Raw genomic sequence first — 115,343 nt, 5'->3', positions numbered from 1 at the left:
CCCTTGAAGCTTTTCCGCCATCTGTTTTGCCACGGGAAGGCTCAGGCCGATAAACCCGGATTTTCTCAAAAGCTTTGATTCATTGCCCACATGATAGGGCCTGAACAGATTGGGGAGGATCTCCTGTGCAATAACTGCACTGCCGTTTCTGAGAGTGAAATAATGATTGATTTCATCATCATAATACGAGAACTCGATTTTTGCCGGTGACGTGGAATACCGGATGGCCGTAACCATGAGGCTCTGGATGATCAAAAAAAAGTATTCACTGTCCGTGTTGATCTTCAGATCGTCCCGTACCTGGATGTCCACTGCAATGTCGCTGGAACACCGGATAATCATGATATACGAGATGAGCAGCTGTCGCGGGGATATCAACCGGTACTGGGGCTTGAACCGGGGCAGGATCTGTTCCGGACCGTACCCCGGGCCGCTTAGTTTTATGATATGCTCGATGCTCTCCCGGACGTGATCGATATTCTGTAAACATTTTTCCAGGATCGCTTTTCCATCCGCGTTCAGGCCAAATGAATCCGGATCTTCAAGAACCAGCTGCAGGTATCCTACGACGGGCTGAAGCGGTGTCCGCAGTTCATGTGCGGTGAGGATGAAGAATTCCTCATTTCTTATCAGTTCATGCTGGAGGTCTTCCTCTATCTTCCGCAGCTCTGTTATATCGAGGAGAGAATATACCCTGCGTGGTGTCTTTTCGATCATATCGAGGATCACGTACACGTTTTTGACATTGCCTCCCCGATCCTTGAGCCGGAATTCAAAGTGTTTTGGATGGTCTTCGGTATCCTTCCGGGCCTGATCGTGGAATTCTGTTACCATGGCCAGATCGTCCCGGACGACAAACGATAACAGGCTGAATACTTCCGTGAACTCTTCGTTTTTGTATCCCACCATCCTGGCAAATTCGGTGTTTGCCAGGTTGATGGTCAGGTCATCCTCTACGATGGCCATCGCAGTGCCGGTGTTCTCGAATATGGCCCGGTACATGTTTTCTGAAAGCTGCAGGTTCCTTTCCGCCCTCTGTCGTTCCTCCTCAATATCCAGCGTTGAAACGACCGCATCCATGATCCGTTGCTCGTTCTCATCGAGGTTAACATAGGAAAAACTCTGGATCGCCGCATCTTCAGTGTCATAAACTGAGAAAAGCCGGTTGAACCCTGTCAGCTGGAAGATCTCTCTGACGGCCGGTTTCATGCAGGCAAGTTTCAGGTCGCCATGCATCTTTTTCACATTTCTTAAAGCGGTGATAATCACCCGGAGGCCGGAACTGCTGATATAGTCCAGATTTCCCAGATTGAGAATGATCCGCAGGCCTCCGGATGCGATCAGCCGTTTGAGGGTCTCATCTGCTTCAAGAGAGGTGTTGGTATCAAGCCTGCCGGAAAAGTACACTATATCGAGAGTATCCCGTTTTTCCTGGCGTATCTGCAGGACATCAGTCATTAACCTGATAGTAATGATGCAGTACTACATTAAAGTACAGATATATTTTCCGGGTTATTCGCCCTCCTCTCCGGTATGGGGTATATCAACGGTGGAAGGGAGGAGGTGGATGGCGGGTGGCCCGGGTTGTAATTCCTGAACGGATAGTTTGTCCCGGTCTGTATGAATACCTGGGCCGGGTGAACGCACGGCATTCGCGGGCCCCGGGCCCAATCAGTGGCCGGGCGTACCAGATTGCGATCCGAGAACATCGTACAGGGTGAGATCGGCAGGGGCGGAATACCAGGGTGCGGTCTTTCCTAAATATTCCTGCATATGGGGTTGCGCGAGGTGTTCATCGAGATGTTTCCTGCTCTCCCATTCTTCAATAAAATGGAATACCCCCGTGTCGCCAACATCGGCTAACAGTTCGTACCGGGTGCACCCGGCCTCCCTCTGCACTACCGGGATGATCTTTTGGGTCTCCCGGATAAAATCGCCCTTCCGCTCCGGCAGAACGGTACATCTGGCATCGACAAGTATCATACGTATTCCCCATTCACTCCAGGACCGGATCCCTCTAATGCGTCCCGGGCCTTTCCAGTTCTCAACGTGATAACCGGTGATCAGGTAATCCCTGCGGGTTAATTATTCCTGCCCTTGCCGGCCGGGGTCTGCCATTATCGCCCGCCCACGGTAGTATTGCAGTTCTTCCTGAATAAAGCCGGGAATCGATTCTCCTGCATTCTTGTTAGTTTGTTCTCGCTCTGCCGTATCGTGATCCGTGTTAATACAATACAATTAATAAAAATACGTTAACAAATGACAATTGTTAAATATAATCTTTTACAATGTGAATGATGGCATGGTGGTTTGATCCCATGAAATTGATCCACCACTGCACAACGGTCTGATGATCAGAGGAAATGAACATGCATTATCTGAAGAGATTATCGAGAAAAAATGGCGACGAGGCTGTCTCGCCGGTTGTCGGGGTGATGCTGATGCTTGTGGTAACCATCGTTATCGCGGCGGTCGTCAGCGGATTTGCTGGTGGGCTGATAGGGTCAAACAGTAATACGAAGACCCCGACCCTTGCCATGGATGTAAAGATTGCGAATTCGGGAAATTATGGGACTACAATGTTCTCTGCAACTGTTACCAGTATCAGTGCTCCCGTTTCCACGAGCAAGTTGATCCTGACAACTTCATATTCCACAACGATGAAGAGCCAATCTTGGACAACGGCAGGTCAGTATAATGGCTGGCCCGCTGTAGGAAAAGGGTTTATGAGTGGTGGGAATTCGACGCTTAACGGGGCACCGTTTGGATTTGGACCTGGAGTTTCAGGAACTCAGAACATCGCTGGCACTTATACCGCTAACCAGACCTTTGGCAATTTTACACTCACTCAAGGAACCGGGCTGGTTGCTGAACCTTCATCCACGTATGCCGGCTATGTCGGTAGTGGTAGTTCCACCAGCCCGATGTACACGGTTCTTGGCAGCGGCTGGGAACAGTTAAGTCCGGGAGATGTAGTGACAGTCCGTGTCATCTATACACCCACGAGTAAGGCCATTTTCCAGCAGGATGTAGTAGTTACGGGGGCATAAAAATGAAAAATACAATTGAAAATGCAGTCTCGCCGGTTGTCGGTGTAATGCTGATGCTCGTGGTTACTATTATTATCGCTGCCATAGTATCAGCCTTCGCCGGTGGCGCAGTAAGCGGGGTAAGCAAGGTACCTCAGGCATCGATCACCGGAAAATTCAGTGTATCGAACGGTCTGGAAATCGATCATTCGGGTGGTGACGCGGTCCCGTTGACAACGACCGTATTCACTATATATGACGGTGATACGTTCGGGATCAACCTGAAGCAGAAGACTTCGCAGGTACTTAACCAATCTCTGATCACGGATATCAACGGGAATTCTCTGCTAACCAGTTCAGGAGCGTACAACATTACCGCCTTCCTGCCCGGAACGGCTCTCTACATCGCTGGGACCAATTCTGGTTGCCAGTCCCTCCAGCCGACCCTCTATAATGCGGGCCGTCCCGATCTCTGCATCAGCAACAGCTCCAACATCGGGAAAACCTTCACGCTGATGGTCGGGGATACCAAGGGTGACCTGATCTCTTCGACAGATATTACCATCCAGCCATAACTGCCGGGTCAGGCTAACGAAAATTAAGTCATCTCAAAAGGGAGAGAAACCATGAGACAGCAGAATGAAAATGCAGTATCTCCGGTAGTGGGCGTAATGCTGATGCTGGTGGTCGTGATCATCATTGCAGCAGTTGTCAGCGGTTTTGCCGGCGGACTCGTAAAAACGACACCGGTCGCCCCCCAGCTTACGCTGGATGTTCATATTATAAACAGCGGGTATTATCCCACAAGCTATTTCAAGGCCACTGTTACCGGAGTCAGCGCACCGATTCGAACCAATGATCTAAAAATCATAACCTCCTGGAGTAAAACAGTAAATCCGGGGCAGGTTGTCACTGGTGGTGCAACCATAACGCCCGGTGTCACCAATTTCAATGTTTCGTACGTTACTGAACCCAATAGTTATGATGGCAGTACTCAATCGCCAACATCGCCCCCATCATGGCAATGTGTCTGCCCGCAGGGTGACGGTCCCGGCGTTGGTATGAATGGTACTGAAGTCTCCAACGGCACGCCCTATGAAGGATTGGGTGCGACGGGGATGTCGAGTATCGGAACAATTGGGATAACAAATTTTACCTGGTTTGGTAATTACAACCTCGAGGCAGGAACAGTCATGTTTGCCCAACCGTTCGGTGCCGCCCCATATACTGGCTCGAACTTTTCGGTGGGGTATGGATTAAAGACGCAATATTCGTATTTCTATGGAACGGATACTGCCAACGGTGCTGTATTAAGCTCGGCTAGTGTTGATCAGATGCAGGCTGTCCTCGGGCCGAACTGGTATGTTCTAAGGCCAGGTGACGTTGTGAACATGAAAATTATCCATATACCCTCAGGTAAGACGATCTGGCAGGGATCTATTCCATTGGAGGGATCAGTATCATGAGTTATACAGAAAAAAAGCGGGAAAATGACCGGGCAGTTTCACCCGTTGTAGGGGTGATGCTCATGCTTGTCGTAGTGATCATCATTGCAGCGATTGTCAGCGGTTTTGCCGGCGGACTGATCAATTCCAACAGCAAAGCCCCTCAGGCAACGATCCAGGCAACGTACAGTGTAGGGGCAGGTACTCTTACGATGTATCATGCTGGCGGCGATGAATTGCAGTTACAGAATATTTATCTCGTGGTACGGGGAATCGATGCGGAGAATGGCGGGTACTCGGGAACCATGAAGAGAGTTACCCTCAACAGATCGTTGATTTTTAACGCTGCCGGGCAGGCATGGGCTATGCCCAACGGTATCGTACAGATACCCGTCTGGGAGCCGGGGCAGACCATGTATAGCAATGATACAGGGGACATGACGGTGATGTATGAGAGTCTTGGGGGGCAGGGTACGAGCCTTTCCTCTCCTACGGTAAACGATATCGGCAAGTCATTCTTCCTGGAAATCGATTCCACGGATGGGAAACTTATCTCAGAGACCAATGTGAAAGTTGGTCCATAAGGGGGGGAGAGGAAAATTAATTTTTTAAAGAGGTAAAAAAATGCAGATACATTCGAAGAATTGCTCGTTCAATTATTCGCTTGCCAGACGGGAGGTAAGAAGAAAATCGGGTGATAGTGCAGTTTCACCAGTAGTGGGCGTGATGCTGATGCTCGTTGTGGTGATCATCATTGCTGCAGTGGTAAGTGGTTTTTCCGGTGGTTTTGTCAGCAGTTATAACAAAAACAAGGCACCGTCCCTCGCGATGGACCTCGAAATTGCCAACAGTGGAAACTGGGAAAACAGTTACTTCAAGGGAACAGTTACATCGACAAGTGCCCCGATTTCTACCCAGAACCTGAAGATCGTAACTTCTTGGACGAAGACTTTGGGGAACATGACAACTATCCCCGGGGGTGCAACGACGACCCCGGGTATTGTTAACTTTAATGTAATCTATGATACCCATGGAGGTATGGGATATGATTTATGGCGGCTGACCGTCCCCTATGGATATGGCCCCGGAGTCGGTAATAGGAGTGGGAATTTAGGAGCCGGGAATGTTTTCTGGAATATTGATGGCGGTGGCAATGAAGCTATCGTGCAGGCCGGAACGGAAGGAAACAGCTCCTGGTGGGGTAATTACTACCTCCAGCCCGGCACGGTGTTTCTGTCCCGTCCATTCGGTGGGTCGGTTTCCTCTCAGGCCTATGGTGCTAGTTATAGTGCAACATCTCACACCTTCAGCGTCAACCAGTTCGCATCAGGATATGGTGTATCAACCAAATTCCAGTATACTTACAGTAGTATACCATATACTCCGGGTCTTTGCTATGTCAACAGTACCTACAGTTCTTCATATTCATTATCCATGGAAGGACAAGCGGCTACTAGCTCAACCAGTTGTTCTGCCGGATACCTGTTCCCATATCCATCTACACCGGACCAGGAGCCCAATGTGTGGATTCCCTATGTAGCAAGCCTGCCTTCTTCGGGATGGGATCCCAGAACCTACAGTATTGATATGATGCAGGGTGTTCTCGGAAACCACTGGGAACTATTGAGACCCGGTGATACCGTGAATGTGAAAATAATTTATATTCCAACGGGTACGATCATCTGGCAGAAGGCTGTCACTGTAACGGGAAGTGTCAATTAAGTCGTCAGGACGTACGAACCTATCGGAGAGTGAAAAAGGGGAGGAGTTTCAATTTCACTCCTCAATATTTCACCAATTTTTGCGCGAATTCTTGCTGAAGTTAATAAACCATTACCCATGTAGCCCTGACTTTGCGGTGCTGATTCCATGTCTTCAACTCCCTCCCGTTTCTGGAAAACCCCCGGAGAAGCCCGGCAATACGACACCTTCGCAAACACAGACTTTGCCCGGATTTACCCGGTGATAGCGAACCAGATCCTTGACCGGACCGGTATTACCGAAGGCGCCTGTCTCGATATCGGTTCCGGGCCTGGTTCACTGGCCATCGCCCTTGCGACACTTTCAGCACTCAAAGTGACCGCTCTCGACAGTTCACCGGAGATGTATGACCTGGCACAAAAAAACATCCGGAAGCGGGGGATGGAAGAGCAGGTCGTACCGGTGATCGGCGATGTCCATGCCATCCCGGCACCGGATACCACCTTCCATCTCGTGGTCAGCCGGGGGTCCTATCATTTCTGGAACGATCTTCCGGTTGCATTTTCTGAGGTATTCCGGGTTCTCAAACCCGGCGGCATAGCATATATCGGCGGGGGGTATGGCAGCGGTAAGATCCGCGACGAGGTTCTTGCACACCGTAAGGAACGGGGCATTGTCGATGATCCTGCTCACCCCATGCGGAACCGGTTCCGGAAATTCCGGGCCGGAGAGATCGAGGCATCGATCGAAGCGGCCGGAATCAGCGATTACCGGATTATCAATGATGATACCGGGTTCTGGATCGTGATCAGAAAGAGTTGTTACGATCGTAGAGAATAAGTCACAGGCCCCTGATTCGTCTGAATGAGATGACCACTATTTCATCTCGTTAAAAATGCCCAATCACCGGTCGACGCATCAGTACCCCGAAAGGATAGTTTCACCTCTCAAATAGATCCTGTTCCATCGCTGTTCACATACTTTTATGCGTTCGGTTATACCAGTAACGGTATACCAGAAAACATACCCCAACAACAACGACGAAGATAATTATCATTAATTCAACGGAAAAATGACTTTCCCACCAGTGCCGGAATTGCCATGCGGCGAGCGTTGGAACATCATGCATCGTTTCAGACCTTCGCTATTTGCCTGTTTTCTCGCGATTGCCCTTCTACTTTATCCAGTATATATGAGCGTAGCACACCGGGGATGTGATCCTGTCGTCCACTGAGAAGTGGTTTGGACTTAAAAGGGATAGCGTCCTGATCGAAACTTTAGCTCAATTATTTTTTGTAATTAACAGTTAACCGTGTGTAATTTTATTAAAGCATTTTTGAATTCTAGAATGTGTTTTTCGAAGCCGGATATAAAATAAATCCCCCTCATTAATACTACCGGAGGACTTCGAAGATCCAATCGGAGTCATGTGGAATGAGGGGGATTACGAAGGGTTGCTGAATGGTGTGTCGAGGGATACATACGGTCGGATCTGTAAAAAAGGGAGTGTTTTACGCGGCAATCTCTCGTAAAATGAATATGGAATTTACCGGGAGAAAACAAGTTATTAATCATTCCTGGTTTATATGCACCCCCACATTGTATTTCCGCTGGTGCTTCCGCAGAGCCGTCTCCATATCGGGAGCGTTCATCACATCATATTCAAACCGCACCGGGTCGCTGATGGCAACAGACATAACTACATTGATCCCGTTTTCAAAGAGCACATCCGGGATCAGCTGGGCGCTCGACCCGTAGAGTGCCCGGATGCGGGCATGCTTTGCATACCCCACGACATCTTCGAATGTCCCGTTTACAAGTGTCGAACCGGTGATGATCGCGACATCAGCCTGTTCAAGAACCTCACGGTTTTCCTCCGACGGGTGGACTGTGATGCCGGCCGGACCATAACAGATATCCTCTCCGACAATCGTCGTCCTGAACGTTTCTGTCGGCCGCTGGTCGGTCACGTGCAGTTCCCGGCACCGGCCGGCATAGCTCTTCACAAGGCCGCCGTATCCCACTATCACCATATAATCATCGCTTCTCACCAGATCTTTTACTTCCAGCCCGACCGCATAGCCTTTGGCCTGCAGCACTTCGTCAGTAACAAAGGGCTGGGAAAGCGCATTGAGCGCGGCAAGGACAACCGAACGCCGGCTCAGGCGTTCATCTGTAAGGTTTGCGAATGCCACGTCGAAAAGCGGCGCGCCGACGCATGCCTTCAGGTATTCCAGGTCCTGTAGGGTCTCCTCGTTCCCATAGAGAGGATTGTTGTCTTGGAAACTCATGGCGACACCGCAGCACCCGTTGGTCCCGATCACGGCATTCCAGCCCGGGTTGAGCCCGAAACCCTTCACCATGATCTCGGGTGTGTCAAGCCTTCGGTACTCGCCGACCAGTTTTTCATAGGCTTTTTCAAGGATTGATCGGGAATCACTCTGGTTCATAGCATTTCCCTGCAGTCATGGAAAGCAACAGCCCGGGTCTTGTGGGGGAGCGGATCTCGGAGTAAGTGGAAGGATGTCTGGAAGACCCGGGGCTGGATTACAACGGGAACTATGCGCTGCCCACTCCATCATCTTTCCCTGTAGTATGAGCCATGGGCGCAATTGCCGCACAATACTATACCGTCAACAGCAACTTCCTTATCGTCGACAATCATCTCGTTGCACCTGCTGCAGCGTGCACGGCGTTTTGGCAGGCCGGGCATGTCACCATCCGGGATCTCGACCTGGACTTTTTTAATCCTGAACAGGTCCGACTCCGGGGCGTCAAGCAGAATCTTCACCGCATCCTTCATTGCTTCCTGACCCGTCTTTTCCGTGCGTTTCTTCTCAACAACCGAAACCCGCACGGCTTCATCAGTTTTAATATTAATGTAGGTTGCAGCGAATTTGCCATATGGCCGGTACTTCAGGGAACGGTGACCAAGCGAGCACCCGGTGATTGCCTGGATCGCATCCGCAATGCAGCGATCGATTTCCACGTAAACGATAAGGTTCCTGCTCCGCTCCATCGGGTTCATGCCCAGTTCACGCATCCCGATCATGGTCATGCGGGTACCAAGGACGATACCGGCACACAGGTCGCCATGAAAATCTTTTGCCCTGGCCAGCAGGAAATCGAGGTCAGACATTCATTCCTCCCGGTTGACAGTAACCATATGCATCATTCTGAAAAAGTTCTACGTATAAGGATAAAAACATTGATTATACTTTTTGACAATGTTAATTAGAAACGCTTATTTGATTGCATAAGATAACAGTATTGATCCATAATCCTGTCCGGGGATATTCCGGAGAAGGATCCTTTGTGGATTGAGGTCCATTAATGTCTGACAAGAATACATTCAATGATCTGTGGGCAAAGATTTCCGGATATTTTACCAGAAACGAATTGATTATCATCCTGATCCTGGCCGTACTGGCGTACCTGACCAGCACGTACGGTCTCAATTACGTCCTGCCGGGCGGCCCCGGGCCGGGCTTTGTCCATGGCTTCCTGAAACTGCCCGGACCCGGCACCGGTATCTTCAATGTCAGCGCGTTCATCTGCCTGTGGCTTGTGCTGGGACTGCTTGTCATTAAAAAACCCGGTACTGCGCTCTTTATAGCGGTTCTGATCATGATCTTCGGGCTTGCATTTGCGCTTGCCATGGGAGGGCACCATGGCGGATTTGCTCATCGGACAGGTACTACTTCAAGTGGGGGGTCGGCCGTGCAGGGTGCAGCGGCAGGCGCAGGATCTCCCGGGACAGGAACCTCTTCGGGAGTACCGACAGGTGAGGGATCACCTTCAGCCGGAACATCTGAGGGAGGGATGGGCGGAGGGCAACAGCCATTCCGAATCGATTACCTCGGCCTCGTCGTCGCCATAATCATCGAGCTCGCCGGCCTGCTCGCACTGGAGAAGAAGCCTTGGCGGTATATCTTCCCGGCATTCCTTGTCATCATGGGCCTTACCACTCTTGTCCTCATGGCTACCGGTAATGCCAAGATGGGGGAGAATGGGGCAGCGGCAACCGTTTTCCCACTTGGGTATGCGGTAACAGGAATCCTCGCGCTCTGCCTTGCCGTGATACTGTTCATGTACCCGGCAGGGAAGTACATTATCGGTGCCGGCTGCGCTGAGATGTTCTATTTGGCATTCTGCTGGACCTTCAACGGGAAAAGCGGGTTATTCAGCTGGGCACCCGTGGCCCCGGCGATCCCACCCATTCTCACTTTTGCCTTTGTCTTTGGCGCGGTAGCAGCGGCGATTGCGTACGGGGGAATCCTGATCTGGAATACCTATACCCGGTACGGGGTTAATAAAGCATAAGCGGGTTATTGCCGATGCAGGCTTCCTGGAGGAAAGGGAAAAACCTGTAACATTTTTATGGGAATCCGGTGGGCTTCATGTCAGAAAACGGGTCGGCGGGAGAGGGTATTTATTTCAGCCTCATGGAGATCGGGCTCATCATCGCCCTTTCAGCACTGGCTGCACTGACCGGCGCGCTCGTCCCCTCGTACTTTTTCCCTGAGGGTCGGCTTTCTGAGTATGTATACGGCATGCTAAAACTCCCTGGACCCGGGGCCGGAGTGCTCGTTTTCGGAAGTATTCTCTGTTTCTGGTTTCTCCTTGGACTTATCCTGGTCAAAAAACCTGGTACTGCCGCGGCTATGGCAACGGTATTGATTGCCTTCGATCTCCTTTTCGGAAACCAGGTTGTGATCATCCAGTCGCTGGATGTTTTATTCATCGCAGCGATCATTATTGAAGCAGTTTTCCTTTTCATGGCTGCAGAATCCTCATGGAAATACTTCCTGCCGCTGGCTCTGATGATGCTGAGCCTGGTAACGCTTGGTATTGCCCTGCTTGGCCTTGCAAAACTGGGGGAGGATAATATCCCGCTCGCCCAGTTTCCCACGGTATATTACGTCTTTGGCATTCTGGGGCTTTGCTACGCAGTAATATGTTACCGGTATCCGGGAAAGTACTTTGTCGCAGCCGGTCTTGCCAATATGTATTACATGCTGCATTTCTGGCTCTTCTGGGGGGATGATTTTGCATCACGGTTTCCCCCGGATCCCGCCATGGTGCCGGTTCTTTTCCTCGTGGCGCTGCTGGGAGGTATAATCTCTGCATCGGCAGTATATGGTATCGAATTTCTCTGCAAACGATATCGTTTGCGTGGAGAACCGGTGCAACGGACTTCCTGATCACTGGTGAATAACTGACAGAAGGTAGAAGGCACAGCCAGCATTTTTTTTACAGGAAAAAGATGCGATTGGGCGGAGCCAATAGGAAATGTTTATCTTTATCATAAGATTAATTACTAATAATCAACTTTCAAGGAGGTGAAAATACATGTGCGCACCAATAGTTCTCCCGGAAGCAGCAATTGGCCTCGCAGCCGCTCATATCCTTGGTATTGGAGTGTTCGCCGGTATCATGATCTTTAATTCAAATGGAGTACGGAAAAGCATGAGTTACCTCATGAGACTGCCAGAAACGATCGTCCATGCGGGTGAGACTGAAATGTCCCGTATGGTCCGGTAAGGATGACAATGTCCATCCTTAATTACGCCATACCCCCGATCCTGCAGCTGGAGACAACGACTGCCTGTAATCTGGGCTGTCCCTCATGTCTCCGTTCCATATTCTGCAGCTCGGACGAATCTCTCTCTTTTGATATGTTTACACAGATCGTCAGATCCTCGAAAAGCCGGTACCTCACCCTGCATGGCTGGGGCGAACCATTGATGAACCCGCATCTTGTCGACATGATCCGGTATGCAGCCGGACATCAAAAATCCGTGAACTTTACGACAAACGCAACCCTGCTCGCTGACAAAGCCGATGCACTGATTGGTTCAGGACTTGCTGCCATCGCATTCAGCCTGCCGGATATTGAACGGTGCACCCCGGAAATCGCCGGGAATATCCGGTATTTCATGGGGCGGCGGGAAGCCAGCAAGTCCAGGAACCCCAAGACCCACATAAACATCGCCCTTCTGGAGGAGAATATCGACCAGGTGGAAAAGATGCTTGCCCTAGCAAATGATTTCGGTGTGGATAAGGTGACATTTGAGCGCTCCTTTCCTTGGACTCCGGTACTTCAGGAAAAGGAACACTCCCTCTTTGCTCGGATCAGTGCCACGGCCCGGGATCTGGGCTGCCAGGTGCAGTTACCCTTGGCACACACCGTCCCCTGCCCACTGATGAGGTATACGCTCTTTGTCCGGTGCAACGGCGATGTTGCACCCTGCTGTTACCGGGCTGATGTATCGTTAGGAAATATCCTCTCGGATTCAATGATCCGGATCGTGCAGAACCGGGCGCGGTTCGTGAAATATCAGAAGACCGATCCGGTATGCGGAAAATGTAAAGTATGACCGGGGCATTTTTCGGAAGATAATTAGACTATGTTTAATAATCATAGAAAGTTAATACAATAGTATAAACATGGGCGAATCCAGATCCGTCTTCACCAGTGATATACACCTCCCGCTGTGCAATCTCCGATTCTGGAGGAACTGTGGCGGCATGCATTGTGCTGGCAGCCCGGTCAAACACTAAATTACCTGGGCTCTTGTCTATGTTCATGAAGGATGAACCGTCCCATCCGAGGAAATCTCCCCACACCATCAGGACAGACTCAGACAGGATGATAGTATGACTTCAGCAAAGTGCACAAGAGTACGCGGATTTTCAATCATTGTTCTTGTTGTGCTTATCGCCATGGTTGGCGGTTCAGGCTGCATCAAGGCCGTCAAGACCACCCTCAGTGGGGGGCCGCCAGCGGGAGAGACCACCCCGTTACCGTTTGTTACGGAAACTCCGACTTCAGATGTCACGCCGATCGACATTCCGCAGAGTACTCCCACGCCCATCCCTGCTGCCGTACAAACACCGAACCAATCGACAGTTATCACCGAGGTCACCCCTTTCGTCACGCCAAATCCCTATGTCTTCCCACAGGCGGTCCAGATCAACGAGAGCCCGCAGTACCCCTTCCTCTACCGGCAGCCGGAGTTTACCAGAACATATACGTTGATCGGCAACGGGAACGCGTTCGGTCTCCAGGTAAATGTGGTGAAGGCCCCGTTGTATATTGTATTTACGGTCAATCCCAAGTATGATTGTCTCAAAGATCCGGATTCCTGCCGGGGCACCGTTCTTGTGCCGGTCAACTCCCCGTATATGACCATCACCGTCCGGGACAACCAGACACATGAGATTGTGGCCCGGGACGGGTATGGCGGGATCTACAGCTCCGATACCGGTAATTACCAGTTCTCCAATTATGGCAATTTATCGACCTCGGTTAATGGCCAACAGACGGTGACCTCGGTTTCAGAACCGGGTCCCCGGTATATCGCGATATACACGGCGGGTCAGTACCAGATCACCATCGAAGGGGCGTATCTCGATGTGACTCTCTCGATCATCACGGGTAACTCGCCCAACCCCCTCGATGCGACAGAGAAATCCGCAAGTTCAGCACCGGTGCCGACCCCGGCTGACGACGAGGGATTCTCGTGACAATGATGTCTCCAGTCCACCCGCATCCCGCGGGCAGGTTCAAAAGCTACTATCGAACTGCCCTTGCCGCGCTCGCCAGCCGTACGATAAAGGGAAGCGTCCTGCTCCTTGCCGTCGCGCTGGTCGCCAGTGGCACCGGTGCGGTTGTGCTGTTCATTGATATGCCCCTTATCGTGATGGCCGCGCTGTCGGCGATCTCACTTGTCGCGCTGGTCATCTTTGCAACAGCGGTCCGGGCCCGGTTTTTCCCTCCAACCCTGCCGGTTGCGGCCGTTTCGACCAGTACAAACATCAGCCCGGAGAAAGTTCCGGGGGGAAAAACCGGGACTGTCCCTACCCGGCCAACGTACCGTGATCTCCCGGCACACATTCTTGCCGTGCCGATGTCGATGGGAAACCGGACCGGCCGGGGCGATGCGCTGATCCTTGCCACCTGCATGGTCGCAATCCTTGCCGGGTATGCCGCACTCTTCATCGATCTGCCGCTGGTGTTCCTTATTCTCCTCGGCATCCTTTCGCTTGCCACCGTAGTTCTTGCCGGCATTGCATCGGCCTTCCGGTTTGCCCCGGGGCAGATGGCGGCGTTGGTGCCGGCCCTGCACAACGCCTCCCCTTCCCGCGCCGGGCCCGGGCAGCCTGCTGCCGGCACCGTACCGGTTCCTGGCCATGAGCCGGTGCCGGCAGATCTTCCTGAAAAACCGGGCGGGGGTATCCGCGATGTCTACTGGGTCCAGTCCCCGTATGTATACATCAAGATCGAACGGCAGGGAAACCTCGGGTTGGTCTATACGGTCGTCGAACCTGTCATCACCACCCGGGAAAAAATTGTCCTGCAGGAAACCTACAGCTACCTGCGGGACGTCATCATCTATGACCATCCCGAAAAATCCCCGGCCGACCAGCTCAAACAGGAAAATATCTACCATACCCTCCAGGAATACGATCCCACGATTCACGACGGGCGGCTGCCGGTCCTCTACTATTTCCTGCAGCGCGACCTGTCCGGCTTTGGCCTGCTTGAACCCCTCATGCACGACCCGGCGCTCGAGGATATCAGCTGCAACGGCGAGAACCTGCCGGTCTTTGTCTTCCACCGGTCCTATGGCAGCCTTCCCACCAGCGTGCTCTTCCACAAGGGAGAACTCAACCAGTATGTGCTCAAGCTGGCCCAGAAAGCAAACAAACAGATCTCGCTTTCGAACCCGATGGTGGATGCCTCCCTGCCGGACGGCTCGCGGCTCCAGGTCACCTACAGCAATGTCATCTCCACCAATGGCAGTTCGTTTACCATCCGCAAATTCCGTGCCGATCCCATGACCCCGCTCGATCTCATAAAGTTCGGGACCTACAATGCCGAGATCCTTGCCTTCCTCTGGCTGGTGATCGAACACCGCAGGAGCCTGATCATTGCCGGGGGGACGGCAAGCGGCAAGACCTCGACGATGAATGCCGTCTCCCTCTTCATCCCCCTCAACTCAAAGATCGTGTCACTGGAGGATACCCGGGAGATCCAGCTCCCCCACAAGAACTGGCTGGCCACCCAGACCCGGGAACTCAGTACGCCCGGGATGATTGGGGATATCGACCTCTTCTCGCTCCTGAAATCCTCGATGCGGCAGCGCCCCGAGTATATCATCGTCGGCGAAGTGAGAGGCGCAGAAGCCCAGACGCTTTTCCAGGCGATGAATACCGGGCATGCCACCCTTTCCACCATCCATGCCGGCAGCGTTCAGGAGGCCGTCAACCGGCTCACCCATGAGCCGATCAACGTGCCGTCCGTCATGTTCACCGCGCTTGACCTGGTTGTTAACCAGTCTGTCTTTACCTACGGCAACAACCGGGTCCGGCGCTGTTCTGCCATCAGCGAGATCTCGGTGGACGCCGAGGGCAACATCATCCCGGTCAAACTGTATGAATGGGATGTCAGTGACGACAGGTTCCACAAGGTATCCCCGCAGTCCCGGGTACTCAGGGAGATCGCCCTCATGCGAAACTGGACCATGGACCGGTTAACCGAGGAACTCAAAAAACGCGAGGAGTTCCTGAACTTGGCCGTCGACGTTCCAACACCGGACATCATCGATCTCGCAAACGCGATCCACGACCTCGGTGAATGAGATGACGGCGGTCACATTTTTCCGGCACATAGGGTCATCGTTTGAAAAGTTCGAACTTATCGCCCTCGGTTCAAATCTCCGGAATGATCTCCGTTCCGCCCATCTCCCGTTTACCGCTGAACAGTACCTCCGCACCACCAGGATCAATTCCGCTTCATCCATTGCATTTTTCTTCGGGTTTTTTGCATTTGTCAATGTCACCGGTATTGATTTCGGACTCTTTACCCTGATGCCCCCGCTCCTGTTCTGGATCTTTTTGTTTGCCATTACGGTCCCGGGCGTATACCTCATCCAGGTCTATTACCCGGTCATCCTTGCACGGGGCAGGAAAACCAAGATCGATCTCGACCTGCCCTACGCGGTTTCCTACATGCAGGCCCTCTCCACCACGATGTCCCCCTTCGAGGTCGTACAAAAAATCTACGAGGAAAAATCGATGTTCGGGGAAGTCTCCCTCGAGTTCGGCCAGGTGGTCAGGGATGTGGACCTCTTCGGCGACGATCTGATCACGGCCCTGCACAATCTCCAGAAGACAACCCCTTCCCCGTTGTTCCGGGACTTCATCAACGATCTGGGCGTGGTGTACGAGAGCGGCGGCGATATTACTGCCTACCTCTCGTCGAAGACAGCGTTCTTCCATGAACAGGCCCGGCGGGAACTCGACCTCGTGCTCAAGACAATCGAGATCATGGCAGAGGTATACGTCTCTGCGTTTGTTGCCGGGCCCATTGCCATGATCATCATGATCGTGGCCCAGGGCATGACCAGCCAGTCGAGCATGGGCTGGCTCCTTCCCTTTATGTACCTCTGCATCCCGGTCGGGGCAATTATTATGATCTGGATGCTCTCGATGATGCTGCCCCCCGAGCACCTCGAGATCACCAAACAGGAGGTGACCTCTGCGGATTTCAGTTCCGGGGTCACGGCGCATGATAATCCCTATCTGGAAGATGCCGCATTTTACAAGCTTCTTGAGGCAAAGAAGAAGGAGCACCGGATATTCACTATGCTCCGGCATCCGTTCCGAACCTATGTCACCAACTATGACTACGGGCTGATTGCCGGATCGGCCTGTGCGGGTATCTTAGCCGTGATCCTGATGACCGGGGGCATGGAAGCATTTTTCCCGAACAATACCTTCCAGGCAGGTGCCTGTCTGGTTATCATCGGGTTCATGGCACCGGTCTCCCTTGCCTATGAGGGGCGGCGGTGGTTTGTCAGCAACGTTGAGGCGAACATCCCCGAATTCCTCCGGGAGCTGTCCGACCTGATCGAGATCGGGCTTACCCTCCCGGATGCCATTCACCGGATTTCCCGTGCGAAACTGGGCCTTCTGAGTTCGGAACTGGCGATCGTATCCCGGGATGTCGGCACCGGTGCGTACATCAGTTCAGCGCTGGTGCGCATGGAAGAGCGGATCGGACTGGTCTCGGTGAAAAGGGCTATATCCCTCTTGGTGAAGGCAAGCGAGATCACGTCAAACCTACGGGATATATTCCTCATTGCTATCACCGACTTCGAACACTATCTTAAGCTGAAAAGCGAACGGGCCAACACCGCGATCGTCTACGTCATGATCATCTACCTGTCGTTCGGGATCTACCTCTATACGGCATACCAGCTCAACGGGCCGTTCATGGCCAGTTTTTCAGCCTATAATATTAATGCCAGCCTTGCCCAGAACGTGACGGATATGTTCAGTATCGGCCTCATCCTCGGCCTGTTCTCGGGTATCATGGCCGGCCAGTTCAGTTCAAACAGCATCCTTGCCGGGTTCAAGCACAGCATCGTCCTTCTCGCAGCAGCAGTGGCGATGTTTGTATTTATTATATGAGGAGCGAAAACATGCGGAGAACAGATGAGAACAGCCGGGCGGTATCCGGTGTGGTCGGCGAGATGCTCATGATCGGGATCGTGCTCGTCCTTGCAGCGGTGTTCACCGCGCAGCTCCCCAATTACCTGCCATCGGAGCGCAGTCCGACGGTCACCATCATGATGAGCAACGATACCCTGGGAAACGTTACATTATGGCACAAAGGAGGCGACTGGGTGAAAATCAATACCCTCAAAGTCATTGTCTCAAACAAGACATACCAGGCAACCTATACCTCCACCGGCAGTTCACCATTCATTTTTGTGCCCGACCCCGCAGAACCCAACAGCTCGGTCTTCGATCTCGGGGGGAACATCACAGTTTCCGGGGCGCCGCTTGCCGGGGATGAAAAAGTTGTCCTTGCCACGGACCGGGCGGTGCTCTTCTCCGGGATCGTCAGCGGTGGTGGATCGCCATGAGGGACGATGCTCTTGCACCGGTCATCGCCGTGATGCTGATCCTCGCGGCGATTGTCACATTTCTTTCGATCTGGAATGCCGTGTACGTCCCCGCCATGAAACAATCGGGAGAAGTCGGGCACCTGCAGAACGTGGAATCGGCATTCCAGCATTTTTCAGCGGATATCGATTACGCAGTTTCATCTCACCAGGATCATATCAGCTTCAGTGAGCCGGTCCAGCTGGGTGGCGGGGATATTATGGTCAACTTGCTCAAGTCCAGCGGGACGCTGAGTGTGCAGGATGAAAACATCCCGATCTACACGTTAAACCTTACCGACGGGACGGGAACTCCGGTCGCCCTCGTGAACGGGACGATGGTGAACTTCTCGTACGAACCCACGAATAATTTCTGGCAGGACCAGGGATACCGGTGGCAGGACGGCTACATCAACGTGACAAAATACGGGATACTGTCGACACCCCTTGGCTATTACACCATGACCGATGTCGAAAACAATTTCAACACGTCAGGGTCCCCACTCATGACCTTTGCAGAATCTTTTGGGTCGGTAAATTATATCATAAACCAGTCTTCCGGAGGGAACTGTTCCAGCCTCGATCTCTGGGCAACGAATATATCCAGCTCCCCGGATCGTACATTCGTCAGCAGCAATGGATTCGGTACACTCAGGCTCACATCTGCACTTAATGCCACCTCCTTTGCTGATATCGCAGATATTTCCTATGGATCGGACAACAGTTTGTTCAGTAACGGGATTCTCGACAGCTGGAATGCAAGTTTTGGTGAGATACAGGCTGCCTGTCCTGATAACATCGTGTACGATCCAGTGGATTCAAACGGGAATTACCGGCAATGGCACATCCTGCAGACGGTCAGTCCGGTAACGGTTAACCTCCATATGGTAAAGGTTGAAATTGGTGTATACTAAAAAACAATCCAAAAGGGATCGAGATGGGTGCAAGCCCGGTCAACTTTGATGAGCAGGGCTGCAATCCCGGTGGAACGATGCGAACCGGGGATTTCGGGCAACCGTCTTTATTTTCAAAATCTTTGAGTGCATAGAAAATCCGAACCCGGGAAAAAAGAAAATGTGCTTCTGGTTTTTACTGATATTCTTTCAAGATCACGGGATAGAGCCAAAAGAACAACACAACCATTTCAAATCCGCCGGAACATTTTTTTGTCTTCCTGCTCCGGTTCTGATGTTTCCGCTCGCGGTTTTTTGACAACTTCACCCGGTGTATGTGTGCCGGATGTTTTTCCCGGTAAGTCATCGGTAGAGGATTTCCTGAATATATACCGCGAATCGTCAATTTCGCGCCTACCTCCATGTTCGGGTGCGGTACAGAGGCTGCTGCTTTCCTTTCCCCGGGATCTCCCTGTAAATTGATCCCGCAAATTCGTAGTGCTGGAAGAAACTCCTGCCTTATGTGAGAACGATATTCCGGGAACGACCTCTGGATCGTCCCTTCCCACGATCCAAAATACGCCCGTATCGACCCCGGATTGCCCACGTTCCCGTCCGGAAAACCCCGCAAAACGCCCGGATCCGGGGGCCATCCGGAAATCGATTATGCGGGGCTATTTTGCCAGAATATCGTGTATCTGGCCCCTGATTTTAACCCCCAAAACGGCCGTTTTTTCATTTCCGGCATACTTTGGCTCGATCAAAGGGAGATCGGCCACCGGTAATGCCATAGCGGCCGCTTCTGGATGGGGCCGGAATCCGGCATTTTTTGTGGCGTGTTTTGGCAAAAAAGTCTCAATTCGGGGCAATTTGCTACGACGAAAAGATGGAATACGGGAGGACCGCCCCCCGAGCCTCCTTTTATTTCAACGTGCCAAAGCGCGTCGCAAGAGATCTCCGGGACGCCGGTTGGCATAACCGAAAAATATCAGGTTCCCGGCTATTGGAGCATCGTAAGCGATTCACGGATAAATGCAGGAATGTCTGCCGGCTTCCTGCTCGAGACAAGGTTCCCGTCCACCACAACCTCTGCATCGACGTACTCCGCACCGGCATTTTTTATGTCCTGCACGAGAGACATCCAGCCGGTCACACGCCGTCCCTTCAGTACTTGTGCCGTAATGAGGAGTTGCGCCGCGTGGCAGATCGCAAACACCGGCTTCTTTTTGGTGAAGAACTCCTTTGCGAACCGGACAGCGTCGGCATCGATACGAAGTTTGTCAGGAGAGTAGCCGCCCGGGATGAAGAGTGCATCAAAATCATCTGCCGAAACATCGCGGACCGCCTTGTCAATCTGTACATGGGTTCCATACTCTCCTTTCACCACCGATCCCGCGCTGATCCCCACGTTGACGATGTCATGCCCCGCTTTACGGAATGCATCCGCAGGTTGCTGGTATTCTACATCCTGGAACATGTCCGTAATGATCACTGCAATCCTTTTCATTTTTCACCTCACCCGCTCCGGGCAGGTTTTCCGGCCCGGATCACGTAAACCAATACTTTTTTTTGCAGATAAAGACGTGTATCGTGCCTAAGTTTTTTTTGCGCCGGGTGGAGCATTGTCAGGGTCAATGGGTTTTTTACCTTTGAGGATTAGTATCATCCACCGGATCCAGGCTCTGTGTTGATGCGAGGAGGCCGGAACAGGAGGTACGATGGTTGAAAATCTGCGTATCGAACAGGATCTTGTTGAGGACCTGCTGGTGCGCCTCTCCCAAAAAAGCAAAAAAGGCAGGGAGGGTGCAATAGAAGCCCTGGCAGTGAGTACTGAAGACGACGACTGGAGGCCGGATGAGCTCATAGCGCAGGGCGGGATCAAGATCGTCAGGGACCTGCTGAAGGAAAAAAACCTGCACATCGTCCTTTCGGCCCTGAATATTATCATCGCCATTGCGGCATCCGGGAAAGAAGAAGCGCTTATCGATGAAGGAGTGATTGCGTGCCTCGATACAATACAGGACGACAAAAACCCCGCGATCCAAAAAAAAGTCAGGGAAGCGCTTGCACTCCTCCAGCCCGAAGTAGAAGACGTCGTCACGGCAAAACCCCAGGACGAATATTAACTGCAGTTCCGGCGAAATAAAACAAATTTTCTTTTCATTTCCGGGATGCTTTGACTTATTCCGGAAAAGATCCATGGCAGGAACTGTGCTCTCACGTTCCGGTATTTCCCGTACGGAAATGGTAAAATTATCTTTTGCGCTCGCTCCCTGGCTCTTTGTTCTGACGCTTCCTGCAGGAATGCCAGCGGGTTCCCGGTACCCACCAGAGGAGCGTCCCTTTCAGCGTTTTCGCGCAGTTCGTGGAAAAATATAAGATAATTTTTTCCAAAATCCTCGCGCTTTTATCCCCACCGGTATGAACATGTCAGCGGAGATGTTCAAATGAAGCGGGTCTGTGCCTTCTGTAATACCGTGATAAATCCGGGAGATTCCCCGGGGGAACCGGTCAGTCATGGTATCTGTAACGATTGCTCCCTCCGGGCTCTTTCACGGTTAGGCATAGATATCGCCACATACGTTGACATGCCAGGCGCACCGGTAATCCTTGTCAACAAGGATGTACGTATACACGATGTAAGTTTCGAAGCGGTCAGGTTCATCGGCAGGCCGCTCGACCCGATCCTTGGCATCCTGGCCGGCGGTACTCAGGGATGTACTCACGCGGGACAGCCCGGCGGTTGCGGAAGAACGGTCTGGTGTTCGGGCTGTGCAATCCGGAACGCTGTCCGCACAACCTATGAAACCGGCGAGCCGGTCGACCGGTGTCCCGCTGTACTCCAGCAGGGAAATCCGGAAGAGACCCGGCCGATCGATCTCCTCATCTCAACAAGAAAAGCGGGGTCCATCATCCTTGTCAGCGTCGAACCGGTTGACGCAAGCACCGTGGAGACCACCGCGATATAACGGCACCAAAGAGAAATTGTTTAGCCGTCGGTACTGGTCTCCCGTCATGATGATACGGACGATGAGCGCATTCTGACGGGCTGGTGGAATGCAAACACAGGATTTATGCGCCCCCCAAAAAAACGATCTTATTTTTTAGTCAATGCACTCCGTTGTATCCGGTTTAGATCCGCTTCCGGGATAGTACCCTCCGTAGTTTTTCATCGGGGTGAAAATAATAAGGTACCCTCTGTATCGTTTTTTCCCCGCGTGCCGTGGGCCGGGAAACCCCGGGTGATCAGGCTTTTTTCGGCATACGACAGGTGAAAAATGCAGGATTCTTTCAGTACATGGGGTGAATTTTCACCTGAAAGAAATTATCGGTTCGCTCCCAAAACCGTATATTTTATTTTCTGCCATGTTCCGTAACCATTATGTGCCATGGGATGCAGAGCAAGCGCATATGGGTGACATAATCGACAACCCCCACCTGCGGGAACAACGTTTCGTCTTTTCTTCCCGCCATGATGCGGGACGACAGCTGGGAGCGTTTTTGAAAACTCTCCCGGCCATACAAAACCCGCTGGTCCTTGCCATCCCGGCCGGTGGCGTGCCGGTTGGCAGGGAAGTTGCCGGGGTTCTTGGTGCTCCGCTGTCGCTTGCGATCGTACGGAAGATCCGGATCCCCGGTACCACGGAGTCGGGGTTCGGTGCAGTCACTTGGGACGGGCAGGTGCTGATCAATGAAGATCTGCGCTCCGCACTTGGCCTTCGGGCACCGGACGTTGAACTGGCTATTGCCGAGACCAGAAAAAATGTCAGCGAGCGGGTGGCCCGCTTTACCGGTACACGGTTGGCCCCTGAACCGGCAGGAAAAACCGTTATCCTGGTCGACGATGGCCTTGCATCGGGATTCACGATGCTTGCCGCGATACAGAGCCTCCGGCTCAAGAGTCCAGCCCGTATCATTGCCGCCGTCCCCACAGCATCCGCCGCATCCGCGAAGCTAGTTTCCCGGCACGTCGACCTGCTGGTCTGCCTGAATATCCGATCCGGCCGTGTATTTGCTGTCGCCGATGCCTACGCAGAGTGGTACGACCTGGATGACCGTGAAGTCCTTGAAGAGCTGGCCGGAGCACGCTGATGCCGGTCATTGCGGTCCTTAACCGTCGGGGGTGTACCCGGCAATGAATGTCCAGTACGGGAATATTCCCGAAGAGCTGACCCGGCTCGACCGCTGGGTCGTCTGGCAGTATGAAAAGCGGAACGCCAAGCTGACCAAACCGCCGTATGTTGCGGCCCCGGGAAAAAAGCGCCACGCGCTTGTCAATGTCCGCTCGACGTGGGGGACCTTTGAGCAGGCAAAAAACACCAAGGAATCCGGCGGTTTTGACGGGATTGGTTTTGTCCTCGGACAGGGTATATTCGGCATCGATTTCGATCATGCAACTGACGAGATGGTTACCGAGGCGTTGTCCCTTGGGTCCTACACGGAATGGAGCCCGTCCGGTCACGGGGTGCATGTCATCGGGCGTTCCGGTCTCGTACTCAAAGGACGGAAGAAAGGATCTGTCGAACTCTACATGCAGGGGCGGTATTTCACCATCACCGGGTCGGTAGTGGCCGGGTCGCCAACGGACATCAGGGAAATTCCTTCGGACCGGATGATGGATTTTTTCCATCGGCATTTTGAAGATGAACCGGAACCTGTCCCGAAAGAGGACGCGGGCTGAACCGATCTCTGGTAAATCCTGATACTGAAAGGATGACTCCGGAGAAAGCCCCGGTTTGGCAAAATTACAATCCATATCATGCCGAGGGAAATAGTTCCCGTTCTCCCCTTTTATTTAAAGATACAGGGCGGAGTTTTACCTTCCTCCCCGTGCACGATGAGCGCCGGCTCCGGGGGGCTCTCCCACAGCGGATCAAGGACCAGTACCAATAACTAAAATCAGGGCGCAAAAACTGCCTGCCCTGCCGTGCCCGGAGGGGCCCGGATACGGGGAACCCTCACATATTTTTTCACCGGATTTCATGGTTCCGTGGCGAACCAGACCCGGTCACACCAGTCTTTACAGAGTCAGTGCGATTTACCCGTTCTTACCAATCCTGAAACATGACAAAATTTTTATCCCCGCTCCACTGTATCAACAGAACTGATGAACCGGAATGCGACCACTGCACTGGTCCGGGAGCTCATGCAGGACTTTGCCGGCCTGACCGGACTCGATCCGGCCGGTTCTTGCCCGAAGCGGTACCTCTGGACAGACGCGTTTGCGGTCTGCAATTATCTCGGGCTTTTTGAAACGACCGGCGACGCGACATACCGGGAACTTGCCCTGCGCCTCATTGACCAGGTGCATCACACCCTGGGCCGGCACCGTGGCGATGAGGCCCGGACCGGCTGGATCAGCGGTCTCTCCCTAAGCGAAGGCGAGCAACACCCGACCGCCGGGGGCCTGAGGATCGGAAAATCCCTGCCCGAGCGCGGGACGGACGAACCGTATGACGAACAACGGGAATGGGACCGGGACGGGCAGTATTACCATTACCTGACACAGTGGATGCATGCACTCGACCGCGCAGGCCGGGTCACCGGCAACCCGGCCTATATCCGGTGGGCGTGCGAGCTTGCGCGTACTGCCCATTCCCGTTTCACGTACCCCCCGCCGGGCGGCGGTCAAAAAAGAATGTACTGGAAGATGAGCGTCGACCTTACGCGCCCGCTTGTTCCTTCCATGGGCCAGCACGATCCCCTCGACGGCTTTGTAACCTATTCCGGGCTCCACCTGACTGCCACAAAGGTATCCGGCCTCCCGGTACAGACCGGCCTTGCCCATGAGATAACCGATATGGCCGGGATCTGCCGGGGCGTTCGGATGGTGACCGACGATCCCCTCGGCATCGGAGGCCTTTTGTGCGACGCAACAAAGCTTACCCTGATGATGTCAGGGGGCGGCCCAACGCATGCAGGCCTGCTGAAGTCCACGCTCGATGCGGCACTCACCGGCCTCGACGCCTTTACCGGATCCGGTTCGCTTGAGCTCCCGGCCAGGAACCGCCTTGCGTTCCGGGAGTTTGGGCTGTCCATTGGTCTTTCCGGAATCGGAAAAATGATGGAATGGATCGGGAAAAACCCGGATTTATCTGTCAGGACAGATTCCCTGGATCAACACATCAGGGCCCTCCGGGAATATATGCCACTGAAGGAACGGATCGAAGGATTCTGGCTGGAAGGAAAAAACCGGAAGGCCGAGACCTGGGCCGGACACCGGGAGATTAACACGGTGATGCTTGCCACGAGCCTCGCACCAGACGGGTACCTGGGGATATAGACCGTTTAACCACCTAGCAGGACTGCCGGTATCCTCATCGCCGAAATGCCGGTACGGTTACTAATAACGGGCTCGTGCATGGATACCGGCATCACCCTGTTGCTTTCGCCCCGTTCATGGTACCGGAAAATAAAATAGTGTTATTCATTGATACATGCCCGGTACTTACCGCCCGGATTGTTTTTTTGATGACGGGCCGGCAAACCGGTACGCCTCTTTTGGCACAATCATCTCAAACCGTGCCCCTTTACCGGGCTCACCAATTTCCCGGAGGGTAATGCCGGTGATTTCAAGGATCTCCCGTGCAAGGAAAAGCCCGACAGCTTTTGTCTTCGGGAAGTCAGGAGAAAAAATGTCGGCTTTCTGGCTTTCCGGGATTCCTACACCATCATCTTCAAAGAACAGCGTGAGGGAATCCGGTCCCTCGACATACCTGAAGGTAACCTGTGTTGCCGTTTTCCCATGGGTAAGGATGTTATCTGCGAGGATCAGCATGACCTGTTCCAGCAGGGGGTCGGCAAAGATTTCAAGACCGTCCAGCCGTACCGTATGTCTGATTTTCAGGAAATCCAGGTGGGAGATGGCCATGAGGAATACCTGGCCGAGATCCTGCCATTTTGACGGTTTAAGCCCGAGATCCTGGTATGCCTGCGCAAATTTCAGGGATTTGGAGATTTTCTGCAGGATAACCTCCTGTTTCCCGATCACTGAACTGACAGCGCTCTCTGTTACCCTTTCCTTTATAAACTGCTGGTACCCCCAGAGGGTGAATACCATATTCCGGATGTCGTTGAATGTCACATAGTTTAAGAGGTTCAGTTTCTTTTTTGCAAGTTCCAGGGCTTTTTGTTCCCGCGCATGTTCGGTAATATCCCGGACCAGATGAACTGCACTTACCACTTCGCCGGTGGAATTGGTCACCGGGTCCACAGTTATTAAAAGCCAGCCCTTCCCGTCCTGCCTCTGGATCTCCACGCTCTCACGTTTCCCGCTCACCAGCATGCGCAGCCGCGGACATCGGTCAATCGGGCACGCGGTCCCGTGCACGAGTTCGAAACAGTTCCTGCCGGTCACCTGCTCGTGAGGTATGCCGAGCAGTGATTCGACGGCCTTGTTCGTCCGGATTATCTGGCCGTCCGGTGAGATCAGGCAGATCCAGTCGGATATTGCATTAAAAGTTGTTTCCCATTCAGCCTTGCTCTGGGCAAGAGCATCGCACTGAGACCGAAGTTCGTCTTCCCGGGTCGCAAGCTGTCCATACGCGGTTCCGAGTTCCTGGTTTTTTTCCCGCAGATGACGGGCGAAGTACCGGATAAGCAGGAACAGGAGAACCATAGTGACGATAACAAAAAGGACGCCCTTAATCGATGAAATAAGGATAAGATTCTCCTGACTCGTTGACAGCGAGAGGGACAACCTGTCTGAAAAAATGATCCAGAGGACGCCGAAGGCAAGATAGATAATGCAGATCTTCAGGGGATCCAGTTCAAGAAGCCGGCCCGGTTGGATCCCAAAAAACTTTTTCGTGAGGAATGATTTCTTTCCCTCTCTTTCTGATCCCATAACCAATCTCCCGGTGTGCAAGGACCCGTTTTGGGGGGCAGCGGCAATTATTAATATCTAAACATGTTCGGGCAAATATATTAAAATGTCAGATCCGGCCCGTGGAGGGATCGTTACCGGGAACGAATGCGTTGCGGGACCGTGCGGTGTAACCCTGCCGCCGTACCACCCCGGGCCATCCCGGCCTCTTCCCCGTAATAACCCTCCAGTCATGGCTGGTGCCGGATAAGGGATCCTCAGATATACACGGACAGGACAGCTGGTGGACCAGTGCGGCTTTTAGTTGATCCGCTGTATCCTCCCGTCAGTTGTCACGTTCACCGGTTGCGGCAGTAACCGCACGTAGGAAACGAGTGCATTGACATCGACCGGCCCGTAACTCATATTCGATCCCCGCCCAAATGTCGTGTACCCGTCATCACCCAGGGTAAGGGTATCGACCGTTGCAACGGTGTAGGTCGCATTCAGGTCGAGAGGAACGCCGTTTACCGACACGGAAATCAGTTTGCTTCCGGCAGGTTTTGCTGCATCATAGGTGTACGAAACACCCGAGACAATCAGGTTGCTCGATGGGAGCGGCGCCTGCCACTGCTGTTCGAGCGTCTGCCTGATCTGCTCGCCGGACATGGTCATTGACATGAGAGTTCCCGCATTCGGCTGGACATTGTACAGATCAATCCAGGTAATATTTCCTTTGGAGATATTTGCAAAAATGTCGCCGGAAGTATCAAATCCCACGTCTGTTTTCATCGCGGCCCGCTCCTCGTCTGCCACCAAATTTCCCATTGCGGATTCCCCGGCACGGTTCTGGGCGAGGGTTATATCTTCCGCAGCTGCACCAATTACCTGTTTCTCAACCGGATCAACGGCGTTCTGGGCTTCGTTGAGGAGTGCAGTGGCAGCGGGATCCGGGCTGGTGCCGGGAGCCTGATCTGCATAGGTCGGGACAATCTGCGCGGATTTCTCTACAATCTTCCCGGTGGACCGATCAATGGTGAGATCGATATCGCCATACCCCCTGCTGTACATGTACGCCTGCGTGACGAGCACGGGTTTTCCGGCGGAATCGGGCAGGAAGGCGTTGGTAAACTCGTGGGTATGGGCGGACAGCACGACGTCAACCGCCGGATCGAGGCGGGACACAATCCCGACAACCCGCCCATCGTTCTGCATGGTTGCGTTCACCTGCGTGGGGCCCTCATACGGAGTCTGGTTCCCGCCTTCGTGGAGGAGAACCACGATCGCATGTACACCCTGCTGCTGGATCTCCGGGATATACCGGTTAATGGAATCGGCTTCATCCAAAAAGGTGAGGTTTTTAACATTGGCAGGCGTCGTGAGATTGGGCGTAGTTATCGTATCTGCGCCAATGAATGCAACGGTCACGCCGTCAACAGTCCGCAGGGTATAGGGTGGCAGAACCGGGGTGTTGTTCGTGGTCCAGACCACATTTGCGGAGACATAATCGATTTTCGTGCCCGGGTACGGATCTACGATGTGAGTGATATTTGTCGTTCCGTTCCCCCCGTTAATCATTCTCAACAGTTCTGGTACCCCGTTATTGAACTCCTGGTTACCCAGTGTAGCCACCATATTACAGGAACCGCTTGGGGAGTTCGATCCGATGGTACAGTACTGGTTTGCAAAGCTGTTGAAAAACAGCATGCTCGGCTCGTCCATGAGCAGCCCGGAAACAGGCGGCGACGATCCGATTACATCCCCGGGCAGGGCAATGATGGTGCCATCCGCATTCCCGGACGCCATCGCCGATTTAAGATAGGAAGCAAGGACCGGCGCACCCCCGACCGGGCGGTTGCTCATGGTCTGTCCCGTGGCCATGTGCCCGTGGAAATCGTTTATCTCGAGAATTTTTACATGAACTGTGGCGTTCGTATGCGATACCGCGACAGGTCCGGCAGGATACACCGAGAGAAAAACCAGTGCCAGTATAAGAATGCAGAGAGCGCAGATCCCCATGAGAATCTGCGACTTGACCGGGATCCTGTCCCGCCACGAACCGGGTGTCATGATAATGAATATTACAAATGCATTTAGTTAATGGTTGAGTTTCCGCTCCGGTAGCGTCTCCGATCACTTATATTTCCGGAACAATACCGGGTTCTGCCGCCGTATCCGCCAGCGTCGTACTACCACGCAACCGGCCAGAAGTCCGACACAACCCATGGGAATAAGAGCGATGATTGTAAGCGGTGTATGTACGGGATTAGTTAGCGGGGGAGAAAACGAGTGACACATGGTGTGCCTGATATTGGGGAACTTTTGGAAGAGGCGTGTGAGGATGAGGGCAGGGTGCCGGTTGGCTCCGGTACTACCGGCAGGGGATAAAACCATATAAACATTCCTCGCCCAGAAAAAGAACCCGAAAATGCAACATCGAAAAATTTTTCAGATTTCATTCGTAACTATCTGAATCTGGGGATCCCATATATGATGAAGACAATGTCTGGACTGGTATGCCTGCTCCTGCTGGCGGTGGCATGCACAGCGGGGTGCATGGGTTCACCCAAAGGAAACACGGCACCGGAATCGTGGAGCGGCCCGGAGATCCGGATTATCACCGAGAACTTCCCGCCTTACAACACCCTTGGCCCGGATGGTAGTGTAAGCGGACAATCCACCGATATCGTGAAGGAAATATTACAGCGGCAGAACGAGAACGCCTCTATTGAAGTCCTCCCTTGGGCAGAAGGATATAGTCTTGCCCAGACCGAACCGGATGCGGCTCTCTATTCCACGGCGAGGACCGCTGAACGGGAGAACCTGTTTTTGTGGGTCGGCCCGATAGGTTCGATCGATTTCATACTCTATGCGAAGAACGGTTCTGCGATCAGTGTACCAAGCCTCGAAGCGGCAAAGAAAAGTGGCATCATTGGCGTTTTGCGGGATGATGTGCGGGACCAGTTCTTGCAATCCGAGAATGTCACCAACCTTTACCTCTGTTCCGATGATCTGGAGTGTGCCCAAAAACTGAATGAGGGGACAATCGATCTCTGGCTCGGGAGCGACAGCGCTGGCGATGCAGCCCGGCAGGCAGGAATCGATCCCGGTGAATTCCAGCCGGTATACCTGATCAAGAAGACGGATCTGTATATCGCGTTCAACAAGGACACACCTGCGAGCGTAGTCACGACCTGGCAGGCGACACTGGACGCGATGAAAAAGGACGGGACGTATGACCAGATCCTGGCCGGGTACCGTAACGCCACATCTGCTGCCGGTGGGGGCCGGCAGAATACGATATCTGTCTCCGACACCGGATTTTTCGTGTCAGCGGTTGTCCCGCTCGTGGATGACCGGCTGAACACCATACTCCGCCCTCTTGAAGCTCTGGCCCTGACTGATGATGTGCGTTCCGGGGACTGGAACCGTATCCAGCCCCTGCTTACCGGTGTGGAGGCAAAGGAACCCTCTGCCCGGTTCTGGTTTGCCCGGCCCAATGGCTCCTATTACACCACGGTGGATGGACTCACGTCTGCAAATCTCAAGAGCCGGTCCTATTTTCCGACGCTGCTTGCCGGCAGGGAATCCGTTGGCACGGTTGTGAGCAGCCATTCGACCGGCAGGGATGTGGCGATTGTCGCAGTCCCGGTCATGGTGAATGGCACTGTCACCGGAGTACTGGGTGCTTCGGTCTACCTTGATTCCATAACTACGTACGTGCAGGACTCCCTTGGCCTGCCGGACACGGTGCAGTTCTTTGCCATTGACCCCGCCGGAAATATTGCGCTTCATTCAAATGATGAACAGATCTTCCAGAATAATATGTCAGCAGGAACTGCTCAACCCGGGTCTGTCGGTGCCGCGGTGAACGCGATGCTCGCAGAAAAGGCCGGCACCATCAGCTACGATTCCGGCGGCAGGCACTGGCAGGGAGTGTTCAGTACCTCTTCCCTGACCGGCTGGCATATTGCCGTCGTGTCTGCGGATACAGTGTAGACCGGGTGGAAATGACCGGTATCCGGTCCCGCCTTTTTTTGGAACTGATGGAGGGATTCCTTATCCAGCCCGAAGCACCGGTCATCACGACAATTCTGCTGATGATGTGGACAGGCCCCACCGGACCGCGTAACCCTTAACCTGTTTTTAACCAAAAAGTACACCTTGAGAATACCTGACCTCATGAGCCCGCGCTTCTCCGGTTCGGTTTTTTTACGCGTAAAACCGTGCGGTCTAATACCCACTCATCACGGCAGGTGTATCATTGATATCGAGATACTGGTCCCTCTCCCGGGTGTACTGCGGCCAGGTCACCGTCATCCCGCCGTTCGGGTCCCCCGTTTTTGCAAACCTGGTCCAGAGATCCACGAGATTATCGCCGACCGCCGGATCTGACTGAATCCCGGGCAGGTTGAACAACAAAAGGGTCTCGCTGCCGTGGAATGCTCCGTTGGGCTGGCCGGGCAGGATATAGGAGTACCGGTACAGGTATGTGCTCCGGTCCAGGTCTGCCATCGATCCTGCTGCAAACTTCGCAGCGTCGGCAAAGTCGTAGTGCGTCATGATCTGCGCAAGGCGGAGCTGGACTTCCGCGGTCGAATTTGCAGGGTACTGTTCAAGGACAGACGGTGCATCCGGCCCGAACTGCGTATTGATGAATGCGACATACTCCGGGACGGTCATATTCGCATTCGCGGAGAGCGTGGTCCCATCATTGGCGTTTGTCCCGATCATGAAGGGGACCGGGTTCTCACGGTGGAGAGCGAACAGGGCGTCCACGGATTCCGGGAGTATTCACCCGTCGATTGTTGGCTCGAAATGAAGGGTGTGGGTGAGCTCCCACGAGGATGACGGCCAGGGTGTTGCATTGATCAGGGCTTCGGGGCTCAGTTTCCGCATCTGTGCAATCGCACCCGGGCCCGGATACCCGAGACTTTGTGCGTACGCTTCCCCGAACTGTTCGGCGTCAACTTTAGAATGGACGTTATCAATCGTCGGCCCGTTTGCCCAGAAGGGGCCGCTCTCGACAATTGCCTGCTGGTAGAGCCCCCTGCTTTCAGGGCTGACAAGATGGATAAGGACGCTCTCCCCTCCCGCCGACTGCCCGAAAATGGTCACCCGGGACGGGTCACCACCGAACGCCCCGATGTTTCTCTGGACCCACTGAAGGGCTGCAACCTGGTCGAGAATCCCGTAATTGCCCGAACTGTTGTGGGGGGACTCGTTATCCAGCTCGGGGTGGGCAAGGAAGCCGAGAGCGCCGAGGCGGTAATTGGTCGTGACGACGACAACCCCTTTCCCTGCAAGGGTTGTCCCGTTATAGACCGCCATCGTGCCAAACGGCGCTACCTGCCCGAATGCCCCGCCATAGAAAAAGACCATGACCGGCAGTTTTTCACCGGCACCCTGTGCTGGTGTCCAGACATTGAGGTACAGGCAGTCCTCGCTCATGTTGACATGAGATCCCGATGACACCGGCTGGGGACAGACCGGTGAAAACACTTTCGTGTCTTTCACGCTGTCCCAAGGCTGAACCGGCGCGGGCGGTCTCCACCGCAGGTCACCAGTCGGAGGGGCCGCGAACGGGATGCCGAGATAGACCCACAGGCCACCCTGTTCTGTTCCTGATACAGAGCCAGCGTCAGTTTTCACAATACCGGATGCCGGTTCCTGCCGGGTACATCCTGCCAGAAACAAAAATCCAGTGAGGACCAGACAGAGTACCAGACCACACCATATTACCTTGCGCGTTTGCATGCGATTACCTCCCTTATTTTTCCCATGGAAGAGCCGGGTATTCGCAAAGGAGGGGCAGATCTTCGCAGAACCCGGCTGCTCCGCGTCATCCAACATGATATACCCGAGTACTTTTTGTGAATCTTGGGTTACAGAAGATTAATACTATGTATTTTCCGGTATCCGAAACCGGTAATTAACGACCATTATGTGATGAGGACATGTCGGAGTGAGCCGTCCATTTCACCTCCTCTGATGTTTCCCTGAGAACATCGTCCCACGTCATCCCCATGGGAAAAATATCTTGCACTCCCGCTGACAGCAAATGAACTCAAAAGAGAAGCAGTTTGCGTGCCGCGAGATCGGGCGTATTATTTTCCCGGCACCCCGGCATGGAGGAACGGGCAAAAACGATTTTCCTGCTGGTTTAAAAAAATACGCGGGTAAATTCCTCTTTTTTTTAATTCTGAAAACTTATGATCTTTTTCAGATGATCCCCGTCATCGCATCCCCGTCGGCACCTGACTGGTAGTCCGGGTGTACTTCCTGCCGTGCAAGCAGGGCAAGGATGAGAATGATAATGGAAACAACGAACGAGAAGAAAAAAGCAAGGTTAAAACCCGCGGTAATCAGATCCAGCTTGATGTTTACCGGTGCGCTCTCCGTAATTCCGTGGTGCCGGGCAATTGCAGCAATACCCTGGATAAATACCAGGTTTGCAAAGGCAATGCCGAGAGTCAGGGGGGCGAACCGCTCGAGGCTGGTGAGGCTGGAGACCATGCCCTGGTATTTCTTTGCAACCGAATTCATGATCATATTCGATGCCGGGGTTATCATCAGGCCAAGGCTGAATCCCAGCAGGACGAGGCAGAGGATAACAAACCCGATTGTCGTGTCAACTCTTAAAAGGGTCAGCATATAATAACCGGCAACAAGGAAGATCCCTGCAACAATGCAAAGATTTCTGCCACCGGCCCGGTTATATAATGCCCCGGCAAGAAGTCCGGATATCATCATGGCGACCGAAAGGGAGGTCAGGATCAGCCCGGCATCCGACGCACCGTAACCTTTGACATACTCGAGATAGAATGGGAGCAGGTAATTGATTCCGGCAAAACTGAAAAAGACCAGTGACATGACGAGGTTGGTCATCAGGAAATTCCGGTTCTTAAAGAGACGGAGCTCCAGCAACGGGTCGGATATTCCAAGTTCATGCCAGACGAAGTACGCAAGCGTGACGATGGCAAGTGCAAACGTGCCAAGAATTGCCGGCGATGTCCATCCCAGGTCATTCCCTTCGGATACCGCAAAAAGCAGGGCGGCAAGCCCGGTAAAGATCAATAATGCGCCGGCCTTGTCAAAGCCTTCGACCTGATCATGGGGTGTGATTGTCGGAATCACTTTTGCACCAAGCAGGATCGCACAGAACCCCACCGGCACATTGATGAGAAAAATCCAGTGCCATGAGAGATACTGTGTCAGCACTCCCCCGATAGTCGGCCCGATGGCCGTCCCGAGTGCGGCGACCGTCATGATGATTCCCATGGCTTTCCCTTTCTGCTTCATGGGTATGTACGCGGTGACCATTGCCGGCGCAATTGCGGTTATCATTGCACCACCTACTGCCTGGAATGCACGTGAACCGATGAGCACGGGAAATGAAGACAGGAGATCGGGCAGGAGAGCGCAGGAAAACGATCCGACAGTAAAGATGACAAATCCTGACAGGAAAACTTTTTTAAACCCGATGCCATCCGACAGCTTGCCAAAGATAAGAACGCAGCCGGCCATCACGAGCAGGTAGATGGTCGCTACCCAGCTTACCGTGCTCGACGAGATGTTGAACACCGATGATATGGTTGGCAGCGCAATATTGACGATCGTTCCATCTAATGCCGACATAAATGCCGCAAGGGAGATGGAGAGGATCAGGAGATTGAACCCTGCCTGATCAGTTCCCTGACCGATATTTTCCATGTAAGGATATAGGATCGTATGATAAAAAGAGAGGGGGGGTTGGTACCAGGGTTTTCCTGGGTCTTTGTTTAAGGAAATCCTGGTCCTGCCTGATGCTGATGCATCAAAACCCGGTACGGCATTATCAGGCCGGGTTTTTGGGATTGATGAAACTATTTCGCAGAGGATTATGTGCCCGGATCAAAGATCCCCTTCAGACGGGTTGTCTTTTTGAGGCTTTTGCACCGGTTGAAATACGTCTCGCCCCAGACCCATGGCTGGTACGTGCAGCACATTTCGGGTTTTACCAGATGGATCCCGCAGAGGTACCGCTTCTTTGCGACCCGGACGAGAAACGGGCAGACTGTGACATACCCACCGATGTCCGGGTCGCGCATCTCGAACACGACCACATTCCCGAGGTCTTCAGCATTAAGATCTGTACAGTTGACCGGTATGCTGGCGTTCTCCATGAATGCGACAAACCAGCGCAGGATATCGGTCCGCCCCTGCTCCATCCAGACGTATACGTTTGTCGGGGTCGGCGCGATGCCGGGGCCGAAGATCCGGCAGCAGAGCCCGCACTGCTCACAGGGTTCTTCTTCCGTTGTAAGATCATCCATTTATTTCCTCTTCACTATTCTGCCGGCTGGTGGATAATGTTTTGCCGGTATGTCTGAGTCACTTAATCCGGATCCGGAAGCCGGAATGCGTGACCGATCAGATCCTCTCGGTCGTGAATGTTCCCCCGGGGTGACGCCCCGTAGCTGAACTACGCCTGTGAGGTGATGCGCGGTTGATAAAACTGGTGTATAATCAGCATTTTCTTATAGCAGCCCCATCAATTTTTCTTCTGATGAAACCCTGCTCTCATGTGTACACCGGCCGGACCCCGGACCATCTTTTTGTGCCGGGTACCGGGAGGTGCGACCGTGCCGGCGGGAACTGATGCCCCGGACCTGCGCCTCATCTCCTGGAATGTCACACTCCGGTGCCCGCTCCGGTGTGCCCATTGTTACGTGAACGCGGGAGATCACGAGGCCACCGGGGTGCTCTCCACGGAGGAGGCATTGGCGGTCATCGACCAGATCTGCGAACTGGGCCGTCCCGTGGTGATCCTGAGCGGGGGCGAACCACTCATGCGGGAGGATATTTTCAGGATCGCCCGCTACGGGACAGGAAAAGGCCTCACGATGGCGATGGGGACAAGCGGTGTCCTGATCGATGAGATGTGCGCACGGGAGATCCGCGATGCAGGCATCCGCAGGGTTGCGATCAGCATCGATTCGGCAGACCCGGCTGCGCATGACCGGTTCCGCGGCGTCTGCGGCACATGGGAGCGGGCCGTACAGGGCATCCGCCACTGCGTGAACGCGGGGGTAGGAGTACAGATCAACACAACCGTCCTGTCTCCCGAAATCCGGGCAATCAAAGAGGTAGTGGCACTCGGTACCAGCATGGGCGTTACAGATTATCAGGTATTCTTCCCGGTCCCGACCGGCCGGGGAACAGATGTCCCGTGGCTGACCCCGCAGGTGTACGAAGACCTGATCCGGGAAGTGCTGGTGGTTTATCAGGGCACCGATGTGAATATCCGCCCCACCTGTGCACCCCAGTTCCGACGGATCGCCGACACCCTGGGCATCCATAACCCCGCATGGGGCCGGGGCTGCATCGCGGGAACCAGGTACTGCAGGATTTTTGCCAATGGCGACGTGACGCCCTGCCCCTATCTTCCCGCCCGGGCCGGGAACGTCCGGGATACGCCGCTTGAAAAGATCTGGCAGGAGTCTCCCGTCCTTGCAGTTCTCCGGGACCCGTCCCTCCTCACCGGGAAATGCGGGCGGTGCAGCTACCATGAAATCTGCGGAGGGTGCCGGGCCCGGTCCTATGGGGCTGGCAGGGGCATGACCGACATGTGCAGCGGGATTGCATGGCCTGATGACACGGCAGGAGATCTGTGCGGTGAAGATCCGTGGTGCCGGTACGAGCCGGATACGAAGACTGTGCCCACCGGTGCCATAGACCAGACCGATCTCGCGCTGCTTGACGCACTCCAGGACGACATCTCCCTCGTATCCCGGCCATACGATGTGATCGCCACACGGCTGGGCATATCCCCGGATGACGTGATGCAGAGACTTGCCGGATTACAGGAACGGGGAATCGTCCGTGGCCTGTCACCGGTCCTTGAATCCCGGCAGGTCGGGCTTACGGCCACCACGCTTGTGGCCATCAGGGTAACCGGGGAAAAGATCAAGGAGGTCACCCGGCTGATTAATGCGTATCCCGAGGTCTCGCATAATTACCGGCGGGACCATGCCTTTTCGATCTGGTTTACGGTCGCGGGAAAGGACGAAAGCCGGATCCAGGAGATTATCGGGGAGATCAGGCAGCAGGCCGGGCTCTGCGAAGAGGATATCCTCGAACTCTCCACGGTCCGCAGGTTCAAGATCGACGTCCGGTTCGTGTTTCCCGGCATTCCTGCACCGGAGGCGGGCAATGGACACCCTTGATCGCGACCTGCTGGCGGAACTGGAACAGGGGCTGCCGGTCACCCGCGAACCGTTTGCCGAGATCGGGGGCAGGCTCGGCATTCCGGAATCCGCGGTGCTTGACCGGCTGCAGCGCCTCAAACGCGACGGGGTGATCCGGCGCTTCAGGGCCCGGATCGACCAGAGGAAAGCGGGTATTGCGGAAAACGCCCTTGTTGCATGGCGGGTGCCGGGAGAGCGCTCTTTTGAAGCGGGGACCCGCCTCGCCCGCTGCCCGGGGGTCACCCACTGTTACGAGCGCCGGCCGGTGCCAGGCCGGTGGGACTACACGCATTACACCGTTCACCACGCGGGCAGCCGCAGGGAGATTATGGCCGAGGTGGAACAATGTGCAAAGATGGCGGGACTTGATGAATACACCGTGGTCTTCAGCACTGAAGAACTCAAGCGTGTCCCGGCAGTCCGGGTCAGGGAGAACGGGGGGGACCTGCAATGAACCGGATCACCCAGTGCCTGCATGGGCGGGGCACCGTGAGCAGCGTGATGCATCACCGCAATGACCCGCAGGAGCAGGTACCAAGCAGATACCTTGCCTTTACAAAAAGGCGCCGGCCGGTGGTCTTCTGGAACCTGACCGACCGGTGCAACCTTGCCTGCGCCCACTGCTATTCCCGGTCGGGCCCGGGCCGCGATACGAAAAATGAGTTGTCGACCGCCGAAGCGCTGGCCCTGATCGATGACTTTTCCGCGATGGGTGTCCCGCTGATCCTCTTCTCGGGCGGGGAACCCCTGCTCCGTGACGATATCTGGGAGCTCGCCCGCCATGCGCATGCAAAGGGGATCAAGATGGCGCTCAGCACGAACGGTACGCTCATCACCGCGGATGTCGCAGGGAAAATAAAGGAGAGCGGGATCGAGTATGCCGGGATCTCTCTTGACGGTGCTACGGCGGCGACCCATGACCGGTTCAGGAATGTCCCGGGGGCATTTGAACGATCGGTGGCGGCATTTGCCCGGTGCAGGGAGGCGGGTGTCCGCTGCGGCGTCAGGATCACCTTGACACAGGAAAACTGCGGCGAACTTGGCGACCTTGTCGATCTCGCACAAAAGATCGGGGCGAGCCGGTTCTGCCTGTACTGGCTGGTGCCGACCGGCCGGGGGATGGATGCCTACAACCGGCTGCAGCTCGGGCCCGATGCCGTCACAGATGCACTTCGCCTGCTTTACCGCAAAGCGCAGGAGACCGACGCGGAGACCATGGAATTTTTAACTGTGGACGCCCCGCAGGACGCAATCCACCTCCTGTCCTCCATGGAGCGGGACCGTTCCCCGGACCTCCCCGACGCACGCGCTCTCATCGCTTCTTCAAAAGGCGGGTGCAGCGCCGGTGACCGGGTGGCAAACATCGACCCGCAGGGAAACGTGTACCCCTGCCAGTTCGCACGGTCCCCTGAGTTCCTGGTGGGGAATGTGAGGGAACAACCGTTGTCAAAACTCTGGGACGATGCAGTAAACCCCGTGCTCGCCCGGTTCCGGGAACGGCCGATGACGCTGACCGGCGCATGCAGGCGGTGCCGGCACCGGGAGCTCTGCGGCGGTGGATGCAGGGTGCGGGCCTTTGCAGCATCCGGAGATTTTTCTGCGGACGACCCGTTCTGCTACGTGTGGGAAGAAGCGGACAATACGACAACGTGATCCGGCCGGAATTTTTGGGTGCAGCAGGAGAACTTTTCGAAAAAAAAATCGCTCTGGCGTGATAAGAAGATGGCGGCATTCTTCATATGCGATGAAGGCCGCCGCCCCCCGCAGGAAGCCCCGAGGCAGATCGGGAACTAAAAAAGGGAGAACTCATTGACCCGCCGTGCCCCGGGGGGCCCTGAGGCAGGAAACTTCGCATATTTTTTACTGGTTACCCTCGTATCGGTGCGAGTTCAACCGGTTCATGCCAGTTTCTTTTAGTGCCGGAAAAGGACTTCCCGGCCCGTCCTGACGTCTCCCGGCAGGAGAAAAGTTCATCACACCAGCAACAATAAGCGTCCATATGACCGATGCGCTGAACTGGTACCTTTCAGGGATGAATCTTCAGGCGCAGGAAAAGTACCAGGAAGCACTCCATGCATTCGAGCAGTCGCTCTCGATCGATCCGGGAAATCCGGGAGCGTGGGTGGGAAAGGGGATGGCCCATGCCCGGTTTGGCGAGTACCAGGATGCGATCCAGTCATTCGACCGGGCCCTCGCGCTGGGAGACCAGAACCCCTTTGTCTGGTACAGCCGCGGCCTCGCGCTCCATTTTCTCGGCCGGGACGAAGAAGCAGTCCCGTCCTACAACCGGGCGCTCAACATCGACCGGAAAAACCCTCTTGTCTGGATCGGGAAAGGGGATGCACTGCGTACCCTGGAGAGGTACGACGGCGCCCGCGAAGCCTACGAGACCGCGCTCCTGCATGCACCGGAGACGGTGGCGGCCCTGCTGGGCCTTGGCATGGTTGCATTCGAACGTGCGGATTACCGGCAAGCAGCAGAGTATTGCCAGAAGGTCCTCGCTATCGAGCCTGCGCACCGTATAGCGCTGACCATGCTCGGGACCTCATTTGTGGAAGAAAAAGAGTATGACAAAGCGATGACAGTTTTTTACCGTGCCCTTGCAGCTGACAGTCATTTCGCCCCGGCCATCGCCGGCAAAGCAGCGGCGTTATGCGAACTTGGCAGCTTCCCGGAGGCACTCCGGTTCTTCAAACAGGCTCTCGATCTCGATCCTGCCCTGCCGGATGCATGGATTGGTAAAGGCATGGTCCTTGGCAAGTTGGGCCGGCATGATGCGGCGATGCAGGCATTCGATCAGGCGCTCTCGCTCAACCCGGACTGTGCGGGAGCGTGGTACTCTGAAGGGCCGGTGTTCCGGTTTACCTGCCGGCTGGAAGAACGTGTCGCCGGTGTATCGCGGATGCCCATGCTCAACCCGGACACTACAGGGAGCGGGAGCACCCGGGCGTCTGAACTTCTGCGGTCCGAACATTTTGAGGATGCCGTGCAGGCATACGATGAGGAGATCGGACAGGGCCGGCAGACTGCGCTTCTCTGGTATAACCGGGGGACGGCACTCGATGCGCTGGGGCGCCACCAGGAGGCGATCATCTCCTACACCAACGCGGCAAATATCGATCCTAAAATGACAGCTGCGTGGTTCAACCGGGGACTTGCAGAAAACGAACTCGGTCGGTACGCAGCCGCGATTGTCTCGTTCGATCATGCAAATGCGCTGGACGCCGGTTTTACCCCGGTCTGGATGGCAAAGGCGCTCACGTACTGCAACATGTATCTCTTCGATGAGGAACTTGCAGCCTGTGATGCAGCGATCGAAAGGAGTCCGCATCTCGCGACTGCCTGGTACAACCGGGGCGTGGTTCTCCACAAGATGAACCGGAACAGTGAAGCGCTCGAATCGTTCGAGCAGGTGGTCTCCCTGGACCCGGGGTTTGCTGCCGGATGGTATAATAAGGCGGTCATGCACAGCCGGGACGGTTCGTACGGGATCGCACTCCAGGCATTTGACATCGCACTTTCGCTTGACTCCCGTCATGTGCTCTCGTGGTTCTGCGAAAGCCTTGTCCTCATCAATTTGGGGAAGACGAACCAGGGAAAAAAAGCATTTATCCGGGCAACCAAGCTCGCCCTCAACCTCTCGCTCATGAGGCGCCTGTACGGGGGGGCGATCTTTCTCTCGAAAAAGAGCCGGATCTACGCGCGCCGGCTCGACCGGAAAGTCCGGTCCCCGCAGGACCCCTGCCTGATCTGGTACCGGACCGCGACCGACCTGTACCGCAGCCAGAAAAATGAAGAGGCCATTGCTGCATTCCGCCGTGTGCTTGCCCTCAACCCGGAAAGCACCAGGAGCTGGTATTACCTCGCTCAGGCATACACCCGCCTCGGCAGGTACCCGCTGGCTCTTGAAGCATATGGTCATGCGATCGCGATCGATCCTCTCAACCCGGCAGTCTGGAACAACAAGGGACTCATCCACAAGCGGCTGGACCAGCCGGATGCAGCCATCGCCGCGTTCCGGCGTGCCATCGCCATCGACCCGGCCTATTTCAATGGCTGGTACAATCTCGGGCTCATCTGCCTCGACCGGCAGCAATATAACGAGGCCCGCGAGGCGTTTGAACAGGCGCTGGCTGTGCGGCCCGGTGATCCCCGGGCACTCGACCGGAAGAAGTATGCCCTTCTCGCTGCGAGACCCGCAGTAAAAACGCCGTGAATACAGCTTAAAAAGGTTACCGGTACCGGTATGCACCAGCCGGTACCATCAGCTCGAACCGTATGCCCTTGCCCGGGGTTCCGTTCTCGCGGATTGCAATCCCGGTGATGGCAAGGACCTCCCGGATCAGGAAGAGGCCAAGGCCGGAATGCTTCCCGAAACCCCGGAGGAAGATCTTCTCTTTTTCCTCCTCCGGCACACCTGGCCCGTTATCCTCGTACGTAAGCAGGAAATGTTCGTCTCTTTTTTCTGCCGCAATACGGATAACCGGGGGAACCTTGGCATGACGAACGGAGTTATCCATAAGATTGAAAAAAACCTTTTCCAGCAAAGTGTCAGCATAGATCTCCAGACCCCGGCAGGATTCGTCAATCACGAGCTCGCCAATCTTCAGCTGCCCCCGGGTCTGCTCGATAATACATAAAAGATCCTGCCACTGTGGAGATTCCACCCCGATCGTCTGGTAATCGCGGGAAAATGCGATCTGTGCCTGGATGGTGTCGAGCACCTGATCGCCCCGGATCAGGTATGTTCTGGTCACCGGGTCAGTGATTTGTTCGCCGGTGAGGCCGAGGAGCGAATGCAGGGCAGACAGTTGGTTGAGCATGTCATGGTGAGTGATATCGTTGAGCAGGTTCAGTTTCCGGTTCATCGCCTCGATACGCTTCCCGTCGTTCCTCCGTTCAGTAATGTCGGACGAAATGATCGTGACGGCGACAACCTCGTTTGTCTCCGGATCTATGACGGGATAGAATTTTCTCAAAAAATACCTGCCGCTCTTCTCGTACTCATCCTCGCGCGGAAGTTTTGTCGCGAGCACCCCACCAACTTTCTTTTCAAAGTGTATTGCCTCAGCAGGTGAATGAAAATCCGCATATTTTTTCCCGGTATAAACCTGCGGAGAGAGGCCGGCCCTCTCCAGGTGCCGGGTATTCATCAGGAGGTACCGGGTCTCGCGGTCGACCGTATAAATCGAGTCTTCGACAGATTCCACAAAGGAACGGTACTGCAGCTCGGACCGGCGCAGGTGCGCCTCCGCAGTCTGCCGCAGCCGGAGCTCCTCTCTGGCCTTTACCTGCTCACGGTAGGCAGACCGGAGCGGGAAAGAGACCAGAACGACTGCCAAAATGCTGGTAAAAACAATCGTGATGCCATGGGATTGCCAGAGCGAAACCCCGGGGATGAGGAGCTGCTTGGTGAATTCGAAGAGGAACATGACCGCGAGCAAGGCGGCAAAAACCAAGGCAAGTACCCGGTACAGTCCCCCGGGATCATTTGTGTGGCGCATGAGGTGAGGGAAAAGTTACTCGTCCCGGCCAGATAATAGTTGCCCCTGGCGCCCCTTTATGGCATTTCACTTTTCCGCCAGGGATTAACTATCGTAATTGGTGATCAGCAGTTCGCTCACCGTCCCGCGCCGGGCACCGTTGCAGTTGATCATGCGCTTTGCAGGAACCCGCCGGATGGTGTACCCGGCATACAGCTCGTCAAAGAAGGAATCCCCGGGATTCTCGTTCCCGGGATCGGAATTGCTCAGCATGACCTTCGCACCTTTCCGGTCAAGTTCTCTGAAGAACTTTGCCAGACGCACCTGGTCCCCCTCGGAGAAACCGTTCCGGGAATAGGAGGTAAAGGAGGAGGTCTGGTTCAGCGGCCGGTACGGCGGATCTAAGTACACGAAGGTGAGGTCGTCTACGTACGTCCGGCACCGGGTAAAATCGCCCTGGATGATACGGGTGGTCTCTAACCGGGCCGCGACCTTTTCGAGGTTGTTAAGATTGAGAATATCCGGGTTTTTGTATCTCCCGAACGGTACATTGAACCCGCCCTCACGGTTGACGCGGAACAGGCCGTTGTAACAGGTATGGTTAAGGAAAATGATCTGCGCAGCCCGCTCAATCCACCGGGCGTTGTAGTGCCGGAAGCCACATGCCGCACGGTTCCGGTTGAACGCATCCCGGATCTCATAATAATACGACTCTCTCTGCTGGATATTTTTTGCCCGGTATACAGAATTCAGGGTTTCGAGTTCATTGATGAGGCGGGGGAGTGATGTCTTGATCACCCGGTAGGTAAGGATCAACTCCTCGTTCACATCGCCGATCGTACAATGCTCGAACGAAAACCGCTGGTTGAGACAAAAGTAAACCGCACCGCCGCCGATAAAAGGCTCGACATAGTGTGTGATGGTTCTGTCTGTTAAACCATGGGGGGGGAGTCGTTTCCCAAACTCGGAAAGTAACTGCGATTTTCCCCCGGCCCATTTCAGGAAGGGCTTCGCCCCGGAAACGATCTTTTTGGATTGTGCCATTCGGAACGTGAACACCCGTACTTATCAGGTATCTTCTTACTCTGTTATCATACCCCACGAAACCCGGGTATTTTAGACAGGTTTCTTCTCGTCAGCTGGCCTCCCTGCAAAACAGGTTTTGTTGGAATTTTATCACGCTACCTCCGGGTGAGCCGGTAATGAGTTCGTGCCGGAACCCGACCACAAAATTCATCGTAGTCCGGTACAAGCAGTGTACTGAACCAGGATTCTTATGAAAAATAATCCGGTATTTCTCTTTATTGTTCTCTGTTCATGTGCCGTCCTTGGTCTTTGCATATCCGCGACCGGCGCTGCAGTTCCCGATGGCGAAGGGCAGCCAAACGCGCCCGTGACGACCGCCGAGCTCAACGTGACGAATATCTCCCTTGCAAACGTGACGATCCCCGCTAAGTACCTGGCGACACCGGCCCCAATATGGATCGGGATCAGCACGAACGACACCGCCGTCGATGGCCCGAAGGGTGAGATGGCAGCAGTTCCGCGGACGATTGGTTTTTCGATAAGTCCCGCGACTCTTGCGATCGTGATCATCGTGATCGCGGCCGGTGGAATCAGCGCCTGGCAACTCATGAAACGAAGGCGCGACGAGGTAAAGAAAGAATAAAATACCCTGGCAGACCGCAGGCAACATCATTCAACGAACGCACTAAAAAAAATGATGTGCCCGGCGACGCGGCACCGGCGCTTGTGCCACTGATAAATTCGCATCGCTGGCGGCGGGTGAAATTTTTTTGCCGTTAATGTTCCGGTGGCCCGGCTCATGCCTGCCGAAATGCCAAAAAACGTGAGTAGTGCAGTGACCATTGATACAGGTCCGGATTTCCCGGCCGCTCATGCAGGCTTTCCCTGTTTGTCCCCCCCGGTCCAGCGATGCAGCGCTCAAAAGGGGAGACCGGGATCGGTTTCATAACCAATTAATAATCCAAGATCCCATGTGGTCTTAAAGAGGTTGACGATATCATTTCCTGCCCCGCAAAGCACATTCTCCTCCGGGCTGCAGCCCGCGAAAAACCGGACGACAGAGTGCTCCGGGGCCTTCTCTTTATCGTACTTGCCATCGTTCTCCTCGCGGTCCCTGCGTATGCCGGGAACGGTGTGAACGCATCTGCCCAGCCCGACGCAACCGTCCCGGCGGTTGTGCACATCGGCGTGTATGTGGTGGATTTTAACCAGTTCAGCATTGAAGAAGGAACGTATGAAACCAATTTTTACCTCGATCTTACCTCCAATGCCAATGTCTCACTGGACGATTTCGAGTTCATGAACGGGCAGGTGTCTTCCGTGGAGACGATCACGGATACCCCCCAGGAAAAGAATTACCGGATCTATGCCGTGATGACCGCAAATCCTGACCTCCGCCGCTACCCCTTCGACAATCACACGCTTCCGATCATCATCGAACCAAAAGTCCTTACCGAGAAGGATATGGTTTTTATCATTGACTATACCAACACCGGCCTTAATTCGGAAGCGGATCTGCCGGGATGGACATTGACCGGGATGGATGCCCGGGTAACGAACCAGACCTACGTGGCCGGCGAGGTGCCGTATTCACGGGCAGTTTTCAGTTACGGGATCGAAAGGGATGTCGCATCGACCATCCTGAAATTTTTCCTGCCGATCTTCCTCATCATCATCGTGTCCCTGACATCGCTCCTGATGAAAGTCTCATCCCGGCTCGGACTGAATGCATCGATGTTCCTCGCAGCCGTACTCATCCACTGGCGCATTGCGGATTCGATCCCTCTGGTTGCCTACGCGACGTTCCTTGATTATTTTATGATCCTCACCTACGCGACGCTGGTGATGGTGCTGGTTTCAGGGATCCTCATCCTGAAATTCACCGAGGATAAGGATACCCGCCGTGTTGAACTGGTCAACCGCTGGTCGATCCGCATCGTCCCGGTTCTTTCGATCTCGCTGTACTTCCTCCTCTTCCTTTCGATCCTCGTATAAGGACGCCATATTTCCGATCGCCGGTTCCTCAGGATTTTTAATTTTAATAAGGAAGAAAACCGGCTTTGGGAAAAAGTGACCGGACCATGGGCGGCATCGTGTCCGGGGTGAGGCCTGCCCGCCTGTGGCATATCCAACCGTTCCCTCACGCTGCCGCTCATCCTCCAAGAAAGAGCCGGACAACAAACGACCGGCCCGCCGCAGCCGGCCTGATATGCCGCATGAGGTATGCAAATGCGCACATTCCCCCGGCAAAGACAGATATGCACAGGAGAAACTGCGGGAGGGGGAGCAGGATATCCGCAGGCCCGATGATCCACGCGATGATGACCGAATGGAGGATGTAGATCGAAAGCGAGCATTCGCCCATCGCCCGGAGAGGGTCCGGGATGCAGGCCGGTGGCAGCAGATCGGCGATCACGAACATGCACAGAATCATGCCACAGGCCGCAAGGCAGAACCCCGGGACCGGGGGGTAGAAGAGTTCGACGTACCCGAACCGGATTATCTGCGGGCCGGGAAAAAGTGCCCAGAGTGCAATCCCTGTTCCCAGCATTCCCAGCGCCACGGCGGCAAATTGTCTTGTCGCAAAAGATGTGATCGTATCTCCGGTCCAGCGGATAGTGCCGAGCTCGGCTCCCAGAAATGCGATACCAAGCCAGGGAAAGACCGGGAACCAGCCGCCGATGAACCAATGCCCGGCAAGCGTTGGCAGGAAAAAACCCGCTTGACCGGATGCAGCATCCGCAAGGGGGAGCTGCAACGGAAGTGCCGGGTACCCGAACACGAGCTGGAGCACCGGCGTGGCGCAGAAGAGGGCGAGGATAATTCCCCAGCGGGCCTCCCGGTCAAGCGTGAGGAAAAGGTACGCGAGCGGGAGCGATATCCCGATCAGGAACAGGACATCCATATCGATGAAAGGGAAGATCCCCCATGCGACCGCTTCGAGACCTGCGGCGATCATGATGACAAGGGCGCCCCGGATCAGGAAATACCCGAGGCCGTACTGTTTTCTGCTCCGCGAGAGCGTGACCATCATGCCCGAGAGCAGGATAAAGAGCGGGGCGGCGAGAGAGGAGAGTACCCGGATCGCGAACGGTACCGGTGGAAGGAGGAGGTACGGGACGGTGTTTGCCCCGATCATAAGTGTGATCGCAATTCCACGGAGGAGATCGACCGGGATATCGCGGAATTTTGCGCGGGACGCTGACGGGAGCGCAGTTACCCTGTCCATCCCAACGGGTTGCGGCCAGAACAGGAAAGGGCTTGTGTTGAGTGAAAATTTTCCTGCGGTTATCTCAACGAAAGAAAAACAATAAAAAAAATATTTTGTGGAGGTTCTGCGCGAAAAATAAAAGATCCCTCCTGTCCGCCAGAAGCGAGGATCCGGTATAGCCACCCTGCACGCTGCCATCATACCGCCGGCCTGGGCACCCCAACCAGTGGGGGGTCGCACCCGGATCATGCATGACCCCCCATCTGCAACAAGCTACATTTTGAGCTTCAAAAGATCTCATTTTTGCGTCATAAAATGCCACAGAAAAACCGCCCGGAATTCCGGAGGAGCATGGGGGGGTCGTAACCCTTTTTGTGCGTGCACGGCCCATGAAATCTTCGCGATCCCGGTGAGCTGTAGCTTGGTAGCATCGGGTTCGGTTTTATCTCGTAAAATTTCCCACGTAATCTTCAGGAACCGGCCGGAAAACCGGATCTGCATGGCGCGGATTTGATCGGATCTGACACTCAAAAACAGGGGGGTCATACCCATTTTGGGGTGACCCCCCTTTTGGCCTTGGTACAAAAGAAATTACTGGGGTGAACCGGGGTCCCGGCCAATAATATGTGACCCCCGGAAAGCCGTGGAAGAAGATATCCTGGCCGGTATGTCCCGTTTTTCAGGAAATCCCGCATCTTATTCAAGAACCGCACCGATCAGGTTCCCGGCGATCTGGAGCGCCTCCATTTCGCTGTCCTCCCAGTCCCGGTGTTTTGTATCGGAAAAACCTACAAATCCCCAGAGGGTGTCGTTTTTAAAGAGCGGGAGCACGGCAATCGAAGTAATTCCCCGATCCTCAAAGAACCTGCGCTCGCCCTCAGGTAACTTTTGCACATCGCCGGCAATCGCATTGCCGCTCCCGAGAAGCGAACCCCACAGGAGTGTCGTAAAGGTGATGGACTCCGCGTTCGTTATCGAGACTTTCCTGCCGCCTGCTGTACCGGGATCGACCCACAGGTACTGCACGACCGCACCGTCCCGCCCTTCATGCCCCGGGTTCATGCGGAATATGCAGACGCTCGCGGCATGTACGGCAAAACCGATATGTTCGAGGATCTCCATGATCCCGGCCGTGAGGTTCTTCTCGTACCGGGGATCATGGACAGGGATCGTCGCCTGCCTGCGCAGGAACCACTCGATGGCAAAGCTGATAGCCAGAAGAAGAGTGTCGCGATTTTTTATCTCCCGATCATGGCGGTAGCGGTGGAGGGCCAGCTCTATGGCAAACGCGAGCTCCCGCTCGTTGAACGGTTTGAGGATATAGGCGTAGGGTTCCGTTCCCTTCACCCGCGCGAGGGTCTTTTTGTCGGAGTACGCGGTGACAAAGATCACCGGTACATCCATGAACTGGCCGATCTTTTTTGCGGTCTCTATCCCATCCATCGGCGAGCCTTCAAGCACGATGTCCATCAGGATCAGATCCGGGTGGATCCGGGCGGCCTGTTCCAGTGCCTCCCCGCTGCCCGCCGCGGGTTCAGGTACATCGTATCCCATACCGGCGAGCACAAGCCGCAGGTTCTCGGCAACGATCAGTTCATCCTCGACAATTAGTATCGACGGTTGTTTTTCGTTCATGTATTCACCCTGCATAAGGAATGGTAATGACAAATTGCGTCCCGTTTGTGCGGCCAAGTGCGATTGTCCCTTTTAACTGCCGCACCAGCATCAGGACAAGGTTAAACCCAAGGGAATCTGCGTGCTCCCAGTCGAACTCTTCCGGGATCCCCCTTCCGTTATCCTTTACGACGAGTGTTATCCATGATTTTTCCTTCTGTCCGGTGAGCGTGATCTCCCCGCCGTCTCTTCCGGTAAACCCATACTTGAGAGCGTTGGAGATCAGTTCATTGGCAATCAGGCCAAGGGGAACGGCAGTCGTCACGTTGACGGTGAGATCCTGCGCATGGATGGTCGCACGGATACCGGAGCGGTCGACACCATAGGCAACCATGAGGTTACCGGCAAGGTTGCGGAGGTACCGGTCAAAATCGATCAAAGCAAGATCGCCGGACTGGTACAGGTTCTCGTGAATGAGTGCCATGGATTTGATCCGGGTCTGGCTGTCCAGGAGGGCCGCACCACAGGCGGAATCGCTTGTCTTTTGGGACTGGAGGTACAGGAGGCTTACGATAATCTGGAGATTATTTTTCACCCGGTGGTGGATTTCATTGATGAGTATCTCTTTTTCGTGGAGGGATAACCTGAGACGTTCCTCCGCAATAGTACGCTGGCAGACTTCAGCGATGAGTGCCTCATTTGCCTGTGCAAGTTCTGCCGTTCGTTCGAGGACACGTTCCTCCAGCCGCCCGGTGAGCCGGGCAAGTTCTGCCTCTGCAGTTTTGCGTGCGGAAATATCCTCAAGGACAAGGATGCAGTAGCATGGCGCATCCGCCGTACCCCGTACCGGTGAAATAAAAAGTTCACACCATACGGACGAGCCATCCTTTCTGATACACTGTATCTCGCTGGTATAACCGGGGAGATCCCCCTTCATGATCCTTTTAATTGCCTCAAATGTATCCCTCTGATCGTCCGGAGCGATGAGGGTATGAGGCAAAACATTCAGAATATCGGTAACGGTATACCCCAGGATATCGCAGAAACGCCGGTTGACCTGTGCGATGTGCCCGCCGGGGAGTATCCCGGCGATCCCGACTGCGGCCTGGTCAAAGGTCGCCGCCAGCCGTTTTCTGCTCTCGCGCAGATCGCACTCAACCTCCTGCCGGAGAATGATATCTTTCAGGAGTGCAAAGAGGCCCGTTGCGACGAGGGCGTACCCGCCGGTCCGCAAAACAAAGAATACGGCACCGGGAGGGTTGTTGCCGCCGGTCAGGAGGAGAAAATGTGAAATGGCAAACAGGGTATAGGCAAACCCGAAATACAGCGGCGTACTTTTTTTGATCTTATAATAGCCCCATACACTGAGAACGACGATGGCGGCACTCATGAGCAGGTTGACTGCCACGGAAACGTCAACCTGGTATCCGCCGATCATACTGCACAGTTCCTGCCGCCAGGTCCCGGCATCCGCCACCCGCGAAAATCCTGCATGGATGATCTTTTCCGCGGGAGTACCGCATAAACACGGCGATGAGTGAAATAATAATTGCACCCATTACAACCTTATTTTTAAAATCCGGGTAATTATAAGTGAAATCTTTTTTTCACTTATCAGTTTCTTTATAAAAAGCCGGAACGGAGAGTACAGCTGCCTGGCGTTCTCTTCTGACATGCACGAGAAAAAATCGCAAAAAAAGGGGCCGTACATGAATAAGGGCACACTTTTCAACCATGCCATGTTCAAAAAAAAGCAGATCGGCCGGGTGGTGTCCGATACAAACGGCACCCGTTCGCTTACCCGCACCTTAAGCCCGTTTGACCTCATCATGCTCGGCATCGGGGGCATCATCGGTATGGGAATATTTGTCTTGTCCGGCCTTGTCGCGGGACTGCACGCCGGTAATGCACTTCCGCTTTCGTTTGTCATCGCCGGTATTGCCTGCCTCTTTGCTGCGCTCTGCTATGCTGAATTTTCCGCCATGATCCCGCTCGCAGGGAGCGCCTATACCTACTGCTACATCACGTTCGGCGAGATCTGGGCATGGATCATCGGCTGGGATCTCATTCTCGAATACGGTCTTGCGGTCTCTGCGGTGGCAATCGGCTGGTCCGGGTATCTCAACGCCCTCCTCCGGTCCATCGGGATCAGCCTTCCTCCTGCCCTTCTTGGCCCGCCGGGAACGGACGGGGGAATCGTCAACCTCCCCGCTGTTGGAATTGTCCTTTGCCTGTCCCTGCTCCTGATCCGGGGAACCAGGAAAAGTGCGCGGACAAATGCGGCCATTGTCGCGATTAAATTAGCGGTGATTGTCTTTTTTATCGTGCTTGGCCTGTTTTCCGTCAACCCGGCGAACTGGACGCCCTTCATGCCCCCAAAAGGATGGCTCGGGGTGTTCTCGGGCGCAGCCATCATATTTTTTGCATTTACCGGGTTTGACGCTGTGGTTACTGCCGCCGAGGAGACAAAAGATCCCCAAAAGAGCCTGCCTCTCGGCCTTCTCGGGTCCCTTGCCATCTGCATCGTCCTCTACATCGTGCTTGGCGTGATCCTGACCGGCATCGTGCCGTTTTCTGAACTCGCCGGGGCCGGCGCAATCAACGCCCCGATCGCTTATGCTCTCGGGCGGATCGGCATATCGTGGGGAGCCGCTGTGGTCTCTGTCGGTGCGCTGTGCGGCATGACCTCGGTGATCCTGGTCATGTTGTTCGGGCAGAGCCGGATCTTCTTTGCCATGTCCCGGGACGGTCTGTTACCGGCATTCTTTTCGGAAGTCCATACAAAGACCCGGACCCCGGTAAAAGTTATCCTCATCACCGGAGTACTCACGGCATGCGTCGCCGGATTTTTCCCCCTCGAGATCGTTGCCGAACTGGTCAATATGGGCACGCTGGTGGCCTTTGCGATTGTCGCGATCGGAATTCTCCTCATCAGGGTCCAGCAGCCGGATCTCACCCGGCCGTTCCGCTGTCCATTTGTCCCGGTCGTTCCCCTGCTCTGCGTCGGCAGTTGCGCTTTTTTGATCTTCAACCTCAACAGCCACGCTCATATCATGTTCGTTCTCTGGCTCGCTGTCGGCCTCGTGTTCTACTTCCTCTACGGTATGCATAACAGTGCCAGACAGGAAGGCGATGCTGTATGCAATACCGGTACGCAGCCCGGCGCCTCTCACCTCTACCGTCAGGTAACCAGTCCGGAATTTCTGGCGCCCGATACAATCCCGGCAAACCCCGGAGAACAGCATGGCCCCTGACATGCCGCGCCGGCTCCCGATGGCTCCGGCTCTTTTCTGACCGCAGTCTATATACTTCATAAACAGCACCGGTACAACAATGCACGATGACCCCGAAAACGGCAGGACGAACATCCCGCTTTGCATCCCTGGCCCGGTAAGGCACCTGCTCTGGGGTATTATCGTGCTTTGTGTAATATTTGCGGCACTCATTGTGGTGATTCCGCTGCCACTGTACCGTCTCATCGGCAATTCCTTTGAAGTGGTGGCCGCTTTCTTCTGCATGTGCGTCTGCCTGTACGCGTACCGCCACTGGTCCGGCCGCGTGATCCTGCTGCTTGCCGCGTTTGCATTCGGGGAATACGCGCTCGCGACAGTCTTCTGGTATCTCTTCACGCTTCTGCCGCTGACGGTTTCGCTCGGCCGTCCGTTCGTTTTTACCAGCGTTGCCGAACTCTCGTTCTTCGGGTTCATGCTCTTTTTTATCGCAGGGTTCCAGATCGAGGGCAAAAAAGAACCTGTCTCTCGCATGTTAACATGGTTCCTGCCTGTGCTGTTTTTAATCGTCCCGCTGATAATGATCGACAAATATGGCATCACGCTCCGGACCGTGATGCTGCTCGTTCAGTTTATCGTTGTTGAGCAGCTCATTGCCGTGACAATCAGTCACGGGTTTTTCCGGTATCCCCTGCTCTGGGCCGGTGTCTGCGCACGATGCCTGGTCTCTATGCTGTACGGTCTCCGCGAGACGCTTTTCCTCTACTACCCGTCATGGGCCATCAATCTGCCCGTTGCTGAAAAAACGTTCTCGGTCTATGATCTCTTCAGTATTGTCGGCCCGCTCATCATTGCCTCCATTGCCCTCATCTCTCTTGGCCTTCTCGATTACATCGCAAAGCAGGGAACAGCCGCACAGCCCTCCTGAAACAAAGAACCCGGGGTCGGGACATCCGCGTGCCTGCTGCCCTTCTGCATTCACGCACTCGCACGGTGGCGGAACAGGGCCGGGAGGTCAATGTGATAGCACATGAGCAGGCCAAAGAAGAGGATGACCGGGAAGACGAGATCGATGCAGAACCCGGCGAGGCCGAAGAATGCGCTGCCGAGAAGGTTGTAGAGGGCATGGATCGTGACCGCGAGCGTAAAAAATCCAAGGATGAGTGAAGGAAATGCCCGCCGGTCGAAATGCCTGGAAATAACGATCCCGTACCCGATGATGCCGCACGTGCACCCGTGCATGAGGGCGGTCGAGAACGAGTGGGTAAGAATGACGATGAGATCCGGTGAGGAAATGAGGCCGGTTTCGATAATGGCAAACCCGATCCCCGATGCGAAGGCGTACAGGAAGATATCCCTGTCCTGCTGCCGGGCCCCGGCGAGGGCTAGTATCAGGAGGGGCAGGGCCTTGAAAAATTCCTCGACAATGGGGGAGATGGTAATGGAGGCAAGCACAGCCGGGATCTCAGTCTGGGCTGCCTGAAACAGGACCGGTTCGAGAAAATAGACCGGGACTGCCGCGATAAAACCCCATACGACAAACAGGATGAACCGGGTGCCGATCCTCCCGATAAAGATCACCAGAAACAAAAACGGAAGAAGATACGCCGCACAGAGGATCAGGTTCATTGCATCGCCACCGGTTATCAGGTAGATTTTCCCGTTTTGTATTTCGCATTCATGAAGGCACAGGCACGGCGTGCGCATGCCGGTTCCACAGATCACGTACGCGTTCCGGATGTTTATTCCTTTGATTTTGATGCCGGGAACAAGCCCCACCTGTGAGAGATGGAGAAAACGAAGAGGATCATGACAGGTTTGCCGATTCACGCGTCTGAAAGCGGATCGCCGGTTGCGATCCACGGAACAGTGAAAAAAAAATTTCCGTTAACGAGTGCTATAAAAATCACGTGATACTATAGTCATGTGCCAGGATCTGGCACGTTGAGAGAAACACCTCTGCACAAGAAATGTCTGAATGGAGCGAAAATCAGGTGGTGGCCGGCATATTCAGACAATGCATGTTCGGATTACCCTCGGAAAAAAATGCCAGAATCAATATTGATACTTCCCCAGGTTTCAATGACTGGCATTTTGTGCCCTTAACCCCGGAAAAGCCGGCCGCTTCCCCTAACATACCTCTCTTCCGGTAAAAACAGGATCGCTCCATTCTTCCCTCTCAATGGTTGTTTGCCAGCTGTCGCCGGCAGCCTGATCGGGAAGGGATTTTGTTTTGCGACAAAAACCAGACGGATGGGTTGCCCCTGGCATAAGTGCAAGAATTTTTTCAGTTATGCATGCGTTTATAGCATGAAATCGACCACCGGGATATAGGAAGAGTGATCCGCAGGGCAGGTGTGTTTGCCTGTACCTGTACCGGACCGCACGAGCAATTTGCGGGAAGCTTAAGGAAGAGATATGATGGACGGGGAGTCTGGAACAGATACCATGCAGGGGCCGGTCGCTGTGGAAGAGGAGATTATATTCCTTGAACCGGGCCAGGAAAAGGCACAGAATATCGTCAAGGCAATATCCCACCACAATGCCGGGGAGCTCATGCAGCTGCTTTCGAGCGAGGGGCCTATGAAGCTGTCCGATATCGCATCGCGTATGGGCCTGTCCACCAATGCTGCAAAATACCATGTGGAAAATCTCAAAAATGCCGGACTTATCGAGATCGCGAATACGCGGTACAGTGTCAAAGGCAAAAAGATGAAAGTCTACCGGCTCAAAAACCAGGTTTTTATTGTCGCACCGAACATGACATCGGGCCCGGCTCTTCGCGCGGTCCTGTTAAAATATGCAACGCTCTGCGGGATCTTTATCGTGGCATTTGGCGTGATCCTGCTCCAGCCGTTTGTGGTGCTCACCTATGGACCGGTAAGCTCTCTCACCGGTTCCCTCCAGCCGGGCGCAGAGGTACCGGCCACCTATTCGTCAGCATTCATCCCGGCACTTGTCCTTGCGGGGGTTGTCACCCTTCTCGTATACGCCGGTTTTGAAATTCTCGTGTACTGGAAAAACCGGCAGCGGTGTTCTTCCTAGTTCTCCTACGGAAGATAAAACGACCCCCTCCCGTTTTTTTAATGTCCTTCTCAAAAAGGGAATGCTGCCCGGATCCATCTTTCATTTACAAAAAATGGTAGTCTCCCCGCATCGTGCAGGAACGATCATGGAAAAGAGTTACCGGATCGTCCGGTCCCCGGGAGAACCCGGTTATAGTTTCAGGATATTTGCAGAGCACCGCAAAAACCCCCACTTTTTATCCCACCGGAACTGATGTATACCCATACAAGGGAAAAGACCGGTCGCGTACCATGAGCATTTTTAAAAAATATAAGGACTTCAGATCGACCATCAACATCCGGCTTTTTTCCCTGTATCTCGCGATCGTGCTCATCATCCCTGCCATCTCGACCCTCATAGAGTACATGGTCATGGAAAATCCTGGCCTCCGTGCCAGTCTCCAGGTCGATATGCAGAACTTTCACATCTACCAGCTCTTCACGTCATCATTTGTTCATCTCAACTTCGGCCAATACCTGGGAAACGTGACTGCCTACCTGCTTATTGCTGTATACGGCCTCGCGCTCGCCACGCTCGTGAACCGGAAACGGCTGTACCTGGTGATCAGCAAAATCATCGTTGTGATTTTCCTTGTATTTGGGGCGTGCTTTGCAGTCTTCAACGCGACCACGACCTATTATGTCGGCCTCTCGGGAATCGACTCAGCTCTCGCGGGGCTCCTCCTCCTCTTCTGGCTGCTCTATCTTGAGCACACCTCTCATCAGAGGATGCGCCACTATTACGGCCTTGTGCTCTCCTGCATCCTTGCCCTCTCCGCCGGGATCATCGCGCGGTACATCCTCCTGTACCATGCCGGACACAACGCTCTCTTCCCCGCACTCCTTGCAATTGTTATCGCAACCCTCATCCTTTCCATTATCCTGTACCGGCAGCAGTTCATCGAACTGTACCGGGTCCTTGTGGGATTCTCCTGGTCATCCCGGCTCATGACGATCGCCATCGTGGCCATCTTTGGCTATTTTGTCTGGAATCTCTTTCCTGAGCGGCTGGCAAACTCGACGAGGACTGTGAGCATCTCCCTGCACATCGCCGGCATCGTGATCGGTATCCTTGCCGGGTACCTCTTCCTGGTATATCTCGAACAGATTGCCTACTTCAACAGGGAAAAAGAGGTTATTTCCCGGCAGTAACGGGAGAATGGGCACGCCGCAGCAGGTAACGGGGAATGTGGCGCGTTGTTCCTTATCCAATGGCGGCAAGGATCTCGTCGGTTGTCCGGACCCTGCCCATCCGTTTGAAGATGAAGTTTATTGCCGCATGGTGCTGCTCCGCCGACATCGAGGCCATCGCGTCCTCAGCAAAGACCTGCTGAAAACCGTACTCGTAGGCGAACCGTGCCGTGCTCTCAACGCCGAAATCTGTTGCGATCCCGCACAGGACGATCGTGTCCATCCCCCGTCTTCGGAGCTGGAGTTCAAGGTCGGTACCATAGAATGCCCCCCACTGCTTCTTTCCTATCACAACATCGGTCGGGACCGGTGCAATCTCCGAAATAAACTCGGACCAGTCGGGGGGCATGGGCCCGGTGCGTGAGAACGAGGCGTCGCTTTTTACCCTGATCATCGTTTCCGGGGTCGATACGACATGCACGAGAAAGACCGGCATCGTATTCTTCCGGAACGCCGTCACGAGCCGGGCTGCATTTTTTATCACAACAGACGACGGGTGCGGCTGCGTGGGCTGAGCCGCGATTCCCTTCTGGAGATCGATGACCACGAGAGCGGTCGTTTTTTTGTTCATGTCCAGTTCAGGCATACTGTCACCATGGAAACATAGGGCACCGGCCGCTATTTATGCACTGTGGTGACGCTGGAAACAGGGGAAAAGACTGGCAGTCGCCCGGAACAATTCCTAAATCAGGGCTTCGGGAGGAAGGAGTTCCGGCTCCGGGCTGTAACTGGTATCCGGCACTTCCCGGGTTACGCGGATGATGATGATAACGATGATGCAGAGGATAAACGAGACAAGGTAAACCGCCTGGTACCCGAGAACAGAGAGCGCCGGCGTCAGCTTCGCGACAAGCGGCGTGCCGTCCCGGGGAATCCCGGCCATGTACATGCGGATGGCAAAGACGCTCTGGAAAAACGCGATGCCGGCGACCATGCCCACGTGCCTGACCGTCATCATAATCCCGGAACCGTCGCCGACCGAACCCGGGGGGCAGTGCCCCATGATCAGGCGGGCGTTGGGGCCGAAGAAGGCGGCGGTGGAAACACGGGTGACGAGCATCCCGGCGATAATAATTCCCACCAGCGTAAGGGGGTTAAAGGTAAAAAATATCAGGAAACCCGCGGCCGCAAGCCCGACCGCAATCATGGAGATAAGGATACTCCCGTGCCGGTCGGCAAGGCTCCCGGATGCAGGCGCGACCAGGATAGAAAGAAGGGCAGGGGCGGTCATGATCAGGCCGGCGATGAACTGGTCGAGGTGACGGGAGTTGATCAGGTACAGCGGCATCAGGTAGGTGACCCCGGAAAAGAGCGTGGTGATGATAAGGCAGGCAAGGATACCCAGCCCGAAATCCCGGTTCCGTGCAAGTACCGGATTGATAAGGGGATCAGGGTTATGCCGCTCCCGCAGGACAAAGATCCCGCCCATTACGACACCGGCCAGGAAGAGCAGCACGAGGACCGCATCCGGGGTACCCGGGACCTGGTAGAACGTGAATGCAGAAAGAAGCAGGATCAGGGCAGCGACAAAGAGTGCCGGCCCGCTCAGGTTCAGGGGTTTTTGTCCGGTGGTACCGGCATGAGATGGCAGGCAGTACCAGCTCATGATAAGTGCGACAAGCACGATCGGGAGGTTGAGGAAAAAGACCCAGCGCCAGCCGGCGTACTGCGAGACAAACCCGCCGATACCGGGACCAAGCGCGTAACCGGCCGCAGACATGGCGATAAGGAAACCGAGCGATTTGCCCCGCACCGAGGGCGGAAGGTATTTCGTGATCACGGCCGGGCCGATGGCAGAGAACATCGCCGCCCCTGCACCCTGCAGCACCCGGAATGCGATCAGGCTGGTGATATTCATGGCAATTCCGCACAAAAACGAGCCCAGCCCAAAGAGGACAAGGCCGAGAATAAAGAGCAGGCGGAAGCCGAACCGGTCACCCAGTTTTCCCATAAAGAGGATCAGGCCGGTGATCGTGAGCATGTAGGAGATGATCACCAGCGACCCGACACCGATCGGGATCTGCCATGACTTTACAATCGTGGGAACGGTGATATTGACTATGCTCATGTCGAGAGCGCCGATCAGGGAGGCAAGCGACACCGTAGCGACGATAATGCGCTGGAAAGTTACGCTCCCGTAATCGGGAAGGGCAGGGAAGACGGGTATAGAAGACACCTTTTATATTTTACACATTTTGTGCGACTGGCAGATAAAAACGGCAGGTCTGGCGCATGCGCCCGGGTGCTCTCGTCGGCGCCCGGCATGAAGGAGAAGAGGTTACACCCGTCCCGCACGTTTCAGTTTTTCCCCCAGCCACGGCAGGAAGTCCTTTTTCCGTGACATCACGCCGGGGAGCCGGGCCGGAAGTGTTTCATCGAAAAGCGCTGAGAGGAGAGCGGCGTCACCGGCCCCGTAGAGATCGCTTGCGTTTTCGAGGACATTGGTGAAAAGCGCAAACGAGATGGCAGCCCCTGCCCCGGCTCTCGCCTTTTCCAGCGCGGCGGCGATCGCCTCGTCACGGGACCGGTTCCACGCAAATGCCGGCACCATCACCTGCGCGATCTGCACGCTCTTTTCCGAGAGTGTGAAGATCTTGGTGTCGCGGGCAAGGAGAGTATCGAGCGGCACGCCGGAGAGGTCCATGCCCGCCTCGAGCAGCGCAACACCCAGTTTTTCCGGGTCCTCACCGGCAAGGGACGCGAGCCACTTTACCGCTTTCTTATCCTGGTGGGTGGTCGTGGACATCCTCAGCGAGAGGGTATCGGACAGGATGCCGCAGAGGAGGACACCTGCGATCTCCCGCGAGGGGGTGAGGCCGGCCTCCATGAATTTCATCGCGATGATGGTGCAGGTGGCCCCCACCGGATCGTTGAAGAACCGGATCGGCCGCAGCGTCGTGATAGCCCCGAGCCGGTGGTGGTCGATGATCTCGACCACGTCGGCTTCCTCGATCCCGGGGACCGCCTGGGAGGCTTCGTTGTGATCGAGCAGGACGACCTGGCGGCGCACATCGTCAAGCAGGGTCGTCCTTGTCAGGATACCCTGGAGTTTTCCGCCGGTCGAGACGACGCACGCGGCCCTGAACGCCGATCCCGACACCACCTGCCGGGCACGGGCAATCGTCTCGGTGCACGCAAGGACCGGGACATTGGTTTCCATCACCTCCCGGGCAGGCAGCGAGAGGTTGATCCTCTTTCCAACCCCGAACGCGTCCAGTTTCGTGGATAGCACCGAGACCCGGTGCTGCCCTGCAGCGGCGATGACCCGGTTCCCCGCCGGGGCCCCTTCCGCTATGATCAGGGCGGCGATCCCTGCCGAGACGAGCGCAAGCTGGGCAGGCTCGTTGTCACCCACGACGGCGATATCCTTCTCGGTCATCTTTGCGAGTGTCACGTGCAGCGCATCGATCGCGATATAGACCCGGCCTTCGAGGACCGGGTGTGCAGAGACGAGGATCTCTGCGGACAGGATGCGGGCAAGCGTCGCGATCGGGACCGGGGTTACTGCAAGGGCAGCGAGGTGGAGGGTATCGATACAGGCACTGGCAAGCGCGTGTTCCCCGATCATCCCCGCCGGTTTTCCACCGGCATCCGTGATGACAACGTTTCTTATCCCTTCTTTTGCCATGAGGGCGGCAACATCCACCGTGGGGACGTCTTCGGAAAGGGCAAACACCGGCTTGTAGGTTATATCGGCAAGGGTCGGCTCCACGGTAGGAACAAAAACCGGGAGTGCGACGCCGTACCGGTCGAGCATGAACCGGGATTCGCTGTTGATCTCCCCGCAGCGGGCGGGGACATACCGGCCCGGCTCGGAACGGTTTTTGAAATCCGCGTACCCGATCACGCTCGCGATGCTGTCGGTATCAGGCTGGCGGTGGCCGAAGCAGTAGATCTGGTTCATGAAAGATTCCTTTTCGTGCCTGCGGGTAATGCTGCTTTATCATTTGCCTGTCCCGGTTCATAAGGTACCGGCACGATATTCCCCCCTTGTCACTTCAGGAATATTTATATCTGGCCCTGCCCAACGCTGATAGTTCGAAATCGAACTATATCGGAACCGAACTATCCATGACCAGCCTCCTACAGTTTGCATCAAAGAGCGGGAGGACACGCAGCCTGCTTGCACTCTACGTGCTCCACTCGCTTGACAAGAGCGAAAAATCCGGGTACGATATTCTCCGGGAGATCGAAAAACTCACCGATGGCGCCTGGGTCCCCAGCAAGGGTACGCTCTATCCCCTGCTTCGCCAGCTTGAAACCGAGGGGCTCATTGCACCTGCACCGGAAAAAGGGGGTACCCGTGCCCGGACCGGTTTTATGCTCACCCGCACCGGGCGGGACACGCTTAAAAGGATCCGGGCCCTCAGTAAAGAGCACCACAGGAAAATGGATCAGTACCGGCATCTCATCACCGCCATCTTCGGCGACTGCCACAGCCCGGAGATGGGTGTGCTTTTTGAAATACGGACGCTCCTGAATGAAATGCCCGAGGAAAAAGAGCAGGAATCATTAAAGATACTCCGGCGCTGCCGCGATGATCTCAAAAAGGTGACCTGACATGACTGCCGCCATCCATGCAGCGGACCTGACCCGGCGCTTCGGCGATCTCGTGGCCGTGGACCGCATCAGTTTCGATATCGAGCAGGGCGAGATCTTCGGTCTTCTGGGCCCGAACGGGGCCGGGAAAACCACGACGCTCTCCATGCTTGCGACCATGCTCGAACCCACCGCCGGCTCCGCCACGGTCATGGGTATCGATATCACCAAAGACCAGGACGGTGTAAGAAAAGCCATCGGGATCGTCTTCCAGGACCAGAGCCTCGACGAGGAACTCACGGCATGGGAGAACATGGACTTCCACGGCCGGCTCTACCGGATCCCAAAAGATGTCCGCGAGCAGCGGACCGAAGAACTCTTAAAACTCGTGGAGCTCTACGACCGGAGGAACGATATCGTCAAGACGTTTTCCGGCGGGATGCGGCGGCGTCTCGAGATCGCCCGGGGGCTCCTGCACCACCCGTCCGTCCTGTTCCTGGACGAACCCACGCTCGGCCTTGACCCGCAGACACGCAACCTCCTCTGGAAATATATCGAAACGCTCGCAAAGGAGAAGAACATCACGATCATTCTTACCACGCACTACATGGAGGAGGCAGACCGGCTCTGCAGCCGTATCGCGATCATCGATCACGGGAAGATCATTGCCCTTGACACGCCGGCACGGCTCAAGGATTCGATCGGCGGCGACGTGGTGACCATCCGGTCGCCGGAAACAGAGAAGACTGCAACGGCACTCGCCGTACCGTGGATAAAACGGCAGGAGACTCATGACGGCGAAGTGATCCTTACGCTGGAGAATGCCGAGCAGCACCTCAGTATGATCGTGACGCTCATGAACGAAAAGAACATTCCCATCACGTCCATCTCGGTCCACAAGCCGACGCTCGAAGATGTTTTCCTCTCGTTTACGGGAAAGACCATCCGCGAGGAGGATGTCAGCGGCAAGGATGCGATGCGGATGCACTTCAGGATGATGAGGCACTAATCATGGATATCGTTTACACCATCTGGCTGCGGAGCATGAAGCGGTACGTCCGGTCGAAAAGCAGGATCGTGGGCAGCATCGCGATGCCGCTCTTCCTCCTCGTCTTTCTCGGCTTCGGCCTCAATTCAGTGGTCAGCGCCACGTCGCTCGGGCAGCAGTACGTGATGTTTCTCGTGCCCGGCATGGTCGCGATGAGCGTACTCTTCACCTCGGTCTTCTCAGGGATCCAGATCATCTGGGACAAGCAGTTCGGGTTTTTGAAAGAGACGCTCGTGGCACCGGTTTCAAGGCTTGAAATCATGTTCGGCCAGACCGTCGGGGGCGCAACCACGGCGGTGATCCAGGGGATCATCCTCATGGTGCTTGCCGTGCTGCTGGGCCTGCGGATCGAAAACCCCGCAGGTTTCTTTGTCGCCCTCGGGTTCATGATCCTTGTCGGGATTTCGTTTACCGCGTTCGGGATTGCGATTGCTTCAAGGATGGAGGATATGACCGGTTTCCAGCTGATCATGAACTTTGTCGTCTTCCCGCTTTTCGGGCTCTCGGGAGCGCTCTTTCCCATCAGCTCCCTGCCGGCATGGCTTGAGCCGATCACCCTCATCGACCCGCTCACGTATGGCGTGGAAGGGATCCGGTACGGCCTGACCGGGGCCTCGCAGATCAACCCGCTCATCAGCCTCGCGGTGATTGCCGGGTTTGCAGTCGCGATGACTGTGGTTGGAGCCTGGCTCTTTAGGAAAGTCTCGGTGTGAAAAAAGCCGGGATACCACTCTGATTTTTTTTTGGTCTGCTGAAATTCCAAAATAGATTATAAACGCTCTTGGGGACTGCCGCCCCCGCACGCTTGTGGCATCCCCTGTTTGCTCTTGATGCCGTATTACCTGTTTACAGATTCGCTCGCATGTTCCCATCCCGGTAATACAGATGCATCGCATACGCCCCCGCCCCCTTTGGGGGCAGGGCTGGCGTGTGGGGGCGAGGAAATTTGAAAAAAATTGTTCTGTTGAAATCCTCGATCAATAAATTGTTTGGGAATCCTCTGTGGTAGTTATGAGGGTGACCCCCTCTCTCCCCTAGAGGGGGAGGCAGCCCAAGGGGAGCACCCCTTGACCCCCTTCCGGCACACATGTTTTCCGATTTCTTGCCCGAGCAGAGGGCCCGGCAAGAAGCCCGAGCGACCCCGTAGGGGGGGTATGCTCATATTGCCAGAGTATTCTCGTGAAACTCCTTCGAATTCAAAAGGAAATTTTGCTCCTCCGAACTAGTATTTACATAGCCAGTGCAGGATTTCAACAGAGTCGAAAAAATGTTTTCTCCGGAGCTTTTTTTTGGCACATGGATGGCCTTTTGACATGTCCCGCCCTATACCGTAACGGTGAAACCAATTGAGTGAAGATGTCATTGTTGTCAGCACGCCGTACCTGCCGGGCCATAAGATCACAAAAACTGTGGGGTTCACGTGGGGCCTGATTGTCCGGAGCCGGGGCCTGGGCCGCAACATCACCGCGGGCCTGCGCTCGCTTGCCGGCGGCGAAATCCACGAGTATACCCAGCTCCTCAACCAGTCGCGGGAAGAGGCGCTCGACCGGCTTAAGGAGCACGCGAAGGCGCTCGGAGCAAACGCGGTCATCGGCGTTGCGTTCGATTCGTCCGAGACCGGCGGGGTCATGACCGAAGTACTGGCCTATGGGACTGCGGTTGTTGTCGAACCGGAGACGACAGCGGCAAGCCCGGTCCGGCTCGGGTAACGGCCAGGGAAATTTTACCGGACAATCCGGATTGTTTCTCCTACAGCACCGGGCGATCAGGGCACCCCCAAAATGGCCCTTCTTTTCATTTCTACGTATCTTTGCCCATCCGGAAAAAGATCGGCCCTCCAAACGTTGCTAATTATGACCTTGCCTTTTACGACGGAAAAATGCCCTCCGGGCCGCGAATTATTACCTCTTTTTGGGGAATTATTACCTCCCGGCCGGATAAACAGGGCAATCCGGGCTCAATTCGGGCCCGGAAAAGGGTAAGCCGGATTCAGGGTCGCACAACCCACCCTGTCAACCGGGGACCCGGAAGGTAGGGTCCCGTGCCGGATAATACGCCCAAATCGGGCCCGGATTCCCCGCTTTCGATCCGGCCCCTTCCCGGAAAAGCCCGTAAAAGGCCCCGTTTGGGTTCGTGTGGAAAAGAGGCCTGAAATGAGCCCTGTTTGCCGAAATTCGTCCGCTTTCGATGTCAGCTATTGGCCCGTAACGGCCCAGAAATCGAGGATCTTTTTGGCATAGCACATCCCCTGATCAGCACCCTGATCGGCCGAAAAAACGCGGATATATGCGAAAGTCGTTTTTGACCATTTCTCCGACGTGAATTTGTGGGGGCGGGAGGGAAAAAGGGGGTAAAACCGGCTGGTGGATAGGGGGGCCGGCTGGCCGGTCCCATCACCCTGTCAGAATCCTTATCAGATGTGTTGCGAGAATAAACATGATGGAAAAAATCGGAAGACTGGGGATCCTTCTCGCGATTACCGGATTTATCGTGGCGATTGTCCTGTCCCGGCTGAGTTTCCTGTTTTTTATTTCCGGCATCATCCTGATCGGTGCAGGAGCGATCTGCCTGCAATTCGATCCCCCGAAGTGGACTGAATTACGTGGGAGATAATTTTCCCCGGGTGTTGATCAGGAATTCACGTGCCGTGCCGGCCGGATTGATCCACAATTTTTTCGGAGCCGTGGACGATGGAGAGATTCCCGTGTGAAGGGACGATCCGGGTGAGGCCGTGCTTTTGCTTGTGGACACGTGAACCGGTTTGCATTTTTCTATGTCCGACTACTGGCGCGAGGGTGTTGGCTTTGGTTATGGCTGATATTGGGGAAGTGTTGGACGGTTATTAAGTGATGGGAGTAGGTCCGGTGATATGGTATAGGACGTTGACCGGATCTCACGCCTTTTTCATAACCTTAATTGGTTCGCAACCAGAATCTAACATAGATTATACCAATAAAAATATCCCGGGGTTGTTGATGAACAATTTTAACGATAAGGTCAATTTTATCTGGTCAATAGCAGAACTCCTCCGCGGGCCGTGGAAACCCAACCAGTACAAGGATGTCATGCTTCCACTGGTTGTCTTACGGCGTCTGGATTGCGTACTGGAGCCGACAAAGGATCAGGTGCTCGAAAAATACAATAAAATGAAAGGCGGAAAGGTCAAAAATCTCGATCCTATCCTCAATACTGTATCCGGTCACCAGTTCCACAACATCAGCAGGTTCACTTTTAAAAAACTCAAAGAGGACCCGGATAATATTGCGGCAAACCTGGCGGCGTACATCAAAGGTTTTTCAGGCAATGCCCGGAATATTTTTGATCAATTCGGTTTTGAGAAGGAGATTGAGAAACTGGACAGGAACAACCGACTCTTTCTTGTGATCTCCAAGTTTGCTGACGATATCGATCTGCATCCTGATAAAGTATCGAATATCGATATGGGCTATATCTTCGAGGAACTCATCCGCCGGTTCAATGAGGCCAGCAATGAAGAGGCCGGTGATCATTTCACGCCCCGTGAAGTGATCCGGCTGATGGTTAACCTTATCTTCCTGCCGGATGCGGATATCCTGACCAAAAAAGGGATCATCAAGTCCCTGTTCGATCCGGCCTGCGGGACCGGCGGGATGCTTTCCGTATCCGATGAATATGTTCATGATTTGAACCGCGATGCCGGTCTGGCGGTGTTTGGCGAAGACATCAACGAGCAGGCGTACGCTATCTGCGGTTCAGATATGCTGATCAAGGGGCAGGATCCGGACAACATTGCCCTTGGCGACAGTTTTACCGCAGATGCATTCAAAGGCCGGCATTTCGATTACATGCTTGCCAACCCGCCGTTCGGTGTCGAGTGGAAAGCCGAAGAGGACGCAATAAAAAAAGAGCACGAAGAGCAGGGATTCGGCGGCCGGTTCGGGGCCGGCTACCCCCGGGTGAGCGACGGTTCGCTGCTCTTCCTGCAGCACATGATCAGCAAGATGAAGCCGGTGGGAGAAGGGGGAACCCGGCTTGCCATTGTCTTCAACGGTTCACCGCTTTTTACCGGATCTGCCGGTTCCGGCGAGAGCGAGATCCGGCGCTGGATCATCGAACACGACTGGCTGGAATCTATCGTCGCACTTCCCGACCAGCTCTTCTACAATACCGGCATCTCGACCTATCTCTGGATTGTGACCAACCGCAAGGAGAAATCACGCAGAGGAAAGATCCAGCTGGTCAACGCAACCGGGTTTTTTAAGAAAATGCGCAAGAGCCTCGGGAACAAGCGCAACGAGATCTGCGTGGAGCAGCGGAACCAGATAACAAATCTCTACGGCGCTTTCCAGGAGAACGAGTTTGTCCGCATTTTCGATAACGAGGATTTCGGCTACCACCGGATCACCGTGGAGCGGCCGCTGAGGCGCAACTATGCCGTCACCGATAAACGGCTCGCCCGGGTGACGGAGGGTACGAAATTCGGGGAACTTGCCGCGAGCAAAAAACGCAAGGATGCTTCCACGATTGCAGCGGAGGAGGCGGAGGGCAAACGCCAGCAGCAGGCAATCCTGTCCGCAATCGTCTCCCTGAAAAAATTGGGCCTCGTTAAAAACCGGGACAAGTTTACCAATGCTCTCAAGGATGCGCTGAAGAAATCCGACATTGCCATCCCGGCCCCGCTCTTCAAAGAAATCCTTGATGCGCTATCCGAACCGGATGAAACAGCCGATATCTGCACCGACAGCAAGGGAAACCCGGAACCGGACCCGGCGCTCCGGGACTACGAGAATGTCCCCCTTAAGGAAAATATCGCTACGTACATGAAACGCGAAGTCCTCCCGCACGTGCCGGACGCATGTGTCGATGAGAGCAAGACAAAGGTGGGCTACGAGATCAATTTCAACCGGTATTTCTACAAATACGTCCCGCCCCGGCCGCTGGAAGAGATTGAGGTGGACCTAGTAAAGATTGAAGATGAGATAGCGGAACTCCTCAAAGGAGCTTCACGATGACCGTTCTCGATGCGGTTTTCACGATTCTGAAAGAGGCAAAAGAGCCGCTGCATTACATTGATATTACAAAAAGAGTTCTTGACCAAAAACTCTGGAAACCGGAAGGAAAAACGCCGGAACACACCGTTAACGCACAACTTGTTGTTGATATCAATAAAAAAGGGACACAGTCAAAATTCCGACGCTATGGACCGGGGATCTACGGCCTTGCAGATGCGGGCAGAACGGTACCGGCCACTGTTGCAAAGGAAACCCTCTCGTTTACCGATGCGGCAGAGCAGGTGCTTCTGGAATATTCAGATAACAAACCGATGCACTACCGGGAGATCACAAAAAAAGCTCTCGCGCTCCATCTCATCAAAACAGAGGGGAGGACTCCCGAGAACACGATGTACACCCAAATTTTTTACGATATCAGGAGGAATTCGAAGCGGGGGGATGTCTCGCGGTTTGAGATGCTCGGGGACGGGTACTTCGGCCTTACGGAATGGCACGATCGCGGGCTTGCATACGAGATCGAGAAACACAACAATGAGACAAAAGCCCAGCTCCACGAGCGTCTCCTGGGAATGGAACCGGCAGAATTTGAAACCCTGATCGGGAACCTCCTCTCCGCCATCGGGTTTGATTCTGTTGAAGTAACCCAGTACAGCGGGGACGGCGGGATCGACGTCCGGGGCACGCTGGTTGTCGGCGAGGTCATCAGGACAAAGATGGCCGTCCAGGTAAAAAGGTGGAAACATAATGTTCACACCCCGGTTATCCAGCAGGTCCGGGGATCGCTCGGCGCTCATGAACAGGGACTCATCATCACGACCAGCGATTTCTCATCCGGAGCACGGGTCGAAGCCGAACGTCCGGATGCCACTCCGGTCGCGCTCATGAACGGCGACCAGCTGGTTGATCTCCTTATAGAGAACGACATCGGGATCAAACGCACGGAACACTCCCTCATAGAACTGGATGAGGTACCACTGTGAGAGCGGATGTGATCAGATGAGTGCCAAGGCATCTGACTCTGGGGAAAATTCTCCGATGAAATGGAAGAGATATCCGGTGTACAAGCCATCGGGAGTCGAGTGGCTGGGGGAAATACCGAAAGATTGGAATGCGGGAAAAATTCGATATTTTTGCAAAGTGCTCACTGGAGGTACACCCAATAGAGATCACCCTGAATTTTGGGAGGGGGGGACGATACCCTGGATGAGCTCGGGTGAAGTGAATAACCGATTAATTACAGATACAACAGAAAAAATTACTCCTCATGCATTAGAGAATTCGAATGCGAAATTACTTCCAATTAATTCGGTAATGATCGCTCTCAATGGACAGGGCAGAACAAAAGGAATGGCGGCAATACTGCAAATTTCCGCTAGTTGTAATCAATCTCTTGCAGCAATTATCTGTAACTCTCGAAAACTTCATTATTTTTATTTATACCATTACTTGAGATCCCGTTATAAAGAAATTCGAGGGTTGGTTGGCGATGATGAGAGAGATGGATTAAATTTGGAGATTGTTCGATCTTTACCAATTTACCTCCCTCCCCTTCCTGAACAATTCTCCATCGCCACCTTCCTCGACCGTGAGACCGCCCGCATCGATGCCCTGATAGAAAAGAAGGAGCGGCAGATCGAACTCCTGAAAGAGAAGCGTGCCGCCCTCATCAGCCATGCGATAACGAAGGGGCTCGATCATTCAGTGAAGATGAAGGATTCGGGGGTTGATTGGCTGGGGAAGATACCAGCACATTGGACGGTCGAACGAATAAAATGGGTCGCAAAATTGGATAGTGGACATACTCCAAGCAAGCAAGTTGAAGAGTACTGGATTGACTGTAATATCCCGTGGGTGTCATTAAATGACACGGGCTATCTAAAGAATCATGATTACATTGCTGAAACGTCGCAGTGTATCAGTGAATTGGGTATGGCAAATTCATCAGCCCACCTTTTACCCGAAAGAACCGTGGTCTTCACTCGCGATGCCACAATAGGATTGGCTGCAATAACTACACGACCCATGGCAGTGTCCCAACACATTATTGCGTGGATTTGCGGGTCAAAAATCTGGCCGGACTATTTGTTATTTGTTTTTTATTCAATGACCCAAGAACTTGAACGATTGACTATGGGGTCTACGATTAAAACGATAGGCATGCCTGATGTTTTCGAGTTAGTTACTCCTGTTCCCCCTCTTGAAGAACAAAAAAAGATTGCAGATTCCATATTCAGAAAGAAAATGCAGATTAACAAAATAGTTGAAAAAATCTCTGAAAGCATCGTAGAACTCCACGAATATCGTTCCGCCCTCATCTCTGCTGCGGTGACAGGAAAAATCGATGTTCGACAGGAGGCGAAAGCATGAAACGGGACATGGATCTGGTGCGAAAGATTCTGTTGGCGATGGAAGCAAATCCGCAGGGATTTTTTAACGAAATGCCTGCGATCGAAGGCTATTCCTCCGATCAGGTTGGGTATCATGTGTATCTTATGATGCAGGCGGGACTTGTCGAAGGTTCAGATGTTACAACCTTGGGCAGTGAGAGCCCGGAAGCGATACCTTCGTGCCTGACATGGCAGGGTCATGATTTTCTCGATGCCTCCCGTGATGACAACCGCTGGACCACGGCAAAAGAAATTTTCCGTCAAGCCGGTGGTGTGTCGTTTGAGGTTGCAAAAGAAGTGCTGGCCAAGCTTATGATGACAAGCGTTACAACAATCTTATCCGGTGGGAATGTATAAGGAACTCCCGAGAATCTGATAATTTCCTGCGCTGTTAACAAATAGTTATGACAATTTTTTCAGAAACCTCCGGGGGTATCAGCTGGGCGCGTCAATGACAACTCCGACAACGGGGATCTGGACGAATTCCAGTGGAATGGAAGAGCATTCGAGCTTTGAGAAAATTGTGACTCCTGTTTTTCTGTCAACTGATCATTGGTAATCCGCATACTCTGTTCACTTTCACCCCGTCCATCCCCATCATTTATGGCCTTTGATTCATGAGTATGAATAATGGCCCCCGCTTTGCATCCTGATGACGATGGCATCACGCAGGAAGTTGTCCGCTTCCTTGCCTGGCTCAAGAAGCGGGGTGCATCGCAGAGACTGATATACTGCACAAAAAAATGGGAGACAAAAGGCATCCGGCCAAAAGAGATCTGCCGTGGCCCGGCACGGGGCAGGATGCGGTGCAAAAACGATCCTTCAACCGGGGAGAAATGGGTGGTTCTTGATGATCTGGTCTGGGCAGACAATCTCATGATTGAATTCGGTGAGGAGATCCCTCATCACAGCCAGTGGACAGAACTGTAAACAAATTTGCTGTTATAGAAAATTTATTTATGGTTACTGCACCATCTGTAGATGTGAAACATATGCCTGGAGTTACTTCTGCACCGGCACCGGGGCCTGACCGGGAATTCTCCGATATCCCGTATGCGGGTCTCTTCGGAGATACGGTGATCGCACGGGTGGTTGAGGAGATCATTGCTGACCCTCACTCTGTCTACCATCCACGGGATCTCGAAGAGCTGACCGGAGCCTCGTCACCCAGTATCCGGGATGCCCTTTTGACCCTGACAAAATTCGGCCTTGTAAAGTCTTCCGGGGGAAAACACCCGGCCTATACGGTTGACCGCTCCAAAAAAACGTTTGTCGCCCTCACGCTCCTTGCCTATGCAACGCTCGATGACCGGCGGGAATCCGACTGCATGAATACGGCAATACAGCACTATTGCGATTCCGTTCTCCCTTCCTGCAGGGGAATGCAGGCGTTTGCCTCAACCACGCCGTACCGGATTTCCGGCGCAAGTGGCAGCATTTCCCCGGTGGTCACGGTAGGGAAAGAAAATGAGTATCGTTATCCGGCAGGTACTGCAACACAGGACTGATGTACATGGACGCAAAAAAACAAACTTCATCAAAAGAACCGGACACCGGACAGCAGATCGCTATCGATATCAGTAAAATGTACCAGTTCAGGCCGGACGAGATGATCCCGGATATTCGGGCCTCTTCATATTCCAATGTCTCGTATATCACCTGCACGAACCGGGATGTTTTCATTGATTTTTTAGAAATGCCCGGGATAAAAAAAGACGGCAAGATGATGATCCCGGGAACCCGGGTCTACATGTCGCACTCCGCTGCCCAGCAGCTTGCCGCAAAGCTCGCCGAGGTGCTCGAAGGTTCTTATCAGCGTGGCGAGATGGAATTTTTTCAGCCCGAACCGGGAAAACAACCTTCCTCCGGAAAGGCTGGACAAATATAAAGTACTTTTTTCTTGTATCTCCATTAACCCGCAAAATCATCTCCTGACTAGGACACTTTCAGACTACAAATCGATATCGCTAAAAATCAAGGTAGTTCTGCAAATCTTTTTTGATCTTCCGGGATTTTCCGGATAAAACTGCATCTTCAAACGCCCGGTATCCTGTGATCAGGGATTCGAGGCTTTCCGCAAGAGATGCAAGTGCTTCCGGGTATGTCGAGCCATAGCCGGATAATGACAAATCGCTGTTCTCAAGACACCAGTGCCCGTCATTATCCGGATAGGAAACCCGGACAACAAGAGGCCGTCGGAATACGAATTCTCCGAGACGGTCAAGCGTGACAGAATGATCCAAAGGCATCTCTTTTACCTTGTCGGTCTCGCGGATCGTTTCTTTCTGGATCATAACCCCGTTGACCGGAACGGGCGACTTGAAAAACGCCATCAGACTCTTACCCTGCCCGATATACCTAAACGTCCCCTTCGGATATCATAAGGTTTCTTGTCCCATCTCCGGCACGGTATTTTTTTTCCTCTCAATTCAATGCCTATATATCCGTCACGGTAAATCTAACAGATAACAGGAATGGGACGAGCATGATCCATCCATGAACAGCCACACCGAAGCCGCATTTGAGACCGCCATTGAATATTACCTGACCGGTAAAGATACGTACCGCAAAACCGATCCCGCACAATTCGATCGCGAACGCTGTCTTGATCCTGCTGTCGTCCTCGAATTCATCAAAAAAACTCAAGCGAAGGAATGGGAATACCTCAAAAATATCCAGAAAGACCGGGCGGAAACAACCCTTTTGGAGGATCTGGCTAAGGCCCTCAACTCAGAGCACGAAGGCTGCCTCTCCGTTCTCCGCCACGGTTTCAAATCGTTCGGGAAGCTCTTCCGTGTCGCATATTTCAGGCCGGCAAGCGGCCTCAACCCGGAGACGCTCCGGCTCTATAATGAGAATATCCTCACCATCACCCGCCAGCTCCGCTATTCTCCAAAGCATGAGAATTCCATCGACGTCGTCCTCGGGCTCAACGGGCTTCCGCTGGCAACGCTCGAACTCAAGAACCCGATGACCGGCCAGACCTGGCAGGATGCACAGGCCCAGTACCGGAATGACCGCGATCCAAACGACCTGATTTTCCAGTTCAAAAAAAGGACACTTGTCCATTTTGCAGTGGATACCGATGAAGCCTGCATGACCACGCAGCTTGCCGGCAGGAGTACCGTATTTCTCCCGTTCAATCGCGGGGATAACGACGGGGCAGGAAACCCGGCAAATCCCGGGGGTTACAAAACGGCATATCTCTGGGAAGAAGTGCTTCAGCGCGACAGTTTCCTGGACATTATCGCCCGGTTTGTCCACATCCAGACAGAAGAGAAAAAACTCGGGAACCGGATCATCAAACGCGAATCCGTAATCTTCCCCCGGTACCACCAGCTCAATGCCGTCCGGAAAAGCATCCGCGATGCAGAGGAGAACGGTGTAGGGCAGAACTATCTCATCCAGCACTCGGCAGGGAGCGGCAAGAGTAACACGATTGCCTGGATCGCCCACCGGCTCGTAAGTTTCCATAACGACAAGGACCAGAAGATATTCGATTCCGTGATCGTGGTCACGGATCGCCTGGTACTCGACCAGCAGCTCCAGAATACGATCTACCAGTTCGAGCACAAGCAGGGAGTCGTACAGAAAATCAACAAGGACTCGACCCAGCTCGCTAATGCCCTTGCAGCGGGAACGCCGCTGATCATCACGACCCTCCAGAAATTCCCGTTCGTGACTGCAAAGATAAGCGAGCTCCCAAAACACAGTTACGCAGTAATCATCGATGAAGCACACAGCTCGCAGGGAGGGGAGAGTGCAATCGAGCTCAAGGGAGTACTGGCAAAAGCCGTGGTAAAAGAGGAGATGGAAAAATATCTCGCAGAAAACCCGACAGCCGGATCTGAAGAAGAGATTATCCTCACGATGCTCAAGAGGGGGCGTCAGAAAAATATCAGTTTTTTCGCGTTTACGGCTACACCCAAATACAAGACGTTAGAGGTATTCGGAAGAACCGGTGACGATGGGAAGCCCCACCCATTCCATCTTTATACGATGCGGCAGGCAATCGAAGAGGGATTCATTCTCGATGTCCTGAAAAATTACACGACCTACAAGACCTATTACCGGCTGGTCAAATCCATTGAAGAAGATCCTGAGGTCGATAAGAAGAAGGCCGCCCGGGCGCTCGCACGGTTCATGAGCCTCCATCCGTACAACATCGCCCAGAAAACACAGGTTATGGTGGAGCATTTCCGGCAGGTAACACTCCATAAAATCGGTGGGAGGGCAAAAGCGATGGTTGTCACGGACAGCCGTCTTCATGCGGTCCGGTACAAACAGGCATTTGACGATTATATCGCTGAAAAAGGGTATACGGATATCAAAACACTTGTTGCATTTTCCGGTACCGTGTTTGATCCGGATCTCCATAATGTCGAATACACGGAAGTTGGGATGAACAAAGGTATCAGGGAAAAAGAACTGCCCGAACGTTTTGCATCCGATGAATATCAGATCCTCCTTGTGGCGGAAAAATACCAGACCGGATTCGACCAGCCACTTCTCCATACCATGTATGTCGATAAGAGGCTCGCGGATGTACAGGCAGTGCAGACCCTCTCCCGGCTCAACCGGATCCATCCCGGTAAGGAAGATACCTTTGTCCTTGATTTTGTCAATGAGGCCGAGGAGATCCGGGAGGCATTCCAGCCGTTTTACGAACAGACACTGGTCGGGGAGCGGGCAGATGTCCGCCAGCTCTATGACCTGATTGCAAAACTGGATGCCTACCAGATCTATTACACAACCGAGATAGAGGAATTTGCACGGGTCTTCTATTCCCCAAAGAAAAGCCAGAGCCCGGGTGATCATGCACGCCTCAATGCATGTATCGATCCTTCGGTTCTCCGGTATAACCAAAAAGACGAGAAGACACGGGAAGAATTCCGCACAGTGCTCGTCGCGTACCGTAATCTTTACGCCTTTCTTGCCCAGATCATCCCGTTCCAGGACGCCGATCTGGAAAAACACTACTCGTTCATCCGGTTCCTCCTGACAAAACTTCCCCGAAGGGATCTGGGACCGGCGCTCAACCTTGACAATGAAGTCGCACTCAAATATTACCGGCTCCAGAAGATCAGCGAAGGTTCTATCACTCTTGAGAAGGGCAAAGGTGGCGAGGTCACTGCCCCTCTTGCAGTGGGTACCGGGACAGTCAGCGATAAAAAAATAGAACTTTCTCAGCTCATCGAGATTCTCAACGATCATTTTGGTACGGACTTTAAACCGGCCGATCAGCTCTTCTTCGATTCGATCCGGGAAGATGCAGTATCCGACACGCATCTGAGGGAGGCGGCTCTTGCAAATACGCTGGAAAATTTCGGATATGCATTCCGGAAACAACTGGAAGGTCTGTTCATCAGCAGGATGGACCAGAATGAAGAGATAACGGCAAAATTCATGAATGAAAAAGAGTTTCAGGATCTTGTCGGCCGGTATCTCATGAAAAAAGTATACGAGGAGATCCGTGCTGAAAGTGCAGGGGGATCGGTATAGGTACGCGACCATCTGGATTCATTGAGTTGGCAGAAATGTGTCAACCAAAAACCTCCGCCCGGTCCGGGCCTCCAGACAAAAAAAAATTCCGGGATTTTTTAATATTACCCGTCCTTCTTCCATTCCTCAAACTCGCCCTGACATTCTCCGGCCTTGCCTCGCCCGGGATCCCGCCGTCCGCACACCCGGGTAGATCATCATGCCGCCTTCCTTGCAGTCATTAAGCATCGCCTTCATGGAGAGTCGCCCGCCTTCTCTGCGGAGAGTATGACAAAAAGCGGGAGATGATGCGCGATGCACCGATCACAGCAGATACAGCCACCCTGTCCGCCCCCGTCTCCCCTCCTTATGGACGCTGCATTGCCTCATGGAACCCCCCTACGAAACCTTATCTAATCCGGGCCCGAATTGAGCCCGGATTGCCCTTTCCGGGATCTAATCGGAGCCCGTATCGGGCTCCTTTTAAAAACAAGCCCAAATAAGCCGTATTTTGGCAATCGGACGAATTTAATGAATCTCATAAAGGCCATTTCCTGCCCTGATCTTACCTCAAATGGGTTTTCGATCGATCCCGGAAAAAGGTGCCAAAAAAAGGCCATTAGAGGCCGATTATGGGCATTATATAGGGCTCAATTTTGGCGTATTTTGGCAAACAGGACGATTAAAATACGTATTTTCCACGCGAACCGAAAGGGGGCGTTTTACGGGCGTATTTTCGGGGCATTCCCGGGGGGAAACCAGAGGGGATTCTGGCATCCGTCCTTATCGCCCGGCCCCTCTGGAGATCTTAAACCGGTTCACCTGCCGCGGTCAGACTTTCAATAACCGCTCCGCGTTTCCGTGCGCAATCTTATGCTTGTCCGCATCGCTCACGGGCAAATGATCCAGGAATGTCCGGGCTTCCGCCATTGAACCGTAGGGATAATCGGCGGAGAACATAATCCGGTCGGCCCCGACCTGGAGGTAGAGATCCAGGAATGTCGGGGTAAAGTTGAAACCGCTGAAGGAATAGTACACATTTTCCTGGAGATACTCCGCAACGGGTTTGTCCAGCTTCGTTACCTCTTTTGGTAATCCCCGGTCAAGCCGGGGCATCATGAACGGGAGAGATTCTCCCAGGTGACCGATAACGATCTGGAGATCCGGGTATTGGTCGAACGCCCCGCCAAGGATTAGGCGGAGGACATGGACCGCGGTCTCGATATGCCAGCCCCACCCGTGCCGGGACAAACCAAAGGTTACTTCCGGTGAAAACCCTGCGTAATAGGCTTCGGTTACCGGCGCCGGCGGCGGTGTCGGATGGATACAGAGCGGGATCCCGAGTACTTCGGCGCGTTCCAGGATTGGCCAAAATGATTTGTCATCGAGATAACGACCATGAGTGTGCCCGTTGATCCATCCACCCTTGAAGCCATGCTCTTTAACCATGCGCTCCAGTTCGTCAGCGGCAGCATCCGGCGCGGCTGTTGGCAGCGTGGCAAACCCGGCAAAACGATCCGGGTAACTTTGCACTGCCGCTGCAAGATAGTCATTTGCTTCACGCGCCAGGTCTTTTGCCGCAGCAGCGTCGAGCTGTTGCACCGAGGGATCGGTCAGCGACAATACCTGCATGTCGATACCTGCGGCATCCATCCCTGCGATCCGCTTCTCCCCGAGGTCCAGTAATTCATCGACAAGATTCCTGCGGCCTGCGTTCCCCGGCAGAACGGGCTGTTCGCGGAGCCTCCGCCCCGGGCCGTCAAGAAATGCCGGGCTTGCATAGTGCTCTTCGAGCGTGATCGTCCTCAAAGGGCCGGGATCACGGTGGTGGACCGGTGAGGCAGCTGCTTTCTTTGCCATAAACCCGGTTCTTGGCACGGGACTAAAAATAGGTTCTCATCGATCCATCCTCTTGTGCTGCCGGGATCGACAAAACCCCCGGTTACTCCCCGGTATCGAGCTGTGCCTGGATCTTTTCTGCAACAGGTTCTGATAATGCATCGAGAGGAACAAGACGGATCTGATCCGCGGAGGAAATACCTATTCCAAGTTCGGAGGCACGGGCGATCTGCTCCAGGGAGAAAATTGTCCCCTCGCTCACGTCGTGGGAAGTGCCAAAGGAGCGGAGCAGCGCAACCCCGGTTGCATCGATCGCGACCCGGTCCCGCCCTCCGATAATTACCCCGGGGCGGATACGTTTCCCTTTGTCCGGCCCGCCTGTTGCAAATCCCTCGGTCGCGTCCATGAGCACGAAATCGGTGGAATAAAATTTGTTGATCTCGGCAATCATCGTCCGCTGGTGGGGCGAGGTGTGCAGTTCGCCCATGAAATCGTAATCAAGGCCGGGGACCCGTTTTGCGACAAGGCCGACAGAATTTTTTAACGACATCGTGAAATGTCCCCCGTACCGGTGTGCCTTGAGGCAGCAGGTTTGTATGACGCGGTCTGCCCGGGCAAAGACGTTGGCAATAAAAAAACCCCGTTGCCAGTGAAGCCCGGGCGCCTGGATCTCCTGCCAGCCGTTCCGTTCGATCTCATCCAGTACGACGACCGAAAACCCGAGCTCTTGTGCAAGAGAGAATACGCCACGGTTTTCAAGCACAGACCTTGTCTCTCCCATTCCGCTGCGTTCAGCAAGCGTGAGATGTGCCGGCCCCTCGTTTATGATGGAATCAGCAATCCCCCGCAGCATATCGATATGTGTCGATGCAGGAAACGGGTCGTCACTGTTGAAATTTGCCTTGAGAGCCACTGCAGATCCTGACAATACTGAGAGATCAAACTCCGCAAGGATCGCGTGAAGCCCGCCAATACGGTCAGTTGCATCCGCGATGAAAATGTCCGTCTTCCCTTGCCCGGTCATAATTTCACCGGTGAATCCTTATTGCGCGGGAGGAGATGAATGCTCGCTCTTTGCAGATCCAGAATAAGGTAACAAAGACGTTATCGGGAAAATCGGGGGAATCGCCATTTTCACGATGCAATGATGTGCATGAATTATCCCACGTCCCGGAACGTTTTTCCGGATCTCTTAAGATCGGTATTCGGGTTAACCAGAAGAACACCAGGTCATCGGCACCAGCCCATGATATTATAAAAAAAGAATCTGCGGACCAACCCTGACCCATCAGTACTTCCCGTACTTCTTCACAGCCTCGATCAGCGCCTTGACATTCTCCAGCCGGGCCTTGTCCGGGACCCCGCCGTCCGCACCCGGGTAGATCATCATGCCGCCTTGCTTGCAGTCATCAAGCATCGACTTCATGGAGGCGTCCACCTTCTGCGGGATACCACCTATGAGGAGCTAGTTCGGCGGTCCTGCGAGAAGGATCACGTGGTCCCCGGGCATGAACCTGCCGATGAGAGCATCTTAAAAGGGATCATCGGATGATATGCACGACATTTACCGGGAAAAAGCGTTGAAATACGTGGATGTGACGATCAAGTAAATCCCACAGGGGTTATCACTGATACGTTACCTTTGGTATCACCAATTAGAGATACGTATCAGTGATAGATTTAATTAGTTATCACTCTAAAGTGATAACTATGGAATTCTCTGAAAATCCAGAGACTGCAGAGGAATATGTCAGGAAACAGTTAGGCATCCCGCCGGATTCGAGAGATCTGGAACCGGAGAGACTGGGCAATCTCTATGATGCCCTGAATGTCGCCCTTCCCCTGCAGCCGGATCATATAATCCAGGATCGGGGGAAAATCTATTTCATCGAAATAAAAAAGGGTTCCGTGACCCTCGATACTCTTGCACGGATGAATCTCAACCGGGATCTCTGGCAGAAAAAACCTGATCGTCCGGAGGTCCGGCTTGTTCTTGCTGCAAAGACCATCAATAAACGGGAAGAAGAGCTGGCCAGGGATCTCAATATCCAGATTATAAAACTCCCCTGGGCGATCAGTTCGCCCAAAGGTCAGGAATACAAATCCACCAATGTTCGTATCAGTTCCGATAAATCCTGGAGAATCATTACCCGCCTGCTTAAGGAAAAAAATACCTCCATCCGTCAATTAGCAATAAAAGAGAATGTATCGTACGGGTGGACACACAAGGTTATTGAAATCCTCAGCGAACAAAACATCGTCCGGAAAGAGGGTGGCTATGTAACCATCGCTGATGTGAAAAATCTCCTGAATGGTGTTGCATGGGAACGGCCCTTGAAAAATTTACAGGAGGAAGAACTTTTTGTGAATTTTACCGGAGCCCACGTGGCCGCCCAGGAAATTACCCGGGCACTCAAGGAACAAAAAATCCCCTTTGCTTTCACGAGTTATACCTCCGGAGGACTTTACACGTCGTATGCATTCCGGCAGGATGTTATCTGTCTCTATCTTGAAAAGGGTGCAATCGATCAGTTTAAGGAAAATTTTGGTACGACTCAGGAGAACAATGTCCGTGCCATAATTTATACTCCGGACCGGGATGTATTCACTCATACACAGGAAAAAGAATCCATTGTCATCGCATCCCCCTCCCAGACATTGCTCGATCTTGCGGGACTTGGGTACAGTGCCATGGACCTGACCATGGCGATGGTGGAGAGATATGCCGGTTTATGATCCTGGTCCCGAAATCATTGAGACCTCTGCTGCGGAACTCCGGAAAATTGTATCTTGGGTAAACGCGTCCGGTCCGGGTCCTGACTCACAAAATATTGTACTGATCGGGGGTTGGGCTGTAGATGCATACAATCCGTATTTTGGATCGGTGGATATTGATCTCGTTACCGATGACGGGAGCCGTGAATCGTTAATCGGGTACCTGACGACTCGCGAAGGATACAACCCACGAGTTCATTACCCGGTTAATACCGTCGAGAAAGTCACACCCCATGGCGAGATTATTCTCGATTTCATTCCCCGGGAAACACCATATCCGTATGAAGGGCATCGTGAGATACCGTATACGCTGGAAATTCTCACTGGCAACACCGTGTTCCGGAATGTGCGGGGAGGAGCGGGAATTCAGGTCCCGAACAGATCGGTTCTGCTGCTGTTGAAAATGAAAGCCGCATGGGACAGAACGTACAGGATTCTCCATCAGACATCCGCAGATGTCCAGTGGGAAGGAATGAAAAAAATTAAGGATTGTGCCGATATCCTTGCGCTGATCGATCCCAATCGCGGGGGACGCGAAATCGATTTGGAAATCCTCGGGCGGGAGATCTCACGTGCCGGATTTCTCAGGGAAGTTATAGTACAAATATCTGATTTGGATGCAGTCAGGGACCGATACCGGCGGATGGACCGACAGGAAATTCGTCGGGCATGTGATGACTTTATCTCCCTGTTGTAGTTTTTTTGCAAAGGACATGATCCCATAGTGCATAATCACCATAAATTCAAAAAAAGTCCACCGGAAGAACCCCCGGCCTCTCTAATATTTCCCATCCATCTCCCCGCCTCAAGCAGTGCTTTCTCGTCCTCCGGTCGGGCCTCGCCCGAGTGCCAGGATGACCAAAAAAAAGATCACTTGTTGATATGCACGACTTTTGCCGGGGGAAAACCGTTGAAGTACGTGGACGAGGCAATCGAGTAGGCCCCGATATTTTCCGAATAGACAAGATCGCCGATCTCGAGCTCGGGGAGCTCGGCCGAGAGCGTGATCGTATCGAACGCATCGCAGGTCGGCCCGAAGACCGCTGAGATACAGCGCGGCCCCTCCTTGAACGCGCGCACCGGGTAGGTGCAGTGGTCGAAGACCTGCCCCGAGTAGGTGTGGTACACGCCATCGTTGATGTAATAGCAGGGCTTGCCGTCCCGGTATGCTTTCCCGACCACCTTTGCGATAAGCGTGCAGGCATTCGCGACAAGGAACCGGCCGGGTTCGGCAAGGATCTCCATGTCCGGCGGGAAAAGCCGGGCGATCTCGGCCTTGAGTTTTACCGCGAGTTCTTCGATGGAACGGACCTCGGGGTTGTACTTCACGGGAAAGCCGCCACCGATATCGAGGATCCGGATCTTCTTGTCCAGCCGGTGCTCCGCCTCCGCGATGATATCGGCCGATATCTGGAGCGCCACCACGTAGTTCTCGAAGTTGGTACACTGACTCCCTACGTGGAAACTGAGGCCCTCGACCACAAGCCCGAGGTCGAAGGCTGCCGCGATCAGGTCGACTGCCTCGCCCGGGTCCGCCCCGAACTTCGAGGAGAGCTCGACCATGGAGCCGGTGTTCGGCACCCTGAGCCGGAGCACGAGACCTGCCTGCGGGGCGTGCGCCCGGATCTTCTTAAGCTCCTCGATATTGTCGAAAGTGACAAGCGGCTTGTACTGGTTGAGCTCTTCGAGCGTCTCGATGGGCTTGATCGTGTTCGCGTAGATGATCCGGTCCCAGATCCAGTCCTGCCGCTCCTTATCCGGCATGTCTTTGATAAAGTTATAGACGATCATGAACTCGGGCATCGAGGCGACATCGAAGCTTGCACCGAGGTCCATGAGGGTTTTTACAATTTCGGGGTTCGAGTTCGCCTTGACTGCAAAATAGGCCTGTATCCTGGGGAAATTTTTCTTGAACTCGTGGTAGTTTTCACGGATTTTCTTATGATCCACCACAAAAAGGGGCGTCCCTTCTTTTTTTGCCAGTTCCTGGAATATCTGGCGACTTCCGCGGTCCATGTGGGAAACCGTGTCGTCCTGCCTGCATGCATCTGCTGTCGTGTTCACGTCCGTTCCTCAGTATTGTTGGTACATGAGTGATTCATCGCACAAATAAGAAGTTTTTGAATTGCCAGACATCGTCCCGGTCGTAATCGTTTGCCGGGTTCTCCCGGAAATAGACCGTCCGGTCTTTCAGCGGTGTCCAGTCGGATGGACCGGACCAGAATTCCCCAAGGTAGGGTTTTGCAATATTTAATACAAATTCATGGGGCAGGTCATCGGGCAAACAGAACCCCTTTTTCGGGTTCTCGATCATCCACATGACCGCGGAGACGACCCCGAGCGCGACCTGGATCGTGGTCGCGTTCTGGCCGGGTGCAAGTTTCCGCGCTTCATCGATGGGAAGGATGCTTCCCGTCCACCAGGAATTGTAGGGGTGCCCCATCAGGAGCGCGCCGAGGATATCGGAACCGGTTGAGATCTCCCGGTCGTTCATTATTCTGAGCCTGGGCTGGAGTTCGTAGTTCCGCCCCCGCAGCTCGTGGAGCGATGCGATTGTTGCATCGCAGGGCATGTACGCGTAGTTCACGGTCGGCCGGTAGATCGCTTTCCCGTCCCGCCAGACCGTCCACCGGTCGGAGATGCCGAACGCCTCCCCGTGCCTGATCACCATGCCGACGATCTCCTGGTGAGGCACCCATGAACGGACCCATGTATTGATCCCCATATAGGGAAGCATGATCGCGTTCTTGGGGCCTGCGGGGGGGACGTGTGCGAGCCGGGGCAGCTCCTTTTCGTGGGTGCCCCACCCGATTTCTGCCGGTGCGGTACCCTCTTCGAGCAGCCCCTCGATGCACCAGGTCCCGACAAACTCGTCCACCTTCTTTGGCGACCGGGAGATCTGGGTGTCGCGTTCGGAGCAGTGGATGACCCTGACCCCGACCTCCATCGCAAGCTCGTTGAATTTCTGCTCTGCCATGAGGCGTTTGAACCGGGCCGGGTCAGGTGCAATTGCGTCTTTTATCATCTTGTCAGCGATATCGACAAGGCCCTGTTTTGTCATGTGTGAGATGAGGCCCGGGTTTGCCCCGTGGTCGACCACACAGGTAGTGGAATCCTTCCAGTCCCGGGTGAGCTCCCGGAGTTTCATCTGCCGGTAGTACAGGGATTTCTCGTAAGGACTTGCGGTATAGCGCTCGCCGAGCGGGTCCCACGCTTCCACCGATGTGTTCACGTACAGCACGTTATTGTCGTGGCACCACTGGATGATCTCGCCGCAGTCGATATTCCAGGCAAGGTCGACCAGCAACCCGCCCTCGGAGAGCGTCTCGGAGAGGATCGTGCCAAGGTTTTCAGGCGCAATTTTCCTTTTCAAAAAACGGAGACCGCGGGTTGTATAGGCCTTGAGATCCTGGGATTTATCCTTAAAATCGACAATGGTGATATTTTCAAGCGGTATATTGACATGCCGAAGCAGGATGGGGAGCGTGCACTTGGACACGGCACCATAACCGATGATGAGTACTTTATTTTTAAAATCCATCCTATCTCTCCCGGGTGATTATCTTCTCTTCTATCCAGTGTGTATTTTACGCGCTTTTACGTTATAAAATATGAAGTGATTTCCGGCAATCTTCATCCTTTGTGCCGGCCGGCACCGGCAAAAGCGGTTACTTAATTCTTGGGCAGGACAATATACCGGCAGGTGATCTCATGTCAAAACGGGCAGTTGACCTGATCTTTTCCACAACCTATACACTCACCGATCTCCGCATGCTCCTGCGCGAGACAGCACCGATGCATGAACTGGACGAGAGGCAGCGGGCAGAGGCGGCCCGCCTGCTTGAAAACCTCGAACGGCAGGTCGGGTCCCTGAAACAGGAGATGCTGAAATGAAGTGCGGCAACGGCATCGAGGCCAGGCAGGTAAACGAGCTCTTCATCAACATCGACCCGATCCAGGCCGGGGGGCGCCTGACAGGCGATGCGATCAAGGCGATCATCGCGTACGGCGACGGGTACTCGGTCTGCGACAACTGCAGGAAGCCCAACCGGCTCGACTGCATCTCAAAGCCGCCGATCGCAGAGTTCCACAGGGATGTCGCCGCGTGGCTTGGCATGGACGCGGCCCGGATGATGCCCGGCGCCCGGCGGGGTTTCCAGGCGGTTGCCCATACGTACGTAGAGAAAGGCGATCCGGTCCTGCTCACATCGCTCTCGCATTACACCGAGTTCCTCGCGGTCGAGGAGGCCGGGGGGGTCGCCTGCGAGATCCCGGTGGACGAACAGCACATTGTGACACCCGATGCCACAGCGGCGAAGATCGACGAAGTAAAACAGAAGTTCGGGAAAGCCCCGGTGCTCGCGTTCATCGACCATGTGGACTACCAGTATGGGAACCTGCACGATGTCGCCGCTATCGCGAAGGTGGCACACGGGTACGATGTCCCGGTCCTCTGCAACGGTGCGTACACGGTCGGCACGATGCCCGTCGACGGGAAAGCGCTCGGCGTTGACTTCGTGGTCGGCTCGGGCCACAAGAGTATGGCGGCACCCGCACCTTCCGGGGTTCTTGCGACAACAGCCGAGCGGGCAACCGAAGTCTTCCGCACGACATCAATCGAAGGTGACGTGACAAAGAGGAGGTTTGGTCTCAAGGAACCGGAGCTGATGGGCTGCACGCTCATGGGTGCAACGCTCGTCGGCATGATGGCATCGTTTCCCCACGTAAAGGAGCGGGTAAAACATTTCGACCGCGAACTTGAAAACAACCGGATCGTGATGGAGGCACTGCTCTCCATCGAAGGCACAAAGGTTCTCTCCGAGTACCCGAGGAAGCACACCCTGACGAGAGTCGACACGACCGGTTCCTTTGACCGGGTCGCAGGGACGCACAAGAAGAAGGGATTTTTCTTCTCATCCGCACTCAGTGAGAAAGGGATCTTCGGTATTATCCCGGGCGCAACCCGGGTCTGGAAGTTCAATACCTACGGGATGACGGCAAAGCAGGCCCGGTACCTTGCCGACGCCTTCGTAGCCGTGGCGCGGGAGAACGAACTTCCGGTCTTACCGTAAATTTTTTTGTTCTGTCTGGTGATGAGAGGGATTCCTGCCGGCCGTTTCCTCAAAGGTCATTAATCTCTTCTTTACGGCACTGGTTTTATCTGAAGTGCTGACCAAAGGAGAACATAACGACGACAGATTGTACCGGCGTTTTCCGGTAAGGGAAGTCTTATGCTTAAAAAATGCGACCTGTCCAGAACGATCGATGACCGGACATTGGCAGAGAAGGTCATGCCCCTGCAGCAGCGCATCGGCGAGCTCCAGCGGCAGCTGCGGGACGAAAAGATCCCCGTCATTATTGTAATCGAGGGCTGGAACGCCTCCGGAATTACCATGACGATCCAGGAGCTCGTCCGGCACCTCGACCCCAGGGGATTCACCCTTTCTTCCATCGGTTCACCTGCCGGCCAGGAGAGGACCCACCCCCTCATGTGGCGGTTCTGGAACCGTATTCCCGCGGCCGGCAGGATTGCTATCTTCGCCCGAAGCTGGTACAGCCGGGCGCTTGCCGAGGAAACCTGCAGCCCGGGCTGGGAACGGCGCGTGGACAGGGTCATCTGCACCATCAATCGTTTCGAGCGCAATCTCTCCGATGACGGGACGATTATTATCAAGATCTTCCTTCACATCAGCAAAAAGGAGCAGAAAAAGAGGCTCCTCGAACGGGAGACCAACCCGCTGACCGCGTGGATGATCACGCAGGGTGACTGGGACTTCCACCGCGATTATGATGCCTACCTTCCGGTCATCGAAACATTCCTCAAAAGGACCGGTACCCCGCATGCTCCCTGGACGGTGGTCGGGGCTACGGATCCAAACCACACGCTCCTCACCTGTTACTCAGCTATCGTAACGTCGCTTGAAAGGACTCTCCCGAAGGTCGTGCAGAAAAAAACGCAGGAAATCAAAACCCGGTCCCGCTTCAGCCCGGAAATTGTTCCGGTCGCCCGCCGCTCATCGGCACCCGACCAGCGTGAAAGAAAAGAATACGAGGAACGGGTCTTTGCTGCCCAGAAAAAGGTCCGGGACTGCCAGTACCGCCTCTACAAGCGTACTATTCCGCTTGCCATAGTCTTCGAGGGCAGGGATGCTGCCGGGAAAGGCGGCACCATCATGCGCCTCACCTATGACCTGAACCCCCGGGGTTACCGCGTGATGCCGGTCGCAGCCCCGAACGATCATGAAAAGGGGCATCACTATCTCTGGCGCTTTATCATGAATTATCCGAACGCGGGCCACATCACGATCTATGACCGGAGCTGGTACGGCCGGGTGCTCGTGGAGCGGGTCGAGGGGCTCTGCACGAAACCGGAATGGAAACGGGCCTATACCGAGATCAACGAGATGGAGGAAGAGTTCCGGAACTGGGGTGGCGGTCTCCTGAAGTTCTGGCTCGAGGTGAGCCCCGGGGAGCAGCTCAGGCGTTTCCGGCAGCGGGAAGCCGACCCGAACAAGCAGTGGAAGATCACCGAAGAGGACTGGCAAAACCGGGAGAAATGGGACCTTTACGGAGAGGCAATTGACGAGATGTTTGCAAAGACAAGCACGAAGTACGCCCCGTGGACGGTGATCGAATCAGACGATAAGTGGTATGCCCGGACAAAAACGCTCGAAACGGTTGCGGATTACTGCGAACAATTGCTGCAGTAACAGCGGGGCATCTTTTATCGGCACTTTTTTTAAACATACATAAATAACAAAAAAACTCTGTACACATCAATAATGACAAAGCAGATCTGTTTGGTGGCTCTGGCATTGATCACCGTCCTGGCGCTCCTGGCGGCCGGGTGTATTACGCCACCTAAAGGAACTACAACCTCACAAGCATCATCAGCATCCGGCAGCAGCCAGGTCACCGAGACAAACTCTCAGGAAACAACTGCACCCCCGGCATATGTGACAGAGGTTACGCCTTTTACGACAAATAATCCCGGTGCCCAGGCATCTAATCCGGCATATACCATGTATGCGACGCCTACACCGATTCCTGCAGACCTGTCCTGCCTTATCTACCTCAATACGCAGTATTATTCCTATAATACGACCGCGGTCTCGTTCGACCTGAAAAATCCCCCGATGTATATCAACTATACGGTGATTCCCACCAACATTACCGTCACTAAGTATGTTAAGTCAATGCAGGGCGCCAATAACTGGATAACCTTGCAGTACTCGGATTATGCCCCGTATTCATGGTTTGAGATCACCGTCAGAAACAAGACTACGGGAGAGGTCTATCTTCAGGACGGCTTTGGCCAGGCACAGGGAATGAGTGTTTACACCAGCGCAACCCTGGGGCCCATCCTCAATTCCGATGATCTCCAGGTTGAGATGAAAGGGGAGGATATCACGGCAACGACCGGTATCTGGGTAAAGCCGGTGGGCAATTTTGATGATCCCGGGAACCAGACATTTGCCGAATGTAAATACTGGAGCGTACATCCGCAGAATTACCTGTCGGCTCCGACAGCAACCGCAACTCCTACATGGACGCCGGTAAATGTGCAGACACCCAGTTATTAAGAAACTCCTTCTCTTTTACCGGCCACAGAACTTCTGCAATCCCGATACCCTCAACAGGAACTTTTTTTTCGGTGAGATATTTAAGCGATGAAAACGATGTAAGTAAGGCAGGCACCCATAAAACACAAGTCCCGGTAGGGTAGTGGACATCCTAGAAGCCTGCGGAGCTTTTGACCCGGGTTCAAATCCCGGCCGGGGCGTAAAACTTTTCAAGTCCAAGTCTTTTCTCAAAAGATTATTCTATTAAACAAACACTTTTCCCACTCACAATCGATTGTGGTTTATTTGATTTCTCTTTCAGAGTGTTGAAAAGGAGTTTCAACCCTGATTTCGCTGACTTTTTTCGTTAAGTTTTACTTATAATCCATAAACGCGCATTGTCTCATTGTTTTTTCAAAAACAGAGTGCCGCGCGTAAATACTATTGACGGATAAACAAAAAGGGTTCACGGTATGAGGGCTGAATTTTCCTCTCTTATCGAACAATCTTTCTATATATCCGGATTGCGGTATGATTTAACGGGATTGGTTGTAATTATTAACAAACTCCCCATATTTTTAGCAAATATCCACCTAACAACCCTAATAAAAAACCGAGAATAATCCCAGCTACTGCGATCAAGATATTAAATTTTTCAACTCCGAGTTTATCCAGAACAATTGCCGCAATATCGTATAATTCGGCATTTATGTCGATATACTTCTCAATGTCTAAATCGTCTTTATCATTTGTGTCTAAAAGATGTATAATCCTACTTTGTTCGTCTGCAAATGTTTGGCCCCTGGTTTTCCTCTCACTAATTTTACAATTAATTCTTTCTGCAAAGTTTTGATTAATTCGTTGATAACTTTCTCTCACAATTGAATAAAAAAGAGATTCATCCTCATCGGAAAAAATTCCACTGACTTGAACTTTTGTTTTTAATTGTTCGACTTGAAAATTTATATCTTCGAATTCTTCTTCTTCTTTTGAGTGAAGGTATAAACCGTGCCAAAAAAGGAAATCATCATATGTTGGCATAAAAATCTAATGACAAACTGCCGACAATTCTGCTTTTCTTGGTTTTACGATATAATATCCGACATTGGGTTTACGATATATTTTCTCTCCAACACTTCTGTTAGCATTTGCTTCTTCCCATGTTGGATAATAGTTTTCTTCATCTTCAGATTGCGCCATCTATCCCATCTCCGTTGCTGCATGTCATCAGAACATTATGTTCTCATAACACAATGTTATACACACTTCTCTCTGTATCATTGTATAAATAACTCATCATCACACCACCTTAGTGTCTCCTCTATCAGCTATGGTTTTTTAAGCCGTTTTGTAACTTTTGCACTCCTTTTTGGTATCCCGGTTTGATATCCTATAAATGTGATATCCTCGGGTTTTTTGGGAGTATCCTCGACATGCTTGCGTTTGACTTTGATTGAAATCTCATCTTCTGACATATTTGTATCATATATAAATGGACTATTTTAATGTAGCTCAACTGACGAAAATGGCTTTCATTTCAAAAATGACGCTGTGACTTATTCTATATGAGCCTAGAACTCCCTTCTTGTAATTCAATCCGTTTCCTTCGTTCAATCAACAATTTCCGTAGGGCTTCATTCTTCTGCGGATTCCAATTCAGAAGGAATTGTTCCATAACTACTAAAGAGATTTCAGAAACCGATGTATTGAGATCAGCATTGACCTGCTCAATCCCAACAATCTGTTTGTGAACCTCCAATGGAGCACGAACCCCAATGGTTTTCATCTGGTTAACAATGTTCACGATTCAATTCACCGTCCGATTCCATACTTTGTTCAAACTACTCTCAAAGTGCCTGTTTTCAATGCAAAACTCACACATCATTTCACGTCGTAGCGTGCAGTTTTGACCATTATATCAAGTAAAGGGGCGGGCGCGAGCGCCCACCCACGGGCGGCCTGCGGCCGCATGTCCTCATCCTCACGACCGAACCCTTACTCGGATCGCACTGCGAGACCCGCACGGGCTCGGAACCGGAGGGTTGCGGAATGCGATGACCTCCAACCTCCGTGATGGCAGGATGTCATCATCGACAATCTGCACATCCCCGATCTGTTCCAATGCCCCGGGCGAACATCTTTTTCCGGTTAAATCTTCTCTCAAAAGATTATGCCATTGTGGATTCCGGTGCGTCTGGAGCAGATATGTACATTATCCCGGAATGAAAAATTTGCCATCTGGTAGAGATGCACCGGCACCGACGAGAGGTGGAGTATAATAAACACGTAATCAAACGGGACAAAAAAAGAATATCAAAAAATTACAGCCCGGGTTTTGTTTTGAGGGCCGCGACCAGCAGGTTTACCCCGCCCTCAATATCCCGGATGTCCAGCACTTCGACCGGTGAGTGAATGTACCGGGTTGGCGGGCTGATCGTGGTGCTCGGGACACCCCCGCGGGACAGGTGAATGGATGTCGCATCGGTCGTGCCTCCTGTTCCCACCTCAAACTGCACCGGAATATCGTGGGATTCGGCAGTATCCTTCAGCCACTGGACAACCTTGCGGCTTGCGATCAGGCCCCTCCCGCTGCTGTCGACAATCGTAATGACCGGCCCTTTTCCCATCTCGACTGCCGCGTCTTTCATATCGATGCCCGGGTGATCGCCGGGAATGGTAACGTCGGTGGCAATGGCCCAGTCAGGATCGATGGTAAACGCACTGGTTTTTGCCCCCTTAAGACCGACTTCCTCCTGGACGGTAAAGACCGCGTAAACAGTAAACGGGGATTTCATCTTCTGCATGGTCTTGATCAGCATCGCAACACCGGCCCGGTTGTCAAAAGCTTTCCCGGTTACCCGGTTGTTGGTCAGCTCGGTAAACTCCCGGTCGATGGTAATGGGCGTCCCGATCTCAATGCCGAGTTCCTCGACTTCGTCCCTGTTCTGCGCCCCGACATCGATAAACATGTCATCGGGCTTTACGCCTTTCTTGCGCTCCTCTTCATCCATCATGTGCGGCGGTTTCCCGCCGATGACACCGATACGGTCGCCTTTTGTCCCGTGGACAATTACGCGCTGGTTGTAGAGGGTCGGGGCATACCAGCCGCCAAGCGTGATGAACCTGATGAAACCCTTGTCATCGATGTACTTTACCATGAGCCCGATCTCGTCCATGTGGGCTGCAAGCATCACTTTTGACTTGTTCCCGTGCTTGACGGCAATGAGGTTCCCCATGGGGTCTTCGGTTATCTCGTCAACATATCCTTTGAGTTCCTTTTTTATTACGGCAAATACGCTGCTTTCACTGCCCGATACCCCGTGGGCATTGGATAATTTTCGTAAAAGTTCCTTTACCATGTTAATCTCCTGTTGCCTTTTTGATCCTATCAAGAGCTCTCTTGAGATTATCGCGGGACGCGGCATAACTCAGACGGGCGTAGTCCGGTGCATTCGTCCCGAACGCCGAACCCGGCGTGAGAATCACACCGGTATTGAGAATTTTCTGCACGAGCGCGGGCTTCATCGGTACGAAAGCATAAAATGCACCTTCCGGCACCGGGAATGAGAAACCAAGTGCAGAAAGACCTTCACAGAACAGGTCGCGGCGTGCCCGGTATTCATCGCGCATCAGCCGTACCGGCGCCTGGTCCCCGGTGTAGGCTGCAAGCGCCGCATACTGCGAGATCGATGTCGCACAGGCCTGGCAGTACTGGTGCACCTTGAGGCACTGGCCGACAATCTCGGGGGATGCTGCAAGATACCCGAGTCTCCATCCTGTCATTGCGTAAGTCTTGCTTGCAGCATTGATCGTGATGACATTGTCACCAAACCGGGCGGCACTCCAGTGCTTCTTCCCGTAGATGAAATGCTCGTAGACTTCATCGCTGACGATAGTTACTCCTGCGTCGTTCGCATATTCGACCAGCGCCTTGATCGATTCCCTGCTCTCGACAGCACCGGTCGGGTTCGCCGGGGAATTGAGGACAAAGAGGCGGGAGCCGTCCATGAGTTCCTGGGCCTGTCCTATATCGATGTGGAACGTTTCATCAAGCGGAACGCCGACCGGCCGGCCACCGGCCAACGTTGCGAGGGCTGCATAGGAAACAAAGCCCGGGTCGGCGCAGAGTACGCGATCGCCTTCGCTCACCAGCGCCTGCATGACAATATGCAGCGCCTCGCTTGCGCCGGCAGTGACGATGATCTGGTCGGGAGTATAAGACACCTCGTTTTCTTTCCCGAACTTTGCGCTTATCGCATCCCGTAGTTCGGGAATCCCCGTGTTCGCGGTGTAGCCGGTCTTTCCTGCCCGGATCGCGGCGATGGCAGCGTCTTTGATGTGCTGCGGCGTGTCAAAATCCGGCTGTCCGAGCCCGAGGTTTATCGAGTCCGGACCTGCCGCTTCAAAGATCTTTCGTATCCCGGAAATTTCCAGTCCTTTCACCCGGGATGAGAACTGTTCTTTCACTCTTTTTCCTCCATTCCAGAGATCATTCGATATTTGCATGCCGGTCCTTGAGTGCGGATTCATCGGTCTTGGTAATTTCCATGAGCCGTGAGATCACAGCGTCAGAGAAGATCATCGAGGCTGTTTCAAAGAGCGTCCCCAGTGGTGCAAATGATTTGTGATCCCCAAGCATCTGGCGGATCTCAAACTCCGCCGCATCATCGTCAGTAGCATCCCGCTGGAGTTCTATAATGACCCTGCAATCGGCAATTTTGCCTATCCGGGAGTCGGCATTCGACGTGATCAGGGAGATATGCGCCCCTATATCCTTACCGGTTTCCGCGAGATCTGCAATCGTCTTTGTCTTGCCCGACCCCGAAAAGATCACAATAAGATCGCCCTTCTGGAGGGCCGGCGTGATTGTCTCGCCGACAACGTACGACGGGAGACCAAGGTGCATAAGGCGCATGGCAAACCCTTTTGCGACGAGCCCCGACCGTCCTGCACCCATCACATAAATTCGCCGTGCATGCAGGATCTCGGCAATAAACCGGTCTACATCCGTATCAGAGAGTGATGCAGCGATTGCCCGGATCTTTGATGCCATCAGCTGCATCATTTCCTGAACCCTGTGGTTTTCCATTCTTCTCGTAAGAATGATGCTATCCCATAGTAGATGAGAATTTCGTACCTGGCCGGTTGCTGGCGGCCTGCTTGTCCACCCTTGGTGGATCCAGCGGCAGAACCCGGCGCTGTTTCGGAAATACGATTGACTTTTTTCTGGCATTACCCGGATCGCGAAACGACCGGCCAACAAGCGGGCACCTCAACATCGTACCTATACAAAACTATAAGGTCTCTGTCTCCTCTCACTCTTTCGTATGCCAAAGATCATCGGGGTTCTGGGGAGCCCGCTTGCGGAAGGCAACACGGCCATGCTGCTCGATAAGGCCATGGAGGGAGCAAAGGCAGCCGGCTGTGAAGTTGAGCTTATCGATGTCATCAGCTTAGATATCCAGAGCTGCCAGGAAATTTATTATTGTAAGGATCATGACACCTGCATCCTGAATGATGATATGATCCCGATCTATCCGAAGTTTGTGGCACTTGACAGCCTGATCCTCGCCACACCTGTCATGACGATGGGGATCCCGGGGCACCTCAAATCGTTCATCGACCGGTTCCAGGTCTTTTACATGGCCAAGTACTTCCGGAACCAGCCCCTTGTCCCTGCGGATCTCAAAGCGAGAAGAAAGAGTCTCTTCATCGGCATCGCCGGAATGGATATTCCCGGAGTATTCAACGGAACAAAACAGACGACAAAGGCGTTCTTTGACATCATCGACAGCCCGTACCATGACGAACTCCTCATCGGCGGCATGGACAGAATCAAAGACATAACGACGCGGCCGGACCTCCTCAATGATGCCTATAAGAAGGGATTTGCCCTTGGCGCCCTGCTTACCACGACCGGGCCCCCTTCAATAACGCGAAGGTAAATCCATCCGTGGCAGCCAGTCATTAAATATTCAGACAATATGAGCCGAAATTCTTCTTTTGCAAGCGTTACGATCCTTCCCTGGCCATCAGTTTATCGACGCGCCGTTTAATTTTGGTTTCGAATTTCAACGTTAGTAAGCATGCATTCAGGAGGATCCCATGACATTTCGCGTTTCTATCGGGGTTTATCCGTCCGGCAGGCAGCGCCGGCAGTCTCGATCCCCACCATGGCGAGCGGAATATGAATGTCGGAAATATCAGTCGTGCAGTTGATGTGCGGATCGATGGTCACAGTCGATTTTTTCGAGCTGCTGATCATCGTATCGACCGGAAATTGGGCGCCGGGATTGGTCGTGATATTGAAACAGGTTCCGGCCTCGTTTGCGGTTGAACAGATCGACCGCCCCGGCGTCTCCCCGGTCCCGTGAAGGGCCTGGTCCCTGCCTGATGGATACCCTGGGGCGTGCCGGACCAAGTCAATTTCCAAAATTCCCATCAAAATATCTGACAATGAATTGTGTATTTCTTTTAAAAAATTGAATTCTCCAATGTTTTTCTGCAGATTTTTTTTTATTTTTACGGGTTTGTCACGCTGTACCGTGTTATCTCACCAAGAGGCGCCAGTTTCCCTTGTTCCAGCACCGAGACTGCGCCATGTCCGCCGCAGATGCGGCAGCGTTTCTCCATCGGGACAAGGTTCTGATCTGTTTTTGCCGCAAGTCCGATAAGTGCCCTGCGCTCTTTATGTGCGAGATCGCTGTCGACATTCACCGATGTAACAAGGAAATCAGCCAGGGAATTATAGGCCGCCCGCTCCGGTATGAGGCTGGAAAAATTAATGACGGCATCGGCGGTGAACAACAGCCCCTCTGACTCCGAATATAAGTAGATCTGCCCGAACGTATGACCGCCCAGTCCTTCGAGCACTTCCAGTTCGAGATCGCCAAGACAGACCGTCCCAAGGACCGGGAAGATGCTGCGGGATTCCGCACCGGCCTCTGGAAAGCAGGTGCTGTCTTTTGAAGGATTAAACTGCGAAAAGAGGTTGATCATCTTGGTGTAGAATGCCTCAAGGACGGAACGCTCGCTCCGCGAACCGTATGCCCGGTTGTTCGTTTTTATGATATCCCGGGTCCCTCTGTGCATGAGGGCGCAGGCCGGGAAAAATCCCCCTGCGCCGCAGTGATCCGCATCCGCATGCGAGATGACCAGCTGGCCGAACCGGCGTTCATCGCCAAGCCCGTAATGCGAAAACATCGCCATGACATCGTTGTGATAGATACCATAGCCGGTATCTATCATCAGGTTCTCTTCACCCGTTGTGAGGACATAAACGTTCCCCCCGCAGGGCATCTGGAAACAGAAAAGGCTTACCCGGGGTGTGACAGCAATCCTCTGTACGTCGGCATAAAAATTCCTGCCTGTTGTGGCACGCAGTGTCCGTCCCGTCAAAAGCACGCTGTCAAAGACCTGCCGGGGATTATTTCCCCGGTTCATCAGTTCCTGGGCGATATGATTGGTGTCTGCCAGGAAAGAAAGCAGGAATGTATTTTCAGATTCTCCGATCAGTTCCCGTATCTCCTGTGCCAACCGAACGTAGAAGACGGTATCATCGAGATGTTTTCCCGTGGTATCGTACTCGAGGATCTCGATCCGGTACCGTGATTTCAGCCGATCGAGCAGTTGTTCAACAGCCGCCGGATCTTCCAGGTTCAGGCTGACGGTCAGCCGATCCGGGTGCCGTCCGGCGTCATCAAAATCAATAAACCCGATATTTGCACCGGACTCTGTCGTATAATTCAGGAACCGGCTGAGTGAACCGGCCGTATGGGGGAGATGAACGGAAAACTTAAGAAAACTCTGCGGTTTTAAGGATGTCTGGAGGTACCCGATGGCTGCAAGATCATCCGTGATCCTCTCATAATTGTCTGCGGATGCGGTAACCTCATAAAAGACCGTACAGGGATCAATCCTCCGATCATACTGGATGCGGTTGATATTGCCCTCATATTTTTTGATAACACCGGCCGCCCGTTCAAGAGAACCGGGTTCATCCGGCATATGTGCGATAAATCCAAATTTTTTTACCATTACATGCCTCATGTGCAGGATTAAAATTAGTCCTTGTTTTCATTATAGATTACGGTAATAAAAAAGAAATAAAAAATCCGGTGCAGGCTTCTCGCCGGCACCCGGATAACAACGGTTATTGTTTTCTCTGCCGTACGGCCAGGAACAGGGCCGTTCCTCCGATACAGCCTGCGATTGTGGTCAGCGGTGAAAGCGGGAGGCCGAACGGTGCCTTCACCAGTTCCGGTGCGATTTCCCTTGTCTTTCCCCCGGCAACGACAACATCGATCGAAACGGACAGGTACCCGGGATATTTGATACTTACCGTGTGTGTTCCGGGCGTCACTGCGTTCAGTATCAGGGGTGTTTTTCCTGCCATTGCTGAATCGAGATATACGGATGCACCTGCTGGCGTCGATGAAATGTCAAGAATGCCGGTATCCTGCGAAACTCCAGGTGTCACTTGCGGGGCAACCGGGATCCCGGTGTTGTTTGCCACAGGGAGAACGACTGTTGTTGTACTGGCAGTTTCTGCGATGGTCCCATTTGCATTGGTTGCCGTAACTACCAGTGTTTTTGCAAGACTGTTCGATATTGACGGGCTGCTGATCGTGACGGCATATGGGCCGGGCTGCATATCTACATGAAACCCGTAATTGAAGTATCCGTCAGCACTGATAGGCGCGTTAAACGTGTGTACCGGGTTCCCCGAGGTGTCAAGCACATTGATGTCAATATTGTCGGCTGCGGTTTTCACTCTTCCCGATATCTGGACATAATCGTCAGGCGCCGCCGGATTGGGCGACAATGCCACATAAAAGTCCGGTTTTATGAGGTAAACGGAAATGGAAGCCGTATTCCGGGGATTACTGAGATCGAAGACCGTGAACGTATACCGTGAAGTAGACAGGTTGTTGATACCTACAGCCTGTGTGGAATCCCAGATGTATGTCCATGTTCCCGATGCACGCGAAGCTATCGTGTTTCCGGTTCCCGGTACCCCGGTCAGGTTATACGGGGGGACCCCTTCGTGCGGCAGGCCGGGGCCGGTAATTGTTATCACCGTGGTATTTCCTACCGTGTTCTTCCCGTCAAATATGATACTGTCGCCAAGGTAGTAGTCACCGGCTCCCCGGTATGTAATGGATATGGTTCCATTCTGTGCATACGCCGGAAGGATACATATTGTCAGGACCGCCAGAAAAAAGACTATAGAAAAGATTTTTCGAATTTTACAGGAATGCATCTTTTTCCCTCACCTTAAAGAGAATATCGTCATGAAGGAATAAATATTGTTTCCGTATTTTTTTTAATCTCTCAAAATTACCCGCATACCTGAATAAAAACTGTTGCAGGAAAATTGCATCAATAACGAAACTATATGTATGGCTGCGCAGTAACCCATAAATGGAGAGGATATATGTGATCGACGTTATGCTGGCAAAAAAAAACGGAAATGAACAGCTTAAAAATAAAATATCCTCAATATCACGGGAATTTGTCTATGAGGAAACGGCCTATCACCTTCCGGTGTCGTTTGCCCTGACGGGTATCGCGGTACATGATCAAAAATCTGCTGCGGATGTCTTTACCCGGACGGACAATAATCCGCTGGTTGCAGCAGAATGCCTGCTTGCGGCGGCAACTGCAGCGGAGGGAAAGGAGCCTGCCCCGTACACGGGATTTATCAGCGATACCGTAATCCGGAAACTCGGCTATTCACTTGTTGACGGGAGCATCCTCGGTCTTGCCCTTATTGTCGGGACCCCTAAAAGCGCGGGAACTGCTTCAGCCATCTGCCGCGAGCTCCAGGAAAAATATATGCTTACGTTCCTTGCCGGGGGGGTCATCCCGTCTCTCTCTTCTTCCGGTGTGAAACTCGGCCTTGATTACCGACTCATTCCCCTCGGCTCGAAACCCCTGCACAGCGTTTATTTTGTCGATATTATTGCACGGGTCGCGATGATGTTCGGGGGCGTATCCCCGGGCGATACCCACCGCCTGCTTGCCTATGCGGCAGAAAGGGCAAAAGCGATTGTCGTCGTTTTCCCCGGCCTGTCTGATGAAGATGTTGCATTTATCGACGGCATGCGTGTGCTGGGATTCCCGATCCTCTCGCTCGATGATTATGAAGGCGGGGACTGGATACCTTCCACACCTGATGAAATCGTCCGCACGGGTATGGATATGAAAGGGATCAGGGTCACGGTGACCGCAATTCCCATACCAATGGGATGTTCTCCCGCGTTTGAAGGCAAGAGTATACGAAAAGAGGAGATGCAGGTTGAGTTCGGCGGGGGCCGCTCACCCGCATTCGAACTCCTGCGGATGCGAAATCCCGGCGAGATCGAAGACGGGAAGGTAACCGTCATCGGGCCGGAGATCGGTTCCATGAAGGAAGGTGCGGCATATCCTCTCGGCATTCTTGTTGAGGTTGCCGGTAAGGCGATGAAAAAGGATTACGAGCCGGTCCTCGAACGCCGGATCCACAATTTTATCAATTACGGCGAGGGATCATGGCATGTTGCCCAACGGGATCTCATCTGGGTGAGGATATCAAAGGAAGCGTTTGCAAAAGGGGTGAAAATCGAGCACCTGGGAAAACTCCTTGCAAGCAAATTCCGGATGGATTTTCCCCAGCTCCTCGATGCGGTAGCCGTGACACTTGTTACCGACGAGCAAAAGGTGCTTGCAGGAAAAACTGAAGCGGAAAAAATTTACCGGGAGCGCGATGCCCGCATCAAGGGGATGCGCGATTTCGAAGTGGACACATATTATTCCTGCACGCTCTGCCAGACATTCGCCCCCAACCATGTCTGCATAATCACACCCGAACGGCCTGCCCTCTGCGGGGCGATCAGCTGGCTTGACGGAAAGATCGCATACGAGATGTCGCCTTCGGGTGCAAACCAGCCGGTCGAAAAAGGGGCCCTTATCAATGCCCAGAACGGTGAGTTTGAGGGGGTGAACCGGTTCGTGAAAAAAGCCAGCCATGGGGAGATCGAACGCTGCTCGCTGTACAGCGTGATGGAGTTCCCGATGACCTGCTGCGGGTGCTTCGAGGCAATAGCCCTGATGCTTCCCGAGGTCAACGGGATCATGATTGTCAACCGGGAATATAAGGGCATGACCCCCTCGGGAATGACATTCTCGACCCTGGCTGGTACTATCGGCGGGGGCGCCCAGACCCCGGGATTTGCCGGGATATCGAAAAATTATATCCTCTCGGACCGCTTCCTGCAGGGTGAAGGGGGAATTGAGCGTCTTGTCTGGATGCCCTCGCAGCTCAAAGAGGAACTGAAGCCCCGGCTCGTCGCCCTGCTTGCAGCGAGGGGGCATCCTGACCTCTTTGACAAGATAGCCGATGAAAATACGGCACCAACCATTGAAGACCTGACTGCATTTCTTGCCCGTGTCGGCCACCCGGCACTTGCGATGAAACCCCTGATGTGAGGCGAAGCATGGAACCCGACCTTCGTTTTGGCTGGACCGGCACGGTGGGAGAAGTCATCCTTGGCGCAACCCGTTCTGAGGGTGGGACCCGGTCACGTTCCTACCGGATCGGCGGCGGCACCACGCTCCCGTTTATGGAAAAAGAGGTGGCCTCTCCTTCACCCCTTATCGCTTTCGAAATCTGTGATGATCCACAGTACTGGTCGCCGATTGTAAATGATTTCTGCGGAGAGCTTATTCACGATCCCGGTGCATGGGCAAAGACCGCGGAAACAACCTATGGGGCAGATCTGGTCAGGCTCTGCCTTACGAGCACCAAACGGCGGGATTTTTCCGAAATTTCAGAACTGGGAAAAACGGTCGAGACCATTCTTGCATCGACTACCCTGCCACTTGTCATCGAAGGGAGCAACGAACCGAAGATCGACAGCGAGGTATTCCAGAAATGCGGCGAGACCGGGCAGAATGAGCGCCTGCTGCTCGGTACCGCAGAGGCGGGACGATACCGGAGTATCGCTGCTGCGGCCCTTGCGTACAATCATGCGATCATCGCACAGTCCCCCATCGATATTAACCTCGCAAAGCAGCTCAATATCCTCTTGAAGGAGATCGGTGTCCAGAAAGATCACATCGTCATCGACCCCTATACCGGTGCACTCGGTTACGGGTTCGAGTATTCGTATTCGGCAATGGAACGGATCCGTTTCTCTGCACTCAAGGGCGATGCGGATCTCGCGATGCCGATGATCTGCGCTCCTTCGGATTCGCTTACGATAAAAGAGGTACGTGAAGCTGAGGGAACTGACAGGAATGCTATTGCGGTGGAGTGGGAATTTGCAACAAGTCTTGCGGCTGCCGTCGCCGGAGCTGAGATCATATGCGTCCGCCACCCGGACACGGTCGGAAGGCTGAAGGCTGCCATTACCAGCCTCAAAGCACGGACGGGGGTGTGAAATGCCCCTCAAGGCCCTTGATATCTATAAGCTCCTGCCCAGGAAAAACTGCAAGGAGTGCGGTGACCCCACCTGCCTCACATTTGCGATGAAACTTGCTGCCGGAAAAGCCGATATCGAGCTCTGCCCGTACCTGGACGAGAACGCAAAATCGGTTCTCGGGGCGACGACCCGGCCGCCGATAAAACTCGTAAAACTCGGCGTCGGCGAACGTTCGTTTGCCGTAGGTGAGGAATTTGTCCTGTACCGTCACGACAAAACCTTTTACCATCCGCCGGGCATCATGTTCAGGGTCCTGGATACCCAGAGCGAAGAGGAGATCGTGGCAGTCACAGCCCGGGTGCACGATGAGACACTGACCCGGGTCGGGGCAGACCTGAAGTTCAACGGTACCGCCATTGTCAATACAAGCGGGACGGTTGAAGCATATGCAAAAGCTGTGGCGGCCGTTGAGAAAACCGCGGGTCTCCCGGAAGTCCTCGTCTCGGATAACCCGGCCGCCCTTGCCGCGGCGCTTGTGCTGTGCGGGAGTTACCATCCCCTCATCTGTGCGGCAACCCCGGAAAACTACAAACAGATGTGCGCTCTTGCAAAACAGCACGGGTGCCGGCTCGTGGTGAAGGCTCCCACTCTCGACGGGCTGGCACAGCTCAACCGGGACTGCGCAGCCGAAGGGGTAACGAACATCCTTATGGACCTTGCCCCGCAGACCCTGGGAGATTTTCTCTACCGGTCGACTGAGATCCGGCAGCTTGCCATCACCCGTACGGTTCCCGATCTCGGGTACCCGGTATACCTGGATGCAACGGCATTCGACGATGAAGACGCGGCCATCGCGCTTGGGATCGTCAAGTATGCATCCGTTATCGTAACTTCGCCGCTTTCCCCGGCCTCTGCAAAGGCCGCGCTTACCCTCCGCCAGAATATCTATACCGATCCCCAGAAGCCCATCCAGATGAACCCCGGCCTGTACCGGGTCGGCACTCCCGGGAAGGACGCGCCAGTGCTCATGACGGTAAATTTCTCCCTGACGTATTTTACGCTCCAGGGATACCTCGAATCCAGCCGGATTCCCTGCTTCATGCTCATCGTCGATACCGAGGGTCTCTCGGTGCTTACGTCAGTTGCTGCGGGGAAACTCAACGAGACACTGGTGCGGGACGCGATAAAAAAATCCGGGGTCGAAAACGAGGTCACGCACCGGAAACTGATTATCCCCGGGTACGCAGCTCCCCTCTCGGGAAGAATTGAAGAAGCAACCGGCTGGAAAGTGCTGGTCGGGCCCCGGGATGCAGCGGAAATCGGCGAATACCTCATCCAGGAATGGAAACCCTGAATGCGAACTGTTACCTTCCTCCCCAGTTACCGCAAGATCGACGCTCCCCGCGGGACGACCATTCTTGACGCCGCCCAGCGTGCCGGCATCAACATGAACGTTGTCTGTGGCGGCGTGGGCAAGTGCGGCAAATGCGTGGTTTTTGTCCAGTCCGGCAAGACCGAGTTCGACCGCCAGAAATACGGGCGGTTCTTTACCGAAGACGAACTTAAACGAGGGGCATGTCTTGCCTGCGTGACCACCATTCAGGGAGATCTCCAGGTTTTTATCCCCGAAGGTACGTTGATCCAGGAACAGAAGATCCTCATAGAGGGGATAGGCACTGAGATCGATTTTCACCCGTCCGTAAAAAAATATTACGTGGAACTCCAGCCGCCGACACTTGCCGATCCGTCGCCGGATCTCTCACGGCTGCTCTGGGGCATCCAGAAGAAAGGCGGCCCGGTCGCGGAGAAGATGTATGCCCCGCTTGAGGTGATGCGCGAGATCCCCGCATTGCTCCGGCACAGCGACTGGAAGGTGACCGGCACCATCGCCCTTGTACCCGGGGGCTACCGGCTCATCGATCTCCAGGAAAACGATACCTCACAACGCCTGTATGGCGCGGCAGTCGACCTTGGTTCCACCACGGTGGTTGCTTACCTCTGGGATCTCATCACCGGCAAAGTGGCAGCGGTAGCTTCAAACTACAACCGGCAGATAAGCTGCGGGGAGGACATTCTTGCACGCGTCAATTATGCCCAGAAGAACGGTATCGAGAAACTCCAGGCACTTGCCGTTGAGAGCATCAACACGGCACTGACCTCGGCGGCCAACACTGCCGGGATCGACCGCGAGGATATTTACGAGGTTGTCGTTGCGGGAAACACGGTGATGACGCATATGCTGCTCGGTATCGACCCTGCGTACATCATCAAGGAGCCCTATGTCCCGGTGGTCCAGCGGGCACTTTCGGTTGCAGCTGCACGGATAGGACTCACCTGCAACGGGAACTGCGGGCTCTTTGCATTTCCCGCCGTGAGCGACTTTATCGGGGGCGATATCATCGCCGACATTCTTGCCTGCGGCATGAGCGAAAAAGAGGAGATCTCACTCCTCGTCGATATCGGGACAAATTTCGAGGTCGTCCTCGGTAACAGCGAATGGATGTTTTCCTGCGCGGGAGCCGCCGGGCCGGCGCTTGAAGGAGGGGAGGTCCTTTTTGGCATGCGGGCGAATCCCGGTGCTATCGACAAGATAACTATCGATCCGGCAACCCTTGAGCCGGTTTTTTCCACGATTAACGGGATCAAACCCCGGGGGATCACCGGTTCGGGGCTGATCGACATCCTTGCCGAGCTGCTTTCCGCAGGTGTTATCGACCGGACCGGCCGGATCAATACGGAATGCAAAAATCCCCGGATCCGCACCGGCGCACACTTCCCGGAGTACGTCATCGCGCTGGCGCGCGAGACTGAAATCGGGAAAGATATCGTCATCACAGAAAACGACATCAAGAACCTTATCATGAGCAAGGCATCCATCCATGCTGCCTGCGTAACACTCATGAACGAGGCCGGTGTGAGCCGGCTCGATATTGCCACCATCTACTTTGCCGGTGCCTTTGGGAATTATATCAACAAGAAGAACGCGACGATTGTCGGGTTGATCCCGGAGATCGATCTCGACCGGATCAAAAACATCGGGAACGGCGCGGTGGCCGGGGCAAATCTCGCGCTCATCAACCGCAGGCAGCGAAAGCTTCTTGACGGGATAGCGGGGAGAATCGCCTATATCGAGCTCAACGCCGAGCCATCCTTCATGGATGAGTATACATCAAGTGCGTTCCTCCCGCACACCGATCTTTCACTCTTCCCCCGCGTACAGGTACTCCTCGATTCCCTGCGCGAGAAAAAAGAGGTCACCTGATGTCACGGATGATCCGGCCCCCGAATTCCCGGGCAACAGGTGTCGGCGCCCTCCCGCACACCGATCCGGTGCTCGCATGCGACGACGTACTCGATATTTTCCCCGAATTCCCTTATGCCCCCACGCTCCCGGATCGAGGGCTCCTTGAAAGCATTGTCTTTAACGATTCTGCACAGCTCCCGGGCCGGCTCATCCGCGAGGACCGGCTGCTGTATGACAGTACCCGGGATAACACGGCCGCGATGGAACAGGTGTACCTGGATTTTGTCGAAGAAAATTTTTCACGGTACGCCCTCGATGAGGTACATGCCTCCGCATTTTCCGATATGATGACCCGCTCTCTTCCGGGTGCACGGGTGCTCAAGTGCCAGGTGACCGGGCCGGTCACCTTCGGGATGCAGGTTGTCGATGCAGACAAACGGCCGATCTACTACGATTCCCAGCTGGTCGATGTCCTCTCGAAAATGATCGCACTCAAGGCCCGCTGGTGCGAGAACGAGATGCGGGCCCGCACCGGTATCAAAGAAACCCTGGTTGTCCTCAACGAACCCTACTTCGCCTCGCTTGGCTCTTCGGTTGTGCCGCTTGACAAGGGAGCAGTACGGGCAGGCTGGCAGGATATCGCATCCCTGGTAAAAGGCGGGCTTGGCGTCCACTGCTGCTCGAACACTGACTGGAGTTTTGTCATCGGCCTCGACCCCTCGGTGATCTCCCTTGACGCCTACACTACAGCGACAGAATTCCTTCTTTATGCCGATGCTATCAGGGATTATATGGAAAGAGGCGGCGTTGTCGCGTGGGGGATTGTCCCTGCCGAGTACAAACTTTTTGCATGCGAGTCGGTCGATTCGCTGTATGCACGGTACTGCGCGATACGAACCCAGCTGACAAAATGTGTGGCAGTCGAGCTCTTCGACGCCCAGTCTCTTATCACGCCCAGCTGCGGGATCCGGTTTGCCGACCGGAACGGTGCCGGGGAGATCCAGCGGGCCGCCGCTGAAATATCCCGGAGGATCCGGGCAGAGGCAAAAATACCCTGATTATTCAAGAGACCTGTTATCATGACGCCACGCCCGTTTACCATTGCGCTCTCCGGAAAAGGCGGGACCGGTAAGACCACCATAAGTTCCCTTCTCGTCCGGGCATTCATCGATGCCGGCGAAACCCCCGTGCTTGCTGTCGATGCCGACCCGAACGCGAATTTCCACGAGGCCCTCGGTGTCGAAGTCAAAGAGACGCTGGGCAGTATGCGGGAGGAGGCATTTACCCGGAACATCCCGCCCGGCATGAACCGGCACGATTACGTACGGTTCCGGTTCCGGCAGGCTCTCGTGGAATCAAACGGTTTCGACCTTGTCGCAATGGGCCGGCCCGAAGGGACCGGCTGTTACTGTTTTGCGAACGATCTTCTCTCGGAATGCATGCAGCAGCTCGAACGGGACTACCGATTTCTCGTGATCGATACCGAGGCCGGCATGGAGCATATCAGCCGGGGGACCATTGGGAAGCCGGATTTGCTCCTGATCGTAAGTGATCCCGGGGCACGGGGCCTGCGGACAATAGCAAGGATCCGGGAAATAGCCACGCAGCTCGGCCTTGAACCGGAGAAGATCCACGTTATATTCAACCGGTACAAATCCGGCGCGGCCCCGGTGGATATCGGGAACGAGCGCCCGATTGCGATCATCCCGGAAGATCCTGCTGTTGAGGCGGCGGATCTCGCGGCGACGCCGGTATCGCAGATCCCGGAATCCAGTCCCGCACGACAGGCGGTCCGGGAACTTGCGGGGAAACTCATTAAAATGGCGCATGAAAGAGCGGGTGAGTAGGCAAGGTTCTTTCGATGCATCGAGAAGGCCACATGTGGCGGGGTTCTGTTAAATTAGTGGAGGATCGAATTTTTTTCTGGCGTTGGAAAGTTGATAATCCCCTGACAAGTTAACAGTACCTATCTTTTGAATTAAATCCCAATATCGTTTCATTAACTCGCCTTCTCTTGATCAAATGCATTCAGTTTTTTAAATTCAGTAATGGGATCCCGGTAAATGCGTAGCGCAAAACCCGACGAGGCGTTTTGCGCGTCGAGCATCGTTTATTTTTCAAAGCGCCTAAAAACTCTTGGTGTGATGATGCCACCCCCTCCTCGCTTTTGCTCGGAGTTGCTCGGGCGCCTCGTCGGGCCCTCGCTGGGCAAGTGAGTGTCCGACGTACACTGTTTGATCCGCATCAGAGGCACCCTTCATCAGAGGGGGTATAGGTGATTACCCCCACTCCCCAGATCCGGGCTACACTAATCCGGGCCCAGATTGAGCCCGGATTCACCCTTTCCGGGTCAAATCGGAGCCCGTATCGGGCTCCGTTTAAAAATAAGCCCAAATGAGCCGTATTTTGGCAATCGGACGAAATAAAAGGTTCGCATATACGCGTTTTACGGGCCGATCTCATGTCCAACAGGTATTTGTTTGATCCTGAAAAAAGGGGCCGAAAAAAGGCCGTTATAACCCTGTAATGGGCATTATATGAGGCTCAATTTTGGCGTATTTTTGCAATCAGGGCGATATAATCGCCCTGATTCTTTTCCTGCAGAATCGGACGGTTTTACGGGTGTATTTTGTGGAGGATTCTGATAAAATCTCATTGTGAATCTGCATCTTCCGCGTTGGTATCACTAGGGCTTCCGGGGTACCATTACTGAGCAGGAATGATATCTCCCGGTTGATTTTTGTTCAACCATGGCGCGATCTGTCAGCGGGGATCTAACCATCCAGAATAGGAAGAGTGGGATGCTACTACTGTCAGTAGTAGCGGCCGTATCTCTTGTGTGCCTGTTCTATTGTCAACAAATCAAGTACAAGAACAAGGCTCAGTTCTTTCTTGATCCTGAAAATGATGGTATAGGTCCGCCCGACATGCATGCGATATATCTGTAGTTTTGAATGAAGGCATTCTACATCGGGTGCGCTGTACGGATCTTCAAGCTTGCGGAGGTGATTGAAGATATGTTCCCGGATTTTTTCCGGATACTTATCGAGTGTCTTTATGACACTTCTTTCGAGTTGGACTTCCACAGGAATACCTCTGCAATCCTGTCGCTCATCTGCCACTCTCATCGGGAGGGCAGAATTTTAACAGGCGGAACATTTCAGTCAGATTATGAGATGTTGAGCATCTTTGCAGCATCTTTTAAACTGACGAAATCCCCGTGCTTTTCGATCTCTTCGAGGTGTGCCAGAAAGTCACGTTCCTGTTTGAGCGCGATCATCTCCGCAAGAAGTTGATCGTATGTCTGGCCGTGTTTTTTCATACCGGCAAGAGACTCCCAGATCTCTTCAGTCACCGGGATTCTTTTATTAGCGACATCTGTCATAGCAGCTCAGCTCCGTACTTTATTGGACTAATTTTTATCTGGAATTTATTCCGCAATGAAGTTCTTCGCATTACCCTCTTACAGCCCTTATAATATTGTAACAGTTTACAGTATTGTAAGCCAGTTAAGATAAAGGTTCTGATCCACGACTAATCAGGAGAGAGCATTCCTCTTACAAAAAATCCTGCGATGCCTCCCCGCCTCAGGGCCCCTCACGGGGCACGGCGGGGCAAGTGAATATCCGGGCGTCCTCTTCTCTCACAGTGCCCACTCGTTTACCGTACCGGTTGCACTTTAGAATCCCGGTAAGTGCGTAGCGCAAAACCCGACGAGGCATTTTGTGCGTCGGGCATCATCTCAATTCAGTGACCCGGAAAAAATTTCCGTTGCATGATTTCTTACAGACTTTGAAATTATCTAATTGTTCTCTCTGGTTGCAACCATTTGATCTTTTCTCGCACACTGTGACAACACCCCTTCGGTGACGGCATTTCTTTTCCCCCGTGGGGGTATAGGGCATCACCCCCTCACCCCAGATCCGGGCTGCACCTATCCGGGCCCAGATTGAGCCCGGATTCATCCTTTCCGGATCCAATCAGAGCCCGAATCGGGCTCCGTTTAAAAATAAGCCCAAATGAGCCGTATTTTGACAATCGGACAAAATAAAAGATTCGCATATACGCGTTTTACGGGCCGATCTCATGCCAAACAGGCATTTGTTCGATCCTGAAAAAAGGGGCCGAAAAAAGGCCGTTATAACCCTGTAATGGGCATTATATGGGGCTCAATTTTGGCGTATTTTTGCAAACAGGGCGATATAATCACCCAGATTCTTTTCATGTGAAATCAGACGGTTTTACGGGCGTATTTTTTTGGGAGGATTATATGAAAATCATACTATTCCCCCCTTTTGTCGGTAATTGTGCCGCCGCGGGGGCGTCCCTCCGGGGGCGGCGGCTCTCCTCGCCCGTGGGGGTGTGGGGACGACAGCCCCCACGGTACCCCCTCCACACAACCTGGATCTTCCGGCCCGACGCGAAGATTTCCGGAAAAGTCCGAATCATGAACCGGAGATTCCGGAAAATGTCCAGCTCAGCTGCTGAAGATTCTTAAAAAAAAACCGGCTCGAAACCCGGCAATTTCCAATAAAGATCGACCCCACCCCCGGCCTCCAAAAAATTCGGTCACCCCCCCACTTCCCGCTCCGCAAAAAAACCGATCGGACCGATTGATCTCATAATTGATCGCCCCAACCACCCTTGTCCGCAAAAGGTGGGGGCACCCCCATGATCGTTTCTGGAGAAACCTCAACTTATCCACTGATGTTTTCAAAAAAGAACAGGTCATGAGCTGAAGATTTCGGAAAAATCTCACTAACATTATCGAACATTTCTAAAAAGGTTCACCAAGGTTACCGGACTTTCCCAAAAAAGTTCACCAGAGTTATCGAACTTTTCAAAAATTGTCCGGCAAGGTTATCGATCTTTCCAGAAAAAGTTCGCCGAAGTTCCAAGACTTTCCGGAAAAAGTCCGGATTAGCAGCGGAGGATTTTCAAAAAAACAAGATGCAGGACAGGTTCCCAAAAGGGTAAAGATTACAGGAAAACGGCCGCTGCAATCACGGTCGTCCACAGTCCGTTCTTGTCGCCCTGTGCTGACTGGCAGACATGTTTTGTCCTGATGATCTTGCCGCTTGCCTTGTAGGTCTGTTCGCGTTCCTGCCAGGCGGCGTTTGCATCGAACTCGATGCCCAGCGTCGTTGCAAGCATCGTTGCCGCCAGATCTTCGGCATACTCCCCGGTCCTGTCCTGGGTTTCACCATATGCGTGGTGTTCGGAGAGATACCCGTATTCTTCGACATCTTTGGGGAGTGCAAGCCCGACCGCGGCAGAAACCAGGCGGTTGGGTTCATTTGTTTCGTTCCTTGCCATTACACAGAACGTGATGCCGCCGGACAGGAGTTCACGCAGCCCGGTGCGGGACGGGATCTGTTTACATTTCGGAGGGAAGATACTTGACACGTACACGAGGTTGCATTTCTCGATTCCGGCTTTGCGCAACGCCAGCTCGAACGATGCAAGACGATCTTTGTGGATTCCCACCCCCTTGGTGAAAAAGATCCTCGATGGAACAAACATAATTTTTATACACCCTGTGGCTTTTTTAATTTTTGGTCGGAATTACGTAATACCGGGCACGTTTTTTACCCGGAATCCGGTGATTTATGGCCCGGAGGCGGAACGGGAAACCGGAATGCCCTCAATAATGCTGAGGAGTTCGTCCATGCGATCGATCACGAAGTCTGCACCGATATCATCCCGGGTCTTTGAGAACCGGTCCCCGTACCGCGCATACACCGTGCGGATTCCCAGTTTTTTGCAGGGTTCAATATCCCGCCTCGGGCTGTCGCCGATAAACAGCACCTCGTCAGGCCGGGCACGCACCATATCGAGGGCCGCAAGGAACGGATCCGGTGCTGGTTTTTTTATTCCGACCTTATCACAGGTGACCACGCAGTCGAAGAATGGGTCAAGGTCGCATTTGCCAAGCCGGAGAGTGGCGTCAGCATGCCCGGCGTCCGTCACGACCGCCGTTGCAAATCCCCTCGCCCGGATCGCCGCAAGCGTCTTTTTTACTCCGGGGTAGGGCGTGATGTACCGCAGTTTCTCGCTTGCATAGATCCGGCATGCCTGCTCGTACATGCCATTGGTCGGGATCCTGCGTTCCTCCATATATTGCCGGATATTTTCGGTCGATTCAAAACCGTGGGAGCCGGTGAGGAAATACAGGAAGAGATCATCCCCATCCTCATGGCCAAGGTGACGCACCACGCTCTCGCAGGCAGCAACCTGCGCCCCGACCAGGTCAAAAAGCGTATTGTCCATATCGAACAACAATGCACAGGCCGGCCTCCTGAGATCGCCACACGGAGGGATTTCCTTGTTCACCCTGGTACTTCAGTGCCAATACGCCAAAATAGGATCGATCGGGGGTAATGAGAGCGGTATGGCCTCTCCCGAACCCGTTAAAGGTGCCTGCTGCCAGAACAAATACCGGTTATTTCCCGGAAACAAGGGTGTGGGCTTTGGGATCGACGTTGTAGAATTTCGGGCGCTCAAGAAGATCAAGCGCATTAATGTTCATGTCAACGAGTTCGGAATAATTGAATGACTCATAGTTCTTCTCGCCCTTCTCCTCCCAGAACACAACAATCCCGTTCTCCATCTTTTTGCTGCTGACAATATCGTGCATACTATCCGATCGGGAACGGGAGGTAATGAAGGTTGCTGCGGTTTGGGGCTCTCCTGTCCGAAGAACTGTCGCGCCCATTCATCCCCCTCCAAGGATCGCGGGGGAATATTAAGAAAAGCTGATTGTGGACAGACAGGTTTTCCGGATAAAAAAGTAAATAAAAACATGGGAGGTTCCACGCACTGGCACGCGTGGTCGCCGTTTTACAGTTTTTCGTCCTTTTTCAACCCGCTGCCCGGGTTCCTTGTCCGCCTTCCCCGAGGTCCTCCGCCATTAAAAGCCGTTCAGGCCTGCGATCCGGCGAGATCGAAGCGATCAAGGTTCATCACTTTGGCCCATGCTGCCACGAAGTCATCAACAAACTTCTCCTGCCCGTCCGCGCTCGCGTAGACCTCGGCCACGGCCCGGAGCTGGGCGTTCGAACCGAAGATGAGATCGGCACGCGTCCCGGTCCACCGAAGTTCGCCGGTCTTCCGGTCGCGCCCTTCGAACACGTCGGCATCTTTCGATACCGGCTTCCACTCTGTGCCCATGTCGAGCAGGTTTGTGAAGAAGTCGTTGGTGAGCGCCTCCGGGCGCTTGGTGAAGACGCCGTGCCGGGACCCGCCGAAGTTGGTGTTCAGCATGCGCATGCCGCCAACGAGCACCGTCATTTCGGGTGCGGAGAGCGTCAGCAATTGCGCCTTGTCGACCAGCAATTCCTCGGCCGATACGGCATAGCGGGTCTTTAAGTAGTTGCGGAAGCCGTCCGCCTTCGGTTCGAGCATGGTAAAGGAGGCCGCATCGGTCTGCTCCTGCAAAGCGTCCATGCGTCCCGGCGTGAAGGGGACCGCCACCTTGTGACCGGCATTCTTCGCAGCCTGCTCGACACCGGCGCAACCTGCGAGAACGATCAGATCAGCCAGCGATACCTTCTTTCCGCCGGAGGCAGTGCTGTTGAACGCCCCCTGGATGCCCTCCAGGACCTTCAGCACCTTTGCCAGCCGCGCCGGCTGGTTGACTTCCCAGTCCTTCTGCGGCGCGAGGCGAATGCGGGCACCGTTGGCACCGCCGCGCTTGTCGGAGCCGCGGAAGGTGGACGCCGACGCCCATGCGGTCGAGACCAGATCCGACACAGACAGACCGGAGGCCAGGATCTTTTCCTTGAGGGAGAGGATGTCCTGCGCATCGACCAGTTTGTGATTAACGGCAGGGATGGGGTCCTGCCAGATGAGCTCTTCGGCAGGAACTTCCGGGCCGAGATAGCGTGTGCGTGGGCCCATGTCGCGGTGCGTCAGCTTGAACCACGCCCGGGCGAACGCGTCCGCGAGCTGATCCGGGTGCTCGTAGAAGCGCCGTGAGATCTTCTCGTAGACAGGGTCGAACCGCAGGGAGAGGTCCGTGGTCATCATAGATGGCGCGTGACGCTTCAACTTGTCGTGCGCATCCGGCACCGTGCCGGCGCCTGCATCGCCCTTCGGTTTCCACTGGTACGCACCGGCCGGGCTCTTCGTCAGTTCCCATTCGTTGCCAAAAAGGATCCGGAAGAAGTTGTTGCTCCATCTCGTTGGCGTGGGGGTCCAGGTGACCTCCAGGCCGCTGCCGATCGCATCACCGCCTTTTCCGGTGCCGAAGCTGCTCTTCCAGCCGAGGCCCTGCTCCTCGATGCCCGCCGCTTCGGGTTCAGGCCCCACGTGGGACGCAGGGCCGGCGCCGTGGGTTTTCCCGAATGAGTGACCACCGGCGATGAGCGCAACCGTCTCTTCGTCGTTCATGGCCATCCGGGCAAACGTCTCGCGGATGTCTTTTGCAGCCGCTACCGGATCCGGCTTGCCGTTCGGGCCTTCCGGATTGACGTAGATCAGCCCCATCTGCACGGCAGCGAGCGGGTTTTCGAGGTTCCGGTCGCCGGAGTAACGTTTGTCATCCAGCCACTTGTTCTCAGAACCCCAGTAGACGTCTTCTTCCGGCTCCCAGGCATCCACCCGGCCGCCACCGAAGCCGAAGGTTTTGAACCCCATCGATTCCAGGGCGACGTTGCCGGAAAGAACCATGAGGTCGCCCCATGAGATTTTCCTGCCATACTTCTGCTTGATCGGCCAGAGCAGCCGGCGCGCCTTATCGAGGTTCACGTTGTCGGGCCAGCTGTTGAGGGGCGGGAAGCGCTGCTGGGCTGCACCGGCGCCGCCGCGACCGTCACCGGTTCGGTACGTACCGGCACCGTGCCATGCCATGCGGATGAGCAGGGGTCCGTAGTGGCCGAAGTCCGCCGGCCACCAGTCCTGCGAGTCGGTCATCAGCGCCTGCAGATCCTTCTTCACGGCTGCCAGGTCAAGGCTCCTGAACTCTTCGGCATAGTCAAAACCCCTACCCATGGGGTTGGACAGGGGAGAGTTCTTTTGAAGAACCTTCAGGTTCAACTGGTTCGGCCACCAGTCCCGGTTGGACCTGCCCCGGCCGGTCGCCTGGTTGTTTACCCCGCCCATTACCGGGCGCTTGCTGTCATCAGTCATAACGTCATTTCCTGTCGTTGTATGGTTTTATCCACTGTGATGCTTTGAATATTTCTATACCAAATCAGTTAACGGTTGCATCAGCAGGGAAGCGGCTGGCAAGTTGTGCAGGATGTCGACGGTTTACACGTGCTTTTGAGTGGCATACATGGCGTCGTTGATGAAAAGCAGCCCGAAACCCTCGTACAGCAGGCGCTCAAATCACAGGAGGTAGTCGTTTCCATATATCCAGGTTCAATAGGTGCCCTCGATTCCGCAAACTTTAGCGGGTAAGACTCCCCTGGTCAAATCCAACCCGTCTCACATTTCACCGTGAAGTACTGGAATTCGTCTGGCTTTCCTTTTTTATTATAAAAAAACAGAGAATTTGTTCGGAGTCTTTTCCTTTTATTCCTGTTAAAGAAACGACCAAAAAGTTCTTGCGTCTGTGGTTGATAGGGAAATCCATTCGAGGTGAAAAAGCCACTACCACGCCCAAATGCAGCAATACCTGGAAGGAGAAAACAAATATATGGTCAACCCGCATACGTTGACTCTGGCAATGCTGACAAACGAGAAATGGTTTGAGTTCTGGAAATTGCGGCGTGATCACGTGCCGAATATCACCATCGCCACGAGCCTCGGGATCTCCCGGCAGGCCGTCTCGAAAGCCCTTCTCGCAATTGACGGGAAGATCGAGACGGTCCTTCGGACAATGGCAAAGGCCAACAAGATTTCGATCGTTAAAATAAACCCGCAGCTCGGTATCCTTATCGGCCGTTCGATCCCCATGGACACGGATGCGGTCATTTTCATCTCCGGGAAGCACGGCGTCCAGGTCTGGTACGAGCACGACGGCGATTGCGGGACGTGCGAAGAGTATACGGAGTGCATCGAGTTGCTCTGGAGTTATGCCGATGAGCTGAAAATTCCCTTGTCCCAGACAGCAGATCCCACGAAAATGGCAGAAGAACTATTCGCAAAAGTAAAGGAGATGGCATGAGACTGAAATTTTCCGATATTGGCCACTGGATTGGCTGGTGCCCGAAAAAACGGAGATCGCAGATTGTTTTGGAACAGGATTTCATGGGAATTACAACAACCGGGAGATTTACAATGGATGAACAAGCACCTGACAGGAAAATAGATACAAGAGAAGGCATGGACAAATGGCTCTCGACATACCTCAAGCTCGTAGGGCTTGAGCTTGTCCTCAGCGTGATTTTTATTTCGCTCGGGTATATTTCCGGGAACAAATATTTCCGTGGCGTGGGAATCGGCTTGTTAATCGCCTGGGTGACTGGCGCCATAGCCTATTTTGTTGTGAGAAAGAGGGCTTGAAGCTACACCTGGTACAGCTGCGAGAATGGCAGAAGAGTTATTCGCGAAAGTAAAGGAGGTTGCATGAGACTGAGATTTTCCGAAATTGGCCACTGGATCGGCTGGTGCCCGAAAAAGCGGAGTTCGCAGATTATTTTGGGTCAAGATTGCACGGGAATTACAACTACTGGAGGATTTACCATGGATGCAAAAAAAGATGAGATTGGCAGATACCTGCCGCTGACATTTCCGAAGAGAATGTTCATCTTCATATTGGCACTCCTGGTCGTTATGAACATCGGTGTGTTTTATTTTCACGAGAAAACATCATTCGGCACTGTTCTTGGCGCAACCATCTTTGAGATTGTGTATCTGGGTATATTCTTTGCGTTCTGGATCCCCCGGTATGATCGTGCAGATGCCCGCGTTAAGTGGTGAACTTTATGAATGGCAATGCGAATAAAATGAACCAAACCGGAAACCCACGAAAATGGCTGAAGTAATATCCGGTGTTACAAAATGATCGATGCAGTAAACCTCACAAAAAAATTCGGCGACGTCACCGCGGTCGACGGCCTGACGTTTCATGTCGCTGAAGGCGAGGCCTTCGGGTTCCTCGGTCCCAACGGTGCCGGAAAGACGACCACGGTACGGATGCTCTGCTGCCTCATCGCGAAGACCGGCGGGGAGGCAAAGATCGCCGGGTATGACACCGGGAACGAAGCCGATTCCCTGGAGATCCGCAGGATGATTGGTTTTATGCCGGAAAATGTCGGCCTGTACGGCGAACTGGGCGCCCGCCAGAACCTCGACTTTTACGCAAGATTGTATGATCGTACCGAACAGCAGAGGATGGAGAGCATCGAACGCCTCCTCAGGCTTCTCGGGCTCTGGGAGAAGAAGGACCAGCCCGTGGGAACATTCTCCAAGGGAATGAAACAGAAAGTGGCCATCGCCCGTGCACTGGTGCACGACCCCGAGATCCTGTTCCTTGATGAGCCCACGGCCAACCTCGACCCCGAGGCAGCAAAGACGGTCCGGGACTTCATCCTGGACCTGAAAAAAGAAAAAAAGACCATATTCCTCAACACGCACAACCTCGATGAGGCACAGAAACTCTGCGACCGCATCGGGATTATCAGGACGCACCTGCTGCGGACCGGTACACCCGAAGAGCTGAAAGAGGCGCTCTGGGGCAGTAAAACGGTCATCCAGCTCGAAGAGGTCAACGACCGGATCGTGGCGGCGGTGAAACACCACACTTCGGGGAAGGTCGTGGTGGAAGGCCACCGGCTGGTGATCGATGTGATAAACGCTGAATCTGAGAACCCGGGCCTGGTGGGAGCCGTCTTTGCTGCGGGCGGCCGCATCCAGTTCGTCCAGGGACTCAATCCCACCCTTGAGGACGTATACCTGAAGACCGTGAGGGAGGAGACGCCATGAGATTATCAAAAGCGTGGATCATCGCTTCGAAGGACTTGAGTATTGTCCGGAGAAAGAAGAGCATCTTCTCCACCATGATCATCTTTCCCCTCTTCGTGTCCGTCGGCCTGCCCCTGCTGATCCACGTTATCGCGGGTGGATCCGCGGGCACTCCCGATGTACGGTCAGGACTTCCCACGGTCATCAACGCCTTCGCCTTCTTCTTCTTGATCGGTGCGGCCACCCTCCCGACCACGATCGCATCCTACACGATTGTCGGCGAAAAACAGGAACAGAGCCTGGAGCCGCTGCTCGCCACCCCCATCACGGACCGCGAGATCCTCATGGGTAAGAGCATCGGGGCACTCCTCCCCCCGCTGGCTGCCATCTGGATCGGCGGGGTGATCTTTATGGGCCTGATCGACGCCTTCACCTTTGGCCTGCTGGGCTATCCCTATTACCCGAACGCGGTCATGGCGGTCATCATGCTGCTGCTGGTGCCCCTGGCAGCGATCACTTCGGTGGAGACAAGCGTGCTCGTCTCGGCCAGAGTAAACGATGTACGGACTGCACAGCAACTCGGATCCCTGATCGTGATTCCCTTTGCGCTGATCTACGTACTCGGCGAGATAAATGCGTTCCCGCTTACGGTACCGTATCTCCTCGTCCTCGCGGCAATTATCCTGGTGGTCGACATAGGGCTTTTCTCTCTTGCGGTGTCCACATTCCGGAGAGAAGAGATCCTTACAAAGTGGAAATGAAATTTTCAAAGGATGAGGAAACAGCCCGGGACTTACCGGATGCGGTAATCACAAGGTGTGAACGATGGATAGTACCGTGACTCCTGATATGACCGGAGGGATCGATCGGCCCGGACCGGGAACATCCCCGGAATGGCTCTTCTTTGTCGCGGTTCCGCTCGTCAGTAACGACTCTGCTATCTCGTGCAGGATTCTATCTCCACAGTATCTCCCTGCTGCAGTTACCTGCCGATGCCAGTGGCAACCCAGGGGAACCTACAGATGCCGGGTGAAGCGAGAGGGCATGAACGGGCACGAGAGATTGCCCCGCTTCGATAACTTCGATCCGGCCGGTTCGATCCGGTTCTCCGGTATTTTCCCATCAGTTTTTGAGTGCTGAAAAATCTGCAGGCTTTTTGACTATTGCCGTCATATTTCCCATGTATTTCCTTTTATACGAGTAAAAGGAAAAGAAAAATTCTGCTCTGTAGAAATCCTAAATAAAAACGAGTTGTACCGACGACCGAAAGATCTAAGGTACAGCGTCTCCTTACTATGATGTGTCGTCATGTAAGGAGACAATTAAGAGATTGGCAAGCCGGAAT

At 53.9% G+C, this 115,343-nt stretch carries 105 protein-coding genes and 1 tRNA gene (1 of these 106 running past the window's edge); 64 read left to right on the top strand and 42 right to left on the bottom strand.

Annotation, left to right across the window (positions count from 1 at the left end; genetic code table 11):
* Together ACLQMU_RS12315 and ACLQMU_RS12310 are read right to left on the bottom strand one after the other, a co-directional pair.
* Positions 1-1,458 carry the 5' portion of an anti-sigma factor antagonist gene (locus ACLQMU_RS12315; protein WP_424040592.1) on the bottom strand. 78 nt of this gene lie to the left of the window's left edge, so 1,458 of the gene's 1,536 nt are visible here — the first part of the coding sequence; it begins with the start codon at positions 1,456-1,458; its stop codon lies off the left edge, out of view.
* Positions 1,459-1,671: 213 nt separating this feature from the next.
* Positions 1,672-1,983 (bottom strand): putative quinol monooxygenase, encoded by a 312-nt coding sequence (locus tag ACLQMU_RS12310; protein ID WP_422149174.1) that lies wholly within the window; start codon positions 1,981-1,983, stop codon positions 1,672-1,674.
* 386 nt (positions 1,984-2,369) lie between these two features.
* Here ACLQMU_RS12310 and ACLQMU_RS12305 point away from each other — a divergent pair, with 386 nt between their 5' ends.
* The 6 genes from ACLQMU_RS12305 to ACLQMU_RS12280 all read left to right on the top strand — a co-directional run bounded on the left by ACLQMU_RS12305 (position 2,370) and on the right by ACLQMU_RS12280 (position 7,015).
* Positions 2,370-3,050 (top strand): type IV pilin, encoded by a 681-nt coding sequence (locus ACLQMU_RS12305; protein WP_424040594.1) that lies wholly within the window; start codon positions 2,370-2,372, stop codon positions 3,048-3,050.
* Between the two features lie 2 nt (positions 3,051-3,052).
* Positions 3,053-3,604: a type IV pilin N-terminal domain-containing protein gene (locus ACLQMU_RS12300; protein WP_443673729.1), complete on the top strand. Its 552-nt coding sequence runs from the start codon at positions 3,053-3,055 to the stop codon at positions 3,602-3,604.
* Positions 3,605-3,655: 51 nt separating this feature from the next.
* Positions 3,656-4,495: a type IV pilin gene (locus ACLQMU_RS12295; protein ID WP_424039177.1), complete on the top strand. Its 840-nt coding sequence runs from the start codon at positions 3,656-3,658 to the stop codon at positions 4,493-4,495.
* Positions 4,492-5,058: a type IV pilin N-terminal domain-containing protein gene (locus ACLQMU_RS12290; protein WP_424039179.1), complete on the top strand. Its 567-nt coding sequence runs from the start codon at positions 4,492-4,494 to the stop codon at positions 5,056-5,058. The genes ACLQMU_RS12295 and ACLQMU_RS12290 overlap by 4 nt, the downstream gene beginning before the upstream one ends.
* A 40-nt stretch (positions 5,059-5,098) precedes the next feature.
* Positions 5,099-6,196 carry a type IV pilin gene (locus ACLQMU_RS12285; RefSeq protein ID WP_422150377.1) on the top strand — a complete coding sequence of 366 codons (1,098 nt, stop codon included), beginning with the start codon at positions 5,099-5,101 and terminating at the stop codon, positions 6,194-6,196.
* Positions 6,197-6,343: 147 nt separating this feature from the next.
* Positions 6,344-7,015 (top strand): class I SAM-dependent methyltransferase, encoded by a 672-nt coding sequence (locus ACLQMU_RS12280; protein WP_424039181.1) that lies wholly within the window; start codon positions 6,344-6,346, stop codon positions 7,013-7,015.
* A 731-nt stretch (positions 7,016-7,746) separates the two neighbouring features.
* On the opposite strand, the gene ACLQMU_RS12275 is transcribed toward ACLQMU_RS12280, so the two are convergent.
* Together ACLQMU_RS12275 and ACLQMU_RS12270 are read right to left on the bottom strand one after the other, a co-directional pair.
* Positions 7,747-8,625 carry a Rossmann-like domain-containing protein gene (locus ACLQMU_RS12275; RefSeq protein ID WP_424039182.1) on the bottom strand — a complete coding sequence of 293 codons (879 nt, stop codon included), beginning with the start codon at positions 8,623-8,625 and terminating at the stop codon, positions 7,747-7,749.
* Between the two features lie 128 nt (positions 8,626-8,753).
* On the bottom strand, positions 8,754-9,314 hold the full coding sequence (locus ACLQMU_RS12270) for an FmdE family protein (RefSeq protein WP_424039184.1): 561 nt from the start codon (positions 9,312-9,314) through the stop codon (positions 8,754-8,756).
* Between the two features lie 194 nt (positions 9,315-9,508).
* On the opposite strand from ACLQMU_RS12270, the gene ACLQMU_RS12265 reads away from it, so the two are divergent.
* The 4 genes from ACLQMU_RS12265 to ACLQMU_RS12250 all read left to right on the top strand — a co-directional run bounded on the left by ACLQMU_RS12265 (position 9,509) and on the right by ACLQMU_RS12250 (position 12,555).
* The gene (locus ACLQMU_RS12265) at positions 9,509-10,498 is read left to right on the top strand and encodes a hypothetical protein (protein ID WP_424039186.1); all 990 of its coding nucleotides are present in this window, start codon (positions 9,509-9,511) and stop codon (positions 10,496-10,498) included.
* Positions 10,499-10,575: 77 nt separating this feature from the next.
* On the top strand, positions 10,576-11,379 hold the full coding sequence (locus tag ACLQMU_RS12260; RefSeq protein WP_424039187.1) for a hypothetical protein: 804 nt from the start codon (positions 10,576-10,578) through the stop codon (positions 11,377-11,379).
* Positions 11,380-11,527: 148 nt separating this feature from the next.
* Complete coding sequence (locus ACLQMU_RS12255) at positions 11,528-11,719, top strand: hypothetical protein (RefSeq protein ID WP_422149948.1); 192 nt, start codon at positions 11,528-11,530, stop codon at positions 11,717-11,719.
* A gap of 8 nt (positions 11,720-11,727) precedes the next feature.
* On the top strand, positions 11,728-12,555 hold the full coding sequence (locus ACLQMU_RS12250) for a radical SAM protein (RefSeq protein WP_424039188.1): 828 nt from the start codon (positions 11,728-11,730) through the stop codon (positions 12,553-12,555).
* Positions 12,556-12,589: 34 nt separating this feature from the next.
* Here the strand turns inward: ACLQMU_RS12250 and ACLQMU_RS12245 are convergent, their stop codons facing one another.
* Complete coding sequence (locus ACLQMU_RS12245; RefSeq protein WP_422149946.1) at positions 12,590-12,808, bottom strand: hypothetical protein; 219 nt, start codon at positions 12,806-12,808, stop codon at positions 12,590-12,592.
* A gap of 27 nt (positions 12,809-12,835) precedes the next feature.
* Between ACLQMU_RS12245 and ACLQMU_RS12240 the strand changes: the two genes are divergently transcribed.
* Genes ACLQMU_RS12240 through ACLQMU_RS12220 form a run of 5 tightly spaced genes read left to right on the top strand, consistent with a single transcriptional unit; the run spans position 12,836 to position 19,046 of the window.
* Positions 12,836-13,705 carry a hypothetical protein gene (locus ACLQMU_RS12240; protein ID WP_424039190.1) on the top strand — a complete coding sequence of 290 codons (870 nt, stop codon included), beginning with the start codon at positions 12,836-12,838 and terminating at the stop codon, positions 13,703-13,705.
* 2 nt (positions 13,706-13,707) lie between these two features.
* Positions 13,708-15,822 (top strand): type II/IV secretion system ATPase subunit, encoded by a 2,115-nt coding sequence (locus ACLQMU_RS12235; protein ID WP_424039192.1) that lies wholly within the window; start codon positions 13,708-13,710, stop codon positions 15,820-15,822.
* Between the two features lies 1 nt (position 15,823).
* Positions 15,824-17,656, top strand: a complete 1,833-nt coding sequence (locus ACLQMU_RS12230) for a type II secretion system F family protein (RefSeq protein ID WP_424039193.1) — start codon at positions 15,824-15,826, stop codon at positions 17,654-17,656.
* Between the two features lie 11 nt (positions 17,657-17,667).
* A complete protein-coding gene (locus tag ACLQMU_RS12225) occupies positions 17,668-18,114 on the top strand; it encodes a type IV pilin (protein ID WP_424039195.1) in 447 nt (148 codons plus the stop codon).
* Positions 18,111-19,046, top strand: coding sequence for a hypothetical protein (locus ACLQMU_RS12220; RefSeq protein ID WP_424039197.1), 936 nt, complete (start codon positions 18,111-18,113; stop codon positions 19,044-19,046). The genes ACLQMU_RS12225 and ACLQMU_RS12220 overlap by 4 nt, the downstream gene beginning before the upstream one ends.
* 979 nt (positions 19,047-20,025) lie before the next feature.
* Here the strand turns inward: ACLQMU_RS12220 and ACLQMU_RS12215 are convergent.
* Entirely contained in the window at positions 20,026-20,532 is a 507-nt protein-coding gene (locus ACLQMU_RS12215; protein WP_422148223.1) for a type 1 glutamine amidotransferase domain-containing protein, read from the bottom strand.
* Positions 20,533-20,743: 211 nt separating this feature from the next.
* On the opposite strand from ACLQMU_RS12215, the gene ACLQMU_RS12210 reads away from it, so the two are divergent.
* The 5 genes from ACLQMU_RS12210 to ACLQMU_RS12190 all read left to right on the top strand — a co-directional run bounded on the left by ACLQMU_RS12210 (position 20,744) and on the right by ACLQMU_RS12190 (position 25,308).
* Entirely contained in the window at positions 20,744-21,151 is a 408-nt protein-coding gene (locus ACLQMU_RS12210; RefSeq protein ID WP_424039198.1) for a hypothetical protein, read from the top strand.
* Between the two features lie 462 nt (positions 21,152-21,613).
* Entirely contained in the window at positions 21,614-21,994 is a 381-nt protein-coding gene (locus ACLQMU_RS12205; RefSeq protein WP_424039199.1) for a hypothetical protein, read from the top strand.
* Between the two features lie 442 nt (positions 21,995-22,436).
* Positions 22,437-23,117, top strand: a complete 681-nt coding sequence (locus tag ACLQMU_RS12200) for a phosphoribosyltransferase (RefSeq protein ID WP_422148226.1) — start codon at positions 22,437-22,439, stop codon at positions 23,115-23,117.
* Between the two features lie 43 nt (positions 23,118-23,160).
* A complete protein-coding gene (locus ACLQMU_RS12195; protein WP_422148227.1) occupies positions 23,161-23,706 on the top strand; it encodes a hypothetical protein in 546 nt (181 codons plus the stop codon).
* 426 nt (positions 23,707-24,132) lie between these two features.
* Positions 24,133-25,308, top strand: coding sequence for a hypothetical protein (locus ACLQMU_RS12190; RefSeq protein ID WP_424039201.1), 1,176 nt, complete (start codon positions 24,133-24,135; stop codon positions 25,306-25,308).
* A 165-nt stretch (positions 25,309-25,473) separates the two neighbouring features.
* Here ACLQMU_RS12190 and ACLQMU_RS12185 read toward each other — a convergent pair whose 3' ends face one another.
* Entirely contained in the window at positions 25,474-26,871 is a 1,398-nt protein-coding gene (locus tag ACLQMU_RS12185) for a PAS domain-containing protein (protein WP_424039203.1), read from the bottom strand.
* 279 nt (positions 26,872-27,150) lie between these two features.
* Entirely contained in the window at positions 27,151-28,899 is a 1,749-nt protein-coding gene (locus tag ACLQMU_RS12180; protein ID WP_422148325.1) for a bifunctional metallophosphatase/5'-nucleotidase, read from the bottom strand.
* A 432-nt stretch (positions 28,900-29,331) separates the two neighbouring features.
* Here ACLQMU_RS12180 and ACLQMU_RS12175 point away from each other — a divergent pair, with 432 nt between their 5' ends.
* Positions 29,332-30,828 carry a cache domain-containing protein gene (locus ACLQMU_RS12175; RefSeq protein ID WP_422148326.1) on the top strand — a complete coding sequence of 499 codons (1,497 nt, stop codon included), beginning with the start codon at positions 29,332-29,334 and terminating at the stop codon, positions 30,826-30,828.
* 234 nt (positions 30,829-31,062) lie between these two features.
* On the opposite strand, the gene ACLQMU_RS12170 is transcribed toward ACLQMU_RS12175, so the two are convergent.
* The 4 genes from ACLQMU_RS12170 to ACLQMU_RS12155 all read right to left on the bottom strand — a co-directional run bounded on the left by ACLQMU_RS12170 (position 31,063) and on the right by ACLQMU_RS12155 (position 35,144).
* On the bottom strand, positions 31,063-31,608 hold the full coding sequence (locus tag ACLQMU_RS12170) for a carboxylesterase family protein (RefSeq protein ID WP_424039723.1): 546 nt from the start codon (positions 31,606-31,608) through the stop codon (positions 31,063-31,065).
* Between the two features lie 15 nt (positions 31,609-31,623).
* Complete coding sequence (locus ACLQMU_RS12165) at positions 31,624-32,682, bottom strand: carboxylesterase/lipase family protein (protein WP_443673728.1); 1,059 nt, start codon at positions 32,680-32,682, stop codon at positions 31,624-31,626.
* Between the two features lie 369 nt (positions 32,683-33,051).
* The gene (locus ACLQMU_RS12160) at positions 33,052-34,542 is read right to left on the bottom strand and encodes a DHA2 family efflux MFS transporter permease subunit (protein WP_422148328.1); all 1,491 of its coding nucleotides are present in this window, start codon (positions 34,540-34,542) and stop codon (positions 33,052-33,054) included.
* 167 nt (positions 34,543-34,709) lie between these two features.
* Positions 34,710-35,144 (bottom strand): YkgJ family cysteine cluster protein, encoded by a 435-nt coding sequence (locus ACLQMU_RS12155; RefSeq protein ID WP_424039719.1) that lies wholly within the window; start codon positions 35,142-35,144, stop codon positions 34,710-34,712.
* 309 nt (positions 35,145-35,453) lie between these two features.
* On the opposite strand from ACLQMU_RS12155, the gene ACLQMU_RS12150 reads away from it, so the two are divergent.
* The 4 genes from ACLQMU_RS12150 to ACLQMU_RS12135 all read left to right on the top strand — a co-directional run bounded on the left by ACLQMU_RS12150 (position 35,454) and on the right by ACLQMU_RS12135 (position 41,274).
* Complete coding sequence (locus ACLQMU_RS12150) at positions 35,454-37,037, top strand: radical SAM protein (RefSeq protein ID WP_424039718.1); 1,584 nt, start codon at positions 35,454-35,456, stop codon at positions 37,035-37,037.
* Positions 37,024-37,512 carry a siroheme decarboxylase subunit beta gene (gene ahbB / locus ACLQMU_RS12145; protein WP_424039716.1) on the top strand — a complete coding sequence of 163 codons (489 nt, stop codon included), beginning with the start codon at positions 37,024-37,026 and terminating at the stop codon, positions 37,510-37,512. The genes ACLQMU_RS12150 and ahbB overlap by 14 nt, the downstream gene beginning before the upstream one ends.
* Positions 37,509-38,711 (top strand): radical SAM protein, encoded by a 1,203-nt coding sequence (locus tag ACLQMU_RS12140; protein ID WP_424039714.1) that lies wholly within the window; start codon positions 37,509-37,511, stop codon positions 38,709-38,711. Before ahbB ends, ACLQMU_RS12140 begins: the two co-directional genes overlap by 4 nt.
* A 346-nt stretch (positions 38,712-39,057) precedes the next feature.
* A complete protein-coding gene (locus ACLQMU_RS12135; protein WP_424039713.1) occupies positions 39,058-41,274 on the top strand; it encodes a tetratricopeptide repeat protein in 2,217 nt (738 codons plus the stop codon).
* Positions 41,275-41,290: 16 nt separating this feature from the next.
* Here the strand turns inward: ACLQMU_RS12135 and ACLQMU_RS12130 are convergent, their stop codons facing one another.
* Positions 41,291-42,562, bottom strand: coding sequence for a sensor histidine kinase (locus tag ACLQMU_RS12130; RefSeq protein WP_422148334.1), 1,272 nt, complete (start codon positions 42,560-42,562; stop codon positions 41,291-41,293).
* An 84-nt stretch (positions 42,563-42,646) separates the two neighbouring features.
* Positions 42,647-43,585, bottom strand: coding sequence for a DNA adenine methylase (locus tag ACLQMU_RS12125; RefSeq protein WP_422148335.1), 939 nt, complete (start codon positions 43,583-43,585; stop codon positions 42,647-42,649).
* A 232-nt stretch (positions 43,586-43,817) separates the two neighbouring features.
* On the opposite strand from ACLQMU_RS12125, the gene ACLQMU_RS12120 reads away from it, so the two are divergent.
* Both ACLQMU_RS12120 and ACLQMU_RS12115 read left to right on the top strand, forming a co-directional pair.
* Entirely contained in the window at positions 43,818-44,210 is a 393-nt protein-coding gene (locus tag ACLQMU_RS12120) for a hypothetical protein (protein ID WP_424039710.1), read from the top strand.
* 419 nt (positions 44,211-44,629) lie between these two features.
* Complete coding sequence (locus ACLQMU_RS12115) at positions 44,630-45,562, top strand: hypothetical protein (protein WP_443673727.1); 933 nt, start codon at positions 44,630-44,632, stop codon at positions 45,560-45,562.
* Positions 45,563-45,719: 157 nt separating this feature from the next.
* Here the strand turns inward: ACLQMU_RS12115 and ACLQMU_RS12110 are convergent, their stop codons facing one another.
* From ACLQMU_RS12110 to ACLQMU_RS12100, 3 genes are all read right to left on the bottom strand, one after another.
* A complete protein-coding gene (locus ACLQMU_RS12110) occupies positions 45,720-46,796 on the bottom strand; it encodes a heparan-alpha-glucosaminide N-acetyltransferase domain-containing protein (RefSeq protein ID WP_424039158.1) in 1,077 nt (358 codons plus the stop codon).
* Positions 46,797-47,474: 678 nt separating this feature from the next.
* On the bottom strand, positions 47,475-48,413 hold the full coding sequence (locus ACLQMU_RS12105) for a response regulator (protein WP_443673726.1): 939 nt from the start codon (positions 48,411-48,413) through the stop codon (positions 47,475-47,477).
* Positions 48,414-48,417: 4 nt separating this feature from the next.
* Positions 48,418-49,830 carry a PAS domain-containing sensor histidine kinase gene (locus tag ACLQMU_RS12100; protein WP_443673725.1) on the bottom strand — a complete coding sequence of 471 codons (1,413 nt, stop codon included), beginning with the start codon at positions 49,828-49,830 and terminating at the stop codon, positions 48,418-48,420.
* Positions 49,831-50,101: 271 nt separating this feature from the next.
* On the opposite strand from ACLQMU_RS12100, the gene ACLQMU_RS12095 reads away from it, so the two are divergent.
* Both ACLQMU_RS12095 and ACLQMU_RS12090 read left to right on the top strand, forming a co-directional pair.
* Positions 50,102-51,646: an amino acid permease gene (locus ACLQMU_RS12095; protein WP_424040208.1), complete on the top strand. Its 1,545-nt coding sequence runs from the start codon at positions 50,102-50,104 to the stop codon at positions 51,644-51,646.
* A gap of 79 nt (positions 51,647-51,725) precedes the next feature.
* Positions 51,726-52,550: a hypothetical protein gene (locus ACLQMU_RS12090; protein ID WP_424040206.1), complete on the top strand. Its 825-nt coding sequence runs from the start codon at positions 51,726-51,728 to the stop codon at positions 52,548-52,550.
* A gap of 50 nt (positions 52,551-52,600) precedes the next feature.
* Here the strand turns inward: ACLQMU_RS12090 and ACLQMU_RS12085 are convergent, their stop codons facing one another.
* Entirely contained in the window at positions 52,601-53,401 is an 801-nt protein-coding gene (locus ACLQMU_RS12085; RefSeq protein ID WP_443673724.1) for a PrsW family glutamic-type intramembrane protease, read from the bottom strand.
* Between the two features lie 639 nt (positions 53,402-54,040).
* Here ACLQMU_RS12085 and ACLQMU_RS12080 point away from each other — a divergent pair.
* Both ACLQMU_RS12080 and ACLQMU_RS12075 read left to right on the top strand, forming a co-directional pair.
* Positions 54,041-54,667, top strand: coding sequence for an ArsR/SmtB family transcription factor (locus ACLQMU_RS12080; protein WP_422150304.1), 627 nt, complete (start codon positions 54,041-54,043; stop codon positions 54,665-54,667).
* A 272-nt stretch (positions 54,668-54,939) separates the two neighbouring features.
* Entirely contained in the window at positions 54,940-55,839 is a 900-nt protein-coding gene (locus ACLQMU_RS12075; RefSeq protein WP_424040202.1) for a hypothetical protein, read from the top strand.
* A 52-nt stretch (positions 55,840-55,891) separates the two neighbouring features.
* Here the strand turns inward: ACLQMU_RS12075 and ACLQMU_RS12070 are convergent, their stop codons facing one another.
* The 3 genes from ACLQMU_RS12070 to ACLQMU_RS12060 form a co-directional block, all read right to left on the bottom strand.
* Positions 55,892-56,464, bottom strand: a complete 573-nt coding sequence (locus ACLQMU_RS12070) for a hydrolase (RefSeq protein WP_424040201.1) — start codon at positions 56,462-56,464, stop codon at positions 55,892-55,894.
* A 96-nt stretch (positions 56,465-56,560) separates the two neighbouring features.
* Positions 56,561-58,054, bottom strand: a complete 1,494-nt coding sequence (locus ACLQMU_RS12065) for an MFS transporter (protein ID WP_424040199.1) — start codon at positions 58,052-58,054, stop codon at positions 56,561-56,563.
* A gap of 102 nt (positions 58,055-58,156) precedes the next feature.
* A complete protein-coding gene (locus ACLQMU_RS12060; RefSeq protein ID WP_424040197.1) occupies positions 58,157-59,782 on the bottom strand; it encodes a putative manganese-dependent inorganic diphosphatase in 1,626 nt (541 codons plus the stop codon).
* A gap of 167 nt (positions 59,783-59,949) precedes the next feature.
* Between ACLQMU_RS12060 and ACLQMU_RS12055 the strand changes: the two genes are divergently transcribed.
* From ACLQMU_RS12055 to ACLQMU_RS12000, 12 genes are all read left to right on the top strand, one after another.
* Positions 59,950-60,438: a PadR family transcriptional regulator gene (locus tag ACLQMU_RS12055; RefSeq protein ID WP_424040196.1), complete on the top strand. Its 489-nt coding sequence runs from the start codon at positions 59,950-59,952 to the stop codon at positions 60,436-60,438.
* Position 60,439: 1 nt separating this feature from the next.
* Positions 60,440-61,426 carry an ATP-binding cassette domain-containing protein gene (locus ACLQMU_RS12050; RefSeq protein ID WP_424040194.1) on the top strand — a complete coding sequence of 329 codons (987 nt, stop codon included), beginning with the start codon at positions 60,440-60,442 and terminating at the stop codon, positions 61,424-61,426.
* Between the two features lie 2 nt (positions 61,427-61,428).
* Positions 61,429-62,178: an ABC transporter permease gene (locus ACLQMU_RS12045; RefSeq protein WP_424040192.1), complete on the top strand. Its 750-nt coding sequence runs from the start codon at positions 61,429-61,431 to the stop codon at positions 62,176-62,178.
* A gap of 633 nt (positions 62,179-62,811) precedes the next feature.
* Positions 62,812-63,174 carry a heavy metal-binding domain-containing protein gene (locus ACLQMU_RS12040; RefSeq protein ID WP_424040190.1) on the top strand — a complete coding sequence of 121 codons (363 nt, stop codon included), beginning with the start codon at positions 62,812-62,814 and terminating at the stop codon, positions 63,172-63,174.
* A gap of 727 nt (positions 63,175-63,901) precedes the next feature.
* On the top strand, positions 63,902-64,078 hold the full coding sequence (locus tag ACLQMU_RS12035; RefSeq protein ID WP_422148194.1) for a hypothetical protein: 177 nt from the start codon (positions 63,902-63,904) through the stop codon (positions 64,076-64,078).
* Positions 64,079-64,440: 362 nt separating this feature from the next.
* Entirely contained in the window at positions 64,441-66,456 is a 2,016-nt protein-coding gene (locus ACLQMU_RS12030) for a type I restriction-modification system subunit M (protein WP_424040189.1), read from the top strand.
* A complete protein-coding gene (locus tag ACLQMU_RS12025; RefSeq protein ID WP_422149197.1) occupies positions 66,453-67,436 on the top strand; it encodes an HTH domain-containing protein in 984 nt (327 codons plus the stop codon). The genes ACLQMU_RS12030 and ACLQMU_RS12025 overlap by 4 nt, the downstream gene beginning before the upstream one ends.
* 16 nt (positions 67,437-67,452) lie before the next feature.
* Complete coding sequence (locus ACLQMU_RS12020; protein ID WP_443673723.1) at positions 67,453-68,823, top strand: restriction endonuclease subunit S; 1,371 nt, start codon at positions 67,453-67,455, stop codon at positions 68,821-68,823.
* The gene (locus ACLQMU_RS12015) at positions 68,820-69,200 is read left to right on the top strand and encodes a DUF2513 domain-containing protein (protein WP_422150455.1); all 381 of its coding nucleotides are present in this window, start codon (positions 68,820-68,822) and stop codon (positions 69,198-69,200) included. Before ACLQMU_RS12020 ends, ACLQMU_RS12015 begins: the two co-directional genes overlap by 4 nt.
* A gap of 273 nt (positions 69,201-69,473) precedes the next feature.
* Positions 69,474-69,773: a hypothetical protein gene (locus ACLQMU_RS12010; protein ID WP_422150456.1), complete on the top strand. Its 300-nt coding sequence runs from the start codon at positions 69,474-69,476 to the stop codon at positions 69,771-69,773.
* 62 nt (positions 69,774-69,835) lie between these two features.
* A complete protein-coding gene (locus ACLQMU_RS12005) occupies positions 69,836-70,351 on the top strand; it encodes a hypothetical protein (RefSeq protein ID WP_422150457.1) in 516 nt (171 codons plus the stop codon).
* A 5-nt stretch (positions 70,352-70,356) separates the two neighbouring features.
* Positions 70,357-70,731 carry a DUF3467 domain-containing protein gene (locus tag ACLQMU_RS12000; protein WP_422150458.1) on the top strand — a complete coding sequence of 125 codons (375 nt, stop codon included), beginning with the start codon at positions 70,357-70,359 and terminating at the stop codon, positions 70,729-70,731.
* Between the two features lie 79 nt (positions 70,732-70,810).
* Here the strand turns inward: ACLQMU_RS12000 and ACLQMU_RS11995 are convergent, their stop codons facing one another.
* On the bottom strand, positions 70,811-71,176 hold the full coding sequence (locus ACLQMU_RS11995; RefSeq protein ID WP_422150459.1) for a hypothetical protein: 366 nt from the start codon (positions 71,174-71,176) through the stop codon (positions 70,811-70,813).
* Positions 71,177-71,339: 163 nt separating this feature from the next.
* Here ACLQMU_RS11995 and ACLQMU_RS11990 point away from each other — a divergent pair, with 163 nt between their 5' ends.
* Complete coding sequence (locus tag ACLQMU_RS11990) at positions 71,340-74,345, top strand: type I restriction endonuclease subunit R (protein WP_424040097.1); 3,006 nt, start codon at positions 71,340-71,342, stop codon at positions 74,343-74,345.
* Positions 74,346-75,155: 810 nt separating this feature from the next.
* On the opposite strand, the gene ACLQMU_RS11985 is transcribed toward ACLQMU_RS11990, so the two are convergent.
* From ACLQMU_RS11985 to ACLQMU_RS11975, 3 genes are all read right to left on the bottom strand, one after another.
* The gene (locus tag ACLQMU_RS11985; protein ID WP_424040098.1) at positions 75,156-76,184 is read right to left on the bottom strand and encodes an amidohydrolase family protein; all 1,029 of its coding nucleotides are present in this window, start codon (positions 76,182-76,184) and stop codon (positions 75,156-75,158) included.
* A gap of 82 nt (positions 76,185-76,266) precedes the next feature.
* Positions 76,267-77,187, bottom strand: coding sequence for a DUF362 domain-containing protein (locus tag ACLQMU_RS11980; protein ID WP_424040100.1), 921 nt, complete (start codon positions 77,185-77,187; stop codon positions 76,267-76,269).
* 264 nt (positions 77,188-77,451) lie between these two features.
* Positions 77,452-77,589 carry a hypothetical protein gene (locus ACLQMU_RS11975; RefSeq protein ID WP_424040061.1) on the bottom strand — a complete coding sequence of 46 codons (138 nt, stop codon included), beginning with the start codon at positions 77,587-77,589 and terminating at the stop codon, positions 77,452-77,454.
* Positions 77,590-77,873: 284 nt separating this feature from the next.
* On the opposite strand from ACLQMU_RS11975, the gene ACLQMU_RS11970 reads away from it, so the two are divergent.
* Both ACLQMU_RS11970 and ACLQMU_RS11965 read left to right on the top strand, forming a co-directional pair.
* On the top strand, positions 77,874-78,899 hold the full coding sequence (locus ACLQMU_RS11970; protein WP_422149131.1) for a hypothetical protein: 1,026 nt from the start codon (positions 77,874-77,876) through the stop codon (positions 78,897-78,899).
* A gap of 148 nt (positions 78,900-79,047) precedes the next feature.
* Positions 79,048-79,635: a hypothetical protein gene (locus ACLQMU_RS11965; RefSeq protein ID WP_422149132.1), complete on the top strand. Its 588-nt coding sequence runs from the start codon at positions 79,048-79,050 to the stop codon at positions 79,633-79,635.
* A 173-nt stretch (positions 79,636-79,808) separates the two neighbouring features.
* On the opposite strand, the gene ACLQMU_RS11960 is transcribed toward ACLQMU_RS11965, so the two are convergent.
* Together ACLQMU_RS11960 and ACLQMU_RS11955 are read right to left on the bottom strand one after the other, a co-directional pair.
* Positions 79,809-81,002: a type III PLP-dependent enzyme gene (locus ACLQMU_RS11960; protein ID WP_422149133.1), complete on the bottom strand. Its 1,194-nt coding sequence runs from the start codon at positions 81,000-81,002 to the stop codon at positions 79,809-79,811.
* Between the two features lie 34 nt (positions 81,003-81,036).
* Positions 81,037-82,479 carry a saccharopine dehydrogenase C-terminal domain-containing protein gene (locus ACLQMU_RS11955; RefSeq protein ID WP_422149134.1) on the bottom strand — a complete coding sequence of 481 codons (1,443 nt, stop codon included), beginning with the start codon at positions 82,477-82,479 and terminating at the stop codon, positions 81,037-81,039.
* Positions 82,480-82,649: 170 nt separating this feature from the next.
* Here ACLQMU_RS11955 and ACLQMU_RS11950 point away from each other — a divergent pair, with 170 nt between their 5' ends.
* The 5 genes from ACLQMU_RS11950 (at position 82,650) to ACLQMU_RS11930 (ending at position 86,721) form a co-directional block, all read left to right on the top strand.
* Positions 82,650-82,832 (top strand): hypothetical protein, encoded by a 183-nt coding sequence (locus ACLQMU_RS11950; RefSeq protein WP_422149135.1) that lies wholly within the window; start codon positions 82,650-82,652, stop codon positions 82,830-82,832.
* A complete protein-coding gene (pscS, locus tag ACLQMU_RS11945) occupies positions 82,829-84,010 on the top strand; it encodes an O-phospho-L-seryl-tRNA:Cys-tRNA synthase (protein ID WP_424040063.1) in 1,182 nt (393 codons plus the stop codon). The genes ACLQMU_RS11950 and pscS overlap by 4 nt, the downstream gene beginning before the upstream one ends.
* Before the next feature lie 159 nt (positions 84,011-84,169).
* Positions 84,170-85,648 (top strand): polyphosphate:AMP phosphotransferase, encoded by a 1,479-nt coding sequence (gene pap / locus ACLQMU_RS11940; RefSeq protein WP_422149137.1) that lies wholly within the window; start codon positions 84,170-84,172, stop codon positions 85,646-85,648.
* A 72-nt stretch (positions 85,649-85,720) separates the two neighbouring features.
* Positions 85,721-86,521, top strand: a complete 801-nt coding sequence (locus ACLQMU_RS11935; protein ID WP_422149138.1) for a hypothetical protein — start codon at positions 85,721-85,723, stop codon at positions 86,519-86,521.
* A gap of 128 nt (positions 86,522-86,649) precedes the next feature.
* Positions 86,650-86,721, top strand: a tRNA-Arg gene (locus tag ACLQMU_RS11930).
* A 337-nt stretch (positions 86,722-87,058) separates the two neighbouring features.
* Here the strand turns inward: ACLQMU_RS11930 and ACLQMU_RS11925 are convergent.
* The 6 genes from ACLQMU_RS11925 to hxlB all read right to left on the bottom strand — a co-directional run bounded on the left by ACLQMU_RS11925 (position 87,059) and on the right by hxlB (position 91,589).
* Entirely contained in the window at positions 87,059-87,541 is a 483-nt protein-coding gene (locus ACLQMU_RS11925; protein WP_422149139.1) for a hypothetical protein, read from the bottom strand.
* A gap of 6 nt (positions 87,542-87,547) precedes the next feature.
* On the bottom strand, positions 87,548-87,700 hold the full coding sequence (locus ACLQMU_RS11920) for a hypothetical protein (RefSeq protein ID WP_422149140.1): 153 nt from the start codon (positions 87,698-87,700) through the stop codon (positions 87,548-87,550).
* Between the two features lie 128 nt (positions 87,701-87,828).
* On the bottom strand, positions 87,829-87,975 hold the full coding sequence (locus ACLQMU_RS11915; protein ID WP_443673722.1) for a hypothetical protein: 147 nt from the start codon (positions 87,973-87,975) through the stop codon (positions 87,829-87,831).
* Between the two features lie 846 nt (positions 87,976-88,821).
* Positions 88,822-89,859, bottom strand: coding sequence for a M42 family metallopeptidase (locus tag ACLQMU_RS11910; protein ID WP_424039965.1), 1,038 nt, complete (start codon positions 89,857-89,859; stop codon positions 88,822-88,824).
* A 1-nt stretch (position 89,860) separates the two neighbouring features.
* On the bottom strand, positions 89,861-90,967 hold the full coding sequence (locus ACLQMU_RS11905; RefSeq protein ID WP_424039963.1) for a pyridoxal phosphate-dependent aminotransferase: 1,107 nt from the start codon (positions 90,965-90,967) through the stop codon (positions 89,861-89,863).
* A 22-nt stretch (positions 90,968-90,989) separates the two neighbouring features.
* On the bottom strand, positions 90,990-91,589 hold the full coding sequence (gene hxlB, locus ACLQMU_RS11900) for a 6-phospho-3-hexuloisomerase (protein ID WP_424039961.1): 600 nt from the start codon (positions 91,587-91,589) through the stop codon (positions 90,990-90,992).
* 238 nt (positions 91,590-91,827) lie between these two features.
* On the opposite strand from hxlB, the gene ACLQMU_RS11895 reads away from it, so the two are divergent.
* A complete protein-coding gene (locus ACLQMU_RS11895) occupies positions 91,828-92,445 on the top strand; it encodes a flavodoxin family protein (RefSeq protein ID WP_424039960.1) in 618 nt (205 codons plus the stop codon).
* 176 nt (positions 92,446-92,621) lie between these two features.
* On the opposite strand, the gene ACLQMU_RS11890 is transcribed toward ACLQMU_RS11895, so the two are convergent.
* The 3 genes from ACLQMU_RS11890 to ACLQMU_RS11880 all read right to left on the bottom strand — a co-directional run bounded on the left by ACLQMU_RS11890 (position 92,622) and on the right by ACLQMU_RS11880 (position 95,762).
* Entirely contained in the window at positions 92,622-92,933 is a 312-nt protein-coding gene (locus ACLQMU_RS11890) for a hypothetical protein (RefSeq protein ID WP_422149109.1), read from the bottom strand.
* An 89-nt stretch (positions 92,934-93,022) separates the two neighbouring features.
* Complete coding sequence (locus ACLQMU_RS11885) at positions 93,023-94,537, bottom strand: MBL fold metallo-hydrolase (protein ID WP_422149110.1); 1,515 nt, start codon at positions 94,535-94,537, stop codon at positions 93,023-93,025.
* 115 nt (positions 94,538-94,652) lie between these two features.
* A complete protein-coding gene (locus ACLQMU_RS11880) occupies positions 94,653-95,762 on the bottom strand; it encodes a PEGA domain-containing protein (protein WP_424039957.1) in 1,110 nt (369 codons plus the stop codon).
* 161 nt (positions 95,763-95,923) lie between these two features.
* On the opposite strand from ACLQMU_RS11880, the gene acsB reads away from it, so the two are divergent.
* From acsB to ACLQMU_RS11850, 6 genes are read left to right on the top strand one after another with little or no spacing between them, the layout of a single operon-like run.
* Positions 95,924-97,969 (top strand): acetyl-CoA decarbonylase/synthase complex subunit alpha/beta, encoded by a 2,046-nt coding sequence (gene acsB, locus ACLQMU_RS11875; RefSeq protein ID WP_424039955.1) that lies wholly within the window; start codon positions 95,924-95,926, stop codon positions 97,967-97,969.
* Positions 97,970-97,977: 8 nt separating this feature from the next.
* On the top strand, positions 97,978-98,922 hold the full coding sequence (locus tag ACLQMU_RS11870) for an acetyl-CoA decarbonylase/synthase complex subunit delta (protein ID WP_443673721.1): 945 nt from the start codon (positions 97,978-97,980) through the stop codon (positions 98,920-98,922).
* A gap of 1 nt (position 98,923) precedes the next feature.
* Entirely contained in the window at positions 98,924-100,258 is a 1,335-nt protein-coding gene (acsC, locus tag ACLQMU_RS11865; protein WP_424040697.1) for an acetyl-CoA decarbonylase/synthase complex subunit gamma, read from the top strand.
* A complete protein-coding gene (locus ACLQMU_RS11860; RefSeq protein WP_443673720.1) occupies positions 100,259-102,166 on the top strand; it encodes an ASKHA domain-containing protein in 1,908 nt (635 codons plus the stop codon).
* Positions 102,166-103,206: a hypothetical protein gene (locus tag ACLQMU_RS11855; RefSeq protein WP_424040458.1), complete on the top strand. Its 1,041-nt coding sequence runs from the start codon at positions 102,166-102,168 to the stop codon at positions 103,204-103,206. Before ACLQMU_RS11860 ends, ACLQMU_RS11855 begins: the two co-directional genes overlap by 1 nt.
* 21 nt (positions 103,207-103,227) lie before the next feature.
* Positions 103,228-103,995 carry an ATP-binding protein gene (locus ACLQMU_RS11850; RefSeq protein ID WP_424040460.1) on the top strand — a complete coding sequence of 256 codons (768 nt, stop codon included), beginning with the start codon at positions 103,228-103,230 and terminating at the stop codon, positions 103,993-103,995.
* Between the two features lie 966 nt (positions 103,996-104,961).
* Here ACLQMU_RS11850 and ACLQMU_RS11845 read toward each other — a convergent pair.
* The 6 genes from ACLQMU_RS11845 to katG form a co-directional block, all read right to left on the bottom strand.
* On the bottom strand, positions 104,962-105,234 hold the full coding sequence (locus ACLQMU_RS11845) for a type II toxin-antitoxin system RelE family toxin (RefSeq protein ID WP_422148845.1): 273 nt from the start codon (positions 105,232-105,234) through the stop codon (positions 104,962-104,964).
* 83 nt (positions 105,235-105,317) lie between these two features.
* A complete protein-coding gene (locus ACLQMU_RS11840; RefSeq protein WP_422148844.1) occupies positions 105,318-105,533 on the bottom strand; it encodes a hypothetical protein in 216 nt (71 codons plus the stop codon).
* Positions 105,534-107,128: 1,595 nt separating this feature from the next.
* Positions 107,129-107,671 (bottom strand): pyruvoyl-dependent arginine decarboxylase, encoded by a 543-nt coding sequence (locus ACLQMU_RS11835; protein ID WP_422150109.1) that lies wholly within the window; start codon positions 107,669-107,671, stop codon positions 107,129-107,131.
* 84 nt (positions 107,672-107,755) lie between these two features.
* Positions 107,756-108,481, bottom strand: coding sequence for an HAD family hydrolase (locus ACLQMU_RS11830; RefSeq protein WP_424039903.1), 726 nt, complete (start codon positions 108,479-108,481; stop codon positions 107,756-107,758).
* A gap of 109 nt (positions 108,482-108,590) precedes the next feature.
* Positions 108,591-108,785 carry a hypothetical protein gene (locus ACLQMU_RS11825; RefSeq protein WP_422150111.1) on the bottom strand — a complete coding sequence of 65 codons (195 nt, stop codon included), beginning with the start codon at positions 108,783-108,785 and terminating at the stop codon, positions 108,591-108,593.
* 284 nt (positions 108,786-109,069) lie between these two features.
* Entirely contained in the window at positions 109,070-111,277 is a 2,208-nt protein-coding gene (katG, locus tag ACLQMU_RS11820; protein WP_424039906.1) for a catalase/peroxidase HPI, read from the bottom strand.
* 541 nt (positions 111,278-111,818) lie between these two features.
* Between katG and ACLQMU_RS11815 the strand changes: the two genes are divergently transcribed.
* The 6 genes from ACLQMU_RS11815 to ACLQMU_RS11790 all read left to right on the top strand — a co-directional run bounded on the left by ACLQMU_RS11815 (position 111,819) and on the right by ACLQMU_RS11790 (position 115,138).
* Positions 111,819-112,259, top strand: a complete 441-nt coding sequence (locus tag ACLQMU_RS11815; protein WP_424039908.1) for a hypothetical protein — start codon at positions 111,819-111,821, stop codon at positions 112,257-112,259.
* Positions 112,256-112,597, top strand: a complete 342-nt coding sequence (locus ACLQMU_RS11810) for a hypothetical protein (RefSeq protein WP_424039909.1) — start codon at positions 112,256-112,258, stop codon at positions 112,595-112,597. Before ACLQMU_RS11815 ends, ACLQMU_RS11810 begins: the two co-directional genes overlap by 4 nt.
* A gap of 63 nt (positions 112,598-112,660) precedes the next feature.
* Positions 112,661-113,014, top strand: coding sequence for a hypothetical protein (locus ACLQMU_RS11805; RefSeq protein WP_422149500.1), 354 nt, complete (start codon positions 112,661-112,663; stop codon positions 113,012-113,014).
* Positions 113,015-113,095: 81 nt separating this feature from the next.
* Positions 113,096-114,019 (top strand): ABC transporter ATP-binding protein, encoded by a 924-nt coding sequence (locus tag ACLQMU_RS11800; protein WP_443673719.1) that lies wholly within the window; start codon positions 113,096-113,098, stop codon positions 114,017-114,019.
* Complete coding sequence (locus ACLQMU_RS11795) at positions 114,016-114,759, top strand: ABC transporter permease subunit (protein ID WP_424039572.1); 744 nt, start codon at positions 114,016-114,018, stop codon at positions 114,757-114,759. Before ACLQMU_RS11800 ends, ACLQMU_RS11795 begins: the two co-directional genes overlap by 4 nt.
* Before the next feature lie 64 nt (positions 114,760-114,823).
* Positions 114,824-115,138, top strand: coding sequence for a hypothetical protein (locus tag ACLQMU_RS11790; RefSeq protein ID WP_424039571.1), 315 nt, complete (start codon positions 114,824-114,826; stop codon positions 115,136-115,138).
* Positions 115,139-115,343 lie beyond the last annotated feature (205 nt).

Origin of the sequence: Methanoregula sp. (assembly GCF_052325125.1) — an archaeon.
Lineage (GTDB): Archaea > Halobacteriota > Methanomicrobia > Methanomicrobiales > Methanospirillaceae > Methanoregula.
The sequence above is the reverse complement of the archived record's forward strand: the minus strand, read 5'-3'. Positions and strand labels throughout refer to the sequence as shown.

Coding starts and splice junctions, on each gene's coding strand:
- ACLQMU_RS12310 (WP_422149174.1), bottom strand. CDS start 1,983: ATGATACTTGTCGATGCCAGATGTACCGTTCTGCCGGAGCGGAAGGGC.
- ACLQMU_RS12305 (WP_424040594.1), top strand. CDS start 2,370: ATGCATTATCTGAAGAGATTATCGAGAAAAAATGGCGACGAGGCTGTC.
- ACLQMU_RS12300 (WP_443673729.1), top strand. CDS start 3,053: ATGAAAAATACAATTGAAAATGCAGTCTCGCCGGTTGTCGGTGTAATG.
- ACLQMU_RS12295 (WP_424039177.1), top strand. CDS start 3,656: ATGAGACAGCAGAATGAAAATGCAGTATCTCCGGTAGTGGGCGTAATG.
- ACLQMU_RS12290 (WP_424039179.1), top strand. CDS start 4,492: ATGAGTTATACAGAAAAAAAGCGGGAAAATGACCGGGCAGTTTCACCC.
- ACLQMU_RS12285 (WP_422150377.1), top strand. CDS start 5,099: ATGCAGATACATTCGAAGAATTGCTCGTTCAATTATTCGCTTGCCAGA.
- ACLQMU_RS12280 (WP_424039181.1), top strand. CDS start 6,344: ATGTCTTCAACTCCCTCCCGTTTCTGGAAAACCCCCGGAGAAGCCCGG.
- ACLQMU_RS12275 (WP_424039182.1), bottom strand. CDS start 8,625: ATGAACCAGAGTGATTCCCGATCAATCCTTGAAAAAGCCTATGAAAAA.
- ACLQMU_RS12270 (WP_424039184.1), bottom strand. CDS start 9,314: ATGTCTGACCTCGATTTCCTGCTGGCCAGGGCAAAAGATTTTCATGGC.
- ACLQMU_RS12265 (WP_424039186.1), top strand. CDS start 9,509: ATGTCTGACAAGAATACATTCAATGATCTGTGGGCAAAGATTTCCGGA.
- ACLQMU_RS12260 (WP_424039187.1), top strand. CDS start 10,576: ATGTCAGAAAACGGGTCGGCGGGAGAGGGTATTTATTTCAGCCTCATG.
- ACLQMU_RS12255 (WP_422149948.1), top strand. CDS start 11,528: ATGTGCGCACCAATAGTTCTCCCGGAAGCAGCAATTGGCCTCGCAGCC.
- ACLQMU_RS12250 (WP_424039188.1), top strand. CDS start 11,728: ATGTCCATCCTTAATTACGCCATACCCCCGATCCTGCAGCTGGAGACA.
- ACLQMU_RS12245 (WP_422149946.1), bottom strand. CDS start 12,808: ATGGTGTGGGGAGATTTCCTCGGATGGGACGGTTCATCCTTCATGAAC.
- ACLQMU_RS12240 (WP_424039190.1), top strand. CDS start 12,836: ATGACTTCAGCAAAGTGCACAAGAGTACGCGGATTTTCAATCATTGTT.
- ACLQMU_RS12235 (WP_424039192.1), top strand. CDS start 13,708: ATGATGTCTCCAGTCCACCCGCATCCCGCGGGCAGGTTCAAAAGCTAC.
- ACLQMU_RS12230 (WP_424039193.1), top strand. CDS start 15,824: ATGACGGCGGTCACATTTTTCCGGCACATAGGGTCATCGTTTGAAAAG.
- ACLQMU_RS12225 (WP_424039195.1), top strand. CDS start 17,668: ATGCGGAGAACAGATGAGAACAGCCGGGCGGTATCCGGTGTGGTCGGC.
- ACLQMU_RS12220 (WP_424039197.1), top strand. CDS start 18,111: ATGAGGGACGATGCTCTTGCACCGGTCATCGCCGTGATGCTGATCCTC.
- ACLQMU_RS12215 (WP_422148223.1), bottom strand. CDS start 20,532: ATGAAAAGGATTGCAGTGATCATTACGGACATGTTCCAGGATGTAGAA.
- ACLQMU_RS12210 (WP_424039198.1), top strand. CDS start 20,744: ATGGTTGAAAATCTGCGTATCGAACAGGATCTTGTTGAGGACCTGCTG.
- ACLQMU_RS12205 (WP_424039199.1), top strand. CDS start 21,614: ATGCCAGGCGCACCGGTAATCCTTGTCAACAAGGATGTACGTATACAC.
- ACLQMU_RS12200 (WP_422148226.1), top strand. CDS start 22,437: ATGGGTGACATAATCGACAACCCCCACCTGCGGGAACAACGTTTCGTC.
- ACLQMU_RS12195 (WP_422148227.1), top strand. CDS start 23,161: ATGAATGTCCAGTACGGGAATATTCCCGAAGAGCTGACCCGGCTCGAC.
- ACLQMU_RS12190 (WP_424039201.1), top strand. CDS start 24,133: ATGAACCGGAATGCGACCACTGCACTGGTCCGGGAGCTCATGCAGGAC.
- ACLQMU_RS12185 (WP_424039203.1), bottom strand. CDS start 26,871: ATGGGATCAGAAAGAGAGGGAAAGAAATCATTCCTCACGAAAAAGTTT.
- ACLQMU_RS12180 (WP_422148325.1), bottom strand. CDS start 28,899: ATGACACCCGGTTCGTGGCGGGACAGGATCCCGGTCAAGTCGCAGATT.
- ACLQMU_RS12175 (WP_422148326.1), top strand. CDS start 29,332: ATGTCTGGACTGGTATGCCTGCTCCTGCTGGCGGTGGCATGCACAGCG.
- ACLQMU_RS12165 (WP_443673728.1), bottom strand. CDS start 32,682: ATGTTGGATGACGCGGAGCAGCCGGGTTCTGCGAAGATCTGCCCCTCC.
- ACLQMU_RS12160 (WP_422148328.1), bottom strand. CDS start 34,542: ATGGAAAATATCGGTCAGGGAACTGATCAGGCAGGGTTCAATCTCCTG.
- ACLQMU_RS12155 (WP_424039719.1), bottom strand. CDS start 35,144: ATGGATGATCTTACAACGGAAGAAGAACCCTGTGAGCAGTGCGGGCTC.
- ahbB (WP_424039716.1), top strand. CDS start 37,024: ATGGACACCCTTGATCGCGACCTGCTGGCGGAACTGGAACAGGGGCTG.
- ACLQMU_RS12140 (WP_424039714.1), top strand. CDS start 37,509: ATGAACCGGATCACCCAGTGCCTGCATGGGCGGGGCACCGTGAGCAGC.
- ACLQMU_RS12135 (WP_424039713.1), top strand. CDS start 39,058: ATGACCGATGCGCTGAACTGGTACCTTTCAGGGATGAATCTTCAGGCG.
- ACLQMU_RS12130 (WP_422148334.1), bottom strand. CDS start 42,562: ATGCGCCACACAAATGATCCCGGGGGACTGTACCGGGTACTTGCCTTG.
- ACLQMU_RS12125 (WP_422148335.1), bottom strand. CDS start 43,585: ATGGCACAATCCAAAAAGATCGTTTCCGGGGCGAAGCCCTTCCTGAAA.
- ACLQMU_RS12120 (WP_424039710.1), top strand. CDS start 43,818: ATGAAAAATAATCCGGTATTTCTCTTTATTGTTCTCTGTTCATGTGCC.
- ACLQMU_RS12110 (WP_424039158.1), bottom strand. CDS start 46,796: ATGGACAGGGTAACTGCGCTCCCGTCAGCGTCCCGCGCAAAATTCCGC.
- ACLQMU_RS12105 (WP_443673726.1), bottom strand. CDS start 48,413: ATGAACGAAAAACAACCGTCGATACTAATTGTCGAGGATGAACTGATC.
- ACLQMU_RS12100 (WP_443673725.1), bottom strand. CDS start 49,830: ATGATCGGCGGATACCAGGTTGACGTTTCCGTGGCAGTCAACCTGCTC.
- ACLQMU_RS12095 (WP_424040208.1), top strand. CDS start 50,102: ATGAATAAGGGCACACTTTTCAACCATGCCATGTTCAAAAAAAAGCAG.
- ACLQMU_RS12090 (WP_424040206.1), top strand. CDS start 51,726: ATGCACGATGACCCCGAAAACGGCAGGACGAACATCCCGCTTTGCATC.
- ACLQMU_RS12080 (WP_422150304.1), top strand. CDS start 54,041: ATGATGGACGGGGAGTCTGGAACAGATACCATGCAGGGGCCGGTCGCT.
- ACLQMU_RS12075 (WP_424040202.1), top strand. CDS start 54,940: ATGAGCATTTTTAAAAAATATAAGGACTTCAGATCGACCATCAACATC.
- ACLQMU_RS12070 (WP_424040201.1), bottom strand. CDS start 56,464: ATGCCTGAACTGGACATGAACAAAAAAACGACCGCTCTCGTGGTCATC.
- ACLQMU_RS12060 (WP_424040197.1), bottom strand. CDS start 59,782: ATGAACCAGATCTACTGCTTCGGCCACCGCCAGCCTGATACCGACAGC.
- ACLQMU_RS12055 (WP_424040196.1), top strand. CDS start 59,950: ATGACCAGCCTCCTACAGTTTGCATCAAAGAGCGGGAGGACACGCAGC.
- ACLQMU_RS12050 (WP_424040194.1), top strand. CDS start 60,440: ATGACTGCCGCCATCCATGCAGCGGACCTGACCCGGCGCTTCGGCGAT.
- ACLQMU_RS12045 (WP_424040192.1), top strand. CDS start 61,429: ATGGATATCGTTTACACCATCTGGCTGCGGAGCATGAAGCGGTACGTC.
- ACLQMU_RS12035 (WP_422148194.1), top strand. CDS start 63,902: ATGATGGAAAAAATCGGAAGACTGGGGATCCTTCTCGCGATTACCGGA.
- ACLQMU_RS12030 (WP_424040189.1), top strand. CDS start 64,441: ATGAACAATTTTAACGATAAGGTCAATTTTATCTGGTCAATAGCAGAA.
- ACLQMU_RS12025 (WP_422149197.1), top strand. CDS start 66,453: ATGACCGTTCTCGATGCGGTTTTCACGATTCTGAAAGAGGCAAAAGAG.
- ACLQMU_RS12020 (WP_443673723.1), top strand. CDS start 67,453: ATGAGTGCCAAGGCATCTGACTCTGGGGAAAATTCTCCGATGAAATGG.
- ACLQMU_RS12015 (WP_422150455.1), top strand. CDS start 68,820: ATGAAACGGGACATGGATCTGGTGCGAAAGATTCTGTTGGCGATGGAA.
- ACLQMU_RS12010 (WP_422150456.1), top strand. CDS start 69,474: ATGGCCCCCGCTTTGCATCCTGATGACGATGGCATCACGCAGGAAGTT.
- ACLQMU_RS12005 (WP_422150457.1), top strand. CDS start 69,836: ATGCCTGGAGTTACTTCTGCACCGGCACCGGGGCCTGACCGGGAATTC.
- ACLQMU_RS12000 (WP_422150458.1), top strand. CDS start 70,357: ATGGACGCAAAAAAACAAACTTCATCAAAAGAACCGGACACCGGACAG.
- ACLQMU_RS11995 (WP_422150459.1), bottom strand. CDS start 71,176: ATGGCGTTTTTCAAGTCGCCCGTTCCGGTCAACGGGGTTATGATCCAG.
- ACLQMU_RS11990 (WP_424040097.1), top strand. CDS start 71,340: ATGAACAGCCACACCGAAGCCGCATTTGAGACCGCCATTGAATATTAC.
- ACLQMU_RS11985 (WP_424040098.1), bottom strand. CDS start 76,184: ATGGCAAAGAAAGCAGCTGCCTCACCGGTCCACCACCGTGATCCCGGC.
- ACLQMU_RS11980 (WP_424040100.1), bottom strand. CDS start 77,187: ATGACCGGGCAAGGGAAGACGGACATTTTCATCGCGGATGCAACTGAC.
- ACLQMU_RS11975 (WP_424040061.1), bottom strand. CDS start 77,589: ATGAAGTCGATGCTTGATGACTGCAAGCAAGGCGGCATGATGATCTAC.
- ACLQMU_RS11970 (WP_422149131.1), top strand. CDS start 77,874: ATGGAATTCTCTGAAAATCCAGAGACTGCAGAGGAATATGTCAGGAAA.
- ACLQMU_RS11955 (WP_422149134.1), bottom strand. CDS start 82,479: ATGGATTTTAAAAATAAAGTACTCATCATCGGTTATGGTGCCGTGTCC.
- ACLQMU_RS11950 (WP_422149135.1), top strand. CDS start 82,650: ATGTCAAAACGGGCAGTTGACCTGATCTTTTCCACAACCTATACACTC.
- pscS (WP_424040063.1), top strand. CDS start 82,829: ATGAAGTGCGGCAACGGCATCGAGGCCAGGCAGGTAAACGAGCTCTTC.
- pap (WP_422149137.1), top strand. CDS start 84,170: ATGCTTAAAAAATGCGACCTGTCCAGAACGATCGATGACCGGACATTG.
- ACLQMU_RS11935 (WP_422149138.1), top strand. CDS start 85,721: ATGACAAAGCAGATCTGTTTGGTGGCTCTGGCATTGATCACCGTCCTG.
- ACLQMU_RS11925 (WP_422149139.1), bottom strand. CDS start 87,541: ATGCCAACATATGATGATTTCCTTTTTTGGCACGGTTTATACCTTCAC.
- ACLQMU_RS11920 (WP_422149140.1), bottom strand. CDS start 87,700: ATGGCGCAATCTGAAGATGAAGAAAACTATTATCCAACATGGGAAGAA.
- ACLQMU_RS11915 (WP_443673722.1), bottom strand. CDS start 87,975: ATGTCAGAAGATGAGATTTCAATCAAAGTCAAACGCAAGCATGTCGAG.
- ACLQMU_RS11910 (WP_424039965.1), bottom strand. CDS start 89,859: ATGGTAAAGGAACTTTTACGAAAATTATCCAATGCCCACGGGGTATCG.
- hxlB (WP_424039961.1), bottom strand. CDS start 91,589: ATGGAAAACCACAGGGTTCAGGAAATGATGCAGCTGATGGCATCAAAG.
- ACLQMU_RS11895 (WP_424039960.1), top strand. CDS start 91,828: ATGCCAAAGATCATCGGGGTTCTGGGGAGCCCGCTTGCGGAAGGCAAC.
- ACLQMU_RS11885 (WP_422149110.1), bottom strand. CDS start 94,537: ATGGTAAAAAAATTTGGATTTATCGCACATATGCCGGATGAACCCGGT.
- ACLQMU_RS11880 (WP_424039957.1), bottom strand. CDS start 95,762: ATGCATTCCTGTAAAATTCGAAAAATCTTTTCTATAGTCTTTTTTCTG.
- acsB (WP_424039955.1), top strand. CDS start 95,924: ATGGAGAGGATATATGTGATCGACGTTATGCTGGCAAAAAAAAACGGA.
- ACLQMU_RS11870 (WP_443673721.1), top strand. CDS start 97,978: ATGGAACCCGACCTTCGTTTTGGCTGGACCGGCACGGTGGGAGAAGTC.
- acsC (WP_424040697.1), top strand. CDS start 98,924: ATGCCCCTCAAGGCCCTTGATATCTATAAGCTCCTGCCCAGGAAAAAC.
- ACLQMU_RS11860 (WP_443673720.1), top strand. CDS start 100,259: ATGCGAACTGTTACCTTCCTCCCCAGTTACCGCAAGATCGACGCTCCC.
- ACLQMU_RS11855 (WP_424040458.1), top strand. CDS start 102,166: ATGTCACGGATGATCCGGCCCCCGAATTCCCGGGCAACAGGTGTCGGC.
- ACLQMU_RS11850 (WP_424040460.1), top strand. CDS start 103,228: ATGACGCCACGCCCGTTTACCATTGCGCTCTCCGGAAAAGGCGGGACC.
- ACLQMU_RS11840 (WP_422148844.1), bottom strand. CDS start 105,533: ATGACAGATGTCGCTAATAAAAGAATCCCGGTGACTGAAGAGATCTGG.
- ACLQMU_RS11835 (WP_422150109.1), bottom strand. CDS start 107,671: ATGTTTGTTCCATCGAGGATCTTTTTCACCAAGGGGGTGGGAATCCAC.
- ACLQMU_RS11825 (WP_422150111.1), bottom strand. CDS start 108,785: ATGCACGATATTGTCAGCAGCAAAAAGATGGAGAACGGGATTGTTGTG.
- katG (WP_424039906.1), bottom strand. CDS start 111,277: ATGACTGATGACAGCAAGCGCCCGGTAATGGGCGGGGTAAACAACCAG.
- ACLQMU_RS11815 (WP_424039908.1), top strand. CDS start 111,819: ATGCTGACAAACGAGAAATGGTTTGAGTTCTGGAAATTGCGGCGTGAT.
- ACLQMU_RS11810 (WP_424039909.1), top strand. CDS start 112,256: ATGAGACTGAAATTTTCCGATATTGGCCACTGGATTGGCTGGTGCCCG.
- ACLQMU_RS11805 (WP_422149500.1), top strand. CDS start 112,661: ATGAGACTGAGATTTTCCGAAATTGGCCACTGGATCGGCTGGTGCCCG.
- ACLQMU_RS11800 (WP_443673719.1), top strand. CDS start 113,096: ATGATCGATGCAGTAAACCTCACAAAAAAATTCGGCGACGTCACCGCG.
- ACLQMU_RS11795 (WP_424039572.1), top strand. CDS start 114,016: ATGAGATTATCAAAAGCGTGGATCATCGCTTCGAAGGACTTGAGTATT.
- ACLQMU_RS11790 (WP_424039571.1), top strand. CDS start 114,824: ATGGATAGTACCGTGACTCCTGATATGACCGGAGGGATCGATCGGCCC.